112 protein-coding genes and 1 tRNA gene (1 of these 113 running past the window's edge) are annotated in these 113585 nt (G+C 59.3%); 69 read left to right on the top strand and 44 right to left on the bottom strand.

Features of this window, described 5'->3' with window-relative positions; translation table 11 throughout:
* From H3Z84_RS04690 to H3Z84_RS04680, 3 genes are all read left to right on the top strand, one after another.
* Positions 1 to 179, top strand: the end of a protein-coding gene (locus tag H3Z84_RS04690; RefSeq protein WP_094623737.1) for an adenosylmethionine--8-amino-7-oxononanoate transaminase. Its footprint begins 1171 nt before the window's first position; 179 of the gene's 1350 nt are visible here — the last part of the coding sequence; the start codon falls outside the window, past its left edge; its stop codon occupies positions 177 to 179.
* Positions 180 to 181: 2 nt separating this feature from the next.
* Entirely contained in the window at positions 182 to 916 is a 735-nt protein-coding gene (locus H3Z84_RS04685) for a 16S rRNA (uracil(1498)-N(3))-methyltransferase (protein WP_199456641.1), read from the top strand.
* A gap of 266 nt (positions 917 to 1182) precedes the next feature.
* Positions 1183 to 2412 carry a DUF445 domain-containing protein gene (locus H3Z84_RS04680; RefSeq protein ID WP_199456639.1) on the top strand — a complete coding sequence of 410 codons (1230 nt, stop codon included), beginning with the start codon at positions 1183 to 1185 and terminating at the stop codon, positions 2410 to 2412.
* Here the strand turns inward: H3Z84_RS04680 and H3Z84_RS04675 are convergent.
* Positions 2405 to 3703 carry a YihY/virulence factor BrkB family protein gene (locus H3Z84_RS04675; RefSeq protein WP_199456638.1) on the bottom strand — a complete coding sequence of 433 codons (1299 nt, stop codon included), beginning with the start codon at positions 3701 to 3703 and terminating at the stop codon, positions 2405 to 2407. The two genes, H3Z84_RS04680 and H3Z84_RS04675, sit on opposite strands and share 8 nt — an antisense overlap.
* 212 nt (positions 3704 to 3915) lie before the next feature.
* Here H3Z84_RS04675 and H3Z84_RS04670 point away from each other — a divergent pair, with 212 nt between their 5' ends.
* A complete protein-coding gene (locus tag H3Z84_RS04670; RefSeq protein WP_199456637.1) occupies positions 3916 to 5202 on the top strand; it encodes an OmpP1/FadL family transporter in 1287 nt (428 codons plus the stop codon).
* Here the strand turns inward: H3Z84_RS04670 and H3Z84_RS04665 are convergent.
* Positions 5193 to 6131, bottom strand: coding sequence for a D-2-hydroxyacid dehydrogenase (locus H3Z84_RS04665; RefSeq protein ID WP_199456633.1), 939 nt, complete (start codon positions 6129 to 6131; stop codon positions 5193 to 5195). The two genes, H3Z84_RS04670 and H3Z84_RS04665, sit on opposite strands and share 10 nt — an antisense overlap.
* A 74-nt stretch (positions 6132 to 6205) precedes the next feature.
* Between H3Z84_RS04665 and tmpT the strand changes: the two genes are divergently transcribed.
* The 4 genes from tmpT to H3Z84_RS04645 all read left to right on the top strand — a co-directional run bounded on the left by tmpT (position 6206) and on the right by H3Z84_RS04645 (position 12078).
* Positions 6206 to 6865, top strand: coding sequence for a thiopurine S-methyltransferase (gene tmpT, locus H3Z84_RS04660; RefSeq protein ID WP_058341653.1), 660 nt, complete (start codon positions 6206 to 6208; stop codon positions 6863 to 6865).
* Between the two features lie 413 nt (positions 6866 to 7278).
* On the top strand, positions 7279 to 9201 hold the full coding sequence (locus H3Z84_RS04655) for a PrkA family serine protein kinase (RefSeq protein ID WP_199456631.1): 1923 nt from the start codon (positions 7279 to 7281) through the stop codon (positions 9199 to 9201).
* Positions 9202 to 9226: 25 nt separating this feature from the next.
* The gene (locus H3Z84_RS04650) at positions 9227 to 10516 is read left to right on the top strand and encodes a YeaH/YhbH family protein (RefSeq protein WP_206768830.1); all 1290 of its coding nucleotides are present in this window, start codon (positions 9227 to 9229) and stop codon (positions 10514 to 10516) included.
* On the top strand, positions 10513 to 12078 hold the full coding sequence (locus H3Z84_RS04645; protein WP_199456627.1) for a SpoVR family protein: 1566 nt from the start codon (positions 10513 to 10515) through the stop codon (positions 12076 to 12078). Before H3Z84_RS04650 ends, H3Z84_RS04645 begins: the two co-directional genes overlap by 4 nt.
* On the opposite strand, the gene H3Z84_RS04640 is transcribed toward H3Z84_RS04645, so the two are convergent.
* Genes H3Z84_RS04640 through H3Z84_RS04630 form a run of 3 tightly spaced genes read right to left on the bottom strand, consistent with a single transcriptional unit; the run spans position 12075 to position 14469 of the window.
* Positions 12075 to 13406, bottom strand: a complete 1332-nt coding sequence (locus H3Z84_RS04640; RefSeq protein ID WP_199456625.1) for a sensor histidine kinase — start codon at positions 13404 to 13406, stop codon at positions 12075 to 12077. The genes H3Z84_RS04645 and H3Z84_RS04640 overlap by 4 nt on opposite strands.
* Positions 13406 to 14077, bottom strand: a complete 672-nt coding sequence (locus H3Z84_RS04635) for a response regulator transcription factor (RefSeq protein ID WP_199456624.1) — start codon at positions 14075 to 14077, stop codon at positions 13406 to 13408. The genes H3Z84_RS04640 and H3Z84_RS04635 overlap by 1 nt, the downstream gene beginning before the upstream one ends.
* Positions 14074 to 14469: a PepSY domain-containing protein gene (locus tag H3Z84_RS04630; protein ID WP_228285705.1), complete on the bottom strand. Its 396-nt coding sequence runs from the start codon at positions 14467 to 14469 to the stop codon at positions 14074 to 14076. Before H3Z84_RS04630 ends, H3Z84_RS04635 begins: the two co-directional genes overlap by 4 nt.
* Positions 14470 to 14612: 143 nt before the next feature.
* On the opposite strand from H3Z84_RS04630, the gene H3Z84_RS04625 reads away from it, so the two are divergent.
* Complete coding sequence (locus H3Z84_RS04625) at positions 14613 to 15077, top strand: PepSY domain-containing protein (protein ID WP_199456622.1); 465 nt, start codon at positions 14613 to 14615, stop codon at positions 15075 to 15077.
* Between the two features lie 164 nt (positions 15078 to 15241).
* Complete coding sequence (locus H3Z84_RS04620; protein ID WP_199456620.1) at positions 15242 to 16687, top strand: WS/DGAT/MGAT family O-acyltransferase; 1446 nt, start codon at positions 15242 to 15244, stop codon at positions 16685 to 16687.
* Between the two features lie 18 nt (positions 16688 to 16705).
* Here the strand turns inward: H3Z84_RS04620 and H3Z84_RS04615 are convergent, their stop codons facing one another.
* Positions 16706 to 17344: a TetR family transcriptional regulator gene (locus tag H3Z84_RS04615; RefSeq protein WP_199456619.1), complete on the bottom strand. Its 639-nt coding sequence runs from the start codon at positions 17342 to 17344 to the stop codon at positions 16706 to 16708.
* 199 nt (positions 17345 to 17543) lie between these two features.
* Between H3Z84_RS04615 and H3Z84_RS04610 the strand changes: the two genes are divergently transcribed.
* Together H3Z84_RS04610 and H3Z84_RS04605 are read left to right on the top strand one after the other, a co-directional pair.
* Complete coding sequence (locus H3Z84_RS04610) at positions 17544 to 18650, top strand: ferredoxin reductase (RefSeq protein ID WP_199456617.1); 1107 nt, start codon at positions 17544 to 17546, stop codon at positions 18648 to 18650.
* Positions 18651 to 18697: 47 nt separating this feature from the next.
* Positions 18698 to 19795 carry a fatty acid desaturase family protein gene (locus H3Z84_RS04605; protein WP_058341663.1) on the top strand — a complete coding sequence of 366 codons (1098 nt, stop codon included), beginning with the start codon at positions 18698 to 18700 and terminating at the stop codon, positions 19793 to 19795.
* Here H3Z84_RS04605 and H3Z84_RS04600 read toward each other — a convergent pair.
* Complete coding sequence (locus tag H3Z84_RS04600; RefSeq protein ID WP_022987876.1) at positions 19783 to 20220, bottom strand: RrF2 family transcriptional regulator; 438 nt, start codon at positions 20218 to 20220, stop codon at positions 19783 to 19785. The two genes, H3Z84_RS04605 and H3Z84_RS04600, sit on opposite strands and share 13 nt — an antisense overlap.
* A 25-nt stretch (positions 20221 to 20245) precedes the next feature.
* A complete protein-coding gene (locus tag H3Z84_RS04595) occupies positions 20246 to 20638 on the bottom strand; it encodes a YbaN family protein (RefSeq protein WP_094623724.1) in 393 nt (130 codons plus the stop codon).
* A gap of 196 nt (positions 20639 to 20834) precedes the next feature.
* Between H3Z84_RS04595 and moaA the strand changes: the two genes are divergently transcribed.
* The gene (gene moaA / locus H3Z84_RS04590) at positions 20835 to 21827 is read left to right on the top strand and encodes a GTP 3',8-cyclase MoaA (RefSeq protein WP_199456615.1); all 993 of its coding nucleotides are present in this window, start codon (positions 20835 to 20837) and stop codon (positions 21825 to 21827) included.
* 291 nt (positions 21828 to 22118) lie between these two features.
* On the opposite strand, the gene H3Z84_RS04585 is transcribed toward moaA, so the two are convergent.
* From H3Z84_RS04585 to H3Z84_RS04550, 8 genes are all read right to left on the bottom strand, one after another.
* Positions 22119 to 22751, bottom strand: coding sequence for a nitrous oxide reductase accessory protein NosL (locus H3Z84_RS04585; protein WP_199456613.1), 633 nt, complete (start codon positions 22749 to 22751; stop codon positions 22119 to 22121).
* Positions 22752 to 22774: 23 nt separating this feature from the next.
* Entirely contained in the window at positions 22775 to 23605 is an 831-nt protein-coding gene (locus H3Z84_RS04580; RefSeq protein ID WP_199456607.1) for an ABC transporter permease, read from the bottom strand.
* Positions 23602 to 24534, bottom strand: a complete 933-nt coding sequence (locus tag H3Z84_RS04575) for an ABC transporter ATP-binding protein (RefSeq protein WP_199456605.1) — start codon at positions 24532 to 24534, stop codon at positions 23602 to 23604. The genes H3Z84_RS04580 and H3Z84_RS04575 overlap by 4 nt, the downstream gene beginning before the upstream one ends.
* On the bottom strand, positions 24531 to 25799 hold the full coding sequence (locus H3Z84_RS04570) for a nitrous oxide reductase family maturation protein NosD (RefSeq protein WP_199456604.1): 1269 nt from the start codon (positions 25797 to 25799) through the stop codon (positions 24531 to 24533). Before H3Z84_RS04570 ends, H3Z84_RS04575 begins: the two co-directional genes overlap by 4 nt.
* A gap of 66 nt (positions 25800 to 25865) precedes the next feature.
* Positions 25866 to 27761 carry a TAT-dependent nitrous-oxide reductase gene (gene nosZ / locus H3Z84_RS04565; RefSeq protein ID WP_199456603.1) on the bottom strand — a complete coding sequence of 632 codons (1896 nt, stop codon included), beginning with the start codon at positions 27759 to 27761 and terminating at the stop codon, positions 25866 to 25868.
* An 82-nt stretch (positions 27762 to 27843) separates the two neighbouring features.
* Positions 27844 to 30009 carry a transcriptional regulator NosR gene (nosR, locus tag H3Z84_RS04560; RefSeq protein ID WP_199456602.1) on the bottom strand — a complete coding sequence of 722 codons (2166 nt, stop codon included), beginning with the start codon at positions 30007 to 30009 and terminating at the stop codon, positions 27844 to 27846.
* Positions 30010 to 30093: 84 nt separating this feature from the next.
* Positions 30094 to 30843, bottom strand: a complete 750-nt coding sequence (locus tag H3Z84_RS04555) for a Crp/Fnr family transcriptional regulator (RefSeq protein ID WP_199456601.1) — start codon at positions 30841 to 30843, stop codon at positions 30094 to 30096.
* A gap of 119 nt (positions 30844 to 30962) precedes the next feature.
* The gene (locus H3Z84_RS04550) at positions 30963 to 32216 is read right to left on the bottom strand and encodes an MFS transporter (RefSeq protein ID WP_199456600.1); all 1254 of its coding nucleotides are present in this window, start codon (positions 32214 to 32216) and stop codon (positions 30963 to 30965) included.
* Positions 32217 to 32404: 188 nt separating this feature from the next.
* Here H3Z84_RS04550 and H3Z84_RS04545 point away from each other — a divergent pair, with 188 nt between their 5' ends.
* The 3 genes from H3Z84_RS04545 to ubiT all read left to right on the top strand — a co-directional run bounded on the left by H3Z84_RS04545 (position 32405) and on the right by ubiT (position 35516).
* On the top strand, positions 32405 to 34261 hold the full coding sequence (locus H3Z84_RS04545; protein ID WP_199456599.1) for a histidine kinase: 1857 nt from the start codon (positions 32405 to 32407) through the stop codon (positions 34259 to 34261).
* A 29-nt stretch (positions 34262 to 34290) separates the two neighbouring features.
* On the top strand, positions 34291 to 34950 hold the full coding sequence (gene narL / locus H3Z84_RS04540) for a two-component system response regulator NarL (protein WP_199456597.1): 660 nt from the start codon (positions 34291 to 34293) through the stop codon (positions 34948 to 34950).
* Positions 34951 to 35018: 68 nt separating this feature from the next.
* A complete protein-coding gene (ubiT, locus tag H3Z84_RS04535; RefSeq protein WP_199456595.1) occupies positions 35019 to 35516 on the top strand; it encodes a ubiquinone anaerobic biosynthesis accessory factor UbiT in 498 nt (165 codons plus the stop codon).
* Between the two features lie 6 nt (positions 35517 to 35522).
* Here the strand turns inward: ubiT and H3Z84_RS04530 are convergent, their stop codons facing one another.
* The 3 genes from H3Z84_RS04530 to H3Z84_RS04520 all read right to left on the bottom strand — a co-directional run bounded on the left by H3Z84_RS04530 (position 35523) and on the right by H3Z84_RS04520 (position 38368).
* Positions 35523 to 36701 (bottom strand): alpha-hydroxy acid oxidase, encoded by a 1179-nt coding sequence (locus H3Z84_RS04530; protein ID WP_199456593.1) that lies wholly within the window; start codon positions 36699 to 36701, stop codon positions 35523 to 35525.
* An 81-nt stretch (positions 36702 to 36782) separates the two neighbouring features.
* Positions 36783 to 36986 (bottom strand): DUF2892 domain-containing protein, encoded by a 204-nt coding sequence (locus H3Z84_RS04525; protein ID WP_022987860.1) that lies wholly within the window; start codon positions 36984 to 36986, stop codon positions 36783 to 36785.
* Positions 36987 to 37036: 50 nt separating this feature from the next.
* A complete protein-coding gene (locus tag H3Z84_RS04520; RefSeq protein ID WP_199456592.1) occupies positions 37037 to 38368 on the bottom strand; it encodes a ferric reductase-like transmembrane domain-containing protein in 1332 nt (443 codons plus the stop codon).
* A gap of 214 nt (positions 38369 to 38582) precedes the next feature.
* Here H3Z84_RS04520 and H3Z84_RS17170 point away from each other — a divergent pair, with 214 nt between their 5' ends.
* Entirely contained in the window at positions 38583 to 38714 is a 132-nt protein-coding gene (locus H3Z84_RS17170) for a hypothetical protein (RefSeq protein WP_266096174.1), read from the top strand.
* A 41-nt stretch (positions 38715 to 38755) separates the two neighbouring features.
* Here the strand turns inward: H3Z84_RS17170 and H3Z84_RS04515 are convergent, their stop codons facing one another.
* The 5 genes from H3Z84_RS04515 to hemN form a co-directional block, all read right to left on the bottom strand.
* On the bottom strand, positions 38756 to 39649 hold the full coding sequence (locus H3Z84_RS04515) for a U32 family peptidase (protein ID WP_199456589.1): 894 nt from the start codon (positions 39647 to 39649) through the stop codon (positions 38756 to 38758).
* Between the two features lie 13 nt (positions 39650 to 39662).
* Entirely contained in the window at positions 39663 to 40658 is a 996-nt protein-coding gene (gene ubiU / locus H3Z84_RS04510; RefSeq protein ID WP_199456588.1) for a ubiquinone anaerobic biosynthesis protein UbiU, read from the bottom strand.
* Positions 40659 to 40734: 76 nt separating this feature from the next.
* Positions 40735 to 40869 (bottom strand): putative transporter small subunit, encoded by a 135-nt coding sequence (locus tag H3Z84_RS16970; protein ID WP_213016947.1) that lies wholly within the window; start codon positions 40867 to 40869, stop codon positions 40735 to 40737.
* Positions 40866 to 42545 (bottom strand): sodium:solute symporter family protein, encoded by a 1680-nt coding sequence (locus H3Z84_RS04505; protein WP_058341701.1) that lies wholly within the window; start codon positions 42543 to 42545, stop codon positions 40866 to 40868. The genes H3Z84_RS16970 and H3Z84_RS04505 overlap by 4 nt, the downstream gene beginning before the upstream one ends.
* A 331-nt stretch (positions 42546 to 42876) precedes the next feature.
* On the bottom strand, positions 42877 to 44286 hold the full coding sequence (hemN, locus tag H3Z84_RS04500; protein WP_199456587.1) for an oxygen-independent coproporphyrinogen III oxidase: 1410 nt from the start codon (positions 44284 to 44286) through the stop codon (positions 42877 to 42879).
* A gap of 177 nt (positions 44287 to 44463) precedes the next feature.
* Here hemN and H3Z84_RS04495 point away from each other — a divergent pair, with 177 nt between their 5' ends.
* Together H3Z84_RS04495 and H3Z84_RS04490 are read left to right on the top strand one after the other, a co-directional pair.
* A complete protein-coding gene (locus H3Z84_RS04495; protein WP_199456586.1) occupies positions 44464 to 45996 on the top strand; it encodes a cryptochrome/photolyase family protein in 1533 nt (510 codons plus the stop codon).
* 92 nt (positions 45997 to 46088) lie between these two features.
* Positions 46089 to 47333 (top strand): substrate-binding periplasmic protein, encoded by a 1245-nt coding sequence (locus H3Z84_RS04490; protein WP_199456585.1) that lies wholly within the window; start codon positions 46089 to 46091, stop codon positions 47331 to 47333.
* Here the strand turns inward: H3Z84_RS04490 and H3Z84_RS04485 are convergent.
* Positions 47330 to 49018, bottom strand: a complete 1689-nt coding sequence (locus H3Z84_RS04485) for an HAD family hydrolase (protein ID WP_199456583.1) — start codon at positions 49016 to 49018, stop codon at positions 47330 to 47332. The genes H3Z84_RS04490 and H3Z84_RS04485 overlap by 4 nt on opposite strands.
* Before the next feature lie 73 nt (positions 49019 to 49091).
* Here H3Z84_RS04485 and H3Z84_RS04480 point away from each other — a divergent pair, with 73 nt between their 5' ends.
* Both H3Z84_RS04480 and H3Z84_RS04475 read left to right on the top strand, forming a co-directional pair.
* Positions 49092 to 49235, top strand: a complete 144-nt coding sequence (locus tag H3Z84_RS04480) for a DUF2256 domain-containing protein (RefSeq protein ID WP_081697541.1) — start codon at positions 49092 to 49094, stop codon at positions 49233 to 49235.
* Between the two features lie 80 nt (positions 49236 to 49315).
* Positions 49316 to 49786, top strand: coding sequence for an FAD-binding domain-containing protein (locus H3Z84_RS04475; protein WP_228285717.1), 471 nt, complete (start codon positions 49316 to 49318; stop codon positions 49784 to 49786).
* Positions 49787 to 49822: 36 nt separating this feature from the next.
* Here H3Z84_RS04475 and H3Z84_RS04470 read toward each other — a convergent pair whose 3' ends face one another.
* Positions 49823 to 50224, bottom strand: coding sequence for a DUF4175 domain-containing protein (locus tag H3Z84_RS04470; protein WP_227508328.1), 402 nt, complete (start codon positions 50222 to 50224; stop codon positions 49823 to 49825).
* Between the two features lie 238 nt (positions 50225 to 50462).
* Here H3Z84_RS04470 and H3Z84_RS04465 point away from each other — a divergent pair, with 238 nt between their 5' ends.
* Both H3Z84_RS04465 and H3Z84_RS04460 read left to right on the top strand, forming a co-directional pair.
* Entirely contained in the window at positions 50463 to 51359 is an 897-nt protein-coding gene (locus H3Z84_RS04465) for a cation transporter (RefSeq protein ID WP_199456581.1), read from the top strand.
* Positions 51360 to 51393: 34 nt separating this feature from the next.
* The gene (locus tag H3Z84_RS04460) at positions 51394 to 52305 is read left to right on the top strand and encodes a cation diffusion facilitator family transporter (protein WP_199456580.1); all 912 of its coding nucleotides are present in this window, start codon (positions 51394 to 51396) and stop codon (positions 52303 to 52305) included.
* Positions 52306 to 52314: 9 nt separating this feature from the next.
* Here the strand turns inward: H3Z84_RS04460 and H3Z84_RS04455 are convergent, their stop codons facing one another.
* Entirely contained in the window at positions 52315 to 53232 is a 918-nt protein-coding gene (locus H3Z84_RS04455) for an AEC family transporter (protein WP_058341709.1), read from the bottom strand.
* 192 nt (positions 53233 to 53424) lie between these two features.
* Here H3Z84_RS04455 and H3Z84_RS04450 point away from each other — a divergent pair, with 192 nt between their 5' ends.
* From H3Z84_RS04450 to H3Z84_RS04425, 6 genes are all read left to right on the top strand, one after another.
* Positions 53425 to 53874, top strand: coding sequence for a c-type cytochrome (locus tag H3Z84_RS04450; protein ID WP_094623702.1), 450 nt, complete (start codon positions 53425 to 53427; stop codon positions 53872 to 53874).
* A 10-nt stretch (positions 53875 to 53884) separates the two neighbouring features.
* Positions 53885 to 55300: a cbb3-type cytochrome c oxidase subunit I gene (locus H3Z84_RS04445; protein ID WP_094623701.1), complete on the top strand. Its 1416-nt coding sequence runs from the start codon at positions 53885 to 53887 to the stop codon at positions 55298 to 55300.
* A 61-nt stretch (positions 55301 to 55361) separates the two neighbouring features.
* Complete coding sequence (locus H3Z84_RS04440; protein ID WP_199456579.1) at positions 55362 to 56312, top strand: 4Fe-4S binding protein; 951 nt, start codon at positions 55362 to 55364, stop codon at positions 56310 to 56312.
* A gap of 14 nt (positions 56313 to 56326) precedes the next feature.
* The gene (locus H3Z84_RS04435) at positions 56327 to 58150 is read left to right on the top strand and encodes a nitric oxide reductase activation protein NorD (protein WP_199456578.1); all 1824 of its coding nucleotides are present in this window, start codon (positions 56327 to 56329) and stop codon (positions 58148 to 58150) included.
* An 11-nt stretch (positions 58151 to 58161) separates the two neighbouring features.
* Positions 58162 to 58737 carry a cytochrome c oxidase subunit 3 gene (locus tag H3Z84_RS04430; RefSeq protein WP_199456577.1) on the top strand — a complete coding sequence of 192 codons (576 nt, stop codon included), beginning with the start codon at positions 58162 to 58164 and terminating at the stop codon, positions 58735 to 58737.
* A gap of 12 nt (positions 58738 to 58749) precedes the next feature.
* Positions 58750 to 58989 (top strand): cytochrome C oxidase subunit IV family protein, encoded by a 240-nt coding sequence (locus tag H3Z84_RS04425; RefSeq protein ID WP_199456576.1) that lies wholly within the window; start codon positions 58750 to 58752, stop codon positions 58987 to 58989.
* Positions 58990 to 59156: 167 nt separating this feature from the next.
* Here H3Z84_RS04425 and H3Z84_RS04420 read toward each other — a convergent pair whose 3' ends face one another.
* The 5 genes from H3Z84_RS04420 to H3Z84_RS04400 are packed head-to-tail and all read right to left on the bottom strand — an operon-like array spanning position 59157 to position 62617.
* On the bottom strand, positions 59157 to 59468 hold the full coding sequence (locus H3Z84_RS04420; protein WP_228285704.1) for a hypothetical protein: 312 nt from the start codon (positions 59466 to 59468) through the stop codon (positions 59157 to 59159).
* 34 nt (positions 59469 to 59502) lie between these two features.
* Positions 59503 to 60285 (bottom strand): CbbQ/NirQ/NorQ/GpvN family protein, encoded by a 783-nt coding sequence (locus H3Z84_RS04415; RefSeq protein ID WP_199456574.1) that lies wholly within the window; start codon positions 60283 to 60285, stop codon positions 59503 to 59505.
* Between the two features lie 13 nt (positions 60286 to 60298).
* Positions 60299 to 61030, bottom strand: coding sequence for a PhnD/SsuA/transferrin family substrate-binding protein (locus H3Z84_RS04410; RefSeq protein WP_199456572.1), 732 nt, complete (start codon positions 61028 to 61030; stop codon positions 60299 to 60301).
* Between the two features lies 1 nt (position 61031).
* Positions 61032 to 62234, bottom strand: a complete 1203-nt coding sequence (locus H3Z84_RS04405) for a cytochrome D1 domain-containing protein (protein ID WP_199456570.1) — start codon at positions 62232 to 62234, stop codon at positions 61032 to 61034.
* A 14-nt stretch (positions 62235 to 62248) separates the two neighbouring features.
* Positions 62249 to 62617, bottom strand: coding sequence for a c-type cytochrome (locus H3Z84_RS04400; protein ID WP_094623693.1), 369 nt, complete (start codon positions 62615 to 62617; stop codon positions 62249 to 62251).
* A 281-nt stretch (positions 62618 to 62898) separates the two neighbouring features.
* Here H3Z84_RS04400 and H3Z84_RS04395 point away from each other — a divergent pair, with 281 nt between their 5' ends.
* From H3Z84_RS04395 to H3Z84_RS04355, 9 genes are all read left to right on the top strand, one after another.
* Positions 62899 to 64566, top strand: a complete 1668-nt coding sequence (locus H3Z84_RS04395; protein ID WP_416225924.1) for a cytochrome D1 domain-containing protein — start codon at positions 62899 to 62901, stop codon at positions 64564 to 64566.
* 30 nt (positions 64567 to 64596) lie between these two features.
* Positions 64597 to 65061 carry an Lrp/AsnC family transcriptional regulator gene (locus H3Z84_RS04390; RefSeq protein WP_094623691.1) on the top strand — a complete coding sequence of 155 codons (465 nt, stop codon included), beginning with the start codon at positions 64597 to 64599 and terminating at the stop codon, positions 65059 to 65061.
* Positions 65058 to 65603: an Lrp/AsnC family transcriptional regulator gene (locus H3Z84_RS04385; protein WP_082641071.1), complete on the top strand. Its 546-nt coding sequence runs from the start codon at positions 65058 to 65060 to the stop codon at positions 65601 to 65603. Before H3Z84_RS04390 ends, H3Z84_RS04385 begins: the two co-directional genes overlap by 4 nt.
* On the top strand, positions 65587 to 66087 hold the full coding sequence (locus H3Z84_RS04380; protein WP_199456566.1) for an Lrp/AsnC family transcriptional regulator: 501 nt from the start codon (positions 65587 to 65589) through the stop codon (positions 66085 to 66087). Before H3Z84_RS04385 ends, H3Z84_RS04380 begins: the two co-directional genes overlap by 17 nt.
* Entirely contained in the window at positions 66062 to 66586 is a 525-nt protein-coding gene (locus H3Z84_RS04375; RefSeq protein ID WP_199456564.1) for an Lrp/AsnC family transcriptional regulator, read from the top strand. The genes H3Z84_RS04380 and H3Z84_RS04375 overlap by 26 nt, the downstream gene beginning before the upstream one ends.
* A gap of 133 nt (positions 66587 to 66719) precedes the next feature.
* Positions 66720 to 67919 (top strand): heme d1 biosynthesis radical SAM protein NirJ, encoded by a 1200-nt coding sequence (gene nirJ / locus H3Z84_RS04370; protein WP_199456562.1) that lies wholly within the window; start codon positions 66720 to 66722, stop codon positions 67917 to 67919.
* Between the two features lie 11 nt (positions 67920 to 67930).
* The gene (cobA, locus tag H3Z84_RS04365) at positions 67931 to 68794 is read left to right on the top strand and encodes a uroporphyrinogen-III C-methyltransferase (RefSeq protein WP_058341724.1); all 864 of its coding nucleotides are present in this window, start codon (positions 67931 to 67933) and stop codon (positions 68792 to 68794) included.
* 96 nt (positions 68795 to 68890) lie between these two features.
* The gene (locus tag H3Z84_RS04360; protein WP_199456719.1) at positions 68891 to 70345 is read left to right on the top strand and encodes a cytochrome D1 domain-containing protein; all 1455 of its coding nucleotides are present in this window, start codon (positions 68891 to 68893) and stop codon (positions 70343 to 70345) included.
* 339 nt (positions 70346 to 70684) lie between these two features.
* Entirely contained in the window at positions 70685 to 71398 is a 714-nt protein-coding gene (locus H3Z84_RS04355; protein WP_199456560.1) for a Crp/Fnr family transcriptional regulator, read from the top strand.
* Between the two features lie 62 nt (positions 71399 to 71460).
* On the opposite strand, the gene wrbA is transcribed toward H3Z84_RS04355, so the two are convergent.
* Positions 71461 to 72060 (bottom strand): NAD(P)H:quinone oxidoreductase, encoded by a 600-nt coding sequence (wrbA, locus tag H3Z84_RS04350; RefSeq protein ID WP_199456558.1) that lies wholly within the window; start codon positions 72058 to 72060, stop codon positions 71461 to 71463.
* Positions 72061 to 72261: 201 nt separating this feature from the next.
* On the opposite strand from wrbA, the gene trhA reads away from it, so the two are divergent.
* The 3 genes from trhA to H3Z84_RS04335 all read left to right on the top strand — a co-directional run bounded on the left by trhA (position 72262) and on the right by H3Z84_RS04335 (position 75087).
* Positions 72262 to 72927: a PAQR family membrane homeostasis protein TrhA gene (gene trhA, locus H3Z84_RS04345; protein ID WP_199456556.1), complete on the top strand. Its 666-nt coding sequence runs from the start codon at positions 72262 to 72264 to the stop codon at positions 72925 to 72927.
* Between the two features lie 67 nt (positions 72928 to 72994).
* On the top strand, positions 72995 to 74128 hold the full coding sequence (locus H3Z84_RS04340) for an NnrS family protein (RefSeq protein ID WP_323126949.1): 1134 nt from the start codon (positions 72995 to 72997) through the stop codon (positions 74126 to 74128).
* 137 nt (positions 74129 to 74265) lie between these two features.
* Positions 74266 to 75087, top strand: a complete 822-nt coding sequence (locus H3Z84_RS04335) for an ion transporter (RefSeq protein WP_199456550.1) — start codon at positions 74266 to 74268, stop codon at positions 75085 to 75087.
* A gap of 1 nt (position 75088) precedes the next feature.
* Here H3Z84_RS04335 and H3Z84_RS04330 read toward each other — a convergent pair whose 3' ends face one another.
* Entirely contained in the window at positions 75089 to 75457 is a 369-nt protein-coding gene (locus H3Z84_RS04330; RefSeq protein WP_199456548.1) for a SirB2 family protein, read from the bottom strand.
* A gap of 123 nt (positions 75458 to 75580) precedes the next feature.
* Between H3Z84_RS04330 and H3Z84_RS04325 the strand changes: the two genes are divergently transcribed.
* Positions 75581 to 76765 carry an NnrS family protein gene (locus tag H3Z84_RS04325; protein ID WP_199456546.1) on the top strand — a complete coding sequence of 395 codons (1185 nt, stop codon included), beginning with the start codon at positions 75581 to 75583 and terminating at the stop codon, positions 76763 to 76765.
* A gap of 5 nt (positions 76766 to 76770) precedes the next feature.
* Here H3Z84_RS04325 and H3Z84_RS04320 read toward each other — a convergent pair whose 3' ends face one another.
* Positions 76771 to 77286, bottom strand: a complete 516-nt coding sequence (locus tag H3Z84_RS04320) for an SRPBCC family protein (protein ID WP_199456545.1) — start codon at positions 77284 to 77286, stop codon at positions 76771 to 76773.
* Between the two features lie 217 nt (positions 77287 to 77503).
* Between H3Z84_RS04320 and fabA the strand changes: the two genes are divergently transcribed.
* Positions 77504 to 78013, top strand: a complete 510-nt coding sequence (gene fabA, locus H3Z84_RS04315; protein ID WP_022989297.1) for a bifunctional 3-hydroxydecanoyl-ACP dehydratase/trans-2-decenoyl-ACP isomerase — start codon at positions 77504 to 77506, stop codon at positions 78011 to 78013.
* Positions 78014 to 78024: 11 nt separating this feature from the next.
* Positions 78025 to 79236: a beta-ketoacyl-ACP synthase I gene (gene fabB / locus H3Z84_RS04310; protein WP_199456544.1), complete on the top strand. Its 1212-nt coding sequence runs from the start codon at positions 78025 to 78027 to the stop codon at positions 79234 to 79236.
* On the opposite strand, the gene H3Z84_RS04305 is transcribed toward fabB, so the two are convergent.
* Entirely contained in the window at positions 79237 to 79593 is a 357-nt protein-coding gene (locus H3Z84_RS04305; protein WP_022989295.1) for a helix-turn-helix transcriptional regulator, read from the bottom strand.
* Between the two features lie 189 nt (positions 79594 to 79782).
* Between H3Z84_RS04305 and yegQ the strand changes: the two genes are divergently transcribed.
* Positions 79783 to 81096, top strand: a complete 1314-nt coding sequence (gene yegQ, locus H3Z84_RS04300; protein WP_058341734.1) for a tRNA 5-hydroxyuridine modification protein YegQ — start codon at positions 79783 to 79785, stop codon at positions 81094 to 81096.
* Here yegQ and H3Z84_RS04295 read toward each other — a convergent pair.
* The gene (locus H3Z84_RS04295; protein ID WP_199456543.1) at positions 81093 to 82412 is read right to left on the bottom strand and encodes a ferric reductase-like transmembrane domain-containing protein; all 1320 of its coding nucleotides are present in this window, start codon (positions 82410 to 82412) and stop codon (positions 81093 to 81095) included. The two genes, yegQ and H3Z84_RS04295, sit on opposite strands and share 4 nt — an antisense overlap.
* A 283-nt stretch (positions 82413 to 82695) precedes the next feature.
* On the opposite strand from H3Z84_RS04295, the gene sufB reads away from it, so the two are divergent.
* The 11 genes from sufB (at position 82696) to trmL (ending at position 92558) form a co-directional block, all read left to right on the top strand.
* Positions 82696 to 84144 (top strand): Fe-S cluster assembly protein SufB, encoded by a 1449-nt coding sequence (gene sufB / locus H3Z84_RS04290; RefSeq protein WP_058341736.1) that lies wholly within the window; start codon positions 82696 to 82698, stop codon positions 84142 to 84144.
* A 194-nt stretch (positions 84145 to 84338) separates the two neighbouring features.
* Positions 84339 to 85100 carry a Fe-S cluster assembly ATPase SufC gene (sufC, locus tag H3Z84_RS04285; protein ID WP_022989292.1) on the top strand — a complete coding sequence of 254 codons (762 nt, stop codon included), beginning with the start codon at positions 84339 to 84341 and terminating at the stop codon, positions 85098 to 85100.
* A 15-nt stretch (positions 85101 to 85115) separates the two neighbouring features.
* Complete coding sequence (gene sufD, locus H3Z84_RS04280; protein ID WP_199456541.1) at positions 85116 to 86399, top strand: Fe-S cluster assembly protein SufD; 1284 nt, start codon at positions 85116 to 85118, stop codon at positions 86397 to 86399.
* Between the two features lie 5 nt (positions 86400 to 86404).
* Positions 86405 to 87658: an aminotransferase class V-fold PLP-dependent enzyme gene (locus H3Z84_RS04275; protein ID WP_199456540.1), complete on the top strand. Its 1254-nt coding sequence runs from the start codon at positions 86405 to 86407 to the stop codon at positions 87656 to 87658.
* Positions 87659 to 87670: 12 nt separating this feature from the next.
* Positions 87671 to 88027 (top strand): HesB/IscA family protein, encoded by a 357-nt coding sequence (locus tag H3Z84_RS04270; RefSeq protein WP_022989289.1) that lies wholly within the window; start codon positions 87671 to 87673, stop codon positions 88025 to 88027.
* A gap of 18 nt (positions 88028 to 88045) precedes the next feature.
* Positions 88046 to 88588, top strand: a complete 543-nt coding sequence (sufT, locus tag H3Z84_RS04265; protein WP_022989288.1) for a putative Fe-S cluster assembly protein SufT — start codon at positions 88046 to 88048, stop codon at positions 88586 to 88588.
* On the top strand, positions 88585 to 89043 hold the full coding sequence (locus H3Z84_RS04260) for a SufE family protein (protein ID WP_022989287.1): 459 nt from the start codon (positions 88585 to 88587) through the stop codon (positions 89041 to 89043). Before sufT ends, H3Z84_RS04260 begins: the two co-directional genes overlap by 4 nt.
* Before the next feature lie 24 nt (positions 89044 to 89067).
* The gene (locus tag H3Z84_RS04255; protein ID WP_199456538.1) at positions 89068 to 90186 is read left to right on the top strand and encodes a multifunctional CCA tRNA nucleotidyl transferase/2'3'-cyclic phosphodiesterase/2'nucleotidase/phosphatase; all 1119 of its coding nucleotides are present in this window, start codon (positions 89068 to 89070) and stop codon (positions 90184 to 90186) included.
* Positions 90187 to 90196: 10 nt separating this feature from the next.
* On the top strand, positions 90197 to 90721 hold the full coding sequence (locus H3Z84_RS04250; protein WP_228285703.1) for an SDR family NAD(P)-dependent oxidoreductase: 525 nt from the start codon (positions 90197 to 90199) through the stop codon (positions 90719 to 90721).
* Positions 90722 to 90909: 188 nt separating this feature from the next.
* Positions 90910 to 92088 (top strand): acetyl-CoA C-acetyltransferase, encoded by a 1179-nt coding sequence (locus tag H3Z84_RS04245; protein WP_199456536.1) that lies wholly within the window; start codon positions 90910 to 90912, stop codon positions 92086 to 92088.
* A gap of 5 nt (positions 92089 to 92093) precedes the next feature.
* Positions 92094 to 92558 (top strand): tRNA (uridine(34)/cytosine(34)/5-carboxymethylaminomethyluridine(34)-2'-O)-methyltransferase TrmL, encoded by a 465-nt coding sequence (gene trmL, locus H3Z84_RS04240; RefSeq protein ID WP_199456534.1) that lies wholly within the window; start codon positions 92094 to 92096, stop codon positions 92556 to 92558.
* Positions 92559 to 92634: 76 nt separating this feature from the next.
* On the opposite strand, the gene secB is transcribed toward trmL, so the two are convergent.
* Together secB and H3Z84_RS04230 are read right to left on the bottom strand one after the other, a co-directional pair.
* Positions 92635 to 93132, bottom strand: a complete 498-nt coding sequence (gene secB / locus H3Z84_RS04235) for a protein-export chaperone SecB (RefSeq protein WP_022989282.1) — start codon at positions 93130 to 93132, stop codon at positions 92635 to 92637.
* 131 nt (positions 93133 to 93263) lie between these two features.
* Positions 93264 to 93680, bottom strand: a complete 417-nt coding sequence (locus tag H3Z84_RS04230) for a rhodanese-like domain-containing protein (RefSeq protein WP_022989281.1) — start codon at positions 93678 to 93680, stop codon at positions 93264 to 93266.
* A gap of 225 nt (positions 93681 to 93905) precedes the next feature.
* Between H3Z84_RS04230 and gpmM the strand changes: the two genes are divergently transcribed.
* From gpmM to H3Z84_RS04210, 4 genes are all read left to right on the top strand, one after another.
* Complete coding sequence (gene gpmM / locus H3Z84_RS04225; protein ID WP_199456717.1) at positions 93906 to 95453, top strand: 2,3-bisphosphoglycerate-independent phosphoglycerate mutase; 1548 nt, start codon at positions 93906 to 93908, stop codon at positions 95451 to 95453.
* Positions 95454 to 95509: 56 nt separating this feature from the next.
* Complete coding sequence (locus tag H3Z84_RS04220; RefSeq protein ID WP_199456716.1) at positions 95510 to 96610, top strand: murein hydrolase activator EnvC family protein; 1101 nt, start codon at positions 95510 to 95512, stop codon at positions 96608 to 96610.
* A gap of 103 nt (positions 96611 to 96713) precedes the next feature.
* Positions 96714 to 98114, top strand: coding sequence for a S41 family peptidase (locus H3Z84_RS04215; RefSeq protein ID WP_199456527.1), 1401 nt, complete (start codon positions 96714 to 96716; stop codon positions 98112 to 98114).
* 26 nt (positions 98115 to 98140) lie between these two features.
* Positions 98141 to 98929 carry a divergent polysaccharide deacetylase family protein gene (locus H3Z84_RS04210; protein WP_206768825.1) on the top strand — a complete coding sequence of 263 codons (789 nt, stop codon included), beginning with the start codon at positions 98141 to 98143 and terminating at the stop codon, positions 98927 to 98929.
* A 168-nt stretch (positions 98930 to 99097) separates the two neighbouring features.
* On the opposite strand, the gene hisF is transcribed toward H3Z84_RS04210, so the two are convergent.
* From hisF to H3Z84_RS04185, 5 genes are all read right to left on the bottom strand, one after another.
* A complete protein-coding gene (gene hisF / locus H3Z84_RS04205; RefSeq protein WP_022989276.1) occupies positions 99098 to 99871 on the bottom strand; it encodes an imidazole glycerol phosphate synthase subunit HisF in 774 nt (257 codons plus the stop codon).
* A gap of 9 nt (positions 99872 to 99880) precedes the next feature.
* Entirely contained in the window at positions 99881 to 100618 is a 738-nt protein-coding gene (hisA, locus tag H3Z84_RS04200) for a 1-(5-phosphoribosyl)-5-[(5-phosphoribosylamino)methylideneamino]imidazole-4-carboxamide isomerase (protein WP_199456523.1), read from the bottom strand.
* A 209-nt stretch (positions 100619 to 100827) separates the two neighbouring features.
* Positions 100828 to 101469, bottom strand: a complete 642-nt coding sequence (gene hisH / locus H3Z84_RS04195) for an imidazole glycerol phosphate synthase subunit HisH (protein ID WP_199456522.1) — start codon at positions 101467 to 101469, stop codon at positions 100828 to 100830.
* Positions 101470 to 101496: 27 nt separating this feature from the next.
* Positions 101497 to 102090, bottom strand: coding sequence for an imidazoleglycerol-phosphate dehydratase HisB (hisB, locus tag H3Z84_RS04190; protein WP_058341748.1), 594 nt, complete (start codon positions 102088 to 102090; stop codon positions 101497 to 101499).
* 106 nt (positions 102091 to 102196) lie between these two features.
* On the bottom strand, positions 102197 to 102658 hold the full coding sequence (locus H3Z84_RS04185) for an SRPBCC family protein (RefSeq protein ID WP_022989272.1): 462 nt from the start codon (positions 102656 to 102658) through the stop codon (positions 102197 to 102199).
* Between the two features lie 204 nt (positions 102659 to 102862).
* Between H3Z84_RS04185 and H3Z84_RS04180 the strand changes: the two genes are divergently transcribed.
* The 9 genes from H3Z84_RS04180 to H3Z84_RS04140 all read left to right on the top strand — a co-directional run bounded on the left by H3Z84_RS04180 (position 102863) and on the right by H3Z84_RS04140 (position 113473).
* A complete protein-coding gene (locus H3Z84_RS04180; RefSeq protein WP_199456520.1) occupies positions 102863 to 105130 on the top strand; it encodes an AsmA family protein in 2268 nt (755 codons plus the stop codon).
* Positions 105127 to 106191, top strand: coding sequence for an A/G-specific adenine glycosylase (gene mutY / locus H3Z84_RS04175; protein WP_199456513.1), 1065 nt, complete (start codon positions 105127 to 105129; stop codon positions 106189 to 106191). Before H3Z84_RS04180 ends, mutY begins: the two co-directional genes overlap by 4 nt.
* 61 nt (positions 106192 to 106252) lie before the next feature.
* A complete protein-coding gene (locus H3Z84_RS04170; protein WP_022989269.1) occupies positions 106253 to 106525 on the top strand; it encodes an oxidative damage protection protein in 273 nt (90 codons plus the stop codon).
* Between the two features lie 119 nt (positions 106526 to 106644).
* Positions 106645 to 106720, top strand: a tRNA-Phe gene (locus H3Z84_RS04165).
* Between the two features lie 383 nt (positions 106721 to 107103).
* Positions 107104 to 107292: a methylation-associated defense system helix-turn-helix domain-containing protein MAD1 gene (gene mads1, locus H3Z84_RS04160; protein ID WP_199456511.1), complete on the top strand. Its 189-nt coding sequence runs from the start codon at positions 107104 to 107106 to the stop codon at positions 107290 to 107292.
* A 12-nt stretch (positions 107293 to 107304) separates the two neighbouring features.
* Positions 107305 to 110871: a helicase-related protein gene (locus H3Z84_RS04155; protein ID WP_199456509.1), complete on the top strand. Its 3567-nt coding sequence runs from the start codon at positions 107305 to 107307 to the stop codon at positions 110869 to 110871.
* Positions 110868 to 112256 (top strand): AAA family ATPase, encoded by a 1389-nt coding sequence (locus H3Z84_RS04150; RefSeq protein WP_199456504.1) that lies wholly within the window; start codon positions 110868 to 110870, stop codon positions 112254 to 112256. Before H3Z84_RS04155 ends, H3Z84_RS04150 begins: the two co-directional genes overlap by 4 nt.
* 2 nt (positions 112257 to 112258) lie before the next feature.
* Positions 112259 to 112849 carry a retron system putative HNH endonuclease gene (locus tag H3Z84_RS04145; RefSeq protein ID WP_199456503.1) on the top strand — a complete coding sequence of 197 codons (591 nt, stop codon included), beginning with the start codon at positions 112259 to 112261 and terminating at the stop codon, positions 112847 to 112849.
* A gap of 18 nt (positions 112850 to 112867) precedes the next feature.
* On the top strand, positions 112868 to 113473 hold the full coding sequence (locus H3Z84_RS04140) for a DUF1156 domain-containing protein (RefSeq protein ID WP_199456502.1): 606 nt from the start codon (positions 112868 to 112870) through the stop codon (positions 113471 to 113473).
* Positions 113474 to 113585 lie beyond the last annotated feature (112 nt).

Genomic DNA, 113585 nt, shown 5'->3' with positions numbered 1-113585 from the left:
TCCCCTGGCAGGAACGCCGTGGCATCAAGGTGTACCAGCATGCCCTCACCCGCCAGTCCCTGCTGCGCCCGCTGGGCAACGTGGTGTACTTCATGCCGCCTTACGTGATCACCGAAGACCAGATCCGACACCTGGCCCAGGTGGCCACCGAAGGCATCGAAATCGCAGTTAAGGGCTGACCATGCGCATTCCCAGAATCTACACCAACAGCCCCCTGCACACCGGCAGCCCGTGTGAACTCGACGACAACGCCGCCAACCACGTAGGCCGGGTACTGCGCATGCAGCCCGGCCAGAAACTCCGTTTGTTCAACGGCGACGGTAACGACTACACCGCCACCATCACCGAAGCCGGCAAAAAGAACGTCACCGTAACCATTGAAAGCGCCGAGGCCAACGCCACCGAATCGCCCCTGACCATCGTCCTGGGCCAGACCCTGTCCAAGGGCGACCGCATGGACTACGCCGTGCAGAAAGCCGTGGAAATGGGCGTAACCACCATCGCCCCCCTCACCACCGAACGCTCCGACGTAAAACTCAAAGGCGACCGGGAAGAAAAGCGCCTGCGCCACTGGCAACAAGTCGCCATCAGCGCCGCCGAACAATGCGGCCGCGCAAAAGTCCCGAACATCCTGCCGGTGATGACCGTAGCGGAATGGCTGCAATACAGCCAAACCTGCGACCTGCGCCTGGTGCTGCACCACCGCACCGAACAATCCCTCAACACACTCGAGAAACCCGCCAGCGTCGCCCTGATGATCGGCCCCGAAGGCGGCCTGAGCGCCGACGAGATTGCACTGGCAGAACAAAACGGCTTTCTGCCCGTCGCCCTCGGCCCCCGGGTTCTGCGCACCGAAACGGCGCCAGTGGCGGCCATGGCACTGTGCCAGTGGTTATGGGGCGATATTGGCGGCTGAGCAATCTATGGCGTCTGCTGACATCACCTTGTGGCGGTTCAGTCATTGACAGAACAGGCGGGGGTCAACATTATCCCTGACAACTAATCGCAGCTTGATGCACCCCCGATGTTGGGGCGGCTGTTCGGGCAGGGCTCTCCAAAAATGTGCGGAGCCAGGGATGGCGGAGCCCAAGCGACACAGGGATGTGCCGCCAGGAGCGTTTTTTGGAGAGCCCTGCCCGAACAGCCGCTTGCACCATAACCAGAACAACCAGCGAGCGCAGGATGACAGACTTACTTACCAACCCGGAATTCTGGCAATACCTAAGCATTCCAGTGATCGCAGCCCTCATCGGCTGGAGCACCAACTGGCTCGCCATCAAAATGACCTTCTACCCCCTGGAGTTCATCGGCAAACCACCCCTGCTCGGCTGGCAAGGCATCATCCCCTCCAAGGCCCGGAAAATGGCCGCCATCAGCGTCGATGCCACCATCTCCAAAATCGGCACCGTACAGGAAATCTTCGAACAGATTGACCCGAAGGTACTGGCCGCCCACATCATCTACACCGTCGACCCCAGAGTGGAAGAATATGTCGACGAACTCATGCTCAAAGAGTACCCCACCTTCTGGGAAAACCTGCCCGCCTCCGCCCGCAAAATGGTCTACGACCGGGTGCGCAAATCCACCCCGCAACTGGTCGACAACCTGGTAGAAGACGTATCCGACAACATCGAAGACCTGCTCGACATCAAAGGCATGGTCATCGAACGGCTCGCCAGCGACAAACAGCTGCTCAACCGCATTTTCCTGGAGTGTGGCGACGTAGAATTCCGCTTTATCATCAACTCCGGCATGTACTTCGGCTTTCTGTTCGGCCTGATACAAATGGCAGTCTGGTACCTCTATCCCGCTATCTGGGTGCTGCCACTGTTCGGCCTGCTGGTGGGCTGGGCCACCAACTGGATTGCCCTGAACGTCATCTTCCGCCCCCTCAGGGAACACAAGGTGGGCCCCCTGAAAATCCAGGGCCTGTTCCTGAAGCGCCAGCCGGAAGTGGCTGAATCCTTCTGCCATATCGTGACCCACGAAATCCTCACCGTTGGCAACATCATCAACGCCATTATGGAAGGCCCGAAAGGCGACCGCGCCCGCAACATGGTGAAGAAGCACATCAAGCCGCTGGTGGACGAAACCGCCGGTATGGGCAAGGCCCTTACCCAGATGGCGTTCGGCCCGACCGGCTTTGCCACCCTGAAGAACCAGGTGGGCGAAAAGGCTATCGAAATCTCCCAGACCTCCTTCAACAACCCGGTGTTCGAGAAGGACCGGGCCCGGGCGGTGGAGTCGATCATGGTAGAGCGCATGATTGCGCTGTCGTCAGAAGAGTTTCAGGACCTGCTGCGGCCCTGTTTCCAGGAGGACGAGATCAAGCTCATCCTGGTAGGTGCCTTCCTTGGCTTTGCCGCCGGCGTGTGCCAGCTGGTGTTCGTATTCGGCGAAGCGCTTATCTGAGCAGCTCCGAAAAACTGACATCTTCACGGCCGGACGAGAGCTCCAGCAACCGCTCCGGCATCGACTGCACCGGCAAGCGCTCCACAACCCGGTCTTCATCCCGGCGCACCGCCTGCAGCACGTTACCCACGGTGATCAGGTCCAGCGCCCGCCCGGGCACCAGCTGGTCACCATTGCGGCCGGCCAGGCTCAACAGGCCGGCGCGAATCAGCTTGTCACTGATATTCCGGGTAATTTCGCCCGGCACATGCATCTGGTACTCCAGTGATTCCTGCTGCGGCGCCGGCTCACCCCGGCTGAACGGCCTGGCGACCATCCACATCAAGGCCAGGGCCACCCGCTCTTGCAGCTCCGGTGCCAGCTGCACTTCACGGCGCTTGGCCACCGAGCCCGGGTTCTGCATGTAGTACGACAAACTGGCACCGAGCAGCAGGATCATCCAGTTCAGGTAAATCCAGATCAGCAGGATAATCCCCACCGCAAAGCCGGAGTAGATGGCCGCATACTTGGTAGAACCCGCCACAAAGGACGCAAAGATCATACCCGCCGCCTGCCAGGACACACCGGCAATCAGGCCCGCCAGGAAAGCGTAGCGGAATTTCACCCGGGTGTTGGGAATGAAGATATAAACAAAGGTGAATGCCGCCACCACCAGGAAGAACGGGGTAAAGCGGCTGACGGCCACAATCACCGAACCGAACGGCTCAACCGCCATCAGGGTCTGCATCATGTCGGACGAAAACACCGTGGCGGTAGCACCAATGGCCGACACCATCAGCAAGGGGCCCACCATGATCACGCTCAGGTAGTTGCTGAAGCGCTGGGCCATGGAGCGCATTTCCGGCACCCGCCAGATCATGTTAAAGGAGCGTTCCACCTTCTGTACCAGCGAGATCACCGTGTACACCAGCAAGCCGAGGCCTACGGAACCCAGAACCCCCACCTTGATGTTATCCACAAAGCCCAGGATCCGTTCCGCCATCTCGATCCCCTGAGGGCCCATGGGCTGGAAGAACTGGTAAAGGAAGGGCTCCATCTTCTGGTGCACCCCCAGCGCCTTGAGCACGGAAAAGCTCAGGGCCAGCAAAGGCACAATACTCAGCAGCGTGGTATACACCAGACTCATAGCATGCAGGGTGAGCTGGCCACTGAGTACATCCCGGATCAGTGCGTACAGCGAACGCCCGGTTTTGTAAAACCAGGTCCAGGGCCATTTCTGGGGCGGGTTGGGGTTGGCAAGAATCCAGTCTTCAGCAGCCTGGAGCCGGTCTTTCAATTGAATGGAAGCCACGCAAGTTCCTGTTTGTCAGTCTTTTCTACAGCTTATCAGCCAAGGGGCAGTAAACAAGCCGATTCTCTCAGCAATAATGCAACGGCGGCGCTGCCGCTGGCCTGAAAAAACAATATAACCATATCAAGTTTTGTTACTTCCACTTATAACCGTATTAACGTCAAAAGGCGCGCCTAAAGAACTGATTCATTTATAACCACAGGGTTTGATCAATGCGCTTGTCCCGGATTCTTGCCACCACCGCCCTTATTGCCGCAGCACCGTCTGCCGCACTGGCCACCAACGGCTACTTCAGCCACGGCTATGGCACCAAGAACGCCGGTATGGCTGGCGCAGGAACCGCGCTGTCCCAGGACAGCATTGCGGCAGCCACCAACCCGGCAGGTATGGCGTTTGTGGGCAGCCGCGTGGACGGCGGGCTGGAGGTATTTTCTCCGCGTCGGCGTTATGGCGTGGAAGGTGGCGTTATGCCGCCACCTGCTGGAACTTTCTATCTCGCCCCCGGAACCGTACAAAGCGAAAATGACGCCTTCCTGATTCCTCATTTCGGTTATAACCGGGCCATGGGCAACGGCCACAGCCTTGGTCTGTCGGTGTTTGCCAATGGCGGCATGAACACTGAATACAGTGGCGAGAATGGCGGCACCTTTGGTGCGGGAAAAACCGGCGTCAACCTGGAGCAGCTGTTCATCGCCCCCACTTGGTCCTGGGAATTCTCTGACGGCCAGGCACTGGGCATTTCCCCCCTGATTGCCTACCAGCGCTTTGAGGCGAAAGGCCTACAGGCATTTGGCAACCTGGGCTTCTCGTCAAACCCGAATGCCCTGACCAACAACGGCACCGACGAAGCCTGGGGCTACGGCCTGCAGATCGGCTGGCAGGGTGAACTCACTGACACCCTGCGCGCCGGGTTGAACTTCCGCACCATCCTGGAAATGGAAGAGTTCAACAAATACGAAGGCCTGTTTGCCGAACAGGGCGGCTTCGACATTCCCCAGATGTTCAACGCCGGCATCGCCTGGTCCGGACTTGAAAACCACTGGCTGCTGCTGGATGTTCAGCACATCCGCTACAGCGAGATCAACAGCATTGGCAACCCGATGATGCCGGCACTGATGAACGTACGGGGCGGCGATGCGAGCTCCCAACTGGGCGGGGATAACGGCCCAGGCTTCGGCTGGGACGACATGACCATCGTCAAACTCGGCTGGCAGTGGCAGCAAAGCAACGAACAAACCTGGCGTGCCGGCGTCAGTTACGGCGAGCAGCCCATCCCGGACGAAGAAGTGCTGTTCAACATCCTGGCGCCGGGCGTCCAGGAATGGCACTTCACCGGCGGCTTTACCCACCGGTTCAGCGAAGCCCTGGAAGTCTCGGGCATGGCCTTCTATTCACCGCGCAAAACCGTCCGTGGCGAAAACCCCATGGGCCCCGGCCAGCACATCGAGCTGAGCATGAGCCAGGTGGGTGCGTCCTTCAGCGTCGGCTATCAGTTCTGAACCGACGCCAGGTTCCTTGCAGTAATCCCCACAATCCGCTGACGGGCCTCACGGCTGGCCCAGGCGGAGTGGGGCGTCACAATCAGGTTGGGAATATCATCCGCCAGCAGCGGGTTACCGTTGCGGGGTGGCTCTTCAGTCAGCACATCAAAGCCGGCACCGCCAATCTCGCCGCTTCTTAACGCGTCCGCCAGCGCCTCCTCGTTTACCAGGCCGCCACGGCTGGTATTGACCAGCAATGCGGTTGGCTTCATCAGGCGCAATTCCCGCTCACCAATCATATTCCGGGTTTCATCCGTCAGCAGGCAGTGCAGCGACAACACATCCGCCTGCGCCAACAGCTCATCCAGCGCAATGCGCGGATAACCATCCACCTCCCCCGGTGCCTGCCCCGGCCGGCAGCCCAGCACAACGTTCATGCCAAAGGCCTTCGCCCGCTCGGCCACACCCTGCCCCAGGTCGCCATAACCGACAATTCCCAGAGTCTTGCCTTCCAGCTCCATGATCGGGTGATCCATCAGGCAGAACATATCGCTCTTGCCCCAGGTGCCATTACGGGCATCCCGGTTGTAATCCAGCAGCCGCGTGGCCAGCGCCAGAATCAGCGCCATGGTGTGCTGGGCCACCGTGGAACGGCCGTAGTTGGTCACATTCATCACCTGAATGCCGTGTTCCCTTGCTGCCGGCAGATCAATGTTATTCAGCCCCGTAGCCACCACCGCAATGGTTTTAAGCTCCGGACAGGCCTCGAAATGCTCACGGCCCAGCACCACCTTGTTCACCAGCACCGTATCAAAACCCCGAATCCGCTCCAGCACCTGCTCCGGCGACGTCCGCTCAAAACAGGTCAAACCGCCGGTCACCTGCTCAATCGGCGCCAGGTCCACATCGCTGCCCAGGGTAGTGCTATCCAGAAAGACTGCTTTCATACTTTTCTCCCGACTCAAGAACAGCACAGATTAAGGTAGACTGGGTAAAACGAGCAAATTCAGGGAGACCCACCATGGAACACGAATTCTGGCACGAGCGCTGGGAAAAGAGCCAAATCGGCTTCCACGAAGGCACCGTCAACCAATACCTGCATGACCACTGGCCCGAACTGGCCGGCGAAGGCACCGATGCCGTCTTCGTGCCCCTGTGCGGCAAAGCCCACGACATGTGGTGGCTCCACGACCGCGGCCACCCCGTCATCGGCGTGGAACTCAGCGACATCGCCTGCAAAGACTTCTTCGAAGAAGCCCGCGAAAAAGCCATGGTCCACCCCGGCGAACCCTTCACCACCTTCAAACACGACGACCTGCAACTCTGGTGCGGCGACTTCTTCCAACTCGTCCCGGAAGACCTAAAACACATCCGCCTGGTCTACGACCGCGCCGCCCTCATCGCCCTGCCACCGGAAATGCGCAAAGGCTACGTAGACCACCTCACCGCCATCATCCCCGACGGCACCAGAATCCTGCTGATCACCCTCGACTACGACAGCAACGAAATGAAAGGCCCTCCCTTCAACGTCAGCGACGAAGAAGTCTTCAAACTCTACGGCGAAGACTACGAAATCAACCACGTACTAAAACGTGACATGGCCCACGACAACCCCTTCGCCAAAAGAAGAGGCCTGAGAAACGGCGCCGCAGAAAGCGTTTTCACCCTCACAAAGAAATAGGTTTTCACTAGTCCCCATCAAACAGGGGAGCTCCCTGAAGGCGGCCCCACCGGGGCCCCGATCGACGTATGCCGGGGCAGGATTTTTCAGGGCAAATCTGTATGTCTGAGCGCAGCGAGTTGCAGTTTGCCCTGAAAAATCCTGCCCCGGTGTACGTCAGCCCCCAAAACCCGGAAGCCGCCGCAAATCCCCCATACCACAATTTAATGAACCGAACATGACCCCCACCTGTCCAACCCCGCAACTGTGAACTAAGCTCAAAACAAGCAGGCCGGAACGCACCGGACAACGTATACCTGCCAGAACCAACCCATTTAATTCAGCGCCAGACACACCGCCCGGAACGGCGGCGAAACAAAAACGGGGACATTGCGTGACGCTATAACAGACAAGAGAAAAGCGAGGGGCCATCTATGACCATTCTGCAGCACTTCAAAGACCGGTATGCCCAGACTCAGGAGGAAGAGTATTCCCTTGAGGAATACCTGGCGATCTGCAAACAGGACCCGACAGCATACGCCACCGCAGCCGAGCGGATGCTGATCGCCATCGGCGAACCCGAACTCATCGATACCTCCCGTGACTCTAGACTGTCACGCATCTTCTCCAACAAAGTCATCAAACGATACCCGGAATTCGATGAGTTTTACGGCATGGAAGAAGCCGTGGAAAACATCGTGTCCTTCTTCCGCCACGCCGCCCAGGGCCTGGAGGAAAAGAAACAGATCCTGTACCTGCTCGGCCCCGTTGGCGGCGGCAAATCCTCCCTGGCCGAGAAACTCAAAGCCCTGATGCAGAAAGTACCCTTCTACGCCATCAAGGGCTCACCGGTGAACGAAAGCCCGCTGGGCCTGTTTGACCCGGCCGAGGATGGCCCGATCCTGGAAGAAGAGTATGGCATCCCCGGCCGCTACCTGAAGAACATCATGTCGCCCTGGGCGGTCAAACGCCTGCACGAGTTTGGTGGCGACATCAGTCAGTTCCGGGTGGTGAAACGTTACCCGTCGGTACTGGACCAGATTGCCGTATCCAAGACCGAGCCGGGCGACGACAACAACCAGGATATCTCCGCGCTGGTGGGCAAGGTCAACATCCGCATGCTGGAAGACTATTCCCAGGATGACCCGGATGCCTACAGCTTCAGCGGCGGCCTGTGCAAGGCCAACCAGGGGCTGATGGAGTTTGTGGAAATGTTCAAGGCACCGATCAAGGTGCTGCATCCGTTGCTGACCGCCACCCAGGAAGGCAACTACAACACCACCGAAGGTATGGGCTCGGTGCCGTTTGACGGCGTTATCCTGGCCCACTCCAACGAATCCGAGTGGCAGACCTTCCGCAACAACAAGCACAACGAAGCATTCCTGGACCGGGTGTACATCGTCAAGGTGCCCTACTGTGTGCGGGTAAGCGAAGAGATCGAGATCTACCGCAAGCTACTGAAGAACAGCTCCCTGGCAGGTGCGCCATGCGCCCCGGACACGCTGGACATGCTGGCCCAGTTCTCGGTGCTGTCCCGCATCAAGGAGCCGGAGAACTCCAACATCTTCTCCAAGATGAAGGTGTATGACGGCCAGAGCATCAAAGACACCGACCCCAAAGCCAAGTCCATCCAGGAGTACCGGGATGCGGCCGGGGTGATGGAAGGCATGGACGGCTTGTCTACCCGTTTCGCGTTCAAGATCCTGTCCAAGGTCTTCAACTTCGACACCACCGAAGTGGCAGCCAACCCGGTGCACCTGCTGTACGTACTGGAAAAGCAGATCGAGCAGGAGCAATACCCGCCGGAAATCCAGGAAAAGTACCTGCGCTTCATCAAGGAATACCTGGCGCCCCACTACGTGCAGTTTATCGGCAAGGAAATCCAGACCGCCTACCTGGAAAGCTACAGCGAATATGGCCAGAACCTGTTCGACCGCTACGTTACCTATGCCGACTTCTGGATTCAGGATCAGGAATTCCGGGACCCGGAAACCGGCGAAATTCTGGATCGCTCCTCCATCAACGACGAACTGGAAAAAATCGAGAAACCGGCGGGCATTTCCAACCCGAAGGATTTTCGCAACGAGGTGGTCAACTTTGTGCTGCGAGCCAGGGCCAACAACGGGGGCAAGAACCCGTCCTGGCTTAGCTATGAAAAGCTGCGCAGCGTGATCGAGAAGAAGATGTTCTCGAACACCGAAGATCTGCTGCCGGTCATCTCCTTCAACCCGAAAGCCAGCCAGGAAGACCAGAAAAAGCACAAGCAGTTTGTGGAACGCATGGTTGACCGCGGGTACACCGAGAAACAGGTTCGCTTGCTGGCCGAGTGGTATCTGCGAGTTCGGAAATCCCATTAACGGCAGCGGGAGCAGTACCATGGGAATGACCCACATTGTTGACCGGCGACTGAACGGCAAGAACAAGAGCGCAGTGAATCGGGAACGGTTCCTGCGCCGGTACCGCCACCACATCAAAAAAGCGGTGTCGGACGCGGTTCAGAAGCGCTCCATCACCGATATCGAACGGGGCGAGAAGGTAAGTATTCCCGCCCGGGATATCGACGAACCGATTTTCCACCATGGCCAGGGGGGCCGACACGAGGTGGTGCACCCCGGCAACCAGGAATGGGTGGCTGGCGACACCATCCCCAAGCCCGAGGGCGGCGGTGGTCAGGGCCAGGGACAAGGTCAGGCCAGTCCCGACGGCGAGGGTATGGACGAATTCGCGTTCCAGATCACCCAGGAAGAATTCCTCGATTTTCTGTTCGACGATCTGGAGCTACCCAACCTGGCCCGCAAGCAGCTTAAAGACACCGAAGCCTTCAGCTATGTCAGGGCCGGCTTTACCAGCCAGGGCGTTCCCGCCAAGCTGGACGTGGTGCGCTCCCTGCGGGGCGCCCATGCCCGGCGGCTGGGCCTGGGCGGCGCCCGCAAGAAGAAGATCAAGGACCTGGAAAAGCAGCTGGAAGCCCTGAAAAGCGCTCCCGATGACCTGGACCCTGCCTTCAGCCACGAAGACCAGATCAAGGTGCTGGAAGAGGAAATCGCGCGGCTGAAAGCCAACGTCAAACGCATTCCGTTCATCGATGAAATCGACCTGCGCTACCGCCAGCACCAGAAGCAACCGAAGCCCGCCACCAGCGCCGTCATGTTCTGTCTGATGGACGTGTCCGGCTCCATGACCCAGATGCACAAGGACATCGCCAAGCGCTTCTTCATCTTGCTGTACCTGTTCCTGAAGAAAAACTACAAGAAGATCGACGTGGTGTTTATCCGCCATCACACCAGCGCCAAGGAGGTAGACGAAGAAGAATTCTTCTACAGCCGGGAAACCGGCGGCACCATTGTCTCCAGCGCCCTGAAACTGATGCACCGGATTATCGAATCCCGCTACTCGCCGGCGGAGTGGAATATCTATGCTGCCCAGGCCTCTGACGGCGACAACTGGAACGATGACTCCCCGGTGTGCGGCAAACTGTTGTCAGAACGCATTCTGCCCCTGGTGCAGTATTACTCGTACATCGAGATCACCCCCCAGGACCACCAGATGCTCTGGTACGAATACGAGAAAATCCTGGAACAGTTCCCGCAAAGCTTTGCCATGCAGCAGATTGCAGACCCTGCTGACATTTACCCGGTATTCCGACAGTTGTTCGAGAGGAAAGTGGCATGAGCAGCCTGATTGATCGCCCGAACGCACCGGAGAGCGAACAACCCGAGGCAGGAACACCTATTTCCACCGGCTCGGAGTGGACCTTTGAGCTGATCCAGAAGTACGACGAAGAAATTGCCCAATGCGCCGCCGAGTTCGGTCTGGACACCTACCCGAACCAGATTGAAGTGATTACCGCCGAGCAGATGATGGACGCCTACAGCTCCGTAGGCATGCCGGTGGGCTATCACCACTGGTCCTTCGGCAAGCAGTTTTTGCAAACCTCCAAGGGCTACCAGCGGGGCCAGATGGGCCTGGCCTACGAGATTGTGATCAACTCCAACCCCTGCATCGCCTACCTGATGGAGGAGAACACCCTGCCCATGCAGGCTCTGGTGATTGCCCACGCCAGTTACGGCCACAACTCCTTCTTCAAGGGCAACTACCTGTTCCGCACCTGGACCGATGCCAGTGCCATCATCGATTACCTGGTGTTCGCCCGCAACTATGTCGCCGAATGCGAGGAACGCCATGGCGTGGATGCGGTGGAGGAAATTCTCGATTCCTGCCACGCCCTGATGAACTACGGTGTCGACCGGTACAAGCGCCCGGCCCCTATTTCTGCCGCAGAAGAAGCCCTGCGCCAGAAAGAGCGGGAGGAATACCAGCAAAGGCGCATCAACGATTTATGGCGCACCATCCCCAGACCGGGGGAAGATGACGACCCGGTCAAACGCAAACCCCGCTACCCGGCAGAGCCCCAGGAGAACCTGCTGTACTTCACCGAGAAGAACGCGCCACTGCTGGAAACCTGGCAGCGGGAGCTGGTGCGCATCGTGCGCAAGCTGGCCCAGTACTTTTATCCCCAGCGCCAGACCCAGGTGATGAACGAGGGTTGGGCCACCTTCTGGCACTACACTCTGCTGCACCGGATGTACGAGAAAGGCCTGGTCACCGACGGCTTCATGCTGGAATTCCTGCAAAGCCACACGGCGGTGGTGTACCAGCCACCGTTCAACAGCCCCTGGTATTCCGGCATCAACCCTTACACGCTGGGTTTCTCCATTTTCACCGACCTGCGGCGGATCTGCGAGAACCCCACCGATGAAGACCGTGAATGGTTCCCCGACATCGCCGGCAAGGACTGGCTGGAAACCGTGCATTTCGCCATGCGCAACTTCAAGGACGAGAGTTTTATCCAGCAGTTCCTGTCGCCCAAGGTGATGCGCGATCTCAAACTCTTCGCGATCGAAAACGACGACCAGGAAGACCACTACACCGTCACCGCCATTCACGACGACCCGGGCTACCGGGTTCTCCGGGAAAAGCTGGCCCGCCAGTACAACCTCAGTTACCGGGAACCGAACATACAGGTGTGGAATGTGGATGTGCGCGGCGACCGCTCACTGACCCTGCATCACATCCCGGTGGACCGGGTGCCGCTGGGGCAGGAAACCGACGAAGTACTCCGGCACGTGCACCGGTTGTGGGGGTTTGATGTACACCTGGAAAGCGTGGATGAGGGCAGAATCGTAGCGGCGCATCACTGCCCTCCCCGTAACGACGACGCCGCCGACGACTAAACCGGGAAACTGGCCTTGGCCCGCAACCCGCCCAGTGGCGAGGGGCCAAGGTTCAGGCTGCCGCCGTAGAGCTCCACCAGCTCCTTCACAATCGCCAGGCCAAGGCCGGAGCCGGAGCGGCTTTCATCCAGCCGGGCGCCCCGGGTGAGGGCCTGTTCAATGTCGTCGGCCGACAAGCCCGGACCATCGTCCTCGATCACCAGCTCCAATCCTTCCACACCAAGCCGGGCAGAGAAACTTACCCGTTTTTCGGCCCAGTTGATGGCATTTTCCAGAAGGTTACCGGCAATTTCCTGGAGATCCTGCTGTTCAAAGCGGACCATGCCGGAACCGTTGATATGCGGATCAAGAACCAGCCCCCGACGCCCGGCGAGTGTACCCAGGGCAGACAGTACCGGCTCCAGCGCGTCAGCCAGGTCTACACCACCCAATGCCGCCGGCCCGGCGGCAGAAGCCCGTGCCAGATGATGGCGCACGGCGTCGTCAATGCGAGCCAGCTCGGTACGGAACGCGGTTCTTTGCTCATCCGGCAATTTGTCACTCAGGGTGGTCAGCACCGAGACTGGCGTTTTCAGCGCATGGGCCAGGTTACCGGCGGCGGTGCGGCCCCGGTCAATCAGCACCTGGTCGCGCTGAAGCACCTGGTTCATGGCATCCGCCAGCTTTGCCAGTTCATCCGGCAGGTCCGTAGTCAGGGAACGGGCCCGGCCCGCTTCCATGGCGCGCAGATCCTGCTCAAGCCGCCGTAATGGAGCCAGCCCCCAGCGAATCTGAAGGCCTATCATCAATAACAGCAAGACCCCCAGGGTGGTCAGCGATATCGCCAGCAACCGGTTAAACCGCGACACCTGGGTATCCACTTCCGACAGGTCAGCCGCAACAGACACCGACAACCAGCCATCAAAGGCCGGTAACTGTACATCCCGCTCCACCAGGCGGAGCCTCTGTTCCCGCGGCCCCGGAACGTCCACCCAGTCCGGCCCCCGGCCACTGACCTGGGGCAAGCGCTGATCCCACAACGAACGGGAGGTGATAACCTGGCCGCTGTTATCGTTTACCTGCCAGTACCATCCGGAGTACGCCCGCTCAAAGCGGGGATCACCCAGCTGCGAGCCCGGGGTCAGTTCACCGGTTTGTGGGTCGAATTCGATGCCGGCAATCACTACGTTCAGGAAGGACAGCAGGCGCTCGTCGAAGGACTGGCTCACAGCCTGCCGGACATTCCAGGCCAGCAGGGTGCCGGCCAGGGGTAAGATAACCAGCACCAGAACCAGCGCGGACACCAGCATTCGAACCGCGACCGGCCAACGGCGCAGGCGCGTGAGCATCAGGCCGATTCCCCGCCACTGTGCATCCGGTAACCTTGCCCGCGTACGGTTTCGATGGCACCGGCACCGAGTTTGCGCCGCAACCGGCTCACCTGCACATCGATCACATTGGAATCCGGCTCCTGGTCGCCGTCATAGACATGCTCGGACAACTCGGTTCGGGAAACAATTCTGGGTGCCGCATGGATCAGGCGCGACAACAGCCGGAACTCCTGGGCCGTCAAAGACACCGGCATGCCGGAACGGGTAACCTGCCCTGCGTGGGTATCAAGCGCTATGTCGCCCACGGTAATCACCGGGTGGGCATGGCCATGGGCCCGGCGCACAAGGGCCCGCAGGCGAAACAGGATTTCGGCGGTTTCAAAGGGTTTGGTGACATAGTCATCGGCACCGGCGGAAAAACCGGCCGCTTTGTCAGACCACCGTTCCCGGGCGGTCAGAATCAACACCGGCAAATCAATGCCCCTTCCCCGCCAGCCGGCCAGCCACTGGCTACCGTTGCCATCGGGCAAGCCGAGATCGAGTACCACCGCATCGTAGCGCTCGGTACTCACCAGGAAATCTGCGATGCGGCCGTCCCCGGCCACTTGCACCAGCAACCCGGCTTCGCGCAGGGCGCCGGCCAGGCCTTGTGCCAGTGCGGTATCGTCTTCAACCAGGAGAATCTTCATCGTCGCTCCATGCCCCGGATATTCCGGCCCTCAATCTCCAGAACCTCGCCAGTCCGGGCGTTCACCTCAAACTCCACCACCTGACCCTGGGGGCCCAGCAGTTCGATCTCATAAATAATCTCACCGTCGTCTTTCTCGATATCCACATCAATCACATCCCCGACCCAGTCCCGGGCCAGGCTGTCGAGAATCTCGCTCAGGGGTTTGATACGGCCGGCTTCCACCTCATGGTGCAGGCGACGCCAGTCATCGTCATCGTCGGCGCAGGCGACCTGCGCAAAGGGCACGGCGCCCGCGACAAGCAGCGCCAGCAGGAGCGCCCGAACCACCCGGCGGGAAAACCGGTCTGCGGGCAATAAGGGCGGAGAAAAACGGTCTTTGTCCATGCTCATTATGGTGACAAAAGTCAGATGAACGAATCATGAATGAGCCTATCACGATGCTGAAAGCCCTGCCCCGTTAATCTGGCCCCAGGCTGGTAGCCAACAGGGCAGAACCGGCAGGTCTCAAAACACAGAGAAACAAGGAGAACACCATGAAAAAGACCCTTACCATCGCATTGATCAGCGGCCTTGTCGCAGCCCCCGCAGCCTTTGCCAAGGGCAGCTTTGAAGACGCCGAACGCATGCTGCAGGTTGGCAGTGACTACGGCATCACCAACTTCCAGAGCATCGAGTTTGACGACGACCGGGCCGATGACATCGAGATCGAGGGCTGGATGGGCCAGGACTGGTTTGTGGAACTGGACCTGAACGGCAACGGCGACATCGAGCGGGAACAGCGCCGCAAGCCCAGAGGCGAGTCGTATGGCCTGACCGCGCAGGAAATTCAGGTCTTTCTGGATGCCGCCCGTGGGCAGGGCATGGAAACCATCGAAGAGCTGAAAATCAAGCGTAACGGCGACATCGAGGTAGAAGGCAACGATGACAACGGCCGGGAGCTGGAAGTGGACTTCCGTACCGGCAGTCTGGAACCCGTGAAAGTCGAGCGGGACAACTAAACCGAACCTTGAAAGCGCCTCTAGCCACCCTGCTCACCGGCCAGATAGCAGGGTGGCTGGACAATCGTCTTACCACCTCGGTTTTTGATCGTTTGCGGGCCGCTTAGCCAGTATACTTGCAGGCAACAACCATAAATTGAACGACTGGCGGAGAACACAACGGAATGAAACGGCTCGCAACACTGGACGCCTCCTGGCTGGCTGTGGAATCTGAAGACACCCCGATGCACGTGGGCACCCTGCAGATTTTTTCATTGCCGGAAGGCGCACCGGAAACCTTCCTGCGGGACATGGTTGCCCGCATGAAAGATGCCGGTGATGTAGCACCACCCTGGGGTTACAAGCTGGCCTGGTCGGGCTTTCTCGGACGACTGCTTGCCCCGGCCTGGAAGGTCGACAAGGATATCGATCTCGACTACCACGTACGCCACTCTGCCCTGCCCCGTCCGGGCGGCGAACGGGAACTGGGTATCCTGGTGTCGCGCCTGCATTCCAATCCGCTGGATTTCTCCCGCCCCCTGTGGGAATGCCACGTAATTGAAGGGCTGGAGAACAACCGCTTTGCCCTGTACACCAAGATGCACCATTCCATGATTGACGGCATCAGCGGCGTGCGCCTGATGCAACGGGTGCTGACCACCGATCCGGACCGGGTCAATATGCCGCCGCCCTGGACCGTGCGCCCTGAGCGGCGCCGTGGCAGCAAAACCGACCCGGAGGCGAGCGTGCCTGCTGCTGTTTCCCAGGCCATGGATGCCCTGAAACTGCAGGCCGACATGGCGCCACGCCTGTGGCAGGCCGGCAACCGCCTGGTGCATTCGGTTCGCCACCCGGAAGATGGCCTGACCGCCCCGTTTACCGGCCCGGTCTCTATCCTGAACCACCGGGTTACCGGCCAGCGCCGTTTTGCCACCCAGCATTACCAGCTGGACCGCCTGAAAGCCCTGGCCCAGGCGTCCGGCGGCTCCCTGAACGATATTGTGCTGTACCTGTGCGGCACCGCACTGCGCCGGTTCCTGCTGGAGCAGGACAGTGTGCCCGCCATCCCCCTGACCGCGGGCATTCCCGTCAATATCCGCCCGGCGGATGACGAAGGAACCGGTACCCAGATCAGCTTCATGATTGCCTCCCTGGCCACTAACGAGGCAGACCCGCTGAACCGCTTGCAGCAGATTAAGGCCTCGACCCGCCGGGCCAAGGAACACCTGCAAAAGCTGCCCAAGAGCGCATTGACCCAGTACACCATGCTGCTGATGTCACCCTATATTCTGCAGCTGATGTCGGGGCTGGGCGGCCGCATGCGGCCGGTGTTCAACGTGACCATCTCGAACGTGCCGGGGCCGGAAAACACCCTGTACTACGAGGGTGCAAAGCTCGAAGCCATGTTCCCGGTCTCGTTGATTGCCCACGGCGGCGCCCTCAACATCACCTGCCTGAGCTATGCCGGCTCGCTGAACTTCGGGTACACCGGTTGCCGGGACACCCTGCCGAGCATGCAGAAGCTGGCGGTGTACACCGGTGAGGCACTGGATGAACTGGAAAGCCTGGTGCTGCCGCCCAGGCCGAAGAAGCCGCGATCTACGGCAAAGAAGAAAAAGCCTGAGGCCTGATTAAAACCTGAGGCCCGATTAAAGTGCGGTGCCGGATTCGCTCTGCCAGTGTCCGGCACCCACGAAGATCATCTGCAGGAAGCGGGAAGTGCGCTTGCGTACCTGGCCAATCTGGTAATCATCATCCGCAGCGATACTGAGCAGGTCCGTCAGGCTGAAGGCAACGGTACGAACCACCAGGTCACAGGTCATATCCAGGTCGGCATCGCTCAGATGCTGCATCAGCCGAAGCCGGCGCAGATCGTTGGCAAGCTCACTGGCAAAGAACCGCATTTCACTGCGAATCCCTTCCTGAACCGCCCGGCTTTCACCCGCCAGCCCCTGGGCCATAAACATGAAAAAACTGCGATTGGCCTGAGCATGGGCTACAAATATACCCACTGACTCCTCGATCAGCTTGTCTGCCTGCAATACATTCCCCCTGGCCTCACGCATCATCCGGCGTAACACCAGCCCCAGCTCGTCCACCAGCTGCAGGCCCAGGTCGTCCATGCTCCGGAAGTGGCGATAAAATGATGTAGGCACCACCCCCGCCTGACGAGTCACCTCCCGGATACCCAGACTGGCAAAATGCCGCCCCTTACCCACCAGCTCCAGGGCTGCACTCATCAGTTTTCCCCGGGTTTCTCCCGGCCTGCGCCGTTGTTTGTCTGCCATCTTTTACCCGTACCGCGTTTATCAGGTTCACAAGTGTACACATTAGACCGTAGAAAAACCCTTCCAGCTTGTCATTTCGAGCCAACACTCCGGGCAGGTAATTGTTGAAAGTCAAACTTGTGTGTACAGTCGTACACATTAGTGAACACTATGTACACATAGACCCGTACAAGGCACCCGACAAACAAGGAGAACGAACATGCTGGCACGACTGACACAAACCAAGGCATTGCACTGGCTTGGCCGGCAATTACTGAACCGGGACGACCCCGCTGCCTGGCTGGACCCCCTCGCGGGTGCCATCAACCCGATGTGGGTACAGGAGTACACACCAGCCCGGGTAGAACGCATTATGGCCGAAACCGCCGGCACCAAAACCTTCGTACTCAAGCCCGCCAGCCGGTGGACCGGCTTCGAGGCCGGGCAGCATGTGAACATCTGTACCGAGATCGACGGTATTCGGCGCACCCGCACCTTCAGCCTGTCCAGCTCACCGGAGCTGTGGCACAAACAGGGCCTGATTACCCTGACCATTAAACGCCTGCCGGGCGGCCTGGTTACCAACTGGCTGCACGACTCCCTGAGCGAAGGCGATATCCTCGGCCTGGCCGATGCCTTCGGGGAGTTCCTGGTTCCGCAGCCCGCCAAACCCGTGCTGTTTATCGCCGGCGGCAGCGGCATTACCCCGGTTCTCAGCCAGCTGGAAACCATGGCCGCCAGCCACTACCCGGCGCCGGTTACCCTGCTGTATTTCGTGCGCACCGGTAACGACATTATTGGCCGGGAAAAACTGGAGGCCATCGCCGCCCGTTATCCCGGGCTGACCCTGAACATCATTGCCACCCATGAAGGCAAGGAACCCCGCTTCCTCTGCGATGCAGACCTGGAAGCGATTGACGGGCTGAAGGAACGCGAAGCCTACCTGTGCGGCCCGAAAGGCCTGATGGACCTTGCGACGGAATTGCTGCAGCAGCGTGGCCTGGCCGAATCGCAGATGCACAGCACGTTTTTTGCACCCCCTGCCCCGGCCGCCCTGGATAACGACCAGCTGGGTGGTGAGGTCAGCTTTACCCGCAGCAGCGTGGATGTGGGCTCCGAAGGCGATGCTAACCTGCTGGAAATTGCCGAAGCCGCAGGCCTCAAGCCCCGTTACGGCTGCCGCATGGGCATCTGCCACCAGTGCAGCTGCCGCAAGACCAGCGGCACCGTGGTTAACCGTTTGACCGGCAAGGTATCCGGCCCCGGCGAAGAAAGCGTCCAGCTTTGTGTTTCCGTGCCCCGCGGGCCGGTTCAGATAGACGTATAACCCAAAATTTTTGCGTTGCGGCCGGAGCGCCGCATGGAGAAAGCATTATGAAAAAGCTTAGCGAAGAACAACTGAACGGCCTCCAGCAAGACCTGGATGCCATCCGCGATGAAGTGCTGGCTGATCTGGGCGAGCGGGATGCCACCTACATCCGCAAGATTATCCGCCTGCACCGCACTCTGGAAGTGGGTGGCCGGGTGATGATGCCTTTTGGCTTCATACCGCCGGTCTTTGTAGCGGCCACCGCCAGCCTGGGTATCGCCAAGATCCTGGAAAACATGGAAATCGGCCATAACGTGATGCACGGCCAGTACGACTGGATGAACGACCCGGCCCTGAATTCCCAGACCTACGAATGGGACACCGTGTGCACCAGCGAATCCTGGCGCCAGACCCACAACTACGAGCACCACACCTACACCAACATCATCGGCAAGGACCGGGATTACGGCTATGCCGTGCTGCGCTTGGGCGATGATGTGAAGTGGCACCCGGGGCACCTGCTGCAGTTCGTGAACTACATCCTGCTGACGGTACTGTTCCAGTGGGGTGTGGGCGTGCATGAACTGGAGAGCGAGAAAATTCGCCGGGGTGAGTTGCGCTGGCGCGACAAGCTGCCGTTCCTGAAGGACTTCGCCCGCAAGGGTGGCCGCCAGGCCTTCAAGGATTATGTCTTCTTCCCGCTGCTGACCCTGCCCGTGGCCCCGATTGTGCTGGCCGGTAACGTGGGCGCCAACCTGATCCGGAACATCTGGGCATCCACGGTTATCTTCTGCGGGCACTTCACTCAGGATGCGGAAACCTTTACCGAGGAAGAGTGCGAAGGCGAGAGCAAGGGCCACTGGTACCTGCGTCAGCTGAGTGGCTCATCCAACTTTACCGGCGGCAAGTGGCTGCATGTGCTGAGCGGTCATCTGAGTTACCAGGTGGAACACCACGTATTCCCGGACCTGCCGGCCCACCGTTACCCGGAGATTTCCGCGAAGGTACAGGAAGTGTGCAAGAAGTATGACATTCCCTATAACACCGGCAGCTTTGCCAAACAGTACGGCACCGTGCTGAGCCGGATAGCCCGATTCTCCCTGCCGGATGCGGTCAGAACCCGCCTGGAACAGCGGGGAAGTGGCCAGCTTCAGGCAATCTGAAGCAGGCGCACCAACTGTGGCCGGTGCTGATCGCGGATCACATCGGCCAGGGTGTATTTATCGAGCACATCCAGGAACGCATTCAAGGCCTCACTGAACATGTGCTTGAGGCCGCACACCGGGGTAATCTTGCAGGCATTGTTGGAGGACAGGCATTCCACAATACTCAGATCCTGCTCGGTTTCCCGCACCAGGATTCCCACATTGATTTCGTCCGGGGACATGTGCAGGCGCATGCCGCCTTTCTTGCCGCGTACAGTCTCTATGTAGCCTTTCTTGTTCAGCTGGTGCACCACCTTCATCAGGTGGTTCTTGGAAATCTCGTAGCTGTCGGCGATTTCCTGGATAGTTGCCAGCCGGTCACCCTGTTCGGCCAGATAGATCAGAACCCGGAGTGAATAGTCTGTGTAACGGGTGATATGCATTTAATACTCCAAGGGGCCGTGCGGTTCAGCAGGACGGCCGGCTTATCAAGTAAGCGGCGATTGCCGAAAGACACAGGCCGGAAATTGTCAGTACCAGCAGGGGCGAGCCGAGCGCCAGCAGCATAGTCCAGCTCAGAACCATCATTCCCAGGGCCAGCAGTTTCGCTTTCAGGGGGATGGCTCGCCGTTCCCGCCACTGTTCAATGGCAGGGCCAAACGCCGGGTGCTGCTCCAGCCACAGGGCAAACGCCGGCGACCCTTTGCTGGCAAAAAAGGCGGCCAGCAACACAAAGGGCGTGGTCGGAAGCAGAGGCAACACTACGCCAGCTAACCCGAGCAATGCCGAGATATACGCAAGAATCCGGAAACCGGTTTTGTTTGGCTGTGCGGCCATCATGCGGGCCTCGTGACCGTTCATACCTGTATCCATTCTACCGTGATTAAGGAATAGGGTCTTGCTTTCAGTTTAGCGCCTATAACCTGCATAAAAAATACCCATTAATGGTTGTACGGTGGTAGCGGTGTTTATCCTTACCCAGGTCTCGGAATCTGTCTCAGGCTTTGCCATACTGCATCTATACTCATAACCATGTGTTGCAACAGGAATCCCCCAGATGCCCGCAAACCAACTGACAGACCGCTTCGGCCGCACGGTGAACTATGTTCGCCTGTCGGTGACGGATCGCTGTGACTTCCGTTGTGTTTACTGTATGGCTGAAGAGATGGTGTTTCTGCCCCGCAGCCAGATTCTCTCGCTGGAAGAGATTGCCCGGGTGGCCCGTAACTTTGTGGATCTTGGCACCGAGAAGATCCGCCTGACCGGGGGTGAGCCCCTGGTTCGCAAGGGTGTCCTGGACCTGGTCAGGGAGATCGGCAGTTACGGCCTGCGGGACTTCGCTATGACCACCAACGGCAGCCAGTTACCGCAGATGGCGGATGAACTGCGCCGGGGTGGGCTGCACCGCCTTAATATCAGCCTGGATTCACTGGATGCTGACAAGTTTCACCGTATAACCCGCACCGGCAAATTGAGCCAGGTGCTTGATGGCATTGAAGCCGCCCGGGAGGCGGGCTTTCGGGGTATCAAGCTGAATACGGTGGTGATGAAGGGCCGGAACGACGTGGAAGTGCCGGAACTGATCGAGTTCGCCCGGAAGAAGCAGCTGGATATTACCTTTATCGAGGAGATGCCGCTGGGGGAGATTTCCGAGCACGACCGTGGCCTGGCCCTGTGTACCAGTGCCGAGGTGCGGGATATTATCCGCCAGCGCCATGAGCTGATTCCCGCTACCGAGGATTCCGGCGGGCCTGCGCGCTATTACCGGATGGCGGACAGTCCGGTTCGGGTGGGTTTTATTTCTCCGCATTCCCATAATTTCTGCGACACCTGTAACCGGGTTCGGGTTACGGTGGAGGGGCGGCTTTTGCTGTGCCTGGGGAATGAGCATTCGATGGATTTGCGGGAGGTTTTGCGGGAGTTTCCCGGGGATGATGAGAAGCTTCGGCAGGCGATTATTTCGGCAATGGACTTGAAGCCGGAGCGGCATCACTTTTCTTCGGAGGGGGAGGTGCAGATTCTTCGGTTTATGAATATGACCGGCGGGTAAACCTTGGAGTGGGCGCAGGTGAGGGGGCGGCTTCCAAAAACCGCTCCTTGCGGCACCCCTTCGGGGTCCGGCCCACAATCACAGATTGTGGTCGCTCAGCTTTCGCATGAAGCTTCGCTTCATAAGCGCTCGGCTGAGCCCCTGTGGCGCTTCTGCTCCGCCATCCATGGCTCCGCACATTTTTGGAAGCCGCCCCCTCACCCGCGCTTTCGTGCTTTGGTGGCATAGTCCACAGAACAGACTAATCCTGTCACCCTGCTCTATCCTGAACTGTTTTTCCCTGTTTCTGCTTCAGTGGTCCATATTGTGACCGCTGTGGTCTTCTTCCATGTTGTGGTCGCCAGCCATTCCGGCTTCTTCCGCCATGTCCATGTCGTGTCCATCATGCATACCTTCCATGCCACCCATGTCGTGCATGGTCATGCCGGCGTTGAGGTGGTCCATGGTGATATCTGCGAAGGCGAAGACTTCTCCGCCATGCTCTGAGGCAAAGTCAGCGGCTTCGGTCTCGGTGGCGAAGGAGGCCAGGGTCGGGCCCATGGCGCCGGCGCGTTCGGAGCCGACGACGTAGAAGGCTTCACGGGCGTCGATCAGGTGGGTGTCGTCCGGGTGCTCCCAGTCGGTCTGGGCCATGTTGTGAACGTACAGGGTGTGGTCCCGGTTTTCGTTTTCCGGCTGCAGGAACCAGGCGAACATGTCTTTGGTGGAGCAGAACTTGCGGGTGTGCTGTTCGCGCTCGGTGAAGGCCTGGCCTTTGGGGCCCGGGAAGTTGGTGATGACCATGCCGCATACGTGGCATTCGTCGCCGGATTCGAAGTGGACGGGGTCGGGCTTGGCGACGACTTCCTGTTCACCGCCGGAGCAGCCGGCGAGGATGACGGCAGCCAGGGCGGCGAGGAGCCATTTGCTGAAGTGGGTTGTCATGGGTCAGTGCTCTCCGGTGAGGGTCAGATTCTTCGGTTTTTGAACAGTAACAGGGCGCCGCCCAGGGGAACGGCACACCATACCAGCAGGCCGAGCCACAGGCCGCCGGCGCCGATGGGCAGGTCGGAGCCCAGGCTTAGGACGCCGCTCAGCTGGCTGCTGTCGCCGAAGGCGACGATGTTGAGCAACCGGTAGATGTCGGTGGGGTTGAGCATCAGCAGCCAGGGCAGTAATTCGGGGTTGAGTTTGCCTTCGCTGGCCACCAGGACGCCCAGCAGCATCAGGTCAAAGATCAGGACAAAGAAGAACCAGATCGCCAGGGCCATGCCGGCGGCGACGGGCTTTTCGCTGACCCGGATGCTGACCAGGTACGCCAGGGCGATAAAGCCCCAACCCAGCAGGATAGTGGAGCCGATGAAGCGCCCCATGGCCACGGCCAGGGCGCCGATGCCGACGTCTTCTACCAGGACGGCAATGGCAATGCCCGCTACGCCAAAGCCGATCAGGGTGGCGAGGGCCAGGGTCAGGCCATGGCCCATGAATTTGCCCAGCAGCAGCTGGCTTTTGCTCAGCGGGTAGGTCATCAGCAGCAACAAGGTGCCGCCTTCTTCCTCACCGACGATGGCATCGTAGGCCAGCAACAAGGCGATCAGGGGGATCAGGAAGATACCCAGGCTGGCCAGGCTGGCGATGGTGGCAGGGGTGGAGGCGTAGCCTACCTGCCCGGAAGCGGCCGCGCCGAACCAGGCAATACCCAGTGCCAGGGTCGCGAAGACCACAGAGATTGCTACCAGCCAGCGGTTACGCAGGCTGTCGCTCAGTTCTTTGCGGGCGATGGTCCAGATTGCGTTCATTGGCTGCCTCCACGATGTGCCAGGCCGCCGGAGCCGATGAAGTGCACGTAGATGTCTTCAAGGCTGGGCTGGTGAATGCCCAGGTCGGCTACTTCTCCGGAGTTCATCAGGGTCTGGATCAGGGGCATTTTGTCCTGGGGCCTCACGTCTACCTGCAGTCGTCCGTTATCGGTTTTCATCATCAGGCCGGTGCTCTCCCCTGCCTGCTCAATCACTTTTTCGAGCGCAGCCAGGCTGTTGCTGGGCAACAGGCTCAGGGTAACCGGCATGTTGGCCTGCTGCCTCAGGGATGACAGGTCGCCGGCGGCTTTCAGGGCGCCTTCGGTCAGAATGGCGGCGCGGTCGATGTAGGGTTCAACGCCTGGCAGCACGTGGGAGCACAGGACAATGCCGGTGCCGTCGTCGCGCAGGTCGCGCAGCAGCCGGTACAGATCTGCGGTGGCCACCGGATCCAGGCCCACGGTGGGTTCGTCCAGCATCAGCAGCTTGGGTTTGCCCAGCAGCGCCTGGGCCAGGCCCAGTCGCTGGCGCATGCCCTTGGAGTAGGTTTTGGTGCGGGCGTCCATGGCATCACCAAGGCCCACCTGCTTCAGCAACTCCGGCACCTGGTGCAGGGGAGCGCCTTTGAGGCGGGCGAAATGGCTGAGAATTTCCCGGCCGGTCAGCTGCGGGTAGAACATCACGTTCTCCGGCAAGTAGCCAATATGCTGGGTCACGCTCGGGTCGCCGGCCTCGCCATCGAGGACTGACACTTTACCTTCGGTAGGCTTCATCAGCCCCAGTATCAGTTTGATCGAGGTGGTCTTGCCAGCCCCGTTGTGGCCGAACAGGCCGAGAATTTCTCCCGGTTCCAGCCGCAGGTCTACACCGTGCAGCACCGTCGCCTTGTCGTAACGGTGGCTGACGTTCTCAAGTCGAAAACAGCTCATCGGATCTCCGATTCCAGGTACTCGGGAATTCGCATCAGCGGATGGGGGTCACTCACACCGGCAGATTTCACTACTGGGAAGGCATCCTGCACCCAGCGCAGGGTGTCGACCGCGGGGCTGAACATCAGCACCTTGGCTTCCGGGTATTTCCACAGCAGCCGGTCCACGTTGTCGTTGGGCTCATAGGGGACATCGCCCAGACCGTCCTGGTTGCGGTCCCAGCCCAGGTAGTCACTCCAGAAATTGCCTTTGCCCTCTTTGGCCCAGGACTGGGTGCGGGTGGCCACATACTTGACCTGGCGCTCGTTGTTCACGAAGGCGTTGTCGAAAACTTCGTTGTCTTCCGAGCCGGCGGTCAGGTGAATGCCGATGTTGCTATCGGCAAACAGGTTGCCTTCGAAGGTGTTATACAGGGAGTTGTAGATAAACACCGCCTTGCCTTCGCCCCCGGTAATCATCACGTCACCGGTCTGACCTTCAGACACGCCCTTCACCACGTTACCCCGCAAGGTGGAGTTGGTGATGAAGTTCATCAGGATTCCGTAGTTCTGGTCGTCTTCCGAGCGGTTGTTGATAACGGTCAGGCGCTTGCTCTGCATCAGGGCATAGCCGGTGCGGGTACCCCGGGTAAGGTTGCCTTCCAGCAGGTTGTTCATGGAATACATGTAGTGGATGCCATACCGCAGATCCGTCATCACATTGTTGAGGATCTTGTTGTTATTGGCGGTTTCGATGTAGATGGCATCACGGGTCTGGCTGATGTCGTTGTCTTCAATCAGCGCCCCGGTGGTATTGAACAGGTGGATACCGTTGCCCCGGTCCTGGGACCGCAGGCTGATATCGCCTCGAATTCGGTTGTTGCGCACCGTCACATCCGGTGTCGCATCCAGCCAGATGCCGAAAGCCGGCCCCTGCAGCTGGTTGTTCTCGATGGTGGATCCCCTGGCTTCCCGGGCGACAAAAATGCCCGCGTCCAGTTCGTTCAGGTCCTTGCCCCAGTTGCGCACCGTGCAGCCGGATAAAGTGACTTCCTCGGCCAGGATATGCACAGCGTTGCCCTTGCCCCCGCCATCAATCACAGTGTCTGGCGCGCAGGACACAGTAACACCCGGCACCCTGACAGCCAGTGGCGAAAGTGTTTCGGGAGGAAGTTCGATGGCCGAACCCGGTTCCAGGTTATCAAGCTGCTGTTGCAGGTTCGCATGAGCGGCAAGCGATAAGAGAGCGACTGACAGGGCCACCCCATAACGCAGAATCTGGTACATCAAATGTTCTCAGAAAAAGGTGAAGGCAGGAGCCCCGAAACCGGGACTCCTTGCCAGGAGCAGTGATCAGGCCTTTTCGACCAGCATACGACCGCCCATTTCCATGTGCAGCGCATGGCAGAACCAGTTGCAGTAGTACCAGTACACACCGGGCTTGCCGGCCGTAAAGGTAACAGACGCTGTCTGCTGCGGGCTGATTTCCATGCTAACACCGTGGTTTACCATACAGAAGCCGTGGGTTACGTCTTCGATGGTATCCAGGTTGGTGACATACACCGTTACCTCATCACCTTCCTTCACCTTGAATTCGGTCATACCGTACTGCGGCGCAACGGAGGTCATGTAAACACGCACCTTGTTGCCGTCGCGGATCACCTTGTTGTCGGATTCCAGAGTCACACCGTCCTTCTCAGCCTGGGCACGACAGCTGGCGAAGTAGGGGTCGTTGCGCTCGTAGATCTTCTTGGTCTTGATCTGGTCACGACGTACCAGGATACAGTCGTGCGGCTCGGCATAAGTCGGGCCATCGTGAACCAGTTTCATTTCCTCGCCGGAAATATCGATCAGCTGGTCGTTCTCCGGATGGAGCGGGCCAACCGGCAGGAAACGGTCCTTGGAGAACTTGGACAGAACCACCAGCCATTTGCCATCGGCATCACGAGACTCGGTCAGCGAAGCGTGGTTATGGCCCGGCTGATACTGCACGTCCAGCTTCTGGCGGATGTAGTTCACCTTGTCGCCATTATAGTGCTTGATGGCATCGGCAATGTTCCACTTGCACACCTGGCTGTCGATAAACAGCGTGGTGTAAGCATTGCCACGGCCGTCGAAGGTAGTGTGCAGGGGCCCGAGACCCAGCTCCGGCTCGGCTACGATGGTGTCACGCAGCTCGATCTTGTCATCGAACAGGTCGTCCAGCTTGTCGATCTGGATGACCGAGGCGGTCGGAGACAGCTTGCCGTTGGCGATGAAGTACTTGCCATCCGGAGAGGTGTTCAGACCGTGCGGGTTCTTTGGTACCGGAATATAGCGGGTAAATTCAGATTTACCACGTCCGTCTACAACCGGAACGTCGGAATCGCCGATGGTCTTGAACTTGCCGGCTTTCACGGCAGCCGCGATACGCTCGATGTTGAACACGACGACCCAGTCGCGGTCGTTACGCATGGTGCCGGCCAGGTCCAGCGCCCGCTCGGAGTTGTAGCAGGTAGAGGCCGCGTACTTGCCGGTGTAGTCAGCATCGGTGTTATCCAGATTGCCGTCCACAATCACCTGCCAGGCCACTTCCATGGTTTCTGCATCAAGCGCGGTGAACATGGTGTAGCTGTTTTCCAGGCTGAAATCCGTGCCGTCGTTCGGCTGCGGAATTACAAACTCGGCGTTGCAGAATACGTAGTTGGTGCGCGGCACCTTCTGCAGACGCAGGCCATGGATCGCCTGCACGTTCGGAATGAAGGTGACCTTGTCCGTCTTCATGATATCCAGACGGATACGGGCTACCCGGGTGTTGGCCTTGTCGTTGATGAACAGGTACTTACCATCGTAACGACCGTCTTCCATGGAGATATGCGGGTGGTGGCAGTCGCCGTTCAGGTACTGCTGGTCGCCGCCAAGAATTTCCTTACTCTCGTTGGTGATACCCCAACCTGTAGCCGGGTCCACGTTGAATACCGGAATCCGCATCAGTTCACGCATGGACGGCACGCCCAGAACACGTACTTCACCCTGGTGACCACCACTCCAGAAACCGTAGTATTCGTCCAGTTCGCCGGGCTCGATGTAAATCTTGTTCTTGGCTTCCTTGGCGGCAGCGGCAAACGATTCACGGGTCATGATGGTTGAGCCAAGACCGGTTGCACCGGCTACGCCTGCGAGCGCCGCCGCGCCCATAAAGCGACGACGGCTCAGGCCGCCTTCCGGTGCCTCCTGCTTGTCCTTGATCAGATCATCTCTTTTTTTCATAGCATCCAACTCCGTTATTGGTTATGGCGGTTATTGCTTCTCATGGTTTTCCGGGGCCTTATGATTGGCTCCTCGGGACAACTCAGTTCACCTGCACCACCGGGATTTCTTCCGGGTGGCCGGGCGCGTTGTGACCACGGCGCTTGCCACGGCGCTTCACAATCAGCGGCGGGCACTTGTGGTCATCGAAATACGTCATCTGGCAATCCAGGCAGTAGTGACATTCCATGTAGTTGATATGCCCGTCCGGATGGATGGCCTGGACTTCACATTCTTTGTCGCAGAGGCGACAGGGGTTGCCACACTCTTTGCGACGCTTGAGCCAGTCGAATACCCGCAACTTGGTGGGCAGTGCCAGGGCAGCACCCAGGGGGCACAGGTAACGGCAGTAAACCTTACGGGTGAAGATATTCACCACCAGCAGCAGCGAGGCGTAGGTCACAAACGGCCAGCTACGGTCGAAATGCAGGGTGATAGCGGTTTTGAACGGCTCCACCTCGGCCATCTGCTCAGCGGTGGCCATGGACTCCAGGGACACACCGAACAGCACCAGCAGGATGATGTACTTGATCGCCCACAGCCGCTCATGCCAGGCAAACGGCACGGTGTACTGGGGCACCTTCAGCTTGCGGGCAATTTCGTTGATCAGCTCCTGCAGGGCACCGAACGGGCACAGCCAGCCGCAGTAAACCGCACGGCCCCAGAGCAGCACGATGCCGGCAACCACAGACCAGAGGATGAACAGCATCGGGTCGATCAGGAAGGTTTCCCAGGTAAAGCCGCTGATCAGGCTGTTCACAAAGGTCAGCACGTTCACAATGGAGAGTTGCCCCAGTGCATACCAGCCAATGAAGAACAGGGTGTAGACCAGGAAGCCATGGCGAATCCAGCGCATCATCTTCGGCTTCTGCACCAGCCAGTCCTGGAAGAACAGGATGAACAGCAGCACCAGAATACCGGCACCCAGCACCATCAGCTGGAACTCTTTCTGGTACCACACCTGCACCCACAGAGGTTGTTCTTCCAGCCATTCCTCTTCGGTCAGAACCGGCTCGGCGCGGGTGTAATACTGGTCCGGCAGCTGGTATTCCAGCGGGAATACCGCGAATTCGCTGTCCAGCGGGCCGGTCTGGCGCTTGACCGTCAGCTCCAGGGACCAGGGAGTACCCGGGTCAAACTTATGCTGCTGCCGGGCAATAAAAATGGCCATCTCGGAAAAGTCAGGCATGCCCTCGGCATAGACATCGCTGAGGCGGTAAAAGTCGAGATCCCGGAAGTTGAAGGTGTCACCAAACTGGCGAATCTGCACCCGGTCAAAGATACCGCCACGAACGTAGCCGGAACCTTTGAAGGAGTACTCACCATTGGCCATCACCGCGATGGCATGCTCACCGTCTTTCAGCTCGGACATCAGCCACTGGTACTGGCTCTCGCCCAGCAGGTTGCGGCCGATGGTGGGGGCATTCAGATAGGTGGCGTACAGGTCGATCAGCGGGTCATCCCGCTCATCCGGTGCGGCAGCTTCCACACCTTCAGCGGGGCCGCCCTTGAAAGCGTCGTCTACGGTACCGCGGGCCAGCAGCAGCCGGCGAACGGAACCATCTCCGGTCAATTCTTCCCAGGTCTTGTCCTGGATCGATTCGGTGTCTACTTCCGCTACCGGCGGGCGCTTGCTGCCTGCATTCACTTCGATCAGGCCCAGCTCGCCACCTACGCGGTGGGCGGTGCGCATGATCACTTCGTTGATCACCATCACGGTCACCGTGGCACCGGACAGGCCATCTACCGCCACACGGCGCTCGGATGACTTGCCACCTACCGTTACACGCTGGTCTGCTTTCAGCCCGGCGTACTGGTCAGTGAAGTCATGCATTTTTTGCTCGGGAATACCGATCAGCAGGATCGGTTCGTCGTGGTGGATAACCTTGGAGCCTTTGATCACCCCGTCGGTATCCAGCACCACCATGGCGTTCAGGGGCTTGCCGGAGTAGGCCGGAGTCTGGACAAAATCGATCGTCTGGTAGGCATAGCCCACCAGCTCTTCCCCGGCATAAAGTTCCTGGACGGCCCGGTTACCCTCAACCGGGCTGAAATCAGTCACCCCGGAAATGGCTCTCTCGATCACCTGGCGCCCGGCCAGCGGGTCGTATTCAGAGAGGGGTTGAGCGGAAACGGCGCTGGCCAGAAACAACAGCAAAAAAGACAAGGCAATCCGGGTGACAGCAATCACAAAGAATTCCCCAAACATGTTTGAATGACTACAAGGGTGGACGAGATTCCTGAAAAATCAAATACCTCTATGGGCATAGAGGCCCGAGGGCCTCAACCGGAATCAGAGACTCAGATCCATCAACCGCTGGGGGTCGGCGATGAACAGGCGGCTGCGATTAACCCGCACCAGCCCGCTGGATTTCAGGTCGGCCAGAATCCGTGAGAAGGTTTCAGGCTGCATGGCAAGGCGGGAGGCTACCAGGCACTTGGGCAACGGCAATTCCACTTCGCCGCCGTTGCGAGTTCCCTCCGGCAGCAGATCGATGAGATAGCGCACCAGGCGGTCACGGGCGCTCTGTACCGTCATGATTTCCAGGTCATGGAACCGGGTTACCGCACGCTGGGCATAGTGGCGCAGCGCAGCCTGTGCGTATTCCGGGTGCTGGGTGAGCAAATTCTGGTAGGCCTTCACCGGGATCATCAGCACTTCGCTGGATTTCAGCGCTTCGGCATAGCAGGCGTACTTGGGCGGGTCTGCATAGATCATCACCTCGGCAAAGCAGTCACCGGGCGCAAGGCTGTCCAGGGTGCGATCGATGCCGGAGGAGTCCAGGCGGTACAGCCGCAGCCGGCCGGAGATGACAAAGAAAAAATGGTGAGCCGGCATATCCTGGCGATACAGCAGCTGGTGATGGCCCAGGCGAAGCCGGCGGGACTGCTGGATCAGCCCGTCGAGATCTTCGTCTCGCAGAGTGCGGAACAAGGTGTGGTTACGGAGCGCATCAACGCCGTCCTGTTCGCTCAGGGTCTGGTTTACGGCTACCAGTACGGGCTTGGAGTATCGGTTGTCTGCAACTTGCATCATGGCCATCGGTGTATCCCCTGTGCATTTTCATGCATACAAAATCATTGTTTTAATACTAGAGGGTAGACACGCCGAATTCCCTCCCCCGATGGGGGTATCCGGGCAATTACCGCCTGACATTTGATCTAACTCAAATATTGATAAACGCGATGGCGGGTGCCTACCGCAAACATCAGCAGGCAAAGCCCTAAAAGACCGAACAACAGCATGAAAACCGCCGTGCGGATGCCCAGCCACTGGTTAATGGCACCAAAGGCCACGGGCAGCAGGAAGGCCACGGAGCAAGCGCTCACCAGCAGCAGGCCGGCAAACAGCGAGGCCTCGGCCCGGTTGGCCAGTATGACCTCCCGCTGCAAACTGCCCATGGCGCAGCCCAGGGCCACCCCCAGCAGGATTACCAACCCCCGTTCCAGGATAACCGGCAACGCGAAGTTGACCACGATATCCCCTTCCACCCCGCGGATGTGCAGGGTCATGGGCGGGTAGGACAACACAAACAGGGCGACCAGGCTGGCAATCAGTGCCAGGGCGGTCACCGGGGTACTGCCCAGCCGGTCTGACAGCGCACCGCCGGCAATCTGGGCCAGCGCGCCGGGAATAACAAACCACTGGGCCATGCGGGCACCTGCCCCCAGTTGCAAGCCGAACTGGGCAGAGAGAAAGTCCGGCAACCAGAGGGCAAGGGCGAAAAAGCTGCCGGCCACCACGCCGAAATACAGGCACAGCGGGAGCGAGCGCCCGTTACGCAACAGCTCGGATACTGGCCGGCCCGTGGAACGAGCACCCTCCCCGGCGCCGTACTGGCGTGCGTCCGTGAGTAGTAGCACCAACGCAATCACCAGCAGCAGCACAGTCAGGTAGGCAAGGGGCACTCCCTGCCAGGAGTAGGCCTCGTGGAACAGCGGAACCAGGTAATAGTTGAAGGCCGCACCGGTAACCCCGGCGCCAAAAATTCCGAGAACCAGCCCCAGCCTTTGCCGGCAATGGCTGGTCACATAATGCAGGCCGGCACTGTAAAAACCGCCCGCCAGCCCAAGGCCCGCGGCCACAATCAGGTGTGCGGGGTAACTGTTGGCCACCAGCAGAAGCGCCATACACAAGGCCAGGCCGGTAAGGCAAAACAGCATGACTGCCCGGGCACCGAAACGCCTGGCACACAGGCCCGCCGGAATGGCCAGCAGTGCGCTGACCGCCATCGGCGCCGCCAGCAGCACTCCGAACTGCACACTGGACAGCGCCAGCTGGGCCTTCACATGCACGCCCGCCACCGCAAACAGCGTCCAGCAGCCGGCAGCCACCACAAAGCCTGCCAGTGCCAACGGCAATACCACCGCTAGCGAGGCCAGTTCTTCGTCGTCCTGTTCCGGAAGTGCGTGCATTTATTCACCCTGCAAAAGACCAATCCTCAGTCTCGGCTTTTACGTAGCGCAAGGTCAAAAGCTATGATGGGATACCAACTATCGGGGTAATTGACTATCCTCAAAGAGGTATCCCGAGTAGCGGCTTTCAGCCATAATCCGCCCGAAGCTGCCTTTTATATGACCATTATCCGGAACACCTGCTACGAATGACTTCCAGAAGCCCGCTGGTAAACCGACTGGCCGTTGCGATCGGCGCTATTGTTCTGACCGCTATCGTCAGCATGGCCACTACCCTCGGCATTTCCAGCAGCATCGAGGGCAATGCGACCGCCATCAACCAGGCCGGCGCCCTGCGTATGGCAGCATTCCAGCTTGCAGCCCGCTCCGCCACTACAGACCTGACCAACGGCGATGCCAGTATCGAAGCCCAGACAGCCAGTTACCAGAACCGGCTGGAAACCTCCGCCATTGTGCGCTCCATACCACGCAGCACCGACCACCCGCTGGCTCTGCAGTACCAGAAGGTCAAGCAGTTGTGGCTGACCCGGCTGAAGCCGGAAATCGAGCAGCATGAGGCCGGCACACCGCTGACCCCCGCTATCGTGGCGTCCATCGAACAGTACACCAGCGAAGTCGACCTGCTGGTTTCCATGCTGGAGCAACGCACGGAAGCCCGTATCGACCTGCTGCTGCTGATCCAGATCATCAGCATGATTTTTTCCATCCTGATTGTGATGGCACTGTTCCTGGACCTGAAAAACCGGGTACTCCGCCCGCTGCGCAAACTGATCCACATTGCCACTGCCGTGGGTGAGCAGGACTTTTCCCACAAGGCCAACCTGAAAGGCAACGACGAACTGGCCCGGTTGGGCCAGGCCTTTGACCAGATGACCAGCGAACTGGCTCTGACCTACTACGAGCTGGAAAACCGGGTACAACGGAAAACCGAAGAACTGGAAATCAGCCACTCCGCCCTGCAGGCCATGCACGTTGCCAGCCGCGGCCTGTTCGCCAACCACGACCTGTGCAGCGGTGCCATTCCAATCCTGCAGGAGCTGGAGCGGCTTCTGGGCATCGGCCCTATCCGCCTGTACCTGCATGAAAAAGGCTCACCAGAACCCATCGAGGCGGTAACCACCGCCACCAGCAAGCGCCCGTTCTACTGCCGGGACCACCACTGCAACGCGTGCCTGGTCACACCCGAGGTGTACGACGACCTGCCACTGGAAGGCAACGACGGCCGTCGCCTGTTGCTGCCCATCCGCACCCCGGGCCAGTTGCTGGGCACGCTGGAAGTCTGGTATCCCGCTGACAAGGGCTTGCCGGATATGTCACGCCGACTGCTGGAAACCATGACCGACCAGCTGGCCACGGCCATATTCCTGGAACGCCAGATTACCGAAGAGCAGCAACAAACCCTGGCTGAGGAGCGCACCGTCATCGCCCGGGAACTGCACGACTCCCTGGCCCAGTCCCTGTCTTACCTGAAAATGCAGGTAACACGGCTGCGCCGGCTCAATATCAGCGGTGACCAGGAAAAACTGCACAGCGAGATCCTGGACGAACTCAGCACCGGCCTGAACAGTGCCTACCGCCAGTTGCGGGAACTGCTGGCCACCTTCCGCCTGAAACTGGATACACCGGACCTGGCCAGTGCCCTGAGCAAAACCATCGATGAGTTCTCTGAACGGCTGGGCCGGCCGGTGGCACTGGAGTACAACCTGCCGCCCCAGACCCTGTCGCCCAACGAAGAGATCCACACCCTGCAGATTATCCGGGAAGGCCTGGCCAATGCCGTCAAGCATGCCGATGCCACCGACATTGCTGTAGAGGTCGTATTTGAATCTCCCAGAGTCTGTGCCCGTATCAGGGATAACGGCAAAGGCCTGCCCGGAGGCGGACAACCCGTGAACCACTACGGCATGGTGATCATGCAGGACCGGGCCAGGACTCTGGGCGGAACCGTAGAAGTGAAAAACCGGGAGGAAGGCGGCGTGGAAGTTGAGTTAACATTCGTTCCCAAAAGCCGGAACCTGATTGCCGTGCAGTCATCAACCGCCTGAACCGACAAATGCCTTAAACGAGAAAGAATATGTCTGAAACACCCGCAAGTATCCTGCTGATAGACGATCATCCCTTGCTGCGCCAGGGCATCAAGCAATTGATCAGCATGGAACAGGATATGGAAGTTGTCGGCGAAGCCAGCAACGCCGCCGACGGCATCCGGATGGCAACCGAGATAGAGCCCGACCTGATCCTGATGGACCTGAACATGCCGGAGATGGACGGCATTGAAGCCCTGAAAAGGCTCAGGGCCCAGAACATCAGCTCCCGCATTATCATGTTCACCGTTTCAGACCAGGAAGACGACGTGGTTGCCGCCCTGCGCGCCGGCGCTGATGGCTATCTGCTCAAGGACATGGAACCGGAAGACATGATCGCCCAGCTGCACCAGGCAGCCGTTGGCAAAATGGTGATCAGCGACCGGCTGACCACCCTGCTGGCCGAAGCCCTGCGCTCCAACAAGCCGCAACAGGCCTCGCGCCCGGATTTCGACAGCCTGACCCCACGCGAAAAGGACATCCTGAAACTGATCGCCGAAGGCCTGTCCAACAAGATGATCGGCCGCAAACTCGACATCAGCGATGGCACAGTGAAAGTCCACGTAAAACACCTGCTCAAAAAACTGAGCCTGCGCTCCCGGGTAGAGGTAGCGGTGTGGGCTGTGGAAGAAGGCCTGCACAAGGGCTGAGTTATATCAAATCACCCCCGGGTTTTTTGCTTTACTCTGGGCGGGTTTCTGACCGCCCGGAGTAAACCATGGCCTTTTCGCTACCCCCCATTGCTGCCCTGCACAGCCCCTTGCTGGATCAATCCCTGGCGGTGCTGAAAGAGTTCCTGCCCTCGCCGGCACCGGCCCTGGGCACCATCGACCGGTCAATCCCCATGCCTTTCAAACAGCTGGTCGCGGAAGCTCCGCTTAACCGGCTGTTTGCCGAGGCCATGGCCGAGGGGGAATTTGATGACTTCGAGGGCCGGCGAATCCGGCTGGAAGTAAACGGCGGCCACCCCGGGATAACCTTCGGTTTCTGGGCCGGGCGTTTGCGCATTGTCGACGGCCCGGGCGAAGCCACCATCCGTGGCTCCCTGGCCGCGTTCAAAACCCTCGCCGAGCGCAAGCAGGACCCGGACCAGCTGTTTTTCCAGCGCCGCCTGGTGATTGAAGGCGACACCGAACTGGGGCTGGCCCTGAAAAACCTGCTGGACAGCCTGGAATGGGATTTCAGCCCACGGAAACTGCTCTTCACCAAGTCCTGAACAAGCTCAGGCGCGGCTAAGCGCCTGCAGCTCGTCCAGCGACAAAAGGTCTGACCGGGACAACTGATCAAGCGCCGTTTTGCCCATCAGCGAAAGTGTCAGCTCGGTTTCATACCGGATATTGGTCAGCAGGTTTTCAACAGCCGCCTGACCACCGGCCGCCAGGGCATAGCCCCAGGGGCGCCCTATCAGGCAACCACTAGCCCCCAGGCACAATGCCCGGACAACATCCTGGCCGGTCTGAACACCACCATCCACCAGCACCTGGCATTCCCCGGCCACTGCATCCACCATGGCGGGCAAGGCGCTCAGTGAAGCCGGCGCGCCGTCCAGCTGACGACCACCATGATTTGATACCACAATGGCGTCGGCCCCGACCGCCACCGCCGAGCGGGCGTCCTCCGGCTCCATCACGCCCTTGATCACCAGCTTGCCCGGCCAGTTTTCCCGCACCCAATCCAGGTCTTTCCAGGTAACCGATGGATCAAACTGACTTTCGACCCAGGCCTTGAAGTCCTCAGGTTTACGCCCGGAGGGCACCACACTGGCCAGGTTTCCGAAGGTCAGCGGCTTGCCGCCAAGAGCAACACGGGACAGCCAGCGCGGATGGCCCAACAGGTCCGCTGCCTTGCGCAGCTTGCCAACGGCAGACAGCCCGCCGTTCATACCGTTACGGACATCCCGGTATCTCAGCCCCAAGCGGGCCAGGTCGACGGTAAACACCAGCACCCGATAACCGGCCTGCCAGGCCCGGCGCAGCAGGTCTGCGGAGAAGTTTCGGTCCTTCAGGACATAAAGCTGGAACCAGCGGTCTGTCTCCGGCGCAGCCTCGGCCACTTCCTCAACAGAACAGATAGACACCGTACTCAGGCAGAAAGGTATTCCTGACTGGCCCGCGGCCCGGGCAGCCTGGGTTTCGCCCCGGGTCGCCAGCATACCGGCCAGGCCCATGGGCGCCAGGCCCAGTGGCAATGACACCGGCTGGCCCAGTAACGTGGAGGAAGTATCAACCGCCGAGACATCCTGCATGACCCGCTGCCGGAAATGCCATTGGCCAAAGGCCTCACGGTTTGCGCGCTGGGTGGATTCAGAAAAGGCGCCGCCATCCAGGTAATCAAACAGCATGCGGGGTAAGCGGCGCCTTGCAAGCAGCCGGTAATCATCAACGGAGGCCGGAGCCAGCATGGAAAACTCCTGTTTTTATTGTGTTTGCTACGGAATTCTCTATAACCGCGTTCGCGAGCGCAAGCCTGCCAAAACAACCAGTCAGTTAACCGGCTTTTCCTCCTTCAACCCCATTTTCTTGAGGATCATCATAGCCGGGCACCACTTGGTGAACGATGACTGAATCAGGTTCAAGGCAATAAAGCCGGTGAACAGCAGCCAGTAGGGGCTCACATAGTGGGCGAGCAGTATGGAAATCAGGGTGAACACGCCTGCCATCAGGCGGAGTCCTTCGTTGATTGTCATAGCAAACCTCCTGAAGAAACTTGAATTACAGTTATACACCCGGGTGCCGGTCAGCGCATATCAAAAAACTCCCGATGCATCCGCCGGGCCGGCATACCCCATTTCCGGAACTGGTTGAACAGTGTATTGGCCAGCCCCACCGGGCCGCAGTACCACAGGCTGGCATTCTGCCAGTCGGGTACCGCATCCCGGATTTCCTCCGGCGTCAGCCGGCCTTCGGTGCGGCTGCATCGAATGACCAGGTTAACTCCCGCGGCTTCCGCATCTGCCCGCAACTTTGCCAGGGCCTCCTCGCTGACATCCGCGGTTGGATGGAACAGGTAAACGGTGCGATTGTCAGGACAACCCGCCAGGCGACCCATCCGGGCAATGAACGGAGTAATGCCGATGCCCGCCCCTACCCAGATCTGGGTGCGGCAATCATCTTCAAAATCAAAGCCGCCATAGGGCCCCTCCAACGTAACCGGCATACCCTCGCAGATCCGGCGGCTGGCCCGGCGGGTGTGATCCCCCAGTTCTTTGACCACAAACTTCAGGCACCGGGCTTCCGGGTTCCAGTCTGATGCAATGGTGTAAGGGTGCGGGCCTTCCGCAGCATCCGACGTGATAAAGGCAAACTGCCCGGGGTTATGGCCAGACCAACCCTGCGTTACCTTCACCAGAAACTCGAAAACTTTCAGGTCCGGATAGCGGGTGACCGAAACCACCTCCCCCGGTACCTTCCGAACCTTGCCCGGCCAGCCCACCAGCAGCAAAACGGCTGCAACACTGCCAGCCACAACAGCGGCCTGAGTCAGCCAGCCAATGGGTGCTGCCCAGTAATCAAACTCCATCAGGATAAAGCTGTGCCAGGCCAGGGGCAGGAACACCACCGCCAGCAATTTGTGGGTTTTACGGAACAGGTGATAGGAAAAAGCCTTCACCAGCGCCAGCACAATCAGCACGGCAGCCGCATAGAAGGCCCATTCACCCAAAGTTTCTGCCAGCCCCCGCTGGCCGCGGAACCAGGCTTCAAGGCCGGTGAGTTGCTGCCCGGCCCCTTTGCCGGCCGGCTTATCCAGCCAGCCCCAGCCCACCATCCACTTGGTGCCCTGCGCCCACCACCAATGCAGCGTGGCCAGCACCAGCGAGCCAATGCCCAGCCATTTGTGCAGCCGGTACACCTTGTCCAGGCCACCAACCCAACGTTCCAGAACCCGCAGCCGCAACGCCAGCACCAGGGCCCCCGCCATCATGACCACCGCCAGGATGCCGGAATACTGCACAAACACCGACCGGAACGGGAAGTAAGCAAACGGGCTCACCCAAAGGCTATCGGCTGCGAACCAGACAGCACTGACGACTGCAACCAGCCCCCAGAAAAACAACGGAATACGCGACATGGCAATTTCCTCTGCGTCGCCATCAACTAATAGCAAACTACGCTTACCACCGCTCGTAATGCTTGAGGTAAATCAAACCGGGTGATCTTTACACCACTTTTACCTACACCCTACTGCAGCTCGGCATCGAACAGGGGTGCATAGCCGCCAGTATCGATACCTAAGCGGCGGCGGTGTTGTATCTGGGGGTATTCAGGGGCTGGCGGTTCAGGCCATGGCGGTAATTCCACTGGTGATCTCGGTGGTGTTCGGCTTGCTGGTGTCCACCGTGCTGATCCTGGTGGCCTTGCCAGCGCTCTATGCCATTCTTGAGGATCTGGGTTGGGCCCGGAATAACGGGCCCTGACGCAAAAGGCCGGGTTCAATGCCCCGGCCTTTTGCTAGTGCTCAGGCACCTACCAGGTCCATGCCCGGCTTGCCATACCAATACCCGTTGCAGGGTGGTGCCTCTACCAGCTGCAGCGGGTCGGCGGCCGGCACTTGCCCCCGGCGGACCTGATCAAAACGTTTGACCACCTCGTCCATGCCCTGATGTTCCGGGCTCAGGCGCACGGTGCTCACCCCCATGCGTTCCATATCCGGTAACTCCCGCATCAGGTCATAGCGGGAACCGGATAGCGTGGAGATGCCGTTAATGCGGAACAACTCCTGGCTTTCCCGGGAACGCAGTTCCATGCCATCCGGATGCTCCAGGCAACGGAACTCGCAATTGTCCTTGGGCAGGTTGTAATGGCGGGCGGTAAAGCAGCGGGACGACCAGGCCAGCGGCAAGAAGCCCCAGGAGAACACTTCGGCAGGCAAGTCCAGCCCTTCAGCCTTCAGCTCGCTGATTAACTGCTCCAGGGTTTCCTTGCCCAGTTCCACCGGCAGGTTCCAGCCCTGCAAGCCCTGCCTGGCCAGGATCTTCAGGGTGGCCACGTTGTAGATGTTCATGGACGGGCCGGTGATAAACGGAATCTTGTTGCGGACAGCCACCTGCAGGGCACTCTGGTCGTTCGCTTCCACCAGGAATTCATCCTGTTCACAGAACCGGCGCAGACGGCGAAGGTCCGCTTCCGATTCGATCAGTGTAAGGGTGGAGAGCACCACATTCTTACCGCAGGCTTTCAGGTCCCGGGCCAGGTCCAGCCAGTCATCGGGCTTCAGCTCCCGGCGACGGGAGCACACCACCTCGCCCAGGTAGATGGTATCGACCGGCCATTCCGCGGCCTTGGCATAGAAATCAAACACGCTTTGCTTGGACCAGAACCAGAGGGTCGGGCCCAGGGATAGCTTCATCATGATGGATACAACCTTATTTCCACTTGCGATGGTAGGCGCCGATGGTGGTCAGGCCACCTTCGGAAAGGCCAGACAGGGTGTTACGCCAGGCATCCTCTACCGTGAACATGCCCGGGTGTGCTGCCAGCCCGTCCAGCGCCTGGCGCCAGGTGCGGGCCACGTCGGCAATGTAGGCGGGGCTGCGTTGCCGGCCTTCGATTTTCACCGCGCTGATGCCCAGTTCCTGCAGCTCCGGCAGGATATCCATGGTGTTCAGGCTGACCGGTTCTTCAATGGCGTGGTACACACTGCCTTCCACCTCAAAGCGGCCTTTGCACAGGGTGGGATAACCGGCGTTTTCACCGGGGCCGTAGCGGTCGATCAACACATCGTTCAGGCGCGACTCCAGCCCCTGCGGGGTTTCCTGCCAGCGCACGGCCTTGGCCGGAGAGCAGGCACCACGGGTGTTCGGGGATTCATCGGTGAGATAGGACGACAGATAACAACGGCCTTCCGCCATGATGCACAGGCTGCCAAAGGCAAACACTTCCAGTTCAACCGGGCTGTGTTTGGCGACACCACGTACCTGGTCCAGCGACAATACGCGGGGTAATACGGCCCGGCGGATATCGAAGTTGTCTTTGTAGAACGAGAGGGCCTCGTGGCTGGTGGCCGAACCCTGTACCGACAGGTGGCGGGGGATGTGCGGGTATTTGTTGGCGGCGTAGTCCAGCAGGCCCATATCGGCCAGGATGATGGCATCCACATCAATGGATGCAGCCCGGTCTACCGCGCCTTTCCAGTGTTCCCAGCCGTCTGGCTGCGGATAGGTGTTGATGGCGCAGAACACCCGGCTGCCTTTGGAATGGGCGTATTCGATGCCCTCCCCGGCGCGCTTCTCGTTGAAATTCAGGCCGGCAAACTGGCGGGCGTTGGTGCTGTCGCGGAAACCGAAGTAAACCGCATCGGCACCATTGTCCACAGCGGTTTTCAGGGCCGGCAGGCTACCGGCAGGGCAGACAAGTTCCATTACACTCCTCCACGTGGTGAAGGAGCTAACCTACTGCCCCGGGCCTGCCGGCGCATTGACCATTGTCAGACCGGGGTCAGATCAGGTCATCATCGTTGTTGCGGGCCTGGCGGACATCCCGGGCTACCGCGCCGCAGATCACGCCCAGCACCACCAGGGTGATGGCCGGCCACACCAGGATATAAGCACCGTAAACCAGTTCGTTTGTCATTTCGCACCCTCCGGAATCAGGCCGGCAGTGTCTTCACTGTCGGCGTCGTCATAGTCACCAACCCGTTTCTTGATCAGGTCGAAGTCAAAGCGTTCTTCCTTGCTGAGCAGGGTCATGGCGGTGCATACCACGGCACTGGCACCGTAGGCCGTCAGTGAAGCTACCAGCACCATGTAGTCCCTCAGGAACCCGGTGGCGAACATCAGCATAGCCACCAGTGTTATGGCACCGGCAACCAGTCCTGCCGCGCGGCCAAAGAAACCGAACACCATCATGCCGATCACCACGGCTCCGCCGACAGACGCCAGGACTTCGAAGGCCAGTACGGTCATACCGGTCATTTCCAGCAGCTCAAAGCGGGCAATACAGAACAGCGCCATGGCCACCACCACCGACCAGGTGAAGGCGGAATTGGTGACCCTGTCCCAGTAGCAACTGACGATCACCGGAAACACGATGGCACCCCAGAGTGCGCCGACGAACACCAGCATCACCAGGATATCCAGCGAGAAGCTGGCAAAGATCAGCCCCGCCACGGTAGCCACAATCATGGTGATGCGGCCAACCAGCATCATCACTTTCGGGTTTGGGTTGTCCTTGGCGATATTCTTGCCGTAGACATCCGCCATCATGATGGTAGACAGCGCGGACAGGTCAGAATCCGCGGTGGACGACAGCGAGCCGATCACCAGGATAAAGAACAGGGCCACGAAGAACGGCGACAGGTAGGTAGACACCATCTGCGGAATCAGGTTATTCATCTTGCCGTCGATGGGCTCTACACCAACCGACAGCGCCATCAGGCCAATCATGCCCAGGCCGATCACAATTGCACCGTAACCGATGGTGGCGGTCACGAAGGTAGACTTGATGTTCTTCTCGCGCACCGCAAACAGGCGCTGGGAAATGGTCTGGTTACCGATGGCATAGGCCAGAACCGCCACAAAGAAAGGTGCGCCCTGGTTCATGATGGCTTCCACCGAGAACAGGTTGGCCTGCTCGTCGGTCATCTTGCTCAGGCCTTCCACCATGACGCTGGGGCCGCCTGCAGAGTAGAGAACCGCAGGGATAATAATGATGGCAATCGCCATTAGCGCCACCAGCTGGGCAAAGTCGGTAAACACCGAGGCCCGGAAACCGGACGTCAGCGTGTAGGCCAGCACGCCCACACCGGCCACAATCACACCGGTTTCGAAAGACAACGGCGACAGCACCGACACCAGCGCACCGGCGGCCGTGAAGTTGACCATCAGGCTGATAATGCTGCCCAGCACGTTGGACCCGGCCAGGATCAGCTGGCTGGAAGAACCATGACGGGCGTGGATAAGCTCACCCAGGGTATGGCCGTTGGGGGCCAGTTTGCGGAACCGGCGGCCGAAGGGGTAGATGAACAGGATCATCAGCGCGCCCCAGAGGCCATAATGGATCGGCCCGGACACCCCGTAGGTGTACCCGGAGGTAGCTGCCGCGTAGAAAGACGCGGCCCAGATCCAGGTGGCGGTCATACTGGCCGCGCCCATACCGAAACCGACATGGTGGCCGGCTACCATAAAGCCGGAGGTATCTTCTTTTTCCTTGCGAATCAGCAAGGTAAGCAGGTAGGTACCGCCGTAGAAGGCGGCAAGCAGTAACAATACGGTGATTGTCGAAAATTGGGTAAATCCGTTCTCGTTCAAATCTCAACCTCTGTTCAAAACGACAGAAACCCACCGGCAGTCTGCAACGCATAGGTTGCTCGCCAGGGTGGAGCCATTCGTCTGGAAAGTCCGCGCACGCGGAGGTGTTGCAGCGGGGCAACGGGGTAACGAAAGCTGGGCAGGGGCGCCCGGAGGTCAGACTTGCTAAGGGAAGCTCAGATGGGCCAACAGGCCACGAAAGTCTTTAGATGTCATGGTATTTTCTGTCCTCTTCACCACAAATAGAAACAGCCCGGAGGAGGGAGCGCCAAACCATACGCATTTGGCACTCCCCAGTCCAGTCTTTAGAGGACAGAATATTAGTGTACGATCAGATAATCCGTGAGAACCGCTGGCTGGCGCCCTCTTTACGGTACAGATCGAAGATCTGGCAAATGGCCCGGATCAGCAGCCGTCCGGCCGGCTGAACCTGCAGCACGGAACCGGAATCCGCAATCAGCTCGTCCTGGATCATCGGCTTCAGGCGGCTCATTTCATCCGCGAAGTAGCGGTCGAAATCTTCGTTCCATTTATCGGCAAACTGCTTGCGATCCAGCCGGAACTGGCAGATCAGCTGGCCGATCACCCAGCGGCGAATACGGTCGTCGCGGGTCAGGCCTACGCCACGAATAATGGCCAGCTGGCCGGCATCGATGGACGCTTCCCACGACGGCAGGTCGTGGTTGTTCTGGAAGTAGGCATCGTCGGTCTGGCCGATAGCAGACACACCCAGAGACACCAGGTCGCAATCAGAGTGGGTGGTGTAACCCTGGAAGTTCCGGTGCAGGCGGCCTTCGCGCTGGGCCACTGCCAGGCTGTCGTCCGGCTTGGCGAAGTGGTCCATACCGATGTATTCGTAGCCGGCTTCCAGCAGGCGATTGATGGTGTTGTGCAGAATGGTCAGCTTCTGCTGCGGGCTCGGCAGGGTGTCAGCCTGGATACGGGTCTGCGGGTAGAACCGGTCCGGCAGGTGCGCGTAGCTGAACACCGAGAGGCGGTCCGGAGACATCTCGATCACCGACTCCAGTGTTTCGGCAAAGCTTTCCGGAGTCTGGTGCGGCAGGCCGTAGATCAGGTCCAGGTTGATGGAGCGGAAGCCGATACGGCGGGCTTCGTTCAGCACTGCTTCGGTCATCTCCCGGGGCTGGATGCGGTTCACCGCTTTCTGCACTTCCGGGTTCACATCCTGCACGCCCAGGCTGATGCGGTTGAAGCCCAGTTCCCACAGGGTCGACAGGGTATCTTCGTCCACTTCACGGGGGTCGATTTCCACGCTGTAGTCCCGCTCATCGCCAGACTGCAGGTTAAACAACTCACCGTAACCAGCCATCAGGTGCTGCATCACATCCCGGGGCAGGAAGGTGGGTGTGCCACCGCCCCAGTGCAGCTGCTGGACGGGCCGGTCGGCACCGAACAGTTTCGACTGAATGGCCGCCTCTTTCAGTACCCGCTCCACGTAAGGCATGGCCTTGTCGCGCTTCTTGGTAATCACCTTGTTGCAGGCGCAGTAGTAGCAGAGGTGCGCACAGAACGGCAGGTGGGTGTAGAGCGAAATTGGCCCGCCGGAGGCCTTGCTGCGGCCTGCCGCTTTAACCATGTCTTCAATGGAGTAATTCGGGGTGAACTCCACCGCCGTGGGGTAAGACGTGTAGCGGGGGCCACTCAGGTCATAGCGGCGGATAAGCGCCTCGTCCCAGATAAAAGCGGGCAGGTTGTTTTCTGCAGCAGTATCAGAAGCCATAGTAAAACTCTAACGTCGAATAGGATTGGCAAGCCGGAAAGCGCGGATTATGCCTGACCGGCGACAGTCACTGTTTGATGCGAATCAGCTGAGTGTACCAGCTTAACCAATGAACCACCCTTGCGCCCATGGCGTATTCTGCCTACCTCTAAAGGATAAACTCAGCCGGAGCCCGACATGGCCAATCTCATCCTGATTCTGGGCGATCAGCTCAGCCCCCGACTCTCTGCCCTGAATGGCGCAGACAAGGAAAACGACCTGATCGTGATGGCCGAAGTCCACAGCGAAGCCAGCTACACCAACCACCATAAGAAGAAGCTGGCATTCATATTCAGCGCCATGCGGCACTTTGCCCAGGAGCTGGAACGCGAAGGCTGGCGGGTGCATTACCAGAACTACCACCCGGACAACCCGGCACAATCTCTTGAACAAGTGATAGCGGAGCTGGCCCGGGAACACCGACCGGAACGCGTGATCACCACGGAGTGCGGTGAGTGGCGTTTACACAACCAGGTCAGCCAGTGGCATAAAACGCTGGGCCTGAATGTCGAAATCCGCCCGGATACCCGCTTCGTGTGCGCCATTGACGAGTTCGCGCGCTGGGCCGAGGGCAAGAAACAGCTGCGCATGGAGTTCTTCTACCGGGAGATGCGCAAGAAAACCGGCCTGCTGATGACGCCAGATGGCCAGCCCGAAGGTGGCCACTGGAACTTCGACGCCGATAACCGCAAGAAATGGACCGGCAAGCCTCCTGCCCCGGCTCCGTTCCGGGAGGAACCGGATGCCATCACCACTGACGTAATCGAACTGGTGAACGAGCACTTTTCGGAACATTTCGGCACCACAGACGATTTCCACTACGCCGTCAACGCCGAACAGGCCCGCCAGGCCCTTGGCCACTTTATCGACTTTGCCCTGCCCTGCTTCGGCAACTACCAGGATGCCATGTCAGACAACGAAGACTGGCTGTTCCACTCCATTCTGTCGCCCTACCTGAATACCGGGCTGCTGGAGCCGATGGAGGTTTGCGAGGAAGCGGTACGGGCCTGGCACGCCGGCCGGGCGCCGCTGAATGCGGTGGAAGGTTTTGTCCGCCAGGTCATCGGCTGGCGGGAATTCGTGCGCGGCATCTACTGGTTGCTGATGCCCGGCTACGCCCGGGAAAATCGCCTGGGCAATACCCGGGAGCTGCCCTGGTTCTACTGGACCGGCGACACCCGGATGCGCTGCATGCACAAAGCCATCGACGCCACTGCCCGCAACGCCTATGCCCACCACATTCAGAGGCTGATGGTTACCGGTAACTTTGCCCTGCTGGCCGGGGTGAGACCAGAAGCCATCTGTGACTGGTACCTGGCGGTGTATATCGACGCCTTCGACTGGGTAGAGCTGCCCAACACCCTGGGCATGGTGATGCACACCGATGGCGGCTACCTGGGCTCCAAGCCATACGCCGCCAGCGGCAAATACATCCAGCGCATGTCTGACCACTGCCAGAACTGCCACTACCGGGTGCAGGACGCCACCGGCGATAACGCCTGCCCGTTCAACAGCCTGTACTGGCACTTTATTGACCGGCACCGGCAGGATTTTGCCAACAATCCGCGCATGACCATGATGTACCGGAACTGGGACAAACAAGCCCCGGAACGCCGGCAAGCGATTCTGGCCCGGGCCGACGAGCTGTTAAAGGACATCGAAAACCTGTGAACCGGGGCCCCGCTGCCAGCAGAAATATTGGGCAATCACTGCTATGCTTCTGGCACTTTTCACAAATTGGTCACAGGGATGCTCGCCAAACTATGCAGATTCGGTCTCTGACAATCGGATTGTTTCTGGCTGTGGCTGCCGCCCAGGCGGCAGCGGACCATCGGGTTTACACCCTCTATACCTTTCATTCCCCGCCCTACCAATACGCCAATGAGACACCGAATGGCCCGGAGGTTGGCGGGGAAACCGCAGACACCATACGCTGCGCCATGGAGCAGGCCGGAGCCCATACCCAGATCAGACTGGTCCCCCAGAACCGCGCCCTGTATTCGCTGAAGCGCAACCTGGTAGACGGCTACTTTGCAGTCGACCGCTCACCGGAGCTGGACCAGAGCGCCTGGGCAAGCCACCCGGTTGCACTGGAGAAATGGCACTGGTTCTACACCGGCGAGCAACCGGTACCTGAAAACGCCCGCATTGGCGTGGTGGGTGGCAGCAATGAAGAACTCTGGCTGAGGCAGCAAGGGCTCGAAGCCTTTGTTGCTGTGGGCAGCGCCAGCCAGTTGCCGGCATTGCTGAAACGAAAACGCATCGACCTGGCCCTGCTGGACGAGCGAGTGATGTCCGGACTGCGGGAAAAGCAGCCGGAGCTGCATCAGGGTATTCAGCACACCTTTCTGCGCTACGCCCCGCTACACCTGTACCTGAACCCGCAATTTGTCACCCGGCACCCGGATTTCATGAATCGGTTCAATCTGAGCCTGCCCGCCTGCATGGGCACCCAGACACAGTTATCCGGCGAGGAACACCAGCAGGTAACCAGGATAGCCGGAGAACTGGCCCGCAGCCTGGCAAGCGAGGTAGACCTGCAAAGAGCCCTGCACCAGGGCAGCCACTACAACACCTTTACTGACATCCTCACCCAGGACACCGTCTGGCAGGCACTGGCCCCGGCCAGCATGACACCCCTGGCCCGCCAGATCCTGGAACTGCCAGCCTCCCGGGCCCTGGCACACTGGCAGTCGAAGCAAGCCCCTCTGGTTACCGAGATTCTGTTGATCGACAGCCAGGGTGCCCTGTCAGCCATGAGCCAACTGTCCTCCGATTACTGGCAGGGGGATGAAGCAAAGTTCCAGGACCTGGTTGAAGAAACCAGTCAGGGCTTAACCCGCAGGCAAGACTTCTGGGTATCCCCGATTCGCTACGATGCATCCACCAGCCGGTTCCAGGTGATCGTCAGCTTTCCCCTGCCGCTGGACGAGCCGAACAACGGCGTAGAAGGCGTATTGTCCATCGGGCTTGCCATCGAAGAAGCCCTGAAAGGCGCCAGCGATTAGGGCGGGCCTACCTCACAGGCCAGCACCAGCGCCCAGAACTCCGAGAAATCATTCACCACCACATCCGGTTTGTCCGGGTGTTTGTGGGTGCCCGGAAAAATCCGGTTCAGCCAGGGCAAGTCCCACTGGGCACCGTTAAAGAATACCGCCGTCATCCCTGCCCGCTTGGCCGCAATCACATCCGTGGTGGAGTCTCCCACGTACCAGACGCTGGGGTCCGGCGGGTAATCCAGCTTCTGTACCGCCAGCAACAGCTGGTCCGGGTGCGGCTTGCGCAATGGGGTGTCGTCTCCGCATACATCCACCTCAAACAGGTGGGTCCAGCCGGTGTCTTCCACCGCTGCCAGTTCGTGTTCGAAGAACTCCCGGTCCCGGTTGGTAATCACCCCCACCTGTATCCCCAGCCGGTGCAATCCCTCCAGCACATCCCTTACACGGGGTTCGAACGCTTTCACCGTGCCGTAGTGGTTACGGTAATGATGGTTGAAGGCCTTGTGGGCAAGCTGTTTGGCGTCCTGATCATCGCCGAACAGCACTTCAAAAATATCCGTGCGGGAGATTTTCCGGTCTGCCTTCACTTTCGGGTGTAGCTTGGCAAATTCGCGCACGTAAGCCACCAGCCGCGCATCTTCCGGGGTCTTGCTGTCTTCCGGCGCTGCCATCCGGTCCATCAGTCCCAACTTGTGGAACTCCGGCAACATGTCGTCCACGGCGTGGTACATGGCATCGAGGGTATCCACCAGCGTGGCATGCCAGTCGAACAGGATCACCGCCGGGCGAATCAGTTTCACCACCGCCGGGTGCCAGTCCGGCTCGATCCGGGGCTCCGGTCGCTCCGGTGCCGGGAAAGGCTTCGGGCGCACTTCTGCCGGGCTGGCGCTGAACGCATCCGGTTGCTCCCGCTCCAGCAGCGCCATCAGGTCCATCAGGTCTTCAAAGCTGTCCAGAACGGCGGCCGGTGCATCGCGCCTGGTGAACCAGCTGTCGATACGTTCCGGCTCCCAGCAAGCGCCGTTGTAGAACACGCCAGACACCCCCGCATGGTGGGCGGTGAGCATATCCACATAGCTGTCGCCGATGTACCAGGCCTTCTGGTCTGCCGGCAGCCCCAGTTGCTCCAGCACCTTCAGGATCACTTGCGGGTCCGGTTTGTATTCGGTGACATCGTCGGCACACACGGTGGCGTCAAACAGGTTATGCCAGCGGCCTTCGTCCACCATATCCAGTTCTTTGTCCAGGAACTCCCGGTTACGGTTGGTGGACACCGCCAGCTTGATGCCCATGGCCTTGAGGGCCGACAGGTACTCGTAGGCACCGGGCTGGAACGGCCTAACCCGGCCAAAATACTTTCGATAGGCGTTGTTGTAGGCCTTGTGCGCCTGCAACTTGGCCGCCTTGTTGTCGCCGAAGATGGCGTTGAAGACATCCGTGCGGGACACCCGGCGTTCCGCCAGAATGCGCGGGTGCAAGCGGCGAAAGATGCGGATGTAGCGTACCAGCCGGGCGTCGTCTTCGGTGCGGCACTGGTCTTCCGGCAAGAGCTGCTCTACCAAACCCAGCTCTTCAAGCTGGGGCAGCATCTCCTCCATGGCACTGAACATGGCATCGTGGGTGTCCACCAGCGTGCCGTGCCAGTCGAAGATAAGGACAGATGGGGGCTGCAGTCCTTCGTTCAGTTTGGTCATAAGAAAACCTTTGCCGTTTCAGTCACGTATATCCATCAAACTCCATACCCTCAGTAAAAACCAAAAACCCCGGATGCACAAAAAACCACACCTGCCCGAAAAAACCTGCCCGGTCTGCCAGCGCCCCTTCACCTGGCGCAAGAAGTGGGCAAAAGACTGGGACAATGTTCGCTATTGCAGTGAACGCTGCCGCCGCGCCCGGAGCACGCAGCCATGACCACAGTGGTCTGGTTCAAGCGGGATCTACGCACCCGCGATCACGCCCCGCTGATGGCCGTAGCCAGCTATCAACTCTGACTGCACTGGCGTGATCCGGCCCTGCACCTGGCGCGACTGTTCACCGATTTCGAGCCGGGCATTCACTATTCCCAGGCCCAGATGCAATCCGGCCTGACCGGCATCAATGCCCTGCGCATCTATAATCCGGTGCTGCAAAGCCAGAAGCTGGACCCGAACGGCGAATTTATCCGGCGCTGGATTCCCGAGCTGGCTGGGGTGCCCCGGGAAATGATCCATACTCCCTGGTTGATGACGCCTACCCAGAAAGCGAAGTTCGGCGGCAACACCTACATTGCCCCGGTGTGCGACCATGAACAGGCGGCCCGGGCAGCGCGCAAGGCGGTGGGCGACTTCCGAAAACAACACATAAGCCGGGAAGAGACTGGCCGGGTGCTGGACCGCCACGGCAGCCGCAAGGGGCCGCACCAAACACGGCCGAAAGCGGCAGCCAAGCAGACACAGGACAACCAGCTGTCTTTATTTGATTAAATCACTCAACGGAAAAACAACAAACTCCAAGTTTGTTTACCGCCCTCTCTGGCTCTGCGCCTGGTGCTCCAGCATTTGCTCCATCATCAGTTGCATGTGCTCCATACGCTGCTCCATCATTTCCAGGCGCTGTTCCGGATCCATACCGGCACCGCCGGAACGAGGGCCCATACCACCGGCCTGGCCTTTGGGCTGGTTACCCATGCCCTGGCCACCATCCGACGGCCCCTGGCGCTGTCCCATCATGCCCGGGCCTGCGCCTCCACGCATCAACTGCATATGCTGCTGCATGGACTCCATGTGTTGCTCGCGGATACGCTGGCGCTCGGCGTCGGACTTGGCGTTGCGCATTTCCTGCATCATCTCCTGCATCTGAGACATGTTCTGATGCATTTGCTGCATCTGCTCCTGGTTCATCATGCCACCCTGATTCATCATGCCTCCACGGGGCATTTGTCCAGAGTTGCCCTGGGCAAAAGCCAGCAAGGGGGCTGACACCAAAACGGAGTATGCGACTATTCGTGTAAACCTGTTCATGAGATCCACCTCTTCATCATTATTGATGAGCATCTCTTACAGTTAAGACCATGATCCTTCTTTGTGTAAACTGTCTTGACCCTGCAGTAACTAACAGGTTTTCTAATAGGATGACCCGATTCATGAACCGGAGCTATGAATGAGCACTTCCTGCAACAACTGCTGCAGCAGCAGTAAACCTACAGCAGGCGAAACGGCCCGGAGCGATATCAATGACGCGTCCGGCGATTGGCTGAGCACTTACCGGATTCCCAAGATGGATTGCCCCTCCGAAGAGCGGATGATTCGCATGGCGCTGGGCGGTTTCAGCGCCGTTCAGGGCCTGTCGTTCGATTTGCCGGGCCGCACCCTCGAGGTACTGCATAACGGAGAGGCCTCGCCAATTACCGACAAGCTCTACACCCTGGGGCTCGGAGCGGAGCTCCGGGATACCCGCAAGGCCAGCACGGAAGCCATTCAGGCAGCTGCCGCTTCCGGGGCAACCCAGCAACAGGAAGCCGGCACGCTGTGGGTCCTGCTGGCCATCAATGGCCTGATGTTCGTGTTTGAGATGGTGATGGGGTTGATCGCCCAGTCTGCCGGGCTGATAGCAGATTCGCTGGACATGTTTGCAGATGCCGCAGTCTATGGCCTGGCGCTTTACGCCGTGGGCCATGGCGTGAAGATGCAGGTGCGGGCAGCCCATGTTGCCGGCATTTTGCAGCTTATCCTGGCGCTCGGGGTGTTGCTTGAGGTGGGCCGGCGGTTTGTCTTCGGCAGCGAGCCGGAGTCCACGCTGATGATGGCTATCGCGGTAGTCGCCCTGATCGCCAACACCGCCTGCCTGCTGCTGATTTCCCGGCATCGTGAAGGTGGCGCCCACATGAGGGCCAGCTACATCTTCTCCGCCAACGATGTGATCATCAACCTGGGCATTATTGTTGCCGGCGCGCTGGTGGCCTGGACTGGCTCTAACTATCCAGACCTGGTCATCGGCACCATTGTCGGCTTCATTGTACTGAGCGGAGCCCGGCGCATCCTGGCCCTGAAGGGCTAAGCCTCCGCCCGAACATTCCCCGAACGAGGAAACCATGCACAGCCACGACCATAGCCACGGCCACGATCACAGCCACCAGTTCGACACCCACAACCGCGCCTTTGCCATTGCGGTGATCCTGAACACCCTGTTTGTAGTGATTGAAGCGGTGTACGGCGTGCTGTCCGGCTCCCTGGCGCTGATTGCCGATGCCGGGCACAACCTGAGTGATGTGATGGGCCTGCTCCTGGCCTGGGCCGCCAGCTGGCTTGCCAGCAAAGCGGCCACCACCAGCAAAACCTATGGCCTGAAGAAAACCACCATCCTGGCAGCCTTGTTCAATGCCCTGATTCTGATTGCCGCGGTGGGCGGTATCACCTGGGAAGCCCTCCAGCGGCTCGGCAATCCGGGAGAAATCGCGGGCCTTGTAGTGGTTGTGGTGGCCGGCATCGGCGTGGTGATCAACGGCATCACCATGATGCTGTTCATGAAAGGCCAGAAGGGTGACCTGAACATTCGCGGGGCCTTCCTGCATATGGCCGCCGTTACTGCGGTATCGGTCGGGGTGGTGATTTCAGGCACGATACTGATGTTCACCGACCAAGCCTGGATCGACCCGGTGATCAGCCTGGTTATTGCCGTGGTGATCTTCCTGGGTACCTGGCAGTTGCTGAAAGAATCTATCAACCTGGCGCTGGATGCCGTTCCCAGGGGAATCGACCCGGCTGCCATGCGCGAGCACCTGGAGCACCTGCCCGGCGTGCAGTCTGCCCATCACCTGCATATCTGGGCCCTGAGCACCACCGAGAATGCCCTGACGGTGCACCTGGTCAAGCCGGACCCGGAAGGCGATGACGAAGCCATCCACCAGGCCTCGGCCATGCTGGCGGCCGAGTTCAACATCCATCACACCACCATTCAATGGGAACGGGGCTGCGCCCCTTGCCCGAACGGGACAACCCACTGAACGGATGGCCTAGAATGCCAGAGAGATCATCACCGGGATAAACGCCAGGCCGAACAGCGTCGTCAGCAGCACCGTGCCCGCGGCTTGCCTGGGCGAGGTATCCAGCAGGGTCGCAATCACCACCGTGTTGGCCGCGATCGGCGTGATGGAAATCAGGAACATGGCCTGGTGCACAGCCGGCTCGTAGACGCCCAGAATCGTGGAATCGACCCACCAGAACAGGATCGCCACCAGCGGCCAGACCACAAACTTGCCGAAAAACGCCAGCGCCGTGAACCGGACGTTACCCGCCAGCCCCCGGAAGCTGGTAATGCTCATGCCAATAATCATCATGCCCAGAATGCTGTAGGCGCCGCGCAGGTTGTCGAACAACGGCACGAAGATGTCCGGAATGCCCACCCCCGCCAGGTTCAGGGCCACGGCCGCCAGGAAAGCGTACACCGAAGGCAGCTTGAGCACCCGCCAGAGCGCATCCTGGATACTGTATCGGCCCCGGGCCGCCAGGTAGAAGCCCACCGAGTTCTCGAACAGGGTGGTGCCCAGCATGCACACGATATAAAGCCCCAGCCCTTCTTCTCCGAACAGCAGCAGCGCCACCGGCACCCCGAAGTACCCGGTATTACCGGAACCCACACACAGGGGAATGATGTTGGCACTGCCATCGGTCAGGACTTTCCTCGCCAGCTTCAGCTGAACAATGCCCAGTAACGAGGAAATTCCAAACACCAGGAACGGCAACAGGATGACTTCCGGCGACAGCGGCGCCGCCATAACACCGGAAAACACCACAGACGGCGTGACGATGTACAGCATGATGCCGGCAATATGCCGGCCGCTGGCTTCCAGGTAACGGCCGGCAATCCAGCCCAGCCCAACCGTGACGTAGAGCGGGATCAGCTTGAAGAAAAGAGCAAACGCAGCGGCCATCGACACTCCATATGGACAGATTGTTTACAGACAGGACGGCGGCGCAGTCTATCACCTACCCATCTGGAGGTAACTCCCCGGCGCAATAGAGAAACATCGGGCATTCTTTGATAATCATCAACAGCATTAGGAATGCATCTTTATATCCTAGTGGGGCAGTCAGGTATTTGAAACAACCAAGGAGAGAGACCAATGGCCGAGCGCTTTACCAAAAGCATGGCCAGGAACATATATCTGGGGGGGAGTGCATTCTTCGTCCTGTTGTTCCTGGCCCTGACTTTTGACACTCAGCTGCGAGCTATGCCCGAGCGGGATAACCGCGACCAACTGACCGAGCAGGTAGTCAGGGGCAAACACCTGTGGGAGAACAACAACTGTGTTGGCTGTCACTCCCTCATGGGCGAAGGTGCTTACTTCGCTCCGGAACTGGCTAACGTATTCGACCGCCGTGGCGGTGGTGATACCGAGGTCTTCAAGTCCTACATGAAAGCCTGGATGAACGCCATGCCCACCAATATCCCGGGCCGGCGCCAGATGCCTAACTTCAATCTGAGCGATTCCGAGATCGAAGACCTGGCCGCCTTCCTGGAGTGGACATCCAAGATCGACGACAACGGTTGGCCACCCAACATCGAAGGGTAAGGGAGCAGACATGAAATACGAATCTCAAAGGGTAGCAATGCCCTACTTCATCTTTGCCCTGATTCTGTTTGCCGGCCAGATTGTGTTCGGCCTGATTCTGGGTCTCCAATACGTTGTGGGCGATTTCCTGTTTCCGGAAATTCCCTTCAACGTTGCGCGGATGGTTCACACCAACCTGCTGATTGTCTGGCTGCTGTTCGGCTTTATGGGCGCAACCTACTACATGGTTCCGGAAGAAGCTCAAACTGAATTGCACAGCCCGCTGCTGGCGTGGATTCTGTTCTGGGTGTTCGCTGTAGCCGGCACCCTGACCATTCTGGGCTACCTGTTCGTAGACTACGCCACCCTGGCGGAGGTCACCATGAACAAGCTGCTGCCCACCATGGGGCGGGAGTTCCTTGAACAACCGACGATAACCAAGATCGGTATCGCCGTGGTTGTGGTAGCGTTCCTGTTCAACATTGCCATGACTGCCCTGAAAGGTCGCAAGACCGTGGTCAACATCGTACTGATCACCGGCCTGGTTGGCCTGGCGGTACTGTGGCTGTTCTCCTTCTACAACCCCAGCAACCTGGCTACCGACAAGTACTTCTGGTGGTTTGTCGTGCACCTGTGGGTAGAAGGCGTGTGGGAACTGATCATGGGCGCTATCCTGGCCTATGTGCTGATCAAGCTCACCGGTGTGGACCGCGAAGTGATCGAGAAGTGGCTGTACGTGATCATCGCCATGGCACTGATTACCGGCATCATCGGTACCGGGCACCACTTCTTCTGGATTGGGCCGCCTGAGTACTGGCTGTGGCTGGGTTCTGTGTTCTCTGCACTGGAACCGCTGCCGTTCTTCATGATGGTGGTATTCGCCTTCAACATGATCAACCGTCGCCGCCGCAACCACCCCAACAAGGCCGCCATGCTGTGGGCCATGGGTACTACCGTGATGGCGTTCCTAGGTGCTGGCGTGTGGGGCTTCCTGCATACCCTGGCTCCGGTGAACTTCTACACCCACGGCAGCCAGATTACAGCGGCCCACGGCCACATGGCGTTCTACGGCGCCTACGTAATGATCGTGCTGACCATCATTTCCTACGCAGTGCCGATCATGCGTGGCCGTCCTTACGGCAACAGCAACACGGCGCAGATTGTGGAAATGTGGGGCTTCTGGCTGATGACCATCTCCATGGTGTTCATCACCCTGTTCCTGACCGGTGCCGGCGTACTGCAGGTTTGGCTGCAGCGCATTCCGGAAAGCGGTGAGGCCATGTCGTTCATGGCAGGCCAGGATCAGATTGCCCTGTTCTACTGGATGCGATTCGTAGCCGGTGCCTTCTTCATGGCCGGCCTGGTGGTTTACCTCGGCAGCTTCTTCATCAAAGGTCAGGCCAGCCCTGCCGAAGAAGTCCGTGGTCCCGCCACTGAAGATGCCTGATAAGGCATAACCGCCGGGGCCTCCAGGCCCCGGCACATTTCCGAAATCCTGGACAAGCCCTGTGCATGCGCAAACCGTCAACCCGAAAGACACCCTTCAGCAGAAGCGCCTGATTACCCGCAGCGCCTTCTTCCTGCTGTTCCTGCTTGCGCCTGTTCTCAATATTTTCCGTTACGACCTGACCGAAACCCGCTTCATCCTGCTGGGCTTCCCCCTGTCGTTTAACCTGAACCTGGACTGGGTTGCCCACAGCACCCCGGCCGAAGTAGCGGGCCAGATCCTGTTCTGGTTCATTCTGCCCATCCTGGTACTGGTGCCACTGGTACTCTGGATTGCCTTCAAATGGGGCCGTCTGTATTGCGGCTGGCTGTGCCCGCATTTTTCCGTGGTAGAAACCATCAACGACCTGATGGCACGCGTTACCGGCCGCCCTACCCTGTGGGAAGCTCTGAAAAAAGGCAGCACCGGCAAGGCCATCCACTGGGCCGGCCTGACCCTGGTGTGCGCGCTGATCGGCTTTTCCTGGGCCCTAGCGCTGCTGTCTTACCTGCTGCCGCCTATCCCTCTGTATACCGACCTGGTCACCGGCCAGCTCAGCCTGTACCCGGGCATTTTCCTGGCGGTAGCCACCGCGGTGTTTACCTTCGATTTTCTGTTCGCCCGGCACCTGTTCTGCAAATACGGCTGCGCCGTAGGCCTGGTGCAGAGCATCGCCTGGATGACCAACGGCAAGGGCCGGGTAGTGACCTTCGACACCAAGCGGGCCGCCGCCTGCCGGGATTGCACCAAGGCCTGCGACGAAGCCTGCCCCATGCGCCTGCCCACCCGCAGCCACAAGCGGGCAAAATTCAGCTGTACCCAGTGCCTGCAGTGCGTCAGCGCCTGCCGCGAGGTGCAGAAAGACAACCCTGAAGGCTCCCTGCTGACCTGGGAGCCCGGCGAACCTGGCAAGCAGACGGTGCTGATTCCCGTGCGCCAGGTGGAATCTACCCCGCGCCAGACACGGGCCTGATACGAGGACACGAAATGGAAGAGTGGGTCGGACTTAAATGGCACGACTACGTAACCCGCCAGGCCATGGGCGAGTTCCCCGAGTACGCTGTGCACCTGAAAGACGAAGCCCGCACGCTGGGCGTGCTGTTCCGCGCCATGGGCGGCGATCCCGCCCTGAGCCTGGTGACGGCTGAACCCCGGCACTTCCAGATTCGCCGGAAGTTCCTGCAGAAGCTGGCCGGTACCCATCGCAAGTTCGAACTGGCCTGGCGGGACGAAGAAAGCCTGCGCCTGCCAGACCGCCTGGCGCTGTTTCCCTCCCGCAAGGTGAACCGGGAGCTGTACCTGTGGCTTGCCGCCCTGGCCTCTCTGGGCGAGATTAACCACCACAGCTGGCTCAAAGGTAATCAGGCCATGGTGCAGCAGCTACTTGAGCGCTGGCCCGGCCTTGAGCCCATGTACCAGCGCTTGGTCAAACACACGCTGCGGTGGCGGCCTGCGCCGGAGAGCCTGCCAGGCACCGAAGGCAAGCGTGAAGCCGCCATTCGCCAGGCCCTGATCCACCCGGGCAGCGTAGACGACCTGCCAGATGCCCTGACCGACCCCTGGCCGGTGGTGCTCTGGCTGTATCCGGTACTGGGCCGCGGAAAACTCAAAGGTCAGATCATTGGCGACGACAACACCATGTCGAAATCCGGCGGCCTGGCCAAAAAACGGAAACGCCGCCGCGCCGAGCGGGTGGATGCCTTCGACAAAGATCAGGGGCTGATGCTGTTCCGGCTGGAAAGCCTGTTTTCCTGGTCTGAATTCATTCCCATCGACCGCGCCGGCGACGACAGCGAAGAGGAAGACGCCGACGCCGTGGCCGACGACATGGACATGATCTCCGTGTCCCAGGACCGCCGCGAAGCGTCTTCCGCCATCAAGTTTGACCTGGACCTGCCCTCGGAAGAAAACGACGACCTGCACCTGGGGCCGGGCATTCACCTGCCGGAATGGGACTGGCGCCGGCAGGACTACCGGGAAAAATTCTGCTGCCTGCAGCCCCTGCTGAGCAAAGACGCTGTGCCCTCGCCCTTGCCCGAGCACCTGAATCGCTCTGCCCAGACCCTGCGCCGCCAGTTCAGCGCCCTGAAGCCCCTGCGCCAGTGGGAGCGCCGGCAGCTGGAAGGCGAAGAGCTGGACTTGGACGCCTGCCTGGAACGCATGGTGCAGCACAAACGCGGCATCGGCGAGGTGGACCAGAAACTCTTCCGCCAGTGCAAGCAGAACCAGCGGGACCTGGCGTGCCTGGTGCTGACCGACATTTCCCTGTCTACCGACACCTACATCAATAACCACCAGCGGGTGATCGACATCGCCCGGGACGGCCTGCAACTGCTGAGCGAAGCACTCACCGCCAGCCGCGATCCGTTTGCACTGTTTGCCTTCTCGTCACGGCGGCGGGACCACATCCGCTTCCACCACATCAAGAGCTTTGAAGAGCCCTACAACGACACCACCCGGGGCCGGATACAGGCCCTGGAGCCGGGCTACTACACCCGCATGGGCGCGGCCATCCGCCAGTCCATCAAACTGCTGCAGGCCCGCCCGGAACACCAGAAAATCCTGCTACTGCTGACCGACGGCAAACCCAACGACCTGGACCTGTACGAAGGCCGCTATGGCGTGGAAGACACCCGTATGGCCGTGCAGGAGGCCCACAAGGCCGGGCTGACCCCGTTCTGCGTGACCATCGACGAAGAAGCCAACGAATACCTGCCCTACGTATTCGGCAGCAGCAACTTCGTGGTCATCAAAGACCCGACCCAGCTGCCCGGCCAGCTACCCAAGCTGTACATGAACCTGACCCGTTAACGGAGTATGTAATGGCTGACGTTCAAGCCGCCCGCGGGCGGCACCTGCCCGGCGACCTCGCCGTGTGGTTTTTCATCTTTGCCGAACTGGCCGTGTTCGCCATCCTGTTCATCGGCTACGGCGTAGCCCGAAGCATGGACCCGGCCACCTTCTCCGCCGGCAAGGCGGCCCTGCATCCCTGGACCGGCCTGGTCAACACCATCGGCCTGATCACCGCCAGTTACCTGGTCGCACTCTCCGTCCATCGCCTGCGCGACCGCAAAACCGGCACGGCCGCCCTGCTCTGGGCCGCCATCGCCGCGTCGTCCATCTACACCTTCGGCAAACTCTACGAATACGCCGATCTCTACGCCGACGGCTACAATCTGGGCACCGACACCTTCTTCATGTTCTATTTCTTCCTCACCTTCTTCCACTTCATGCACGTGGTACTGGGCCAGATCATCCTGGTGGTTCTCGCGGTAAAGGTGAAAAAAGGCGACTACAACGGCGACGACATGAACGGCATGGAATCCGGCGCCTCCTACTGGCACATGGTCGACCTGGTGTGGCTGGTGCTGTTCCCGATGCTCTACGTTCTGGCCTGAGGAGACTTTCTGATGCTAGCGGTTTATATCGCCTTGATGATCTGCACCATGGCTCCTGTTGTGGCCATGCAGGCTGGCGCCGACATGTCGGTTCTGGTGTGGTTGGTGTTCGCCTTAGTAATCGTAAAAGCGGTCTTGCTGGTAGACCACTTCATGGAAATGAAACACGCTCCCTGGGGCTGGAGAATGGCCGCTCAAGGTTGGGCGATTGTGGTAGTTTCAGTTTTGGCTGGCATTCATCTGACAGGCTAAGTCCAGCCGCCGCGGAACCCAGTGAGAAAGTTCAGCGGCAGGGTCGGGTAGGTCCTTCCAAAAATGTGCGGAGCCATGGATGGCGGAGCAGAAGCGCCACATGGATGTGCCGCAAGGAGCGGTTTTTGGAAGGACCTACCCGACCCTGCCTAGCACCGAACCCGAACCTACAGCAGCCACCGCGGAAAAGTAGGCGGCTTGTTGCCAATAGCCTGAGCCAGGGAAATCATGCCCCAAAGCACAAACGATGTGTGCAGTACGACGGCCCAGACAATAGCATAGGTCCAGAATAGTCCCGTGTTGCCGTAGATGAGCCAGCAAACGGCAACGCCGCCGCTGATCAGCATCGCGCCCAGTATGGACATATAGACTGCCGCCTTGCTGTGAGCCTTCCGTAAAGGATGACCACCACCGGATTTCATCGCAATTGTCAGCAACACAATGAAGCCAATAACCGGCAACGCCAGCAGGTTCAGCAAGTACCAGATAACCGGGGCAATCGCCCCGGGAGATTCACTCTTCGGACTGCCCGAATACGGCATACACCACCTCCATCAGTGCGTTAACAGTAACCGCGTCATCCGATAGCGGTTCGATCATCCCGGCCCGGCAAGCCTCGATGTGGGGCATACCGGATGCGATCAGGTATGCAGTGTGGATCAGCAGGCGGGTAGACGCTGCTTCTTCCAGGTCGTGGTCTTTCAGCTTACGCAACGAGGTTGCCAGCCCCACCAGCTGCTTCGCAAGGTCTGCATCGCAACCGGACTCTTCCTGGACGATGGTCTGCTCCACATCCGGCGTCGGGTAATCGAAACTCATGGAGACAAACCGCTGCCGGGTACTGGGCTTCATGCCTTTCAGCAAACTCTGGTAACCCGGGTTGTAGGACACCACCAGCATAAAGCCCGGTGCGGCTTTCAGCAGTTCCCCGGTGCGTTCGATGGGCAATTCCCGGCGGTCGTCCGCCAGCGGGTGCAGTACCACGGTGGTGTCTTTTCGTGCTTCCACTACTTCATCAAGGTAGCAGATTCCGCCTTCCCGCACCGCCCGGGTCAGGGGGCCGTCTTGCCAATAGGTGCCGTCCGGGCCGATCAGGTGCCGGCCAACCAGGTCAGAGGCGGTAAGGTCGTCGTGGCAGGCCACGGTATAGACCGGGCGGCCAAGCTTCTCCGCCATGTAACGGACAAAGCGGGTTTTACCACAGCCGGTGGGGCCTTTGATCAGTACAGGCAGGCCGTTGTCGGCAGCGGCGGTGAACAGTTCGACTTCGTTGCCGGCGGGTTGGTAGAAGGTCATGTACAGGTTCCTTTTATTGCAGGGAATCAGGTGGGGCAAAGCCGTGCACCCATTCCGGGAAAAGATTGAATATCTGGCGATCGTCGCTGCGTTTCAGTTCAAGCAGTGCTTTCAGGCACGGCTGCAATCCGGGGTGCGTGGTGTCGGTGCCGGCATACCAGCCAGCACCTGAAACGGGTTCTCCCTGCCAGGTAATGGCCAGGCCCTGGGATTCCAGGAACGGCGTGGCCAGCCCGAGCTCCGAGACCGCCGCATGGGTGTTGTTGTGCAGCAACAAGCCCAGGGCAGAGCTGAAATCACCGGCCTCGTAACGCTGGCCCCGTTTCGGCGTTACGCCCTGGGCAGCCAGGGCCTTCAGTGCCAGCTGACCGGAGAGCGGGTCGGTTCCTACTACCAGGGATACGTCCCGCCCGTCCAGCTCCCCCAGTGTTCTCACACCGGCGGTTTTCCGGGTTACCCAGACCGGAACCGGATCCTGGCCGTCGGCGTTGATGGCCCGGAGCCTGAGCCTGTCTGCCAGGCCATCCTGCCGGTACACCAGGTCACCGTCACCGTCACCGGCTTGATTGAACACCAGTTCTGCCGTGCAGTTCTGTGTGTCGAGATAACGCTGCAGCCGGTAACTGGCGACGGTGACAGACCTGGCTTCAGTGTGTACTTCAAGCCGCACCGGTCCGGAAAACTGGCCGGCGCTGACGGCACTGGTGCAAAGCACGAACAGCCAACCGCCGGCGGTAACCCTCACCTCACAAGCCCAGCTGATGCGCCCGGTTGGTGAAGAAGATGCCAGACGGCTTTTGCGCCGGCAGGGTAGCGACTTCTTCCAGGGTACGGGTGTTGTAGACAGTCACCCGATCGCTGTCCCGGGAAGATACCCACACTTCCTCACCGCGAGGGGTGAATTCCATGTGCAACACGGACTTGCCCGGCTCCAGGGTACGGATGATTTCCCGGGTGCGTGAATCAATCACCTGAACCACGTCGTTCTTCGGGTGCGCAAAGCTGACCCAGATCTGGCGGTTGTCCGGGCTGGCCATGACAAACACCGGCTGGCCCTGTACCGGAATGCGCTGCACCATGCTCCAGTCTTCCATATCGGCGACCAGTACCTCGTGGCGACCGACTGCCGGCACGAACGCGTAGCCATCGGCGATGGCCCAGCCTTCCAGGTGCGGCATCTTGTACACCGGCAAGCGCTGCTCGCCCTTGCCGTAATCCGGCAGGATAGTCTGCGCGCCCTGCTCCGGCTCCCACAGATCCATCATCGACAAGCCGTCTTCCCCGAACAGGCCGGCTATATAGAAGCGGCCGTCGGGTGTGATCAGGGCATCGTAGGGTTCTTTGCCGGCCTCATGGCGGGTCACACCCGGCGGATTGCTGTGCATATCCACGGTCCAGATTTCACCGGCCTCGAACAGGCTGAAGACAAACTGGTTGCCCGGGGCGTCTACCAGGCCCACGGTCTTGGACTGATCCTGCTCACCCTGGGCATTGGTGTAGAACGCGGGAATTTCCACCACGGTATCCAGGGTTTCACTGTCGAAAATATTTACCCCGCCGGGCTCGTAGTTGGACACCGCCACGTAACGGCCATCCTGGGAGATGGCTCCGCCAATGCTGTTACCGGACTGGATAACGCGATCGGTCACCGTGCGAGTGAGCAGGTCGACCTTGGTGAGCCCACCGTCACGGCCAAACACGTAGCCGTAGCGGGCATCCCGCGAGTACACCACGGAGGCGTGGGACAAATCGCCCAGACCTTCTACCCGGCCCAGGATTTCGTGTTCGGAGTGGTCAACCACCAATACCGAGCCGGTGGCCCGCTCGATGATCAGGCCCAGGTCACCCGTGCCGCGCAGTTCAGCCGGCTCCGGCGCAGACAAGCTCTGGCAGCCGGCAGTCAGGGTAGCGGCGATGGTCAGTGCAATCGGTGCAAACAGACGTTTCATCGTGGGTCCTTCAGTTATCGGCTTCGAGGGGAATCGGATTCGGGAGCAATCAAGGCGCCGGATTTGAGCTGCTGGCTGATCCAGGCAATTTGCTGGTCGGTCAGCAAGGCTTTCCAGGGCGGCATGGCTGTGCCCGGCACGCCTTCCCGGATGATGGCGGAAATCGCAGCTTCCGGCAGGGCTTCAATGTCTGCTGGCCGCAGGGGTGGTCCCAACCCGCCTTTGAGTTTCAGACCGTGGCAGGAGCCACAATCCTGGATGACGAAGTTCTTCAGCTCGGCCTCGCTTTCGGGCGCGCCGGCCAGGGCCTGAACGGAGGTGATCGCCAGCGCCGTCGCCAGTACCAATGAGTGCCAGGAGCAGGCCTGACCGGTCGTTTTCATTGCGGGTCTCCGGGAAGCTTCAGCACATGCTGCAATTCCAATATTTCCATGGCATTGATATTGATTAAATTCTCCTGCGGTATCCAGTGATCTTTGGTTATACGCCATCTACCCATGGGGAGGTACTCTCTTGATTACCTGTATTTATGTGACATAAATCAATGTCTGAGAAGCCCAACAAGAGAACCCTAGGACGTACTCTTGAATCCCAAGGAGAGAACCTGATGAGAGTAACCGATATGATGATCAAGCCACTGGCCTTCGCGGTGGCCATTACGTCCATGGGCGTGATGACTGCGCAGGCCGCCCCCAAGAATGGCGATGACGCAACCATGGCATACGAAGGCACCCCCAGTGCCGTTGATGCCGGTTCCGCACGAGTCGTCCGCACCCCCGGCGCCCCTGACCTGACCGACGCCGAGTTCGAACAGGCCAAGGAAATCTACTTCCAGCGCTGCGCCGGCTGTCACGGTGTACTGCGTAAAGGCGCCACCGGTAAGCCGCTGACCCCGGATATTACCCAGGAGCGTGGCATCGACTACCTGAAGGCCTTTATCAGCTACGGCTCCCCGGCCGGTATGCCGAACTGGCTGACCTCTGGTGACTTCGACGAAGAAACCGTGGAATTGATGGCCAAGTACATCATGCACGAGCCGCCACAGCCTCCCGAGTTCAGCCTGGCTGACATGAAGAACACCTGGGAAGTGCTTGTTGCTCCGGAAGACCGTCCGAAGAAACAGATGAACGACCTGGACCTGGAAAACATCTTCAGCGTTACCCTGCGTGACGCCGGTAAGATTGCCCTGATTGACGGCGATTCCAAGGAAGTCGTGAAGATCATCGAAACCGGCTACGCGGTGCACATCTCCCGGATGTCTGCCTCTGGCCGTTACGTGATGGTTATCGGCCGTGACGCCCTGATCAACATGATCGACCTGTGGATGGAAGAGCCGCAAACCGTAGCCAAGATCAAGGTTGGCATGGAAGCGCGTTCTGTCGAGACCTCCAAGTACAAGGGCTGGGAAGACAAGTACGCCATTGCCGGCACCTACTGGCCGCCCCAGTTCGTGATCATGGACGGCGACACCCTGGAGCCGAAGAAGATCGTGAGCACCCGTGGCATGACCGTGAGCAACCAGGAATACCATCCTGAGCCGCGTGTTGCCGCCATTGTGGCGTCCCACGCGCATCCGGAGTTCATCGTCAACGTCAAAGAGACCGGCAAGATCCTGCTGGCCAACTACGAAGACCTGGACAACATGAACATCACCACCATCGATGCGGCTGAGTACCTGCACGATGGTGGCTGGGATGCCAGCATGCGTTACTTCCTGACCGCCGCCAACAACTCCAACAAGATTGCCGTTGTTGACGCCCAGGACCGTAATCTGGAAGCCCTGGTCGACGTAGGCAAGATCCCGCACCCAGGTCGTGGCGCCAACTTTGTTGACCCCGAGCATGGTCCGGTCTGGGCAACCTCTCACCTGGGTGACCAAACCATCCAGATGATCGGTACCGACCCGGAAGGTCATCCGGACAAGGCCTGGAAAGTGGTTCGCACGGTTGATGGCCAGGGTGGCGGTTCACTGTTCGTGAAGACCCATCCGAAGTCCACCAACCTGTGGGTAGACACCGCCCTGAACCCGGCTGAAGCTGTGAGCCAGAGCATTGCCGTCTTCGACATCAACAACTTTGATGCCGGCTACGAAGTGCTGCCGATTGCCGAGTGGGCTGACCTGGGCGAAGGCCCCAAGCGTGTGGTCCAGCCGGAATACAACAAAGCGGGTGACGAAGTCTGGTTCTCTGTGTGGAACACTTCAGACAAGAATTCCGCCATTGTTGTGGTTGACGACAAGACACGTGAGCTGAAGAAGGTCATCAAGGGCGACTACATGGTTACCCCGACCGGTAAGTTCAACACTTACAACACCCAGCACGACGTGTACTGATCCGGCCCCTGGCCCGGAGGAGATAACCTGATGAGACTGGACACCGTCGACCAACAACTGATCAACCACTACCAGCGCAACCTGCCGGTATGTGAGCGCCCTTACCGCGAGATGGCCGACACACTGGGCATTTCCGAGGACGAAGTGATCAGCCGGCTGGCGGTGCTCCAGCAACAACAGGTACTCAGCCGGGTTGGCCCGGTGTTTGAACACAGCCAGGCGGGCGCAAGCCTGCTGGCTGCCGTGGCGGCGCCGGTCGAGCAGATCGACCTGGTGGCCGCACGGATCAACAGCGCTCCCGGCGTAAACCATAATTACGCGCGGGAGCACCTATACAATCTCTGGTTCGTGATGACCGCCCCGGATGAAGACACCCTGGATGAGCGGCTGGACGAGCTGGAACATCAACTGAAGTTGCCCATACTCCGGCTGCCCATGGTTGAGGGTTACCATATTGACCTGGGCTTCGACATCGACTGGGACGCACTACCATGAACCACCCAGCGCCACATCCGGACCGCCACAACGGCAGCTATCTGTTTGATACCGAGGCCTTCAGTGCCTGGGGCCTGCTGAGGCTCCGCCAGAAACTGGAAGAAGGCCTGCCATTAACACCCCGCCCGTACCTGGCGCTGGCCGAACAAACCGGCCTGACCGAGCAACAGGTTATGGACGCCGTCCGCCACTGGCAGGATCAGGGCCTGATCAAGCGTTCCGGCCTGATCGTGAAGCACCGCACCCTGGGTTACAGGGCCAACGCCATGGTGGTGTGGGATGTGCCCGATGAGCAGGTGAGCGAACTTGGCCGCGCACTGGCTGCCGTGCCCTTTGTAACCCTGTGCTACCAGCGCCCCCGCAGACTGCCCGACTGGCCCTACAACCTGTTCTGCATGATTCACGGCGTTAACCGGGAGCGGGTACTGGGCCAGCTGGACCAAATGATTGCCAGCCACCACCTTGAACAGATTCCCCACGCGGTTCTGTTCAGCAACAAAGCCTATCTTCAACGGGGAGGACGCTATGTCAGTAACAGCTGAGCCAGCTGCCCGCCGGGAGTCACCAGACGTAGCCCCTGCCTTTACCGATACCGAAAAAGCCATCATCAACCGCCTGCAATACGGCCTGCCGCTGACCCCGAGCCCGTACCGGGACGTTGCCGAAGAACTGGGCATCAGTGAGCAGACCTTGCTGGATACCCTGCAAGCCCTGCTTGCCAATCGCACCCTGACCCGTTTCGGCCCAATGTTCCACGCCGGTGAAATGGGAGGCGGCCTGACCCTGGCCGCCATGCGCATTCCCGAGCAGGACTTTGACCGGGTAACCGAACAGGTAAACAGCTTTGCAGAGGTGGCCCACAATTACCGCCGGGAACACGAACTGAACATGTGGTTTGTCCTGGCCACAGAAACCCCGGAAGGCATTGCCGAAACCATCGGGCGCATTGAAGCGCTGACCGGCTACCCGGTGTACAACATGCCCAAGGAGCAGGAGTTTCATGTCAACCTCCACTTTGAAGTCTGAGCAGGCCCGGCTCACCGACCAGGACCGGGAACTGATCCTCGCCACCCAGGAAGGCCTGCCACTGGTATCCGATCCCTGGGGCGAACTGGGCCGTCAGCTCGGCATGCCGGCAGAAGACGTGCTGTCCCGCTTTCAACACATGCAGGAAGCCGGCGTTATCCGCCGCGTGGCTGCCGTACCCGACCACTACAAGCTGGGCTATCGCTACAACGGCATGACCGTGTGGGATGTCTCTGACGACGCCATCAGCACCATGGGCCAGCAAGTTGGTGACCTGCCGTTCGTCAGCCACTGCTACCGTCGCCCCCGGCACCTGCCCTATTGGAGCTTCAACCTGTTTGCCATGGTGCACGGCACCAGTCGTGAAGAGGTGGAGCACAAGGCCGCACAGATTCGTGAACTGCTGGGCGACACCTGCTCCGGCCACACCATCCTGTACAGCTCTGCCATCCTCAAAAAAACCGGATTGCGGCTGAGAAAACAGGCAGATAAGCCATAGGGACTACCCCTCGAAGTACTCCATCAAAGGTATGGATACCCAGCGCCCACGGGGGGATAGTACAAGGGCAGAGAGCCGGTAAAGGCCAGCCCGGAGAGGCAACCAGGCCACTCCCGATGAGAGAGAGAATTTTATGTTTCGCATGACCCGCTACATCAAAACCCTGATGAACCCGACACCCGTCCGCCCGGTGCCCAAGCCCAGTGGCCCGGTGGTGATCTGGAACCTCATCCGCCGCTGTAACCTGACCTGCAAACACTGTTACTCGATCTCTGCCGATATCGACTTCAAGGGCGAGCTGAGCACCCAGGAAGTCTACACCGTGATGGATGACCTCAAAGCCTACGGCGTGCCGGTACTGATCCTGTCTGGCGGTGAGCCGCTGATGCGCCCGGACATTTACGAGATTTCCCACCGGGCCAAGGAAATGGGCTTTTACGTTGGCCTGTCTACCAACGGCACCCTGATCACCGAAGAAAACATCGACAAGATTGCCGCGGTTGGCTACGACTACGTGGGTATCAGCATTGACGGCCTGGAGGCCACCCACGACGAATTCCGCCAGAAAAAAGGCGCCTTCCGGGAATCCATGCACGCCGTGGCCCTGTGCAAACAGGCCGGCATCAAGGTAGGCCTGCGCTTCACCCTGACCCAGGATAACTACCCGGAACTGCCGGCCATGCTGGAGATGCTGGACGAACACCAGATCGACAAGTTCTACCTGTCGCACCTGAACTACTCCGGCCGCGGCGGCCGCAACAAGAAGCGCGACGCCTGGTACGACATGACCCGCGACGCCATGAACCTGCTGTTCAACCACTGCCACGACGAACTCAAGCGCGGCATCGAGCGGGAATACGTCACCGGTAACAACGACGCCGACGGTCCCTTCCTGATCGAGTGGGCCAAGGAACACTACCCGGACCAGGTAGATGCCCTCACCCAGCGGCTGACCAACTGGGGCGGTAACTCCTCCGGTGTGAACATTTCCAACATCGACAACCTGGGCGTGGTGCACCCGGACACCTTCTGGTGGGACCACAACTTGGGCAACGTGCGGCAGACCCCGTTCTCGAAGATCTGGTCTGAAACCACCGACCCGCTGATGCAGGGCTTCCGCCAGCATCCGCGCCCGGTGAAGGGCCGCTGCGCGGACTGCAAATACCTGAACATCTGTAACGGCAACACCCGGGTACGGGCATACAACGTGTCTGGCGACTTCTGGGAAGAAGACCCCGGCTGCTACCTCACCAACGAGGAAATCGGCGTGGTGGAAAGCACACCGCGCAGAGTGGCCGCCGCCGCTATCGAAATCCCGGTCAACAACCTGTAAGGACGCACGCCATGACAACTAACCAAAGCAAGAAGTGCCTGGTGGAGTTCCAGCTGGCGGAGCAACCCTTACGGCCGGGCGAAGTGGCCATCGTGGGCGCCGGCCCCGGCGACCCGGGCCTGCTGACCCTGCGGGCCCTGATGCTGATCCAACAGGCCGATGCCATTGTCTACGACCGCCTGGTATCGCCACAGATTATGGAACTGGTGAATCCCAGGGCCGAGCGCATTCACGTGGGCAAGGCCAGCGGTTGCCACTATGTGCCCCAGGATGAGACCAACGAACTGCTGGTGAAACTGGCCGTGCAACAACGCCGGGTTGTGCGCCTGAAGGGCGGCGATCCGTACATCTTCGGCCGTGGCGGTGAAGAAGCCGAGTTCCTGGTAGAGAACGACATCGACTTCCAGGTGGTGCCAGGGATTACCTCCGCCGCCGGTTGCTCTGCCTACTGCGGTATTCCCCTGACGCACCGGGACTACGCCCAGAGCGTGACCTTCGTAACCGGCCACCGCAAGGGCGACCAGGCCCTGGAGCTGAACTGGCAGGTGCTGGCCGCGCCAGGTCAAACCCGTGTGTTCTACATGGGCCTGCACAACGCCCCGACCATCGTCGAGCAGCTGACCGCCCATGGCCTGTCCGAGAATTGCCCGGTGGCACTGGTAGAGCGCGGTACCACACCGCTGCAGCACATGACTGTCACCACCCTGAAAGACCTGGTCGACACCATTGAACGGGAAGATTTCCAGCCGCCCACACTGATCATTGTGGGTGAAGTGGTGCAACTGGCCGACACCCTGGCCCGCCCGGCGCAAGCTGGCTGGAACAGTGCCTTGTCCGGCCCGGCTGCTGCCACCGCTGGCCGCCGGCCGGCCTGAACCGAAACCTGACTGACCAACCGGGAGCTGTTGCAGGTGAACCTGACCCAAGCCCGAACAAAGATTATCTCCACCCTGTTACTGGCCAGCAGCGTGATGGCCACCCCTTTGCTGGCCAGTGAATCCGGCGAAACCGGAACAAACACCCTGTACCTGCAGCAATGCGCCGCCTGCCACGGCCCCGACCGCCTTGGCGGCATGGGCCCCGCCCTGCTGCCGGAAAACCTCGGGCGACTGAAGAAAGCCGAGGCCGAAAAGGTCATCCGCGAAGGCCGCCCAGCCACCCAGATGGCGGGCTACAAAGACATCCTGAACGACCAGCAGATCGCCGCCCTGACCGACTTCATCTATCAGCCTCCGAGTCACGAACTGAAGTGGGGCGAGGCCGAAATCCGCAACAGCCAGGAAGTCAGCCACGCCGCTGGCTCCCTGCCGGATGAACCGGCGTTCGAAGCGGACATGATGAACCTGTTCCTGGTGGTAGAAATCGGCGACCACCACGTCACCCTGCTGGATGGCGACAAGATGGAGCCCATCCACCGGTTCCCCAGCCGCTTTGCCCTGCACGGCGGCCCCAAGTACAGCCCGGACGGACGCTACGTGTACTTCGGCTCCCGGGATGGCTGGATTACCAAGTACGACATCTACAACCTGAAGGTGGTGGCTGAGGTTCGCGCCGGCATCAACATGCGTAACATTGCCGTGTCTGCCGATGGCAACTACGTGCTGGCCGCCAACTACCTGCCCCATTCCATGGTGCTGTTCGACGCCGCCAACCTGGAAATGCTTGATTTCATCCCGGTTGAGAACGATGCCGGCGAAAGCTCCCGGGTGAGCGCCGTGTATACCGCACCACCCAGAAGCAGCTTCATCGCGGCATTGAAAGACATCCCCGAAGCCTGGGAAATCACCGTCGAGAATCAGAAAGCAAAACTGCGCCGGATGACCACCGACACCCTGCTGGACGACTTCTTCTTCGACCCCGGTTACCAGCACCTGATCGGCGCCGCCCGCGACGGCAAGCATGGCGTGGTGATCGATCTGGACACCGGCAAAACCACCGCGGAACTGCCGCTACCCGGCATGCCCCATCTGGGCTCCGGCATTACCTGGGAATACGAGGGCCGCCGGGTGATGGCTACCCCGCACTTCCGGGCCGGTGCCATTTCCATCATCGATATGGATACCTGGGAAGTGATCAAGACCCTGGAAACCGAGGGCCCGGGGTTCTTCATGCGCAGCCACGAGAATTCCCGCTATGCCTGGGCAGATGTGTTCTTCGGCCCCAACGCCGACAAGGTGCACATTATCGATAAGCAGACCCTGGAGATCGTCAAGACCCTGCAGCCTGAGCCGGGTAAGGTAGCCGCCCATGTGGAGTTTGATCGCCATGGTGAAAAGCTGCTGTTGAGCATCTGGGACGACGACGGTGCCATCATTGTGTACGACGCGGATACGCTGGAAGAAGAAAAACGCATTCCGATGAAGAAACCCTCCGGCAAGTACAATGTCTGGAACAAGATCAACTACGAGGAAGGCACCAGCCACTGACAGGTTCTGAAGAAATAGCCCCTTCACATATCCAGAACGGCCGTATGAGCTGATGATGGCGAGCCTGGAAGGCCACTGCGCTGCTCTGGGCCGCTTGTGCGGGACCTCCTCCCAAAACTGTGCGGAGCCAGGGATGGCGAAGCCCAAGCGCCACATGGATGTGCCGCAGGAGCGTGTTTTGGGAGGAGGTCCCGCACAAGTGGCTTTCCCCACAAGCCGCCCTCCGGCACCGAGTAATCGTTATCGACTAAGTCAAATATCTTTAATCATTTAAGTCATTTCAGATGTTTGTTTTTTTGGTAGCATAATTGACCTACGCCAATGCAGCGAAGGTTTGTTATGAACAGCAGTTTCCGACCACCGATGGCATCCGCACCCTGCCTGCTGGGTGAAGACCACCCGGACATTATTCACCACGACGCGGCACCCGCCGAAGTTGCCCTGCTGAACGGCCTGAGCCGCGCCTTTGGCATCTGCCTGAACGAAAAGCAAAACAGCCCGGAAGCACGGTTTCTGAGCGATATCGCCCGCCTGTTCCATCAACGCAGGATAGACGCAGAAACACCCCTGGAAAAACACGACCGGCCCTGGGCTAACGTGTATCTGATCCAGTACGGCGTTTTGCGCCTGTTCCGGGAATCATCTGCCGGCAAGGTCGCGATTCATCACTTCTTTACCGAAGGCGATCTGATCTGGCCGGTATTCGGGCGCAGCAGAACGGTGCGTAATACCCTGTGCCTGACCAGCGTGCTGCCGGCCACAGTCTGGGTGGCGGATTTCAGCGCTTTCCGTTCGGCGATCCAGAACCATGGCGACGGGCTCTGGCATAAGTTCGCACTGGTGCTGACCGAGGAGATTGCGGAGCTGACCAGCATGCGGGAATACCGCAAACACACCATGCCGGCCAAGGAGCGCTACCAATTGCTGCTCGATGAGTACCCGGAACTGGTCAAGCGGGTGCCGGACAATCAGCTGGCCTCCTGGCTGGGTGTGGTGCCCGCCACTTATTCACGGTTAAAGGCTGCCAGTACGAAAGCCGGCAGGCAGACATAAAAAAAGACGGCGGACTTTTCAGCCCGCCGCCCAAACCTGAGTCAACGCTTGTTACTTCGAAATCAGCCGTGCAGCTTCACTGCCAGCTCAGCCACGTGCTTACCCTGGAAGCGGGCAATGGCCAATTCTTTATCGCTGGGCTGGCGGGAACCGTCACCGCCGGCGATGGTCGAGGCGCCGTAAGGCGTGCCGCCATTCACTTCAGAGATATCAAAGAACTCCGGAATTCCATAGCCCAGAGGTACCAACACCATGCCGTGATGGGCCAGGGTGGTCCAGAATGATGTGATGGTCTGCTCCTGTCCACCACCCGTGCCCGTTGAAGTGAATACGCTACCGACTTTACCGTGCAGCTTGCCCTCAGCCCAGAGACCACCGGTCTGGTCGAGGAAGGTGCGCATCTGGCCGGCCATGTTGCCGAAGCGGGTCGGCGTGCCGAAGATGATGGCATCGTAATCTGCCAGTTCACCCGGGCTGGCTACCGGAGCATCTTGCTCGGCCTTGCCACCAGCGCTCAGGAACGCCTGGTCGGCCATGGTTTCCGGAACTCGCTTGACCACTACATCGGCACCCTCAACGCCCTTGGCGCCTTCGGCAATGGTGTTTGCCATGGTTTCGATATGGCCGTACATGGAATAGTAAAGAACAAGAACTTTTGCCATCGGAACAATCCCCTTGGTTGTTTCAAACTTGGTGCCAGCGTAACTGCCCGACGCAAAAGACGAAAACGGAAGATTTCCGGCAGATCGTTCAGTTTTTCTGAACATGGTCACAGGATGGTCATGGCAAACACTTGCGTACAAGTGTACGCTGAACTGCATTATACTTTTAGCGAACACAGGCCAGCGCGGATGACAGCAAGCATGAACCACCCAGACGATTCGTTGCCATCTATTCACCTGCGGGTAGAAGAGTGGACCAACAGCGCAACCCACGGCCTTGGCGCCATTCTGAGTGTTATCGGAACCATTGCCCTGATTGCCGGCGCAAGCCAGATGGGAGACACCTGGAAGATTGTCAGCTTCAGCGTATTCGGTGCCTCACTGATCCTGCTGTACATGGCATCTGCGCTGTACCACGGTGCTCGCCGCCCGGAGTTGAAATCCCTCTTCAAGACACTGGACCACTGCGCCATTTTCCTGCTGATCGCCGGCACCTACACACCTTTCCTGCTGGTGAATATGCGCGGCACCACCGGATGGACGCTGTTTGCGGTGATCTGGTCGCTGGCCCTGACCGGTGTGGTACTGAAAGTCATCTTCAAGAACCGCTTCAAGCTGGCGCGGGTGGGCATCTACGTTGCCATGGGCTGGCTGATTACCTTTGCCTCGTCTGACCTGGTCGCCAGCCTCAGCGAAACCGCGCTGCACCTGACCATTGCCGGCGGCATTGTGTATACCGCCGGCGTGGCGTTCTACCTGGCGGATCGCATTCCCTACATGCATGCGGTCTGGCATCTGTTCGTGATCGGCGGCAGCGCCTGCCATTTCAGTGCCATCTATTTTGGTGTGCTGCCCTACACGGTATAAACTCCGGTTCTGGCCCCGGTAACCTGCGGGGCCTTCCAACCAGAACCCATACCGAGGTCTGTTCAACGTGGCTGGCAAGCCCCTGCACGCATTCTGGCTGTTCTTTCCCGCTGCTGCCTTTTGGGCTGCCCTGGTTGTTCCCCTGTCCCTGTTCGCCGTATTGTCTGGCACCGGCTGGCCGCCGGGGCTAATTGGCGCAGGCCATGGCCACGAACTGGTTTTCGGCTTTGCCCTGGCATTGATTGCCGGCTACACCCTTGGCCCCCAGCCCTGGCGGATACTCGGCCCCCTGTTCGGGCTCTGGCTTGCGGCCCGTGTCAGCTGGCTTCTGGCACCGGACTGGCTGCTTAGCCAGCTGTTAAGCCCGGCCTTTGCGCTCTTGCTGGCACGGTACGTGGTGCCCCGTTTCCAGGCCGCCAAGAAGTGGCGTAACAAGGTTGCCGGCCCGCTAATCCTGGTGCTCTGCCTGATGGCCCTGGTCTATTTCCTGGTGCGCGCCGGCCTTCCCTTCCCCGATACCCGTATTCTTCTGCACACCGCCATCATCGGTTTGCTGCTGCTGATGACGTTTATGGGCGGGCGCATCATCGCGCCGGCGGTGGCGGGCACCCTGGAGAAGAAAGGTATACCGCTGGAGGCCCGGGTTCAGCCGTTGATTGAAGGCTGGTTACTGGCGATTCTGCCCCTCGCCATGGTGTGTATTCTCTTTACCGCTACTGAAAAACTGGCTGGTCTGCTGTTACTGGCCTCAAGCCTGCTGATTGCCATTCGGGTGGCCCGCTGGAAGCTCTGGCACTGTACCGACCGCCCGGACCTGCTGGTGCTGGCCATCGGTTATCTCTGGCTGGCCGCCGGGGCGGCGGTTACCGGCGTGCACCTGGTTACCGGCCACGCCCTACTGCCTGCCCTGCACCTGATTGCCGTTGGTGCACTGGGCACCCTGTCTTGCAGTGTGATGTTGCGCCTGGCCTGGCAGCGGGCTTGCCGGCGATTCCCGCCTGCATGGCAGGTTCTGGCTATTGCGGTACTTACTGCACTCGCCAGTATCTGCCGGTACCTGGCAGGCCCTGTGCCTTTCAGCGAGCCTACCTTGCTCTGGCTGGCGGCCTGCGCCTGGAGCCTGGCCTATCTAGGCCTGTTCGCTCAACTACTGCACCTGTACTCCGCGTTCACCAAGAAAGGAAAGGCCAACAATGGCTAAATGGCTGGTAAAGACCGAACCCTCCGAAGAATGGCAGCTGATTGTTCAGCTGGTGGATTAAACCGCCGTCACAGAGCTACCACCCGCTGCTCCGGATGATTAGAATTGCCGCGCCAACCTAATCCGGAGCCTGAACGATGTCTGTGGACATAACTCCCACAAGTAGTTTTGATCAACTGAAGCGCATTGAATCGAGCAAGGTGTTTCAGGGCGTTGTGATTGCCATCATCATTCTCTCGGCCCTGACCATCGGCGCAAAAACCTACGAACTCCCGCCGCTGGTTGAACAGACCCTGACCGTTCTGGATAACGCCATCACGCTGTTCTTCCTGGTGGAAATCCTGTTTCGCTTCGCCGCCTGCCCGGTCAAGCGCCGGTTCCTGATGGACGGCTGGAACCTGTTCGACACCCTGGTAGTGATCGGCAGCCTGATCCCGCTGGACAACTCCGAGGCGGTGCTGCTGGGCCGTTTGCTGCGGGTATTCAGGGTGCTGCGACTGGTGTCCGTAGTGCCGGAACTGCGCTTTCTGATCAATTCCCTGCTCAAAGCCATTCCGCGCATGGGCTACATCGCCCTGCTGATGTTCATCATCTTTTACATCTATGCCGCCATGGGCTCAATGTTCTTTGCCAGTGTGGACGAAGAACTCTGGGGCGATGTGGCCATCTCGATGCTCACCCTGTTCCGGGTCGCCACCTTCGAGGACTGGACCGACGTGATGTACGCCACCATGGAGGCCTATCCCATGAGCTGGATCTACTACCTGACGTTTATCTTCCTGACGGCCTTTGTATTCCTGAACATGATGATTGGGGCGATTCTGGAGGTGATGAGCGAGGAACAAAATGCCAAGCAGGCCCAGAAAGCCCACGACGAACGGGATGAAATTGCCCGTCAGCTCCAGGCTGTCCAGGAACAGCTGAAGGAACTGACGAAGCAGGTCAGCGAGAAACGCTGATTCAGAACGGCTTGGCCATAGCCAGGTGGAAGATGGCGCTGACCATAATCAGGGCAAGTACCGCAGCGGTAATCCGGGCGGGCTTGCCCAGAGTGACCTTCAGTGCAAACACTCCGGCCACGATGTAGCCGACCAGCAGAACAATCTTGGCAATCAGCCAGCCCGGCATGGCCGAGGCATAGCCCACTACAAACAGCAGGGAAATCGCTGCCACCAGCAAGATGGTGTCATTGATGTGGGGAATGAACCGCAGCGGGGTCTGGCGCCAGCCCGGCCGGCCTACCGCATCCAGCAGCAACCTCAGCGCAAAGAGCGTGATAGTAAGGTAGGCTGTGGTCATGTGCAGGTGCTTCAGGATCGTGTACGACATGGAAGTTCCTTTGGTTACAAGAGATTTGCGGCCATTGTACGCAAACTACCCCCAAGCAGGTATGGTTAATACAGGCACGCAGATTTAACATATACCTGAAATATATGTATTTGGGAGATCTCCATGCAGGCCATACCCACCTCCGCTGACCAGGCACCCGCCAGCGTCAGCCAGTTATTTTCCTATCCGTTCCGGATTTTCTTCCTGTCCATGACGGTACTGACCCTTGTGGCCATACCGGTCTGGGTTCTGGAAGTAACCGGCGTTCTGCAGTTGCCACTGGCCATGCCTGCCCTGTTCTGGCACCAGCATGAAATGCTGTTCGGGTTTTTGTCGGCAGCCATTGCCGGCTTTCTGCTGACCGCCGTCTGTGTATGGACGCAAACAGAACGCACCCACGGCCTTCCCCTGGCGCTACTCTGGGGCGTTTGGCTGGCCGGTCGCCTGCTGCTGGCCCTGGGTGGAAACCTGCCGGACTGGATGGTTCAGGGCGTTAACCTGGCTTTTCTGCCACTGGTGATGATCGATGCCGGATGGCGAGTATGGCATGCCCGCCAGAAACGCCAGGCCATGATTATGGTTGTGCTGGGCCTGCTGTGGCTGATGCAGATCGGTTTCGTTACCCGGCTGGATATGTCCTTTAGCTACGGCGCGCTGATCATGGCCCTGGCGCTGATCAGCATCATCGGCGGCCGCATCACGCCGGCCTTCACTGCCGGCTGGCTGCGCCAGCGAGGTGGCAACGCCGAGGCGGTGAAAATGATTCCGGGGCTGGACATGGCCGCCCTGTTTTCGATGATCCTGCTGATGGCATCCCTGGTAACCGGCTGGAAAACCCTGGCGGCCGTAATCGCCGTGGTTGCCGCCGCGCTGATGCTGGTTCGCCTGTATAACTGGAAAGGCTGGCTGGCGCGCTCCGAGCCACTGCTGTGGATCCTGCACCTGTCTATTCTCTGGGTACCGGTCGCGCTGTTGCTGCTGGCAGGCTCGCTGGTTGCAGGCTGGCCCTCCAACGCCTGGAGCCACGCAGCAGGCGCAGGTGCTGTCGGTTGCCTGATCCTGGGCGTGATTGCCCGGGTATCCCTTGGCCATACCGGCCGGCCGCTGAAGCTTCCGAAGGGAATGGTGCTGGCGTTCGTCGCCATTCAGCTGGCGGCGGTTATCCGGGTGCTTACCGCATTGAGCATTATCCCGTGGCACCCGGGCATTGGCACCAGCACCCTGTTATGGATGATTGCCTATGGACTGTTCCTGGTGCGCTATGCCGGCGTCCTGGCACGGCCCAGGGCAGACGGTCGGGAAGGCTGAGCGGCTCAGGCCGCCAGCTTCTCCTTGAGGCACTTTTCAAAGTAACTGCGGGCGGCACGGAAGCGGCCTGCAGGAAAGTGAATACTGATTCCCTCCAGCGCTGCCATCAGCATTTCCAGGTGTGCATCCCAGCCGGCACAGGCAATCGGCACCAGGTGATCGTCTGATAGCAACAGGGTCAGCGACAACCGGGTGCCATCGCCTTCCGGCACCAGTTCCCACCGCAACGGCCGCTCCGGATCATCGCCGGCACTCCAGGAATACACCAGCAAGCGGTGCGGCTCACAGGCCGATATCCGACAATCAATGGGCGTGCCACTGTTACCGAAATCCAACTGAACCCGGCCACCGGTGCGGGCGTCCAGCGTGCCCGGCGCCAGCCAGCTGGCCAGGTGTACAGAATCCGTCAGCATCTTCCAGACCAGCTCCGGCGAATGATCTGTCACCCGCTCCAGCCGGGCCGTTACGCGCCCGTCCTGCAGTGCCAGGGAGCCTGTGATCACCTCGTGTTCTGCGGACATAACACCTCCTTCCGAACCGCCAACCGCACAGATTTGAATAGTCCGACACGGTAGCAAGGGCCGCGCCCGGGTACCTTGATGAGCATCAACGCCAGGAGCAGGGTTTCAGGCACAAAAACGGGGTGTTTGCGGCAATCATCCACTAAAGGTCAATAGCCGTTTCTGAATCAGGCGCTAAAGTATCAGTACATCATTTTGCAATAGAGATACTGGCAACATGTACCCTGATCACTTTGACAAAGAAGACCTGATCCGCTGTGGCCATGGCGAATTATTCCCTGGCGCCATGCGCCTGCCCATCGACGAAATGCTGATGGTCGACCGCATTACCCACGTGGGCGCCGATGACGGCCTTTACGGTAAGGGCAGTCTGGTGGCAGAACTGGACATCAACCCGGACCTCTGGTTCTTCAAGGTTCACTTCGAAGGCGACCCGGTAATGCCGGGCTGTCTGGGCCTCGACGCCATGTGGCAGCTAGTCGGCTTCTTCCTGGCCTGGAGCGGTGGCGAAGGCAAGGGCCGGGCACTGGGTGCCGGCGAAGTGAAATTCTTTGGTCAGGTTCTGCCTGACAACAAAAAGGTAACCTATTACCTGGATATCAAGCGGCTCATCCGCCGCAAGCTGACCATGGCCATTGCGGATGCCCGCATGGAAGTGGACGGGCGGGAAATCTATACCGCCAAGGACCTTCGGGTTGGCCTGTTCACCTCTACAGATGACTTTTAGGAGTTAGAACGATGCGTCGCGTAGTTATTACCGGCATGGGGATTGTCTCCAGCCTTGGCAACAACCAGAAAGAAGTCGCCCAGTCCCTTCGTGAATCCCGCTCAGGCATTGCCTTCAGCGAGGAAGCCCGGGACAGCGGCCTGCGCAGCCACGTAGCAGGCAAGATCGACCTGAACCTGTCCGAGCTGATCGACCGCAAGATCTGGCGCTTTATGAGCCCGGCAGCAGGCTACTGCTACCTGGCAGCCAAAGAAGCCATCGAGCAGGCAGGCCTGACCGACGAGCAGCTGCGTGCCAACACCACGGGCGCCGTATTCGGCACCGGTGGTGCGTCTACCGTGGAACTGCTGGACGCGATCGACACCCATCGCGACAAAGGCATTCGCCGGGTAGGCCCTTACCGGGTTCCCCGCACCATGGGCAGCGCCATCAACGCGTCCATCACCACGGCGTTCGGTATTACCGGCATCAACTACGGCATTACCTCTGCCTGCGCGACCAGTGCCCACTGTATCGGCCACGCGGCTGACCAGATCGCCCTGGGCCGCCAGGATGTGATGCTGGCCGGCGGTGGCGAAGACATCCACTGGACCCTGAGCCTGATGTTCGATGCCATGGGCGCACTGTCCACCAAGTACAACGACACGCCGGAACAGGCCTCGCGCACCTACGATGCAGACCGTGACGGTTTCGTGATCTCCGGTGGTGGCGGCACGCTGGTACTGGAATCACTGGAACACGCGGAAGCCCGCGGTGCCACCATCCTGGGCGAACTGGTCGGCTTCGGTGCCACCTCTGACGGCGCCGACATGGTTGCCCCCAGCGGTGAAGGCGCCATTCGCTGCATGAAACAGGCCATGGCCAACATCGACGGCGAAATCAGCTACATCAACACCCACGGCACCAGCACCCCGGCTGGCGACGTAACCGAGCTGAAAGCCCTGAAGGAAACCTTCGGGGACAAGATTCCACCGCTGAGTTCCACCAAGCCCCTGTGCGGCCACGCCCTGGGTGCCGCCGGCGTGCATGAGGCAATCTACAGCCTGATCATGCAACGGGAAAGCTTTATTGCCCCGTCTGCCAACATCCAGAACCTGGATGAAGGTGCCGAAGGCTACCCCATCGTTCGTGAACGCATGGACAACCAGAACATGGACCTGGTGATGAGCAACAGCTTCGGCTTCGGCGGCACCAACGCCACCCTGATCTTCAAGAAGGTGTGATCACGACAGCCTGAGTGAGCGGTATTCAGCCGGCGGAGTGCCCATCCAGCGCTTGAACGCCCGGCTGAATGCACTCAGCTCCGAGAAACCAAGCTGTTCGGCGATTTCTACCAGCGGCTTGGTTTTATCCTTCATGTAAGTCAGCGCCTGCTCCCGGCGTACCTGCTCCAACAAGGCTGCAAACGTCAGCCCCTCTTCGCGCAACTTTTTGTGCAGGGTGTAGCGGCTCATATTCAACTGCCCGGCCACCGTTTCCACTCCTACCTTTCCCCGTTCCAACTGAACCCGGATCAGCTTACTCACCCGAATGCTCAGGGAACGCTTTGAATTTTCAGGCCTTACAGGCTCTGATGCCATGCTGGTTCCTCCTGCCATTTCATGCTGGCCCAATCTGCAAACTCCATCAGCGTACACATGTTAGCCGAAACTGATCAATAAGACCTTTGAGCGAGATCAATGGCACAGCCACCCGTTTGTGGAAAACTGCACCCTTTCCATAATAGCCCACCTGCAGCCATCGACTTCCTGAATAAACCCGGAGACACCATGACTTTCCCGGAACTGCTCGCTCCCGCCGGCACCCCCGAACACCTGGAAACCGCCTTTGCCTACGGTGCCGATGCCGTTTACGCCGGCCAGCCAAGGTACTCCCTGAGAGTAAGGAACAACAGTTTCAAAGACGTTGCAGCCCTGGGGGCAGGGATTGCACGGGCCCACGAACTGGGTAAACAGTTCTACCTGGTTTCCAACATCGCACCCCACAACGACAAGGTGCGCAGTTACCTGAGAGACCTTGCCCCGGTGCTGGAGCAGAAGCCGGACGCCCTGATCATGTCAGACCCCGGGCTGATCATGCTGGTGCGGGAAAACTGGCCGGACCAGCCCATCCACCTGTCGGTGCAGGCCAACGCCGTAAACTGGGCCACCGTAGAGTTCTGGCGCCGCCAGGGCATCAACCGGGTGATCCTGTCCCGGGAACTGGCCCTGAATGAAATCCGCGAGATCCGTGAGAAAGTGCCGGAAATGGAGCTGGAAGTGTTCGTACACGGCGCCCTGTGCATGGCCTACTCCGGCCGCTGCCTGCTGTCTGGCTATATGAACCATCGAGACGCCAACCAGGGCGCCTGCACCAACGCCTGCCGCTGGAACTACAAGCCGGTGCAGCACAGCCATGACCAGACCGGCGACCTGATTGCCACCTCTGCCGACAGCGTGGAAACCTTCGAACCCAAAGAAATCCTGCTGGAAGAGCCCAACCGCCCCGGAGGCTTCATTCCCGCCTACGAGGACGAACACGGCACCTACATCATGAACTCCAAGGACCTGCGTGCCATCCAGCACGTGGCGGAACTGGTGAACATGGGCGTGCACTCCCTGAAAATCGAAGGCCGCACCAAGAGCACCTACTACGTGGCCCGCACCACCCAGGTGTACCGCAAGGCCATAGACGACGCCCTGGCCGGCAAGCCCTTCGACATGCACATGATGGATGAACTGGAAGCGCTGTCTAACCGGGGCTACACCGAAGGCTTCCTGCGCCGCCACGTGCCCCAGGAATACCAGTCCTACGAACAGGGCTCGTCCTATCTGGGCACCCAGCAGGTGGTCGGCACCATCAGCGATGCCGATGACCGCTGGCTCACCATCGACGTGAAGAACAAGTTCGCCCCGGGCGACCAGCTGGAACTGATCACCCCGGCCGGCAACCTTCACTTCCGTGCCAATGCCATGGAAAACCGCAACGGCGAAGCCATGGAATACGCACCGGGCAGCGGCCACTTTGTGCGCATTCCCAAGCCGGAAGGCCTGCCTGAATCCCTGCAATTCAGCTACCTGACCCGCATCCTGCCGGCCGGTTAACGCACCCGGAAGGCTTCCTGGTGGAAGCGCACCCGTCCCGGCCAAAGCCTCCGCAGCCCTTTGCGGAGGCTGTCCGCCATCCCTTGTGGCCCGCAAAACCATACTTCTGCTCGCTCACCGCGGGCGGCATCCGCAGCCAGAGCCTCAGCCGTCAGCCTGCCACTGGCCCCACCATGCAGGTGCAGATCAACCCCCGGACGGGCCGCGCACAGGGATTCCAGCCGAGCCACGAACGGATCATGTCCGGGATCTGTCACGCAGTAGTGAATATCAGCCCGAACCTCATCCTCGCCTCGCGAATCCAATGATTCCAGCCAGGCCAGAAACGGTGTAATACCAATTCCGCCTGCTACCCAGATCTGCCGAACACCGGCCCTGGCCCGATCAAGCTGGAACCGGCCATAGGGGCCTTCCACTTTCACCGGATCTCCTGCAACCAGACGACCTGACAGCTTTTGCGTGTAATCGCCCAGAGCCTTGATGGCAAAGGTCACAGTCTTGTCGCCACGGTCTGCACTGGCGATCGTAAACGGGTGATGCCCCTCAAACCGGTCAAAGGTCACAAAAGCAAACTGGCCGGCACGATGCCCGCGCCAGGTGTCAGCCAGTTTGCAAGTCACCTCGAGAATATCGCCGGACACCCGCTCTACCGAAATCACCGATCCCTTGCTTGAGCGCCCGGCCCCGATACGCCCCGTAAGCGAAAACACGCTGGCAACGCTGCCCACCACAAACAATACCGCCATCAGCCACCCCAGTGGCCCTTGCCAATACCCGGCAGGAGCGAGCACCACCGCATGGAACACCACCAACAGATACAGAGCAGGCATTGCCCGGTGCAACGGCCGCCACAAACGGTAGGAAAACTGACGCCACAGGCTCAGCAACAACATGGCGAACATCAGATAAATAACAAACTCACCCAGGTCTTCGCCAAGATCCCGGAGCCCGCCCGGAAACGCCGAGAACTCATCGGCATCCAGCCGGGCGCCACGGCCCGCTAGATTCTCGAAAAGGTCCTCCGACATTTCCAGCAACCAGTGCGCGGCGGCAAACAAAACCGCCAGAATCCCGCCCCACTTGTGCAGACGATAGATCTTATCCATGCCCCCGAGCGGCTTTTCGAGCCAGGCCGGACGCGTCGCCAGCACCATGACCATCGACATCAACGCCACCGAAAGCAGGCCACTTAGAAACAGGCTTTCCAGATACACAGCCCAGACAGTGGAACCGGCATCCGGATAGCCCGGAGCCATTAGCTGATACGCCCAACCAACGGTTACCAAAGCGATTACACCAACAAGAACAAGCAACATGATTCAGCTTCCCCAGATCCCTCACAGAAGGCGGATTGCCTTCCGCAACCACAGCCTGCAACAGGCCGCCTGAACCTTCGCTGAGCAAGGCGTTAATGTTCCATTCATCTGGGGCTGAAAGGCTGACTAAGGTATAATCCTTACACGACCGATTTAATACCTGACTAAATTACTCTGGTATTGTATAATCACTCGCCAGAAACATCGGGAAACCGGGCCAACAGAGCCCTGCCCCGCCACTCAGGCACCAAGCCCCAGATGAGAGAATTACGGAGCGACGATCATGGCGACCACCGATAAAGAGGTGAAAGAGCTGATCAAACGGGAATACGAACACGGATTCGTGACCGAGATTGAATCCGACACCTTCGAGCCCGGCCTCAACGAAGACGTAATCCGCCGCCTGTCCGAGATCAAGCAGGAGCCGGAGTTCATGCTGGAATGGCGCCTGAAGGCCTACCGTCGCTGGCTGGAAATGGACGAGCCGGAATGGGCCCACGTGGACTTCCCGAAGGTGGACTACGACGCCATCTCTTACTACTCCGCGCCCAAGAAAAAAGAAGACATGCCCCAGAGCCTGGACGACGTTGATCCGGAGCTGCTGCGCACCTACGAAAAACTGGGCATCCCCCTGCACGAACGGGCCAAGCTGGCCGGTGTAGCGGTTGATGCGGTCTTCGATTCCGTTTCGGTAGCCACCACCTTCAAGGAACCGCTGGAAAAAGCCGGCGTGATCTTCTGCCCCATTTCCGAGGCGGTACAGAAGTATCCGGAACTGGTGAAGAAATACCTGGGCAGCGTAGTCCCGGCCGGCGACAACTACTTCGCTGCCCTGAACTCCGCCGTATTCTCCGACGGCTCCTTCGTTTACATCCCGAAGGGCGTTCGCTGCCCCATGGAACTGTCCACCTACTTCCGGATTAACGCCGCCAACACCGGCCAGTTCGAGCGCACCCTGATCATCGCCGAAGAAGGCAGCTACGTGAGCTACCTGGAAGGCTGCACCGCCCCCATGCGGGACGAAAACCAGCTGCACGCAGCGGTGGTAGAACTGGTCGCCCTGGACGACGCCCAGATCAAATACTCCACCGTACAGAACTGGTATCCGGGCGACGAAAACGGCAAAGGCGGCATCTACAACTTCGTCACCAAGCGCGGCGCCTGCATCGGCAAAAACTCCAAGATCTCCTGGACCCAGGTAGAAACCGGCTCCGCCATCACCTGGAAATACCCGAGCTGCGTACTGCGCGGTGAGAACAGCGTAGGCGAGTTTTACTCCGTCGCCCTAACCCACAACTACCAGCAGGCCGACACCGGCACCAAGATGATCCATCTGGGCAAAAACACCCGGAGCACCATCATATCCAAAGGCATCTCCGCCGGCCGCAGCTCCAACGCTTACCGCGGCCTGGTGAAATTCGGCCCGGGTGCAGAAGGTGCGCGTAACTTTACCCAGTGCGACTCGCTGCTGATCGGCGACCGCTGCGGCGCCCACACCTTCCCGTACATTGAAAGCAAGAACAAATCGGCCATCGTGGAACACGAAGCCACCACCTCCAAGGTCAGCGACGAGCAGATGTTCCTGTGCCGTCAGCGCGGTATCGACCCGGAGCAGGCAGTGTCCATGATCGTGAACGGTTTCTGTAAGGAAGTGTTCAAGGAGTTGCCGATGGAGTTCGCCGTGGAAGCCGGCAAGCTTCTGGAAGTCAGCCTTGAAGGCTCCGTTGGTTAACGAGACGGCATACACACAAGTATCACGGAAGCCGTCAGTGTGTCCCTTCCGGGATCGTCAAAATCAGGGATGATTTTGTCGAGCGTACAGGGACGTATTCACAGCGTATCCCGGAAGGGACACCCTGATGGCTGACTCCCCCATACTTGGGGCAGGAAAAGAATTCAGACGGTTAAAAAGAGAGAAGCGTACAAATGCTGAGCATCAAAAACCTGCACGCCTCCGTTGAGGGCAAAGAAATCCTCAAGGGCATCAACCTGGAGATCAAAGCCGGGGAAGTTCACGCCATCATGGGCCCGAACGGTTCCGGTAAGAGTACCCTGTCACAGGTTCTGGCAGGCAACGACGCATTTGAAGTCACCAGCGGCGAAGTCACCCTCAACGGCGACAACCTGCTGGACCTGGAAACCGAAGAACGCGCCCGGGAAGGCATCTTCCTGGCATTCCAGTACCCGGTGGAAATCCCGGGCGTAAGCAACCTGCAGTTCCTGCGCACCGCCGTAAACGCCATGCGCAAGCACCGGGGCGAAGAAGAAATGAACGCTGCCGAGTTCATGAAGCTGGCGAAGGAAGTCTCCAAGCAGGTAGACCTGGACCCGGCTTTCCTCAAGCGCGGCGTGAACGAAGGTTTCTCCGGTGGCGAGAAAAAGCGTAACGAAATCATGCAGGCCCTGCTGCTGCAGCCGAAACTGGCCATTCTGGATGAAACCGACTCCGGCCTCGACATCGACGCCCTGCAAGTCGTATCCAACGGCGTCAACGCCCTGCGTGCCGAAGACCGCGCCATCCTGATGGTGACCCACTACCAGCGCCTGCTGAACCACATCGTGCCGGATTACGTGCACGTACTGGCCGGCGGCAGAATCGTCAAATCCGGCGGCCGCGAACTGGCCCTGGAACTGGAAGAGAAAGGTTACGGCTGGTTGGGCATCAAAGACGAAGACACCAGCAACTGATCAGGAGGCCGCGGAATGAAATCTGTACCTATGCTTTCCGGCGCTTTCCTGCAGCCGGCCGGGCAATCCCTGCCGGAACCTTTGCTGGCAGTGCGTAACGAGCGGGCTGCAGCACTGGCAGACATGCCCATGCCGACCCGGAAAACCGAAAACTGGAAATACTCCAGCAAGTACCTGAAGCTGACCGAAGACATGGCCGCCACGCTGCCGGCTACCGAAAAGGCCAGCAGCCTGGACGTACCCGGTTACCGGATTGTGCTCAACAACGGTGCAATCAACCGCGCCGACAGCCAGTACCCGGACCAGGGCGGCATCACCGTTCAACACTTCAGCGACCTGGGTGCGGACGACGCCAGCGCCCTGGCGCAGAAACTGGGCAGCACCCTCGATGCTGAGCAAACCCAGTTTGCCCAGATCAACAGCGCCCGCTTTGAAGACGGCCTGCTGATCCGCCTGGCCGCTAACACCGTGCTGGACAAGCCACTGTTTATTCTCCATGAAACCGCGGCCACCCAGAATGGCTCTGCCTTCCCGCGCATTTTTGTCGAGGCCGGCACCAACAGCCAGATGACGCTGGTGGAAGCCTACGTCTCCGAAGGCGATTCTGCGGCCCTGGTTGATACCGTTACCGAATTCCAGCTGGCTGATGGCGCCAACATCACCAGCATTCGCCTGACCATGGAAGGCGAAACCGTGCAGCACATTGGCGCTACCGGCGTACTGCAACAGCGCAACTCCCGCTTCGAGAGCCACTGCGTAGGCTTCGGCGGCCCGCTGCGCCGGCACGACCTGCAGGTTCGCCTGGAAGGCGAAGGCGCGGAAACCAAGCTCAATGGCGTGGTGGTTACCCAGGGTAAACAGCACTACGACAACCACACCTCCATTGACCACGTAGCCGCCCACTGCAACAGCGAAGAGACCTACCGCAACATTGCTGCGGACCAGTCCCACGCAGTGTTCAATGGCCGGATTCATATCCACCAGGACGCCCAGAAGTCCAACGCGGATATGAACAACAAGAACCTGCTGCTCTCCAACGGTGCTGAGATCGACACCAAGCCGGAGCTGGAAATCTACGCGGATGACGTCAAGTGCGCCCACGGAGCTACCATTGGCCAGCTGGATGAAACTTCCGTGTTCTACCTGGTTTCCCGAGGCATCGGTCGCCGGCAGGCCAACGTATTGCTGACCATGGCATTCATCAACGAGCTGGTCGAGCAGATTCCGGTAGAAGCCGTGCGCGACACCGCCCAGGCGCGGTTGAATGACTTCTTCGATCAAACCTTTCAGGAGGCCTGAGCGGCATGACCGATCTGTCTGTGGCAACCAACACCACCTCGCCGGCGTTTGATGTGGAAAGCATCCGCCGCGACTTCCCGATCCTGGCACAGGAAATCAACGGGAAGCCTCTGGTGTATCTGGACAACGGCGCCTCGGCCCAGAAGCCCGTCGCCGTGCTGGATGCCATGGACCGTTACTATCGGGAAATGCACTCCAACGTGCACCGGGGTGCCCACACCCTGGGCGACCGGGCCACGACCGCCTTTGAAGGTGCCCGGGAAGTGGTGCGCCACTTCCTGAACGCCCCCAGCACCAAAGAGGTTATCTGGACCCGCGGCACCACAGAAGCCATCAACCTCGTGGCCAACGGCCTGGCCCCGCGCCTGAAAGCCGGCGACGAAATCCTGGTCAGCCATATGGAGCACCACGCCAACATCGTGCCCTGGCAGATGGTGGCCGAGCGTACCGGCGCCCGGGTAATTCCTGTACAGGTAACCCCTGAAGGCGAGCTGGACCGGGAATCTTTCAACAGCCTGCTGAATGAACGCACCCGGGTACTGGCCCTCACCCACGTATCCAACGTGCTGGGAACGGTAAACCCGATCGCGCCGCTGATCGAGCAGGCGAAGAAACAGGGCGTGATCACCCTGATCGACGGTGCCCAGGCCGTGCCCCACTTCAAGCCGGATGTGCAGGCACTGGGCTGCGATTTCTACGTGTTCTCTTCCCACAAACTGTTTGGCCCCACCGGTATTGGTGTGCTGTATGGCCGCGCTGAACTGCTGGAAGAGATGCCTCCGTACCAGGGTGGCGGCGAGATGATCGAGCGGGTGTCGTTTGAACGTACCACCTGGAACGTGCTGCCCTACAAATTTGAAGCCGGCACACCTGCCATCGCCGAAGCGGTTGGCCTGGCGGCAGCCATCAACTACCTGGACAGCCTGGACCGCAAGGCCATGGAAGCCGCCGAAAACGCCCTGCTGGCCCGCGCCAACGCACTGGTAGAAACGGTACCCGGCATGGAAATCATCGGCACCGCGAAACAGAAAGTGCCGGTGATGTCGTTCAAGATCGCCGGCCTGCACCCCAGCGACATCGGCACCCTGCTGGACCAGCAAGGCATTGCCATCCGCACCGGCCATCATTGCGCCATGCCGCTGATGGATTTCTACGGAGTACCCGGTACAGCCCGGGCTTCATTTGCGTTCTACAATACGCTGGAAGAGGTCGAGAAATTATTCACCGGCCTGCAGAAGATCCAGCGCCTGTTTGCCTGAGGAGGTGGAAACATGACAGCCGAAGTCTTCACCCCGAACACCGTGAACGTGACCATGACCCCGACAGCGGTCAAACACGTTCGCAAACAACTGGACAAGAAACCGGAAGCCAGGGGCATTCGCCTGGCCATCAAAAAGAGTGGCTGCTCCGGCTTCAAATACGAAACCCAGTGGGTAGAGACCCCCGAATCCGACGACCGCATTTTTACCATCGACGGCGTGGATGTGTACGTAAAGCAGGAACACCTGCCCCTGGTAAACGGCATTGAAATTGACTTTGTCACCGAAGGCGTGAACTCCCTGTTCCGCTTCCGCAACCCCAACGCCACGGCGGAATGCGGGTGCGGCGAGAGTTTTACGGTGGCTTGAATAGAGGTCTTACTGAGCATGCAAGAACGGGAAGTCGTACTGACAAAGCGCGAAGTGGAAGCCCGGCTGGTGCCTTCCGGTACGGAAATCATGATTCCGTCGGATACCTTCGTGACCATCACCCAGTCCCTCGGTGGCACCTTTACCGTGGCGGTGAACGGCAACCTGGCCCGGATTGAAGGCCACGACGCCGATGCCTTGGGCAAACAGCCCCTGGAAAGCAGCTTCGAGACCCCGGAAGACGGCACGGTGAACGAAAACCAGGTGTGGGAAGCCCTGCGTAACTGCTACGACCCGGAAATTCCGGTGAACGTGGTGGATCTGGGCCTGATCTACGACTGCCAGATCCAGAACGGCACCGAAGACGGCAACCACGTGTACATCAAGATGACCCTCACCGCGGCTGGCTGCGGCATGGGGCCGGTCATCACCAACGATGTACAAACCAAGGTGGAGCATGTGCCCAACGTGGACAAAGTGACCGTAGACCTCACCTTTGATCCGCCCTGGAACAACGATATGCTCACCGACGAAGCCAAGCTTGAACTGGGAATGCTATGACCGCCAGCAAGGAACAATTTCTCGAGAACCCTCTCGGTACCAAGACCACTCTGGAAGACGTTCTGGACGCCTTCGAATTCCTGGATGACTGGGAAGAACGCTACGCCTACATCGTGGACCTGGGCAAACAGCTGCCGGCGTTTCCGGATGAGGCCCGCATTGAAGAGAACTACGTGCACGGCTGCCAGAGCCAGGTCTGGCTGATTCATCATTACGATGAAGACAGCGGCAAACTGTTCCTGCTGATCGACTCCGACGCCATCATCGTGCGCGGCCTGGCCGCCATCATCCTGGTGGCCCTGAACGGCAAGACACCCCGCGACCTGCTCGCCACCGATATCGACGAACTGTTCGAGCAACTCGACCTGTTCCGCCACATCTCTCCCACACGCGGCAACGGCCTGCGTGCCATGGTTGGCAAGATCCGTGATATTGCAGCCACAGAAGCAGTCTGAGCCGGCTTAAACACAGGGTTTCCCATGCAAACCTATCTGGTAGGCGGCGCCGTTCGTGACCAACTGTTGGGCCTGAAGGTCAAAGACCGGGACTGGGTGGTGGTTGGCGCCACACCGAAGCAGATGAAGGCGCGGGGCTTCAAGCAGGTGGGTGCCGACTTCCCGGTGTTCCTGCACCCGAAAACCGGCGAGGAATATGCCCTGGCCCGCACTGAGCGCAAACAGGGCCGCGGCTACCACGGTTTTTCCGTGTACAGCGCGCCGGACGTTACCCTGGAGGAAGACCTCAAGCGCCGGGACCTGACCATCAACGCCATGGCGCAGGCTGAAGACGGCCAGCTGGTGGACCCGTTCGACGGCCATGCCGATCTTGAGCACAAAACCCTGCGCCATGTGTCCGAAGCCTTTGCCGAAGACCCCCTGCGCATTCTGCGCACCGCCCGCTTTGCCGCCCGCCTGCATCCGCTGGGTTTCAGCATCTGCCCTGAAACCATGGCCCTGATGCGCCAGATGATTGCCGATGGCGAACTGGAACACCTGGTGCCGGAACGGGTATGGCAGGAAATCCAGCGGGCCCTGCACGAAAATGCGCCCACCGTATTTTTCGAAGTCCTTCGGGAACTCGGAGCCCTGGCGGTCCTGATTCCAGAGCTGGAGGATGCATCCGTGTTCCGGGCCAGCGTTAAGGCCCTGGCGTGCATTCACCACCAGCAGGGCAACACCGCCCAGCGCTTTGCCGCCCTGCTAGGTGCCGTGCCTGAAGAGCTGGCCATTACCCGGGCAAAGGCCATGAAAAGCCCCAATGATTGCCGGGATATGAGCCGGCTGGTATGCCGGTTTATGGCCGAGCTGTCCCGACACCCTGCAGACAGCCTTTCTTCGGAAGAGATCCTGGAACTGCTGGATACCGCAGACCTGTGGCGCCGCAGCGAACGCTTCGATGCCCTGCTCGAAACACTGGCCTGCACGCTCCCGCAGGCACAACAAAGCCTTCTGAAGCAGCTGCAGGCCGCTGCAGGAGAAGCTACCAGTGTAAATCCGCAGGACTTGCTGAAACAGGGCTTCAAGGGCAAAGAGCTCGGCGAAGCAATCCGGAATGAGCGGCTGGCGCGTATCACCCGGGTACTGAATCCATCATCCTGAGGACGTCGTTATGGCCCCTCCCGTTGCTCTGATCACCGGTGCTGCCCACCGCCTGGGCGCCCACACTGCCGAAACCCTCCATGGCCGGGGCTGGAATGTGGTCATCCATTACCGGAGCCGGCAGGAACAGGCCCGGCAACTGATCGACAAACTGAACCGGGAACGGGCAGACTCCGCCACCTCGGCACAGGCCGACCTGACCAATCCTGAAGACCTCGCCCGCCTGGCAAAAACCGCCTGCGAGCACTGGCAGCGACTGGACGGGCTGGTGAACAACGCGTCGGTGTTCTACCCCAACCCCACGAAAAGCGCCACCGAGGACGACTGGCAAGAAATTATGGGCGCCAACCTGAAAGCCCCCTTCTTCCTGCTCCAGCACTGCCTGCCGGCCCTCAAGAAAAGCTCCGGTGCGGTGGTGAACCTGATCGACATCTACAGCGAAAAGCCCCTCAAGGACCACCCGCTGTACTGCGCCAGCAAGGCCGGCCTCGCCGCCCTCACCCGCTCCTGGGCCAAGGACCTGGCTGATGTGTGATGCCCCCTTCGTAACCGGCCAGATTATCAGCGTTGACGGTGGCCGTAGCCTGAACATGTAAACCGCCCACAGCCACTACCCGACCATGGTGGCTTTGGCGCCCCGACGCTTTACCGCTACAATGCCCCCCATCTATTCCATACGAGGCGGGCCTGTTCCGAGCCTGCCCACTACAACGGAGATTTCCCATGCGTGATGTCGTGATCGTTGCCGCAAAACGTACCGCTGTCGGCAGTTTTGGTGGTGGCTTGTCCAGCCTGCGTGCTGACCAGCTCGGTACTGCCGTTATCAAGGCCCTGATGGAAGAAACCGGCATCGCCGGCGAGCAGGTGGGTGAGGTCATTCTCGGCCAGGTACTCACCGCCGGTTGCGGCCAGAACCCGGCCCGCCAGGCGGCCATCAACGCCGGCCTGCCCACCTCGGTACCGGCCATCACCATCAACAAGGTGTGTGGCTCGGGCCTGAAGGCGGTTCATATGGCCGTGCAGAGCATCCAGTGTGGCGACGCCGAAGTGGTGATTGCCGGCGGCCAGGAAAGCATGAGCCAGGCCCCGCACGTGCTCCCCAACAGCCGCAACGGCCAGCGCATGGGTAACTGGAGCATGATCGACACCATGGTGAACGACGGCCTGTGGGATGCCTTCAACGATTACCACATGGGTATCACTGCCGAAAACATTGTCGAAAAGTACGGTATCAGCCGTGAAGAGCAGGACGCCTTTGCCGCCGCCTCCCAGCAAAAGGCGGTCGCGGCCCAGAACGCCGGCTACTTTGACGGCCAGATCGTTCCGGTCAGCATTCCCCAGCGTAAGGGCCACCCGATTGTGGTCGCTAAAGACGAATGCCCCCGCGATGGCGTTACCAGTGACAGCCTGGCCAAACTGCGCCCGGCCTTCAAGAAAGACGGCTCGGTAACCGCGGGCAACGCGTCATCCCTGAACGATGGCGCTGCTGCTGTTCTGGTGTGCAGTGCCGATAAAGCCCGGGAGCTGGGCCTGACTCCGCTCGCCACCATCAAGGCCCACGCCAATGCAGGTGTAGACCCCACCATCATGGGCACCGGCCCCATTCCCGCCAGCCAGCGTTGCCTGGAGCGGGCCGGCTGGAGCGCCGCAGACCTGGACCTGGTTGAAGCCAACGAAGCCTTCGCAGCCCAAGCGATCTCTGTAAACCGGGATATGGGCTGGGATACCGACAAGGTGAACGTGAATGGCGGCGCCATTGCCATCGGCCACCCGATTGGCGCTTCCGGCTGTCGCATCCTGGTTAGCCTGCTGCACGAAATGGCACGCCGCGACGCCAAGAAAGGCCTGGCCACCCTGTGCATTGGTGGTGGCATGGGTGTAGCCCTGGCCGTGGAACGCTAAGCCACGTGCTGCACGTTGTACTCTATGAGCCGGAGATACCGCCAAATACTGGCAACATCATCCGGCTCTGCGCCAACACCGGCTGCCAGCTGCACCTGATTGAACCTTTGGGCTTCTCCCTGGAGGACAAGCAGATGCGCCGGGCCGGGCTGGATTACAGCGAGTACGCCACGGTAAAGGTCCATCCGGATTACGCCAGCTTCCTGGAAACCGAACAGCCAGCTCGGTTGTTCGGTCTCACCACCAAGGGTTCACGGCAGTACCACGAAGTGGCCTTCGAGGATGGTGACTACCTGATGTTCGGCCCGGAAACCCGGGGCCTGCCTGTTGATGTGCGGGAAGCCCTGCCACCGGAGCACCGGCTGCGGGTGCCCATGCAACCACAAAGCCGCAGCCTGAACCTGTCCAACACCACCGCACTGGTGGTTTATGAAGCCTGGCGCCAGCTGGGTTTTCCCGGGGCGGTGTAGCACGGGCAAAAGTTTGCAGGCATAAAAAAACCGGCGCTGGCCGGTTTTTTTATGCTTCGAAGAACGACGGCAGCAATCAGTGCGTCTGCTCTTCCTTCGCTTCGCCTGCGGCTTCTTCCTGCTTGCGCTTGAGCGCCTGGGCGTAGATGGCATCGAAGTTCACCGGTGCCAGCATCAGTGCCGGGAAGCTGCCACGGTTAACGGTAGCGTCGATGGCCTCGCGGGCGTACGGGAACAGGATGTTCGGGCAGTAGGCGCCGAGCATCTGGCCCAGCTGGGCACCTTCAATACCGGCTACCAGGAACACGCCCGCCTGCTGGATTTCAACAATATAGGCCACCTTCTCACCTACCTTGGCGGTAACCGTCAGGGACAGAACCACTTCGTACTGGTTGTCGCTGAGCTTGTTGTGGGCGGTGTTCAGGTCCAGGTTCACCTGCGGCTTCCACTGCTCCTGGAATACCAGCGGCGAGTTGGGTGATTCAAAAGACAGGTCCTTCACATAGATGCGCTGAAGGGCGAACTGGGGTTGGTTCTGGTTTTCGTTGCCTGCGGCTTGCTGGTTCTCAGCCATGATCAGTCCTTTCGTTTTCGTAGGTCGGGCGCAGCCCGTTGTTATAGTCACGTGTGCCGGAACAGTCTAAACACAGGCCCCGGCAGGTAATGTGAAACAGTGCTTCAGATCGGCAATCAGATCAAGCCCTGTTACTTTTTCACCAGCGGAAGGTTGCTGGCTTTCCAGTCGGCGATACCACCGTTCAGGCGCACCACGTTGGTAAAGCCTTCTTCCTTCAGGTACTTGACCGCCATTGCAGAGTGCTGGCCCATCTTGTCGACCACGATAATCTGCTTGTCTTTGTGCTTGCTCAGTTCGTTGGCACGGCCCTTGATGCCACTGAGGGGAATGTTCAGGGAACCGGTAATACGACCTTCGCCGAAGTCTTTGCGGTCACGGATATCCACCACTACGGCTTCGTCTTTGTTGATCAGAGACACCGCACCCTGGGCGGAAATCTTGGCACCACCACGGCGCGACTCCAGCACCAGAAGCGCCAGCAGCAGCGCCACAAAAACAGAAACCAGAATGTAGTGGTTAACAACGAATTCGAACAAGCGATCCATGAAACTACCCTGAAAATTTGATTTGGCGGGATTATACACACCCCTGACGGCTCAAAGAAGGCAAGTGGCACGCGCCAGGGGCCTCCTTTATAGCAACAGTGCATCAGGGCCATGCAAAGCCTTGGCGCTGCGCGCGTGGCCTGCACAAATGAAAACGGTTACAATCTGCCCCACTTTTACCACGACTCCCTTGCAATCTGTTTTCGCAACCAACCGGACGACATGATGACCGACACGCGCAAGCCCACTGCACTGATTATTCTCGACGGCTGGGGCCACCGTGACCCAGCTGCAGACAACGCCATCTCCAACGCCCGCACTCCATTCTGGGACAAGCTCTGGCAGAATCAGCCGAAGACCCTCATCAACACTTCAGGCATGTTTGTAGGCCTGCCGCAGGGCCAGATGGGTAACTCGGAAGTAGGCCACATGAACCTCGGCGCCGGCCGGGTGGTGTACCAGAGCCTGACCCGTATCGACAAAGACCTCGAAGACGGCAAGTTCCAGAGCAACGAAGCCCTGTGCAACGCCATCGATAAAGCCGTAGCCAATGGCAAGGCCGTTCACATCATGGGCCTGCTGTCTCCGGGCGGCGTTCACAGCCACGAAGACCATATGCTGGCAGCAGCGGAACTGGCCGCAGCCCGTGGCGCCAAGGAAGTCTATATCCACGCCTTCCTGGACGGCCGCGACATGCCCCCGCGCAGCGCCCGCCCGTCCCTGGAAAAAGCCGCCGCCAGGATGAAGAGCCTGGGCGTAGGCCGGGTAGCCACCATTGTTGGCCGCTACTTCGCCATGGACCGGGACAACCGCTGGGACCGCGTAGAAGCCGCCTATAACGCCATGACCCTGGGCGAAGCCGAGTTCACCTGTGACGACCCGGTAACCGCACTGGACCAGGCCTACGAGCGTGGCGAGAACGACGAGTTTGTAAAAGCCACCCACATCCGCGCCGAAGGCCAGCCAGAAGGCACCATCAACGATGGCGATTCCGTGCTGTTCATGAACTTCCGTGCCGACCGCGCCCGGGAAATGACCCGCACCTTCGTGGAGCCGGAGTTCGACGGCTTCGATCGCCGCAAGCACCCGGAACTGGCCGATTTCGTGATGCTCACCGAATACGCCGCAGACATCAAAACCTCCTGCGCCTATCCGCCCGAGCAACTGGCCAACGGCCTTGGCGAATACATGGCCAGCCAAGGCAAGACCCAGCTGCGCATTGCCGAAACCGAGAAGTACGCCCACGTGACCTTCTTCTTCAATGGCGGCCTGGAAACCCCGTTTGAAGGCGAAGACCGCATTCTGGTGCCCTCCCCCAAAGTAGCCACCTACGACCTGCAGCCGGAAATGAGCGCGCCGGAAGTAACCGACAAGCTGGTAGAAGCCATCAAGAGCGGCAAATACGACCTGATCGTGTGCAACTACGCCAACGGCGACATGGTTGGCCATACCGGTAAGATGGACGCCGCCGTCAAGGCCGCCGAGTGTCTGGACCAGTGCGTACAGCGAGTTGTGGAAGCGCTGGACGAAGTAGGCGGCGAAGCCCTGATCACCGCCGACCACGGCAACTGCGAGCAGATGACGGACCCGAAATCCGGCCAGGTTCACACCTCCCACACCATTGGACCGGTGCCGCTGGTTTATACCGGCCATCGCAACGTCAACCTTAAAGACGACGGCAGCCTCTGCGATATCGCACCCACCCTGCTGACACTGATGGGGCTGCAGCAACCTCAGGAAATGTCCGGGCACAGCCTGGCCGAGATCAACTGATCCGGCTTAAGGCAGATACCTTGAAGTATGTCCTCGCACTGGCGCTGGCTCTCGTTCTGGGAGCCACGCCACTGCATGCCCGGGATGACGTAACCCCCGAACAGGTGGAGGCGCTGAAAAAGCGCATTGCCAGCATTGATGAATGGCTGAAAGATGCCGAGAAAGACCGCTCCAGCCTGGAGCAGCAACTGGCCCGTACCGAGCAAAGAATCAGCCAGCTGACCCGTGAGCGCCGGGAACTGCGCGAGAAAGCCGATCAGCAACAACAGCGCCTGGATGAACTGCGAACGCAGGAACGCCAGTTGGCCGACACCCTGGAATCACAACGGGAAGGCCTGAAAACGCAGATTCGCGCCGCCTGGATGGAAGGCGACGCCCCGGCCCTGAAAATCCTGCTGAACGAAATAGAACCGGGCCAGATTGCCCGAACCCTCACCTACTACGAATACCTCAGCAACGACACCGTCGAGCGCCTTCAAGCCTTCCAGAAGAGCCTCCAGGAGCTGAAACAGGCCCGGGCCGCGGTGCAGGCATCGCGGGTGGAACTGGCAAAGACCGAAGCAGACCTGGAACAACGCCAGCAGCAACTGACGCAAAGCAAAGCCCAGCGGGAACAAACCCTGGCCGCCCTGAAGCAGGACATCCGCAGCCGGCGCAGTGAGCGGGACGACCTGGAAACTGACCGCAAACGCCTTGAGCAGCTGCTGGAAGAAGTGCAGCAGGCCATCGCCAACATCCCCTCTCCCAACGAATCCCGCCCGTTCAAGTCACTGCGGGACAAACTGCCCTGGCCCGCCAAGGGCCGCGTGGTCACCAACTACGGCGCAGCCTATGCTGACGGCAAATTGCGCCGCAGCGGCCTGATCATGAACACGGCAGAAAACGCGGAAGTCACTGCCGTACACTATGGCCGCGTGGTCTTCGCCAACTGGTTGCGGGGTTTCGGGCTGATGACCATTATCGATCACGGCGATGGCTACATGACCCTGTACGGCCATAGCAGCAGCCTGTTCACCGCACCCGGCGACTGGGTTCGGGCCGGTGAAACCATTGCCCTTTCCGGCCGCACCGGCGGCACCGAAGACCCGGCGGTCTACTTCGAAGTTCGCCAGAACGGAAAGCCGGTCAACCCCCGCCGCTGGCTGGGCAAGCCCTGAGTTTTGTCCCCCGACGCAAAGGGCTGACAAACGGCGCCGCGAACGCCATACTGTCGAAATCAGGAAATTAGTCCAACTATTGGAAACAAAACAGGATATGTGGATGAAACGAGTCACCGGCAAACTCCAGATCTCACAACTTCGCAGCCTTACCCTTGCGACCTGTTTGTTTACCCTGCCCGGACTCGCCCTGGCCCAGGATGCCCAAAGCCGGGACATCATCGAAGGTATCCAGGACGGCGAGCGGGTAGAACTGAAACTGCCGGACCCGGAAGAACAACTGCCGCTGGAAGACCTGCGCAAGTTCACTGAAGTGTTCGCCCGCATCAAAGACGCCTACGTAGAAGAAGTTTCCGACAGCGAGCTGCTGGAAAGCGCCATCAAGGGCATGCTCTCAGACCTGGACCCGCACTCCACCTACCTGGCCCCGAAAGACTACGAAGAGCTGGAAGAAAGCACCTCCGGCGAGTTTGGTGGCCTGGGCATTGAAGTGGGCATGGAAAACGGCTTTGTGAAAGTCATTTCCCCCATCGACGACACCCCGGCCCAGAAGGCGGGCGTGCAGGCCGGCGACCTGATTATCAAGCTGGATGAAAAACCGGTGAAGGGCATGTCGCTGGAAGAAGCCGTCAACCTGATGCGCGGCAAGCCCGGCTCGGTACTCACGCTGACCATCATGCGCGAAGGCGAAACCGCGCCGATCGAGATTGATGTAACCCGCGATATCATCAAGGTAACCAGCATCAAATCCCGGATGATTGAAAACGGTTACGGCTATGTGCGCATTACCCAGTTCCAGGCGGAAACCGGTAAACAGTTCCTCAAAGCCCTGAATGATCTGAAAGATGAGCATGGCAGCGACCTGGACGGCCTGGTGATCGACCTTCGCAACAACCCGGGCGGCGTGCTTCAGGCTGCCGTAGAAACCGCCGATGCGCTGATTGATGAAGGCCTGATTGTCTACACCGAGGGGCGCATCCAGAGCTCAAGGCTGCGCTTTAGCGCCAAGCCGGGCGATGTGATGGCCGACACCCCGATTGTGGTGCTGATTAACGGCGGCTCCGCCTCGGCTTCCGAAATCCTGGCCGGCGCCCTGCAGGACCACGAGCGTGCGGTGATCATGGGCACCCAGTCCTTCGGCAAGGGCAGCGTGCAAACAGTCATCCCGCTGGATGAAACCCATGCCATCAAGATGACCACAGCTCGCTATTTCACCCCCGACGGCCGCTCCATTCAGGCTACCGGTATCAAACCGGATATCGAGGTGCGCCCGGCTGAGCTGACCGAGCTGGACAGCCGCCCGTTCTTCACAGAGGCAGACCTGACCGGCCACCTGACCGGCGAGAACGAAGAAAAAGCGAAGGAAGAGCGCAAGCAGCAAGCCGAAGCGGAGCAGTCTGCCGCCAACCGTGACTACCAGCTGCGCTCCGCCCTGAATTTGCTTAAAGGCATGCGCATTCTTAACCGCAAGGGCGACAGCGGCCAGCAGGGCAAAGATCAGTGAAACTCAGAACGACCCTGCTCCGGGTAATGCTACTGGCGCTGAGCCCTTTTGTGGCCGCCCAGCCGGCAGAGCACCAGCCGCCCACCATCGCCATCATCATTGATGACATGGGCCACAACCTTCACGAAGGTGAACGCCTGGCCCGGATGGAACAACCGCTGACGCTGGCGTTCCTGCCTTTCCGGCGCCATACCGTGCCGCTGGCCAAGCTGGCCCACAAGAAACAGAAAGAGATCATGCTGCACGCGCCCATGGCCAACACCCGCAACTTCGGGCTTGGCCCCGGTGGCCTGACCCCGGACATGGACGAAGGCACCATGGCCACCACCCTGCGGCGCTCCCTGCAGTCCATCCCCCACGTGGTGGGCGTGAACAACCACATGGGCAGCCTGCTGACCCAGCAGCTTCAACCCATGGACTGGGTGATGAAAGAACTCAACAAGTACCCGGTGTACTTCGTAGACAGCCGCACCATCGCCAACTCTATCGCTGGCAGCGTGGCCGATGCCTACAAAATCCCGAGCCTGACCCGGGATGTGTTCCTGGACCACGAACAGACTGAGGAGTTTGTGGATCAGCAATTCAAGGAACTGATCAAAACCGCTAAGGAAAAGGGCACCGCTATCGGCATCGGCCATCCGCACAAGGTGACCGTGGACTACCTGGAAAAGCACTTACCGGAGCTGGATGAACAGGGAATTGCCATTGCCACCGTACGGGGCGTGTGGGCCATGCGTAATGGCAATAGGGAGATGTTTGCGGAAGGGGAGAAACAGCCGGTGGTGCTTTCCGTAGCTCGGAGTGATAAGGACTAGGTTTTTGCCACGGAATCCACGGAAGGACACGGAAAAAAGCAAAAGATAAGGACTCTTTGGCCACGAAATCCACGAAAGAACACGAAATTAAAGACAAAGAAATTCTAGTTATTCAGTCGTTAATCTTTGTTCGTGTTTTTTCGTGGATTTCGTGGCAAAAAAATCTTTTCAGTCCCGAACTTCGATGCCCTGCGCCTTCATAAACGCCTTGGCTTCGGGAATGGTATGCTGGCCGAAGTGGAAGATGGAGGCGGCCAGCACCGCATCGGCGCCGCCTTTGGTTACGCCATCCGCCAGGTGCTGCAGCTCGCCCACCCCGCCTGAAGCAATTACCGGAACCGCCACCGCATCGCTGATGGCGCGGGTCAGGCCCAGGTCGAAGCCGATCTTGGTGCCGTCGCGGTCCATGCTGGTCAGCAGCAGTTCGCCGGCGCCCATGTCCACCATCTTCTTCGCCCATTCCACGGCATCCAGCCCCGTAGGCTTGCGGCCGCCGTGGGTGAAGATTTCCCAGCGGGGCTCTTCGCCTTCTGCGCTTACCTGCTTGGCATCGATAGCAACCACAATGCACTGGCGACCGAATCGTTCCGCTGCTTCTTTCACGAATTCCGGGTTGAAGACCGCCGCGGTGTTGATCGACACCTTATCTGCGCCGGCATTCAGCAGCTTGCGGATGTCATCTACGGTGCGCACGCCACCGCCCACGGTTAGCGGGATAAACACTTCCGCCGCCATACGCTCGACGGTTTCGTAGGTAGTGTCGCGGCTTTCACTGCTGGCAGTGATGTCCAGGAAGGTGATTTCGTCTGCGCCCTGTTCGTTGTAGCGGCGCGCCACTTCCACCGGATCGCCGGCATCGCGGATGTCCACGAAGTTGACGCCCTTGACCACGCGGCCTTTGTCGACGTCCAGGCAGGGGATGATGCGTTTTGCCAGTGCCATGATCTGTCCTCAGTTTTGCAGGCTGTCGCAGTAGGCTTGCGCTTCGGCTACATCCAGGGTGCCTTCGTAGATGGCACGGCCGGTGATGGCACCGATGACGCCTTTGTCGGCGACGGTGGCCAGGCGCTTGAGGTCGTCCATGTTGGTGACGCCGCCGGAGGCAATTACGGGGATACCGCCCTCTTCTGCCAGTTTGGCGGTGGCTTCCACGTTAACGCCCTGCATCATGCCATCGCGGGCGATGTCGGTGTACACAATGGAGGATACGCCGTCGTTGGCGAAGCGCTTGGCTAGGTCTACGGCCATGACTTCAGAGACTTCAGCCCAGCCGTCGGTGGCTACGCGGCCGTCTTTGGCGTCCAGGCCGACGATGATGTGGCCGGGGAATTCTTGGCACATTTGCGTGACGAATTCCGGCTCTTTAACGGCTTTGGTGCCGATGATGACCCACTGCACGCCGGCCTTGAGGTAGGCTTCGATGGTTTCCGCGGAGCGGATGCCGCCGCCGATCTGGATGGGCAGGTTCGGGTATTTGACTGCAATCGCCTTTACGATTTCACCGTTTACCGGTTCGCCGGCGAAGGCGCCATTGAGGTCAACCAGGTGCAGGCGACGGGCGCCAGCGTTGACCCACTTGGTGGCCATGTCCACCGGGTCGTCACCGAATACGGTGGAGTCTTCCATGCGGCCCTGGCGCAGTCTTACGCATTTGCCGTCTTTCAGGTCGATAGCGGGGATAATCAGCATTTTGTTCTTCCTCGGAGTTTTCCGTCTGGGAGATGGCCGCCCGCCCACTGCTACGGGGAGAGCCCTCCGGGACACGCTGTGAATACATCCCTGTACGCTTGACTGCAGCATCCTTGCTGCAGACAGTCCCGGAGGGCTCTCCCCGCATCAGCGGGCTACTCGCTTCTTGCCCGCAAAATCATCCGAGCAGCAACGAACGAGTTTCTCCCTCAGCTTTTTCCAGTCCAGTTCGTAAAGTTTTCCAGCAACTGCAGGCCTGCCCGGGCGCTTTTTTCCGGGTGGAACTGCACTGCAAAGATGTTGTCGCGAGCCACCGCTGCCGCCAGGTCGACACCATAATGGGTGCGGCCGGCCATGTCGGCGTTGCCATCGGCTTCGGCGTAGTAGCTGTGCACGAAGTAGAAACGGTCGCCGTCCGGGATGTTGTGCCAGAGCGGGTGGTCTGCGGTTTGGTAAACCTGGTTCCAGCCCATGTGAGGCACTTTCAGGCGTTCGCCGTTTTCGGTGAGGCTGTCGCCGAAATAACGAACTTCGGACGGGAACAGGCCAATGCCTTCCACGCCGCCGTTTTCTTCGCTGCGGGCCATCAAGGCCTGCATGCCGACGCAGATGCCGAGGAACGGGCGGTCCCGGGAGACTTCTTTAACAAGTTCAACCACACCCAGGCGGTGCATTTCGGCCATGCAATCGCGGATGGCGCCGACGCCGGGCAGGATTACCCGGTCGGCTTCGCGGATTTTGGCGGCATCGTCTGTGACCAGTACGGTGCAGTCCGGGGCCACGTGCTCTACGGCTTTGCGGGCGGAATGCAGGTTGCCCATGCCGTAGTCGATGATGGCGACGGTCTTCATGGTGGTTCTGTTCCTATAGGTGACCGGTTACAGGGCGCCTTTGGTGGACGGGGTGATACCCGCCATGCGCTCGTCCATTTCAATCGCCATGCGCAGTGCGCGGCCGAAGGCTTTGAACACGGTTTCGATCTGGTGGTGGGTGTTCTTGCCCTTCAGGTTGTCGATGTGCAGGGTCACCATGGAGTGGTTGACGAAGCCCTGGAAGAACTCTGCGAACAGATCCACATCAAACCCGCCGACGCTGGCGCGGGTGTAAGGTACGTCCATGAGCAGGCCGGGACGGCCGGAGAGGTCGATCACCACGCGGGACAGGGCTTCGTCCAAGGGCACGTAGGCGTGGCCGTAGCGGCGGATGCCTTTTTTGTCGCCCACAGCCTGTTTGAAGGCCTGGCCGAGGGTGATGCCGATGTCTTCCACGGTGTGGTGGTCGTCGATGTGGAGGTCGCCCTTGCAGGTGATGTCCAGGTCTACCAGGCCGTGGCGGGCAATCTGGTCCATCATGTGGTCAAGGAAGGGCACACCGGTGTCAAAGCAGGCTTTGCCGGTGCCATCGAGATTGATCTCGACGGTAATCTGGGTTTCAAGGGTATTTCGCTCTACCCGAGCCTTGCGTTCAGCCATGGAGACTCCGTCTAGAAAACAGGCTTGCTACTGTAAAAATCAGATTCGCAGATTATACCCGTTAACACAGCCGGAGTCCCGCAACCGGATCAATCGCCCTGATAGCTCAGAACGCTTTCTTCAGGTTAGCCATGTAGGTGTCTACCAGGCTGTTGAACTCGTGCTTGATCACCGGGCTTATCGCCAGCTTGAGCAGGCTGGGCAGGGGGACGGTCAGCTGGGCACTGGTCTGGAAGCGCACCTTGGTGGCGTTGTCGCCATTGGCGGTGATGGTCCAGGCGCCGCTGACTTCGGCATTGCCCTCGCCTTTTACCGGATCCCAGGTGATTTTTCCGGCCTCTTTATCCGGGTGGTAGGTGCAGGCGTATACGGTCTGGATGGCGTGCTTATCAACACCCACCTTTTCCATTTCCCAGCGGTAGGCATTGCCACCAAGATCAACCAGCTTGTCGACTTTCGGGAAGTGGCTGACAGAACGGGGAACGTCTGCCAGAAGATCGAAAACGTCATCATAGCCTGCCGGAATCTCGAGTTCCCGGTTCAGCTCAATCGATACAGTAATGGCCACAGCCGACTCCTTTTTATGCTTATTTGCGTATGCTTGTTTGCGCACACCGGGACAACCCCGGTTTTTAACGGGGTGTATTTTGACCCAAGACTAACGCATTGTCATATTCCTGCACTGTTAATTTGCTAACCCTGCGTTATCCTTTGGGTAATTCATTCGTAATACGGCAGCAACCCAACCTGCCGGAAAGAAAAGGAACTCGCCATGAAAGCTGTTCGCTATGTGCTCTATGCTGTTGTCGCCCTGGTTGTACTGGCGGTTGCAGCGGTCGCCATTGCCGTCGCCGTGATCAACCCGAACGATTACAAGCCCCAGATTGAAGCCGCAGTGGAGAAGAACACCAACCTTCAGTTACAGCTTGAAGGTGACATCGGCTGGTCTTTCATTCCGCTGGGGCTGGAGCTGAACCAGGTTGAGGCAACACTGGAAGGCGAACGCTTCGTGGCACTGGAACAGCTGATTGCCAAGATCGATTTCTGGTCGTTGATTGCCATGTCGCCGCAGGTGAACACCTTCCTGCTCAACGGCCTGGACGCGCGGCTGGAAGTGAACGAGCAAGGCGAAGGCAACTGGGCGCGGATTATGCCGGAGAAGAGCGCAGATGGCTCGGAAGCGCCTGCAACTGACGGTGCCAGCGCCGAACCGGCGCCGACAGAAACCGCTGACACCGCAGAAGAAACCGGCGGCGAAGCCCTGAACTTCAACGTAGAGAACGTGGAAATCAGCAACGCCAGCGTTCACTACAACGACAAGAGCACCGGCCAATCCGTTACCCTGGAAGACTTCACGGTAACCGCCAGCAACATTACCCTGGGCTCCGAGTTCCCGCTGGATATCCGCTTCAAGGTGGAAACCAGCCAGCCGAAGTTCGCGGTAGACGGCAGCATCAGCGCACAACTGAAAGCCAACCAGGCCCTCAACGAATTTGCCATGTCCGGCCTTAAAGCCGTTTTTGACATGAACGGCGAACCGTTCGGGGGCAAATCGGTCACTGCCGAGCTTGGTGGCTCACTGGCCGCCAACCTGGAGAACGAAACCGCCACCCTGAGCGGCTTCACCGCCAGCCTGGCTAACCTGAGCCTGAGCACGGACCTGAACGTGAAAGGCTTCGGCGATAAGCCTGCCCTTGATGGCAAGCTGGCCATTTCCGAGTTTTCCCTGAAACAACTACTGAGCAACCTCGGCCAGCCCGCAATTGAGACGGAAGATCCGGACGTATTGAAGGCCATCGCGCTGTCCACCAACCTGGGCGGCGAGCCGGGCACCGTTGCCCTGAGCAACCTGAAAATCACCCTGGACGACACCACCTTCAACGGTGGCGGCAGCTACAACCTCGGCACCGGCGGGTTGGTGTTTGACCTGAACGGCGACAAACTCAATGCCGACCGCTACCTGCCACCCACGCCGGAAGAAGGTGAAGCCGCCTCCAGTGAGACAGCCGCTGAATCTGATAGCCCTGCACAGCAAACCGCCGCAGCCAGCCAACCGGAAAATGACCTGCTGCCACTGGAAACCCTGCGCACCCTGCTGCTGGACATCGACTTCGGCCTGGGCGAACTGATTGTTAGCAACCTGACCATCAACGAAATCAAAGCCAGCACCACCGCCAAAGACGGCCTGCTGAAAGTGGATGAGTTCAGCGGCAAGCTTTACGAGGGCAGCTTCGGCGCCAACGTGACCATCGACGCCCGCAGCGACAATCCCAAGTGGAACATTCGCTCCGACGTCAGCAACGTGCAGACGCTACCACTACTGACCCAGCTGGCCGAGGTCGACATGCTCTCTGGCGGCGCCAACCTGAAACTGGCAGTAAACACCAACGGCAACCGCATCTCTGCCCTGCGCAACAATGCCAAGGGCGACATCAGCTTCAATCTGGCCGAAGGGCAGTTCCGCAAAATGAACCTGACCCGCATGGCCTGTCAGGGCATTGCCCTGGTGAACCAGGACTCCCTGACCACCACAGACTGGGGCACCACCACTCCGTTCAACGACATGCGTGGCACCCTGAAGATTGACGGCAACACCCTGAACAACACCGACCTGGTTGCGGCCCTGGCCGGCATGCGCCTTGAAGGCAACGGCACGGTTGACCTTGAGCAGATCAACCTGGACTACGAACTGGGCCTGCGCATCGTCGGCGAAATCCACCGCGACGAAGCCTGCCGGGTGACCGAGTACGTTGAGAACGTGGTTATCCCCGTGGAGTGCCGCGGCAACTTCAGCGAAGACCCGGCCGGCCTGTGTTCGTTCGACGGTTCCCGCTTCCGCGACACCATCAAAGACATCGCAGCCAACGCAGCCCGCGCCAAGGCCCAGGAAGAAATCGACCGGGCCAAGGCCAAGGCGACCGAAAAAGTAGACGAAGCCAAACAGAAAGCCGAAGACAAGGTAAACGAAAAGCTTCAGGAGAAACTCGGTGAAGAAGGCGGCAAAGTGAAAGATGCCCTCAAAGGCCTGTTTGGCCAATGACCGACAGCTTCGCCGACCGGCTACTGAACTGGTACGACAACCACGGCAGGCACAACCTGCCGTGGCACCATAACCGCAATGCTTACCGGGTCTGGGTGTCGGAGATCATGCTCCAGCAGACCCAGGTAGCTACTGTTATCCCCTACTTCGAGGCCTTCATGGCCAGTTTTCCGGATGTGCAGGCACTGGCTGCGGCACCGGTAGACGACGTGCTCAGCCACTGGTCTGGCCTGGGTTACTACGCCCGCGCCCGTAACCTGCACAAAGCAGCCAGGCAGGTGATGGACGAGCATGGCGGCGAGTTCCCGCAGGACCAGGAAACACTGGAAACCCTGACCGGCATCGGCCGCTCCACCGCTGCGGCCATTATTGCCCAGGCCTTCGGCAAGCGGGCCGCTATCCTGGACGGCAATGTAAAGCGCGTTCTGGCCCGTTACCACGCTGTACCTGGCTGGCCGGGGCAAACCCCGGTACTGAAACAGCTCTGGCAACATGCCGAGCAACACACGCCGGATGAGCGCGTTCGCGACTACACCCAGGGCATCATGGACCTGGGCGCCATGGTATGCACCCGCAGCAAACCCGCCTGTGAAAGTTGCCCGGTGAACAACGACTGCCAGGCCTATGCCCGAAACGAAACCAAACTCTACCCGGGCTCCAAGCCGAAGAAAGAGAAACCGGAAAAGACCACCTGGATGCTGATCCTGGAAGATAACCAAGGCCGCATCCTGCTGGAACGCCGCCCACCCAGTGGCATCTGGGGTGGCCTGTGGAGCCTGCCGGAACTGGACCCCGCCTACGGCGCAGAGGAGCTGCAGGAAGCCTGTGAAACGAAGCTGGGGCTGGCCTGCAGCGACCCGGAACTGATCAGCGGCTTCCGGCACACGTTCAGCCACTATCACCTGCACATACAGCCAGCACGGTTGCCGGTAACTGGCGGCACCCAAGTGGCAGACACCGGCAGCCGGCGTTGGGTGCACCGGGACCAGGCCTTAACCCTAGGCCTGCCCGCCCCCATCCGAACCCTGCTGACCGAACCGGAACAAACCACCCTGCTCTGAGCACCCGGCGATCTGTTATCATTCGCTCAGTCCACCAACACAGGAGCCGACAGGAGCCGACATGAGCCGCACTGTATTCTGCCGCAAGTACCAGAAAGAGATGGAAGGCCTGGCCATGCCTCCCATGCCCGGTCCCAAAGGCCAGGAGATCTTCGACAACGTGTCGAAAGTCGCCTGGGAAGAATGGCAGAACCAGCAAACCATGCTGATCAACGAAAAGCACCTGAGCATGATGGACCCGAACAACCGGAAATACCTGCAGGCCCAGATGGAACGCTTCTTCAACAACGAGCCATTCGACCAGGCCGAAGGCTTCGTTCCGCCGGAAAAATGAACGAACTGATCAAGGCCTGAGCAACCCGAGAAAGTTTCGGAAAATTTTTGCGGAGTGGCCTTGACTCCCCAACCCTAAACCGGTTTAATAGCGCCCCGTTGAAGCACACAGCTCAACACGCCCGGATAGCTCAGTTGGTAGAGCAGGGGATTGAAAATCCCCGTGTCGGTGGTTCGATTCCGCCTCCGGGCACCATAAGATTCAATGACTTAGCCCGCTTATTAGCGGGCTTTGTCGTTTCTGGGGCACCCCATGGGGGACTGATGGGGGAGTGCCACACAAAAAACCACCACACATTCCCCCACACTCCCCCGCGCCTCGAATTACCCCACCAGCACCCAACCGCACCCCGAAAAAACGAAATTCGCACCAAGAGACTGCGGGCGACCTGCGGAAAGCTGCGGATGCATCTACGAACATTGAATGCTCCGCACCCTTCCCGCACGACACAACACCCCCTGAAACCGCCAAAACTTCGACCACACCAGTGGTAAATGCCATAATCAGCCCAAATCAGGCTGAAACTGGTTAAAACCGGTTTCATTCTGGAACAGACATAGACCGTTGAGACTGCAACAATGGGCGACATAGACGATCGCTGGCTTTCTATCGCTGAAATTTCCCAGTACCTCGGTGTATCCAACGACACCGTGTACAAGTGGATCGAACACAAAGAGCTACCGGCTCATAAGATTGGCCGGCTCTGGAAGTTCAAGAAAGATGAAGTTGACGATTGGGTTCGGTCTGGGAAAGCGGCGGAGAAGTAAGGACACAAGCACATGATCAAATTGGAAGACATCAAGAAAGACGCCCAGATTCGAGGCATCCAGGGCGAAGAGATCGTCCGCGTAGTGCAAACCGAGCCCGTGGGTGAGCATGCTCTGACTATCTACTACAAAGACAGCCAGGGCCGACTCAACGAACAAATGCTGTTCCGCTCTGATGAAGCCCGCCTGGAACTGGCACAGGCCGGCCGCCCCTGGGCATTTGATGCACCAGGCGCAGATTTCAAACTCGGCCTGGAAGCCTACCGAATCACCCAGGCCGCTCTATTCGACCCCATGATGGCGGTTCACACCTCCAACGTCGAACCGTTACCACACCAGATCTCAGCAGTTTACGAGTCCATGCTCCCCCGCCAGCCTCTGCGATTTGTGCTGGCAGATGACCCCGGCGCCGGCAAAACCATCATGGCAGGCCTGCTCATTCGGGAGCTGCTCATGCGGGCTGATGCCAAGCGGGTGCTGATAGTCTCCCCAGGCGGGCTAACCGAACAGTGGCAAGACGAAATGCTGGAGAAGTTCGGCGTTCAGTTCGAGATCTTCAGCCGCGAAAAGCAGGAACAGTGTGCCTCTGGCAACTACTTCGACGAAGCCAACCTGCTTATCTGTCGCCTTGACCAGCTATCCCGCAATGAAGACTTCCAGGAGAAGCTCAAGAACACTGAGTGGGATCTGATCATCGTAGACGAAGCCCACAAGCTCTCGGCCAACTACTATGGCAGCAAGGTCAATAAAACCAAGCGCTTCCAGCTTGGAGAGCTGCTGGGCTCGATCACCAGGCACTTCCTTCTGATGACGGCTACACCTCACAACGGTAAGGAAGAAGACTTCCAGATCTGGCTCTCGCTGCTCGATGGCGACCGCTTCTACGGCAAGTTCCGAGAAGGCGCACACAAGGTCGATGTCTCAGACATGATGCGCCGTATGGTCAAGGAAGAGCTGCTCAAGTTTGATGGCACGCCCCTATTCCCGGAACGTCGAGCTTACTCTGCCAACTATCAGCTGTCTGATGCTGAGGCAGAGCTCTACGCACAGGTCACCGACTACGTCCGCAACGAAATGAACCGGGCGGATAATCTGGATGGTAAACGCAGAGGCACCGTAGGCTTCGCCCTCACCCAGCTGCAGCGTCGTTTAGCTTCCAGCCCCGAAGCCATCTACCAGTCCTTGAAGCGCCGGCGCAAACGTCTGGAATCCCGGCTGGAAGAAATGAAGCTCGTTGCCCGGGGCCAGTCGGTTTCACAGGCCAAGAACAACGGCATTGCTGAGACTCTTGGAGAGTACCAGGTCACCAAGAAGCTCGACATTCCGGACAACATCGACGAACTGGAAGACGATGAACTCAGTGCAGAAGAATACGAAATCCTCTCTGAGCAGGTCGTAGACCAGGCCACAGCTGCCGAGACCATTCCGGAGCTGGAAGCTGAAATCGTGATCCTCAAGGATCTGGAATATCAGGCAAGGACGGTAGTGCAGTCTGGCAACGACAAGAAATGGGAAGAGCTCTCCCACCTGTTGCAAGACCGTCCCGAGATGTACACCGCCAGTGACAGTCGCCGCAAGCTCATTATCTTCACCGAGCACAAGGACACCCTGAACTACCTGGTGCACCGCATCTCCGGCATGCTTGGAGACCCTGGTGCCGTGATCACCATTCACGGCGGAACCAACCGGGATGACCGCCGTAAGGCCCAGGAAGAGTTCCGCAATAACCCCGGGGTATTGGTGTTGGTAGCCACCGATGCTGCAGGGGAAGGCGTTAACCTGCAAAACGCCAACCTCATGGTCAACTACGACCTTCCCTGGAACCCCAACCGCTTGGAACAGCGCTTTGGTCGTATTCACCGGATCGGACAAACTGAGGTCTGCCATCTTTGGAACCTTGTGGCCAACGAAACCCGTGAAGGCGAGGTTTTCAAAAAACTGTTCGACAAACTGGAGGTCGAGAAACAGGCGTTGGGCGGCAAGGTATTCGACATTCTTGGCGAAGCCTTCGAGAACCAGTCACTCAAGGATCTATTGGTCGAGGCCATTCGCTACGGCGAGTCCCCCGAGGTTAAAGCCAAGCTCAATCAGGTCATTGATGGTGCCTTGGATACCGAACATCTCAAGGAAATCCTTAAGCGGAATGCGCTGGTTGAACAGCACATGTCCCTGCAGGATCTTTACGCGGTAAAAGAGGAGATGGAAAAGGCCGAGGCGCGCAAGCTTCAGCCCTACTTCATCCGAGCTTTCTTCACAGAAGCGTTCCAGACGTTGAGTGGTGAGATGCGCCAACGAGAGTCGGGCCGCTACGAGGTGCGTCATGTGCCCGCAGCCATCCGCGAGCGAGACCGGATTATCGGGGAAAGCCGCACACCGGTGCTCAAAAAATACGAGCGTATCTGCTTTGAAAAGCAGCTGATCCGTGTGCCAGGTAAGCCGATGGCAGACCTAATTCACCCCAACCACCCACTCATGGCTGCTACTACTGATCTGGTGCTATCCGCCCATCGAAGCAAGCTAAAGCAGGGTGCGGTACTGGTAGACCCCAACGACGACGGGATCGAACCGAAAGTCCTGTTTATGGTGGATCACAGCATCCGCGAGAGTGAACACCAGAGCACCGATGGCAAGTCCGTCATCGCATCCCGCCGCCTGCAGTTCGTTGAGATCGACCAGAACGGCGACACCCACCATGCAGGCTGGGCGCCACACCTGGATCTCCAGCCTATCGACGACTACGACCACAAGCTGATTCAGGACATTCTCAGTGCACCCTGGATCACGGGTAACCTTGAAGCCCTGGCCCTTAACCACGCCTCTCAAAAGCTGGTTCCAGAACATTATCAGGAAGTAAAAACTCGCCGCGAGAGACAAGCTGACAAGGTTCTGGCGGCCGTTAACGAGAGACTGGTAAAGGAAATCAACTACTGGTCAGACCGCTACATCAAGCTCAGTGACGACGTGGCCGCCGGCAAGCAGCCCCGCATGCAGCCCGAAATGGCACGTCGCCGCGTGGATGAGCTCACTGAGCGCCTCGCCCAGCGCAAGCGAGAGCTGGAGGCCATGAAAAACGTCGTTTCCAGTACCCCAGTCGTTATCGGCGGGGCATTGGTTATACCTCAAGGGTTACTAGCCATGCGCAAAGGCGAAACGACGTTCACCGCTGATGCCCAGGCCCGCGCACGTATAGAGCAGGTCGCTATGCAGGCCGTCATCCGGCATGAAGAGTACCTTGGCCACACCACCAAAGACGTATCCGCCGAGAAGTGCGGCTGGGACATCACTGCGCGCCCCTCTACCCTACCCGATGGCTCATTGCCGCAAGACCGGCACATCGAAGTAAAAGGCCGAGCAAAGGGCCAGGAAGTGATCACAGTGAGCCGCAACGAGATTCTCTATGCACTCAACCAGGCAGACAAATTCTGGCTGGCCATTGTGCTGGTTGATGGGGACGAATACGAAGGCCCTTACTACGTGAAGAATCCGTTCACCACCGAGCCGGACTTCGGCGTGCCATCAGTGAACTATGAATTGAAATACCTGCTGTCGAAAGCAGAGCCCCAGGAGGCCGGCGCATGAGACTTGATAAGCTGCGGTTAAAAAACTTCCGCTGTTTTTCCGAGATTGAGCTTGAACTCAACGACAAGCTCACGGTCCTGGTGGCTGAGAACGGCCAGGGTAAATCAGCCCTTTTGGATGCCATCCGCATCGCGTTATGGCCTTATGTCAGCAGTTTCGACTTGGCCCGTCCAGCGTTCACTGATCCGAGCAATAACATTTCAATCAATGATGTACGGTTGGTTCGAATGCCGAACAACGATATGGCTCGCCAATTACCAACCGAAATTGCAATGAAAGGAGACTTTGGCGCCGGAAAGAGTGAGACCTGGGTTCGCTACCGGGATAGTGAGGCAAAATCTACCAAGACAAAGGAAAGAGAAGCCACCAGCAAACTAAAGAACTGGGCCAACAGTATCCAGTCACAGATCAGAAACCCGGAAAAGCCCGTGTTGGATCTTCCGGTATTCGGATACTACGGAACTGGACGGTTGTGGTCTCCAAAGCGACTGATGCCAGATTCCAGGCTGAGAGATAACTCCAGAGATTCTGACTTCTACATTCGTACATTTGCATACCAGAACTGCCTGGACCCCGCCTCCACCTACAAGCATTTCAAAAAGTGGTTTATATGGGCTTATGAAAGCCTGAATGAACAACTTCTGAGGGATATGAAGGGGCACTCCAACGAAGGTGAGCTCCGTCAGGCACAAGACAGAGTCCAAGTAGTTCAGAGGGTAATCGATACCTTTCTAAAGCCGATTACCGGATGGCATACACTGGAATACAGCATAACGCGAGAGCACTCGCTCATCTTGCACCATGATGAACAAGGCACTCTCGATGTAGAACAACTTAGCGACGGCATTCGCAGCATGCTCGCCATGGTGGGTGACATTGCCTACCGATGCATAAAGCTGAATCCGCAGTTGGGCGCGGAAGCAGCCCAGCAGACCACTGGCGTTGTAATGATCGACGAAGTGGACATGCACCTACACCCACGCTGGCAGCAAGTGGTCCTTGGCCAGTTGAGGGAGGCCTTCCCCAAAGTACAGTTCATCGTAACGACCCATAGCCCACAGGTATTGACCACGGTAGCTCGGGGATTCATCCGTGTTCTGAGAGCCGACGAAAACGGGATCTCAGTGGAAGTGCCCGAGTTCAGTCCACTGGCCCACGAATCCGGCGATGCCCTGGCTCAGATTATGGGCACCCAAAGGGAGCCTGAGCTGCCACTCCAGGATGATATTCGCGCCTTTGAACAATTGGTTAGAGCCGGACAAGAAGCTTCCGCAGAAGCCCAGGAAATGCGCGCCAAGCTAGAACAAGCTGGCTACCAGTTCCACGAAAGCGACCTCACCACTTGGCGCTTTTTGGCAGAACGCAAGAAGAACAGGGAGTCCTAACTGTGGTGGAGCTGCAACACCGGGCAGGAGGAATACCTGCTCTGCAAGACTTTCTAACGAACAATCCCAATCCAGGAGTAGCAGACTGGGGAAGCCAGACCTTCCAGCCAGTCAAACAGCTGGTTAAACAGGCGCTCAACCAGGATCAGCAAGGATTATGTGCCTACTGTGAGCGAAGGCTGGCAGAGACGGACGGGCAGATCGACCACATCAAGCCCAAAGGTGGTGCAAACGGACATCCACAACTGTGCTTTAGCTATTCCAACTATGCCCACAGCTGCATCAACCCCAAGACCTGTGGACAGAAGAAGAAGGAAGGCCTGTTACCCATTGAGCCAGGCCCAGGCTGTAACAGCCAATGGACACTGTCCACTGACGGCACCATTGAGCCCATTGCAGACTTAAACCGTGCCGAAAAGCACACTGTGAACCAGACCCGGGACATGCTGGGGCTCAACAAAGACTCCGCCCTGGTGGACGACCGCCAGAAATGGTTAAACAGCGCACTGGCCGTGCTCCGAGAGTCACCCAACGATATCAACGCTTTCCTGCAAAGTGCGCCCTTCCGCCACATCCTGGCGACAGTGATTTAATACCGGATGAAAGACTGTATGACTGCTATCAAATCTCCCAAGAAACTCATCGAAGTGGCTCTGCCACTTGATGATATTAACGTAGCGGCGGCGCGGGAGAAGTCCATCCGCCACGGCCATCCCAGCACCCTTCACCTCTGGTGGGCGCGTCGGCCTCTGGCAGCTGCACGCGCGGTACTCTTTGCCCAGTTGGTGAACGACCCCGGCTACCAGCGCGAGCTGGGGTATGGGGTGAACAAGAAAGAGGCGGAGATCAAGCGGGAGAAGTTGTTCCAGATCATCCGCGATCTGGTGAAGTGGGAAAACACCAACAACGAAGAGGTGCTGAACCGAGCCCGTGAAGCCATCTGGGAAAGCTGGCGTGAAACCTGCCACCTTAACCGCAACCATCCGCAGGCTGCGGAACTGTTTAATCCAGAAAAGCTACCAGCCTTCCACGACCCCTTTGCCGGGGGCGGTGCCATACCTCTGGAAGCTCAGCGCCTGGGTCTGGAAAGCTACGCCAGCGACCTGAACCCGGTGGCGGTGATGATCAACAAGGCGATGATCGAAATTCCGCCCAAGTTTGCCGGGCAAGCACCTGTGGGCCCGCTGCCGGGAGTTATTGTCAAATCTGGTGTATGACCATCAGGCAGCGTTCCTGCCAGATTGATCTTCCACCTGTATTCCATCCTGAAACTGCACGTTGTCCACGACCAGCTTCAGTTGGTCAAACCCCTTGATTCGCTTCCAGCGT

The sequence above is a fragment of the Marinobacter sp. bablab_jr003 genome, assembly GCF_016464245.1.
Taxonomy (GTDB): domain Bacteria; phylum Pseudomonadota; class Gammaproteobacteria; order Pseudomonadales; family Oleiphilaceae; genus Marinobacter; species Marinobacter vinifirmus.
This window is presented reverse-complemented; position numbering and strand designations above follow the sequence as displayed.

Bases quoted from the DNA above. Each gene is read 5' to 3' on its own strand.
- H3Z84_RS04525 (WP_022987860.1), bottom strand. From the start codon at position 36,986: ATGACAATCAACGAAGGACTCCGCCTGATGGCAGGCGTGTTCACCCTG.
- H3Z84_RS04485 (WP_199456583.1), bottom strand. From the start codon at position 49,018: ATGACCAAACTGAACGAAGGACTGCAGCCCCCATCTGTCCTTATCTTC.
- H3Z84_RS04415 (WP_199456574.1), bottom strand. From the start codon at position 60,285: ATGACCTTCTACCAACCCGCCGGCAACGAAGTCGAACTGTTCACCGCC.
- sufT (WP_022989288.1), top strand. From the start codon at position 88,046: ATGCAAGAACGGGAAGTCGTACTGACAAAGCGCGAAGTGGAAGCCCGG.
- wrbA (WP_199456558.1), bottom strand. From the start codon at position 72,060: ATGGCAAAAGTTCTTGTTCTTTACTATTCCATGTACGGCCATATCGAA.
- hisA (WP_199456523.1), bottom strand. From the start codon at position 100,618: ATGCTGATTATCCCCGCTATCGACCTGAAAGACGGCAAATGCGTAAGA.
- H3Z84_RS04435 (WP_199456578.1), top strand. From the start codon at position 56,327: ATGGAAGAGTGGGTCGGACTTAAATGGCACGACTACGTAACCCGCCAG.
- cobA (WP_058341724.1), top strand. From the start codon at position 67,931: ATGACAACTAACCAAAGCAAGAAGTGCCTGGTGGAGTTCCAGCTGGCG.
- H3Z84_RS04610 (WP_199456617.1), top strand. From the start codon at position 17,544: ATGCTGGCACGACTGACACAAACCAAGGCATTGCACTGGCTTGGCCGG.
- H3Z84_RS04375 (WP_199456564.1), top strand. From the start codon at position 66,062: ATGTCAACCTCCACTTTGAAGTCTGAGCAGGCCCGGCTCACCGACCAG.
- fabB (WP_199456544.1), top strand. From the start codon at position 78,025: ATGCGTCGCGTAGTTATTACCGGCATGGGGATTGTCTCCAGCCTTGGC.
- H3Z84_RS04140 (WP_199456502.1), top strand. From the start codon at position 112,868: ATGACTGCTATCAAATCTCCCAAGAAACTCATCGAAGTGGCTCTGCCA.
- H3Z84_RS04550 (WP_199456600.1), bottom strand. From the start codon at position 32,216: ATGCACGCACTTCCGGAACAGGACGACGAAGAACTGGCCTCGCTAGCG.
- H3Z84_RS17170 (WP_266096174.1), top strand. From the start codon at position 38,583: ATGGCGGTAATTCCACTGGTGATCTCGGTGGTGTTCGGCTTGCTGGTG.
- hisH (WP_199456522.1), bottom strand. From the start codon at position 101,469: ATGAAGACCGTCGCCATCATCGACTACGGCATGGGCAACCTGCATTCC.
- H3Z84_RS04400 (WP_094623693.1), bottom strand. From the start codon at position 62,617: ATGAAAACGACCGGTCAGGCCTGCTCCTGGCACTCATTGGTACTGGCG.
- H3Z84_RS04670 (WP_199456637.1), top strand. From the start codon at position 3,916: ATGCGCTTGTCCCGGATTCTTGCCACCACCGCCCTTATTGCCGCAGCA.
- nosR (WP_199456602.1), bottom strand. From the start codon at position 30,009: ATGTTTGGGGAATTCTTTGTGATTGCTGTCACCCGGATTGCCTTGTCT.
- tmpT (WP_058341653.1), top strand. From the start codon at position 6,206: ATGGAACACGAATTCTGGCACGAGCGCTGGGAAAAGAGCCAAATCGGC.
- H3Z84_RS04470 (WP_227508328.1), bottom strand. From the start codon at position 50,224: ATGATGAATCAGGGTGGCATGATGAACCAGGAGCAGATGCAGCAAATG.
- ubiT (WP_199456595.1), top strand. From the start codon at position 35,019: ATGGCCTTTTCGCTACCCCCCATTGCTGCCCTGCACAGCCCCTTGCTG.
- H3Z84_RS04450 (WP_094623702.1), top strand. From the start codon at position 53,425: ATGGCCGAGCGCTTTACCAAAAGCATGGCCAGGAACATATATCTGGGG.
- H3Z84_RS04425 (WP_199456576.1), top strand. From the start codon at position 58,750: ATGCTAGCGGTTTATATCGCCTTGATGATCTGCACCATGGCTCCTGTT.
- hisF (WP_022989276.1), bottom strand. From the start codon at position 99,871: ATGGCACTGGCAAAACGCATCATCCCCTGCCTGGACGTCGACAAAGGC.
- H3Z84_RS04685 (WP_199456641.1), top strand. From the start codon at position 182: ATGCGCATTCCCAGAATCTACACCAACAGCCCCCTGCACACCGGCAGC.
- H3Z84_RS04210 (WP_206768825.1), top strand. From the start codon at position 98,141: ATGCTACTGGCGCTGAGCCCTTTTGTGGCCGCCCAGCCGGCAGAGCAC.
- H3Z84_RS04650 (WP_206768830.1), top strand. From the start codon at position 9,227: ATGACCCACATTGTTGACCGGCGACTGAACGGCAAGAACAAGAGCGCA.
- H3Z84_RS04430 (WP_199456577.1), top strand. From the start codon at position 58,162: ATGGCTGACGTTCAAGCCGCCCGCGGGCGGCACCTGCCCGGCGACCTC.
- H3Z84_RS04595 (WP_094623724.1), bottom strand. From the start codon at position 20,638: ATGAACGGTCACGAGGCCCGCATGATGGCCGCACAGCCAAACAAAACC.
- H3Z84_RS04585 (WP_199456613.1), bottom strand. From the start codon at position 22,751: ATGACAACCCACTTCAGCAAATGGCTCCTCGCCGCCCTGGCTGCCGTC.
- H3Z84_RS04640 (WP_199456625.1), bottom strand. From the start codon at position 13,406: ATGCTCACGCGCCTGCGCCGTTGGCCGGTCGCGGTTCGAATGCTGGTG.
- sufB (WP_058341736.1), top strand. From the start codon at position 82,696: ATGGCGACCACCGATAAAGAGGTGAAAGAGCTGATCAAACGGGAATAC.
- nirJ (WP_199456562.1), top strand. From the start codon at position 66,720: ATGTTTCGCATGACCCGCTACATCAAAACCCTGATGAACCCGACACCC.
- H3Z84_RS04625 (WP_199456622.1), top strand. From the start codon at position 14,613: ATGAAAAAGACCCTTACCATCGCATTGATCAGCGGCCTTGTCGCAGCC.
- H3Z84_RS04680 (WP_199456639.1), top strand. From the start codon at position 1,183: ATGACAGACTTACTTACCAACCCGGAATTCTGGCAATACCTAAGCATT.
- H3Z84_RS04150 (WP_199456504.1), top strand. From the start codon at position 110,868: ATGAGACTTGATAAGCTGCGGTTAAAAAACTTCCGCTGTTTTTCCGAG.
- trhA (WP_199456556.1), top strand. From the start codon at position 72,262: ATGAACCACCCAGACGATTCGTTGCCATCTATTCACCTGCGGGTAGAA.
- H3Z84_RS04155 (WP_199456509.1), top strand. From the start codon at position 107,305: ATGATCAAATTGGAAGACATCAAGAAAGACGCCCAGATTCGAGGCATC.
- H3Z84_RS04305 (WP_022989295.1), bottom strand. From the start codon at position 79,593: ATGGCATCAGAGCCTGTAAGGCCTGAAAATTCAAAGCGTTCCCTGAGC.
- hisB (WP_058341748.1), bottom strand. From the start codon at position 102,090: ATGGCTGAACGCAAGGCTCGGGTAGAGCGAAATACCCTTGAAACCCAG.
- narL (WP_199456597.1), top strand. From the start codon at position 34,291: ATGTCTGAAACACCCGCAAGTATCCTGCTGATAGACGATCATCCCTTG.
- sufD (WP_199456541.1), top strand. From the start codon at position 85,116: ATGAAATCTGTACCTATGCTTTCCGGCGCTTTCCTGCAGCCGGCCGGG.
- H3Z84_RS04250 (WP_228285703.1), top strand. From the start codon at position 90,197: ATGGCCCCTCCCGTTGCTCTGATCACCGGTGCTGCCCACCGCCTGGGC.
- H3Z84_RS04605 (WP_058341663.1), top strand. From the start codon at position 18,698: ATGAAAAAGCTTAGCGAAGAACAACTGAACGGCCTCCAGCAAGACCTG.
- H3Z84_RS04665 (WP_199456633.1), bottom strand. From the start codon at position 6,131: ATGAAAGCAGTCTTTCTGGATAGCACTACCCTGGGCAGCGATGTGGAC.
- H3Z84_RS04390 (WP_094623691.1), top strand. From the start codon at position 64,597: ATGAGACTGGACACCGTCGACCAACAACTGATCAACCACTACCAGCGC.
- H3Z84_RS04570 (WP_199456604.1), bottom strand. From the start codon at position 25,799: ATGTACCAGATTCTGCGTTATGGGGTGGCCCTGTCAGTCGCTCTCTTA.
- H3Z84_RS04600 (WP_022987876.1), bottom strand. From the start codon at position 20,220: ATGCATATCACCCGTTACACAGACTATTCACTCCGGGTTCTGATCTAT.
- nosZ (WP_199456603.1), bottom strand. From the start codon at position 27,761: ATGAAAAAAAGAGATGATCTGATCAAGGACAAGCAGGAGGCACCGGAA.
- H3Z84_RS04630 (WP_228285705.1), bottom strand. From the start codon at position 14,469: ATGAGCATGGACAAAGACCGTTTTTCTCCGCCCTTATTGCCCGCAGAC.
- H3Z84_RS04480 (WP_081697541.1), top strand. From the start codon at position 49,092: ATGCACAAAAAACCACACCTGCCCGAAAAAACCTGCCCGGTCTGCCAG.
- H3Z84_RS04335 (WP_199456550.1), top strand. From the start codon at position 74,266: ATGTCTGTGGACATAACTCCCACAAGTAGTTTTGATCAACTGAAGCGC.
- H3Z84_RS04580 (WP_199456607.1), bottom strand. From the start codon at position 23,605: ATGAACGCAATCTGGACCATCGCCCGCAAAGAACTGAGCGACAGCCTG.
- H3Z84_RS04545 (WP_199456599.1), top strand. From the start codon at position 32,405: ATGACTTCCAGAAGCCCGCTGGTAAACCGACTGGCCGTTGCGATCGGC.
- secB (WP_022989282.1), bottom strand. From the start codon at position 93,132: ATGGCTGAGAACCAGCAAGCCGCAGGCAACGAAAACCAGAACCAACCC.
- H3Z84_RS04230 (WP_022989281.1), bottom strand. From the start codon at position 93,680: ATGGATCGCTTGTTCGAATTCGTTGTTAACCACTACATTCTGGTTTCT.
- H3Z84_RS16970 (WP_213016947.1), bottom strand. From the start codon at position 40,869: ATGACAAACGAACTGGTTTACGGTGCTTATATCCTGGTGTGGCCGGCC.
- H3Z84_RS04620 (WP_199456620.1), top strand. From the start codon at position 15,242: ATGAAACGGCTCGCAACACTGGACGCCTCCTGGCTGGCTGTGGAATCT.
- H3Z84_RS04325 (WP_199456546.1), top strand. From the start codon at position 75,581: ATGCAGGCCATACCCACCTCCGCTGACCAGGCACCCGCCAGCGTCAGC.
- H3Z84_RS04270 (WP_022989289.1), top strand. From the start codon at position 87,671: ATGACAGCCGAAGTCTTCACCCCGAACACCGTGAACGTGACCATGACC.
- H3Z84_RS04275 (WP_199456540.1), top strand. From the start codon at position 86,405: ATGACCGATCTGTCTGTGGCAACCAACACCACCTCGCCGGCGTTTGAT.
- H3Z84_RS04255 (WP_199456538.1), top strand. From the start codon at position 89,068: ATGCAAACCTATCTGGTAGGCGGCGCCGTTCGTGACCAACTGTTGGGC.
- H3Z84_RS04445 (WP_094623701.1), top strand. From the start codon at position 53,885: ATGAAATACGAATCTCAAAGGGTAGCAATGCCCTACTTCATCTTTGCC.
- H3Z84_RS04655 (WP_199456631.1), top strand. From the start codon at position 7,279: ATGACCATTCTGCAGCACTTCAAAGACCGGTATGCCCAGACTCAGGAG.
- H3Z84_RS04170 (WP_022989269.1), top strand. From the start codon at position 106,253: ATGAGCCGCACTGTATTCTGCCGCAAGTACCAGAAAGAGATGGAAGGC.
- H3Z84_RS04645 (WP_199456627.1), top strand. From the start codon at position 10,513: ATGAGCAGCCTGATTGATCGCCCGAACGCACCGGAGAGCGAACAACCC.
- fabA (WP_022989297.1), top strand. From the start codon at position 77,504: ATGTACCCTGATCACTTTGACAAAGAAGACCTGATCCGCTGTGGCCAT.
- H3Z84_RS04635 (WP_199456624.1), bottom strand. From the start codon at position 14,077: ATGAAGATTCTCCTGGTTGAAGACGATACCGCACTGGCACAAGGCCTG.
- H3Z84_RS04320 (WP_199456545.1), bottom strand. From the start codon at position 77,286: ATGTCCGCAGAACACGAGGTGATCACAGGCTCCCTGGCACTGCAGGAC.
- H3Z84_RS04355 (WP_199456560.1), top strand. From the start codon at position 70,685: ATGAACAGCAGTTTCCGACCACCGATGGCATCCGCACCCTGCCTGCTG.
- H3Z84_RS04555 (WP_199456601.1), bottom strand. From the start codon at position 30,843: ATGGCCATGATGCAAGTTGCAGACAACCGATACTCCAAGCCCGTACTG.
- H3Z84_RS04520 (WP_199456592.1), bottom strand. From the start codon at position 38,368: ATGTCGCGTATTCCGTTGTTTTTCTGGGGGCTGGTTGCAGTCGTCAGT.
- hemN (WP_199456587.1), bottom strand. From the start codon at position 44,286: ATGGCTTCTGATACTGCTGCAGAAAACAACCTGCCCGCTTTTATCTGG.
- H3Z84_RS04295 (WP_199456543.1), bottom strand. From the start codon at position 82,412: ATGTTGCTTGTTCTTGTTGGTGTAATCGCTTTGGTAACCGTTGGTTGG.
- moaA (WP_199456615.1), top strand. From the start codon at position 20,835: ATGCCCGCAAACCAACTGACAGACCGCTTCGGCCGCACGGTGAACTAT.
- H3Z84_RS04465 (WP_199456581.1), top strand. From the start codon at position 50,463: ATGAGCACTTCCTGCAACAACTGCTGCAGCAGCAGTAAACCTACAGCA.
- H3Z84_RS04260 (WP_022989287.1), top strand. From the start codon at position 88,585: ATGACCGCCAGCAAGGAACAATTTCTCGAGAACCCTCTCGGTACCAAG.
- sufC (WP_022989292.1), top strand. From the start codon at position 84,339: ATGCTGAGCATCAAAAACCTGCACGCCTCCGTTGAGGGCAAAGAAATC.
- H3Z84_RS04330 (WP_199456548.1), bottom strand. From the start codon at position 75,457: ATGTCGTACACGATCCTGAAGCACCTGCACATGACCACAGCCTACCTT.
- H3Z84_RS04495 (WP_199456586.1), top strand. From the start codon at position 44,464: ATGGCCAATCTCATCCTGATTCTGGGCGATCAGCTCAGCCCCCGACTC.
- H3Z84_RS04515 (WP_199456589.1), bottom strand. From the start codon at position 39,649: ATGATGAAGCTATCCCTGGGCCCGACCCTCTGGTTCTGGTCCAAGCAA.
- H3Z84_RS04380 (WP_199456566.1), top strand. From the start codon at position 65,587: ATGTCAGTAACAGCTGAGCCAGCTGCCCGCCGGGAGTCACCAGACGTA.
- gpmM (WP_199456717.1), top strand. From the start codon at position 93,906: ATGACCGACACGCGCAAGCCCACTGCACTGATTATTCTCGACGGCTGG.
- H3Z84_RS04615 (WP_199456619.1), bottom strand. From the start codon at position 17,344: ATGGCAGACAAACAACGGCGCAGGCCGGGAGAAACCCGGGGAAAACTG.
- H3Z84_RS04360 (WP_199456719.1), top strand. From the start codon at position 68,891: ATGGCCACCCCTTTGCTGGCCAGTGAATCCGGCGAAACCGGAACAAAC.
- yegQ (WP_058341734.1), top strand. From the start codon at position 79,783: ATGACTTTCCCGGAACTGCTCGCTCCCGCCGGCACCCCCGAACACCTG.
- H3Z84_RS04215 (WP_199456527.1), top strand. From the start codon at position 96,714: ATGAAACGAGTCACCGGCAAACTCCAGATCTCACAACTTCGCAGCCTT.
- mads1 (WP_199456511.1), top strand. From the start codon at position 107,104: ATGGGCGACATAGACGATCGCTGGCTTTCTATCGCTGAAATTTCCCAG.
- H3Z84_RS04490 (WP_199456585.1), top strand. From the start codon at position 46,089: ATGCAGATTCGGTCTCTGACAATCGGATTGTTTCTGGCTGTGGCTGCC.
- H3Z84_RS04245 (WP_199456536.1), top strand. From the start codon at position 90,910: ATGCGTGATGTCGTGATCGTTGCCGCAAAACGTACCGCTGTCGGCAGT.
- H3Z84_RS04180 (WP_199456520.1), top strand. From the start codon at position 102,863: ATGAAAGCTGTTCGCTATGTGCTCTATGCTGTTGTCGCCCTGGTTGTA.
- H3Z84_RS04530 (WP_199456593.1), bottom strand. From the start codon at position 36,701: ATGCTGGCTCCGGCCTCCGTTGATGATTACCGGCTGCTTGCAAGGCGC.
- H3Z84_RS04385 (WP_082641071.1), top strand. From the start codon at position 65,058: ATGAACCACCCAGCGCCACATCCGGACCGCCACAACGGCAGCTATCTG.
- mutY (WP_199456513.1), top strand. From the start codon at position 105,127: ATGACCGACAGCTTCGCCGACCGGCTACTGAACTGGTACGACAACCAC.
- H3Z84_RS04405 (WP_199456570.1), bottom strand. From the start codon at position 62,234: ATGAAACGTCTGTTTGCACCGATTGCACTGACCATCGCCGCTACCCTG.
- H3Z84_RS04455 (WP_058341709.1), bottom strand. From the start codon at position 53,232: ATGGCCGCTGCGTTTGCTCTTTTCTTCAAGCTGATCCCGCTCTACGTC.
- H3Z84_RS04575 (WP_199456605.1), bottom strand. From the start codon at position 24,534: ATGAGCTGTTTTCGACTTGAGAACGTCAGCCACCGTTACGACAAGGCG.
- H3Z84_RS04395 (WP_416225924.1), top strand. From the start codon at position 62,899: ATGGGCGTGATGACTGCGCAGGCCGCCCCCAAGAATGGCGATGACGCA.
- H3Z84_RS04460 (WP_199456580.1), top strand. From the start codon at position 51,394: ATGCACAGCCACGACCATAGCCACGGCCACGATCACAGCCACCAGTTC.
- ubiU (WP_199456588.1), bottom strand. From the start codon at position 40,658: ATGGAACTTGTCTGCCCTGCCGGTAGCCTGCCGGCCCTGAAAACCGCT.